Consider the following 114,409-nt stretch of genomic DNA (forward strand, 5'->3'; position numbering starts at 1 on the left):
GCCTGATGGGCCGCCGTCCGGGCTCGGATCGCGTCGCAGCGGCGCGGGAAGCGGCGAAGAAGTACGACGCGGTTGTGCTGCTGAAAGGCCACTGCACGGTCGTCGCCGCTCCAGACGGCCGCGTCGCGGTGAACACTCCGCGCGGGTCTTGGCTGGCCACCGCCGGCTCCGGCGACGTGCTGACCGGCCTGGTCGGGTCATTGCTGGCCGCCGGACTCGATCCGTGGCTGGCCGCCGCCGCTGCTGCGCAGGTCCATTCGCTGGCTGGCGCGCTCGCCGCTGAGGACGTGCCGACGTCGGCGTCCGGTCTGGTCGACGCCATCCCCGCCGCGCTCCGGTTGGTTCGCGCGACCGCATAGTTATCGAGTTACGTGTTAACTCGACTCGCGATATCTGGTAAGAACGAGATGTGAGTCGAGACACGCCAGGACGGCCGAAGACGCGCCCGTCCGACGCCGCGGTGGAGCAGCGGCGCCAGGAGATCCTCGACTACGTCATTGACCAGGGCGAAGTCCGCATCGACGACCTCACCGCCCGGTTCGGCGTGAGCCTCATGACGATGCACCGCGACCTCGACGAACTCGCTGACAAGCGGCTGTTGCGGAAGCTGCGCGGCAAGGTCGAGGCGTACCCGGCGCTCACCATGGAGACCGCCAGCAGGTTCACGCTGCACTCGGCCGAGAAGGAAGCCCTCGCTGACCTCGCGATTCAGCAGGTCGAACCCGGCCAGGCGGTGTTCGTGGACGACTCCACCACGCTGTTCCCGCTGGTCGAGCGGCTGGCCCGGATCGAGCGCCTCACCGTCATCACCAACTCGCTGCAGGCCGCACGGCTGCTGGGCACCGGTGTCGACGTCGTCCTCGCCGGCGGGCATTACGACCCCGAGTACGACTCCTGCTCCGGCCCCGACGTGCTCGCGCTGCTCGAGCGCATCCGCGTGGACATCGCGTTCGTCTCGGTGAGCGCGGTCGCGGTGGGCAGGCTGTTCCACCCGGTCCGCGACTACGCCGAGCTGAAGAAGGCCGTGCTGCGCGCCGCGAACCGCAACGTGCTGGTCCTCGACCACTCGAAGTTCGGCCGCACCGCGACGTACGCGCACGGCACCGTCGGCGATTACGACCTCCTGATCACCAGCGAAGCCACTCCCACCGAGGAGATCGAGGCCGCGCTGAACGAAGGAACGGCGGTCGAGGCCGCGGAGTACGTCGAGGAGGGGCAGCCCTATGACAGCTGAGCTGGTGGCCGGGGTCGATTCGTCGACCCAGTCGACCAAGGTCGTGGTCTGCGACGCGCGCACGGGCGAGATCGTGCGCACCGGCCGGGCGCCGCATCCGGACGGCACCGAGGTCGACCCCGCAGCGTGGGCGCAAGCGTTTGCGGACGCCACTCGCGACGTCCTTGACGGCGTCAAGGCGATCGGCGTCGGCGGTCAGCAGCACGGCATGGTCACGCTCGACGAGGCCGGTGAGGTGGTCCGCCCGGCGTTGCTGTGGAACGACACCCGCTCCGCGCAGGCAGCCAAGGACCTGACCGAGGAACTGGGCGGACCCGGCGTGTGGGCGAAGTCGGTCGGACTGGTCCCGGTCGCGAGCTTCACCGTCACCAAGCTCCGCTGGCTCGCCGAGCACGAACCGGAGAACGCCGACCGGGTCGCGCGCGTCCTGCTGCCGCACGACTGGCTCACCTGGCGGCTGCTCGGCTGTCCGGAAACCGCGGTGACCGACCGCGGCGACGCCTCCGGCACCGGCTACTTCTCGCCCACGGACAACACGTACCGCCCCGACGTTCTCGCGCACGCGTTCGGCGGCCGCACCCCGGATCTGCCGACGGTGCTCGGCCCGTCCGACGTCGCCGGGCACACCAGCGAGGGCATGCTCGTCTCCGCCGGCACCGGCGACAACATGGCCGCCGCCCTCGCGCTCGAACTGGCCCCTGGCGACGCGGTGATCTCGATCGGCACCAGCGGCACGGTTTTCGGCGTCACCGAGACCGGCGCGGCCGACGCGAGCGGCCTGGTCGCCGGATTCGCCGACGCCACCGGCCGGTTCCTCCCGCTGACCGCCGCCCTCAACGCCGCCCGCGTGCTCACCGCGGGCGCGGCGATGCTCGGGGTGGACCTGGCCGAATTCGACCGGCTCGCACTGGCCGCCGAACCGGGTGCGGGCGGCCTCACGCTGCTGCCCTACCTCGACGGCGAGCGCACCCCGAACCTGCCCGGCGCGACCGGTTCGCTGCACGGTCTGACCAGGGCGAACATGACGCCGGAGAACGTCGCGCGGGCGACCGTCGAGGGCATGGTCTGCGGCTTGGCCGCCGGGCTCGACGCGGTGCGCGCGCAGGGCATGGCCGTGAAGCGCGTGCTGCTTATCGGCGGTGGCGCGCAATCCGCCGCGGTCCGCGCGATCGCGCCGATCGTGCTTGGCCTGCCTGTCGTGATCCCCGAGGTCGGCGAGTACGTCGCGCTCGGGGCCGCTCGACAGGCCGCTTGGGCGCTTTCTGGCGCCGCCGAACCGCCCGCGTGGACCGGAACCAAGAACCAGCTCGGGTTGGACGAGCCGACCGGGGCGCTGCGCGCCGCGGGCATCGAGATCCAGCAACGCCACCTCGAGGCGCGCGAGGCCGCGCACGGGGTTTCCGCGAAATTGGGAGAGGACTGACCGATGGCCAGCATCACCTACGACAAGGCGACCCGGCGCTACTCCGGGACCGAGCGTCCCGCGGTCGACGCGCTGGACCTGGAGATCGCCGACGGCGAGTTCCTCGTGCTGGTGGGGCCGTCGGGCTCGGGCAAGTCCACCGCGCTGCGGATGCTCGCCGGACTGGAGGACATCGACGAGGGCGCGGTCTGGATCGGCGACCGCGACGTCACCCAGCTGCCGCCGCGTTCGCGCGACATCGCGATGGTGTTCCAGAACTACGCGCTCTACCCGCACATGACGGTCGCGCAGAACATGGGCTTCGCGCTGAAGATCGCCGGGCGGCCCGCGTCGGAGATCAAGCAGAAGGTGCTCGACGCGGCGAAGCTGCTGGACATCGAGCAGTACCTGGACCGCAAGCCGAAGGCGCTGTCGGGCGGTCAGCGTCAGCGCGTCGCGATGGGCCGTGCGATCGTGCGCGAGCCGCAGGTCTTCCTCATGGACGAGCCGCTGTCGAACCTCGACGCGAAGCTGCGTGTCTCGACCCGTACGCAGATCGCCGCACTGCAGCGCCGGCTCGGCGTCACCACCGTGTACGTGACCCACGACCAGGTCGAGGCCATGACGATGGGTGACCGCGTCGCGGTGCTGTCGGACGGTCTGCTGCAGCAGTGCGACACCCCGCGCGCGCTGTACGACCGGCCCGCAAACGTTTTCGTCGCGGGCTTCATCGGCTCTCCGGCGATGAACCTGGTCGCCGCGAAGCTCACCGCGGACGGCGCCGAGGTCGGCGGCGTGCAGGTGCCGCTCAAGCCCGAGGTCCGGTCCGCGGCCGACGGCGACACGGTCACCATCGGTTTCCGCCCGGAGTCGCTCGAGGTCACCACCGACACCGCCGGCGCGCTGCCGATCAAGGTGGAGCTGGTCGAGGAGCTGGGCTCGGACGCTTACGTCTACGGCAAGCTTGGGGCAGGCGTCGAGGAGAGTGCCGAGGGTTCGTCACGCAACGTGGTCGCGCGCGTCGACCCGCGTACGCCGCCCGGCATGGGCGACACCCTGCACCTGCGGATCCGACCGGACGAGCTGCACGTGTTCTCCGGCACGTCCGGCCAGCGTCTCTCCTGAGCCGATACTGCGCCGATTATTGCCAATTCGGCCACAGCCACGGCCGAATGACTTCGTAGCGACGGTTGCGTGCCGCGTGGGGGTCGGCCTACTTTTGGCCGAATTGGCAACGTGGGAAACTGGCAGTCGTTATGACTGCCAGTTCTCCGCACGCCGAGACCGTGATCGATCTCGGCGCACTGCGGCACAACGTTTCCTTGCTGGCCGCCCGGGCCCCCGGTGCGGCCGTGATGTGCGTGGTCAAGGCCGACGGGTACGGCCACGGCGCGATTCCCGTCGGCCGCGCCGCGGTCGAGGCCGGGGCGAGCTGGCTCGGCACCTGTTCGCTGCGGGAAGCTCTCGACCTGCGGGCCGCGGGCCTTTCCGTGCCGCTCTTCAGCTGGCTGGACGTTCCGGAGCTGGATTTCACGCCCGGCATCGAGGCGGACGTCGACCTCGGCGTCAGCTCCCTCGGCGAGCTGGCCAGGGTCGACGCCGCGGCGACGCGCGCCGGGAAGCGCGCCCGTGTGCACCTCAAGATCGACACCGGGCTGAGCCGCAACGGCTGCCCGCCCGCCGACTGGCCCGCGCTGGTCGAGGCGGCGGCCAAGGCGCGCGGCGTCGAGGTCGTGGCCGTCTGGTCGCACCTGGCCTGCGCCGACGAGCTGGGGCACGCGTCGATCGACGCGCAGGCGAAGCTGTTCGGCGAGGCCTGCGACGCGGCTCGCGCCGCCGGTCTCGACCCGATCCGGCACCTGGCGAACTCCGCGGCCACGCTCACCCGGCCCGACCTGCACTTCGAACTGGTTCGCCCGGGTATCGCGATGTACGGCCTCAACCCGGTGCCCACCGACGACGACCTGCGTCCGGTGATGACCTTCCGTTCCACCGTGGTGCTCACCAAGCCGCTCGCGGCAGGCGAATCCGTCTCCTACGGACACACCTGGACCGCGCACGAGGACACCACGCTCGCGCTCGTGCCCGCCGGGTACGCCGACGGGGTGCCGCGCACGCTGTCCGGCCGGATGGACGTCTGGCTCGGCGGGAAACGGCGGCCGGTCGTCGGGCGGGTCTGCATGGACCAGCTCGTGGTCAACGTCGGCAACGAGGACGTGCCCAAGGTGGGCGACGAGGTCGTGCTGTTCGGAGCGGGCCGCTCGGGCGAGCCGACCGCGCGCGAATGGGCGGACAAGATCGGCACCATCGACTACGAGATCGTCACCTCGATGTACCGGCCGCGGGTGCACCGCCGGTACGTGGGGGAGCGGGCGTGACTCCGTCGGCGCGGCTGTGGGCGATCGTCGGCGGAGTCGGAGCGGTAGTGACGGGCGCGGCAGCGGCAGTTGTCGCGTCGCAGCAACGCAAACCGACCGAGGATCCGTTCGCCGACGAACCGCTAGGCGAGCTGAAGCCGGACCGGACGTCCACTGTCGCGGCTGAAGACGGCACGCCGTTGTCGGTCGAGGAGATCGACCCTGAGGACGGTGAGAAGCCGGAGCTGACTCTCGTCGGAGTACACGGCTTCGCGCTTTCTCGGCGCTCGTGGCACTTCCAGCGCCGCGACGTCGCTTCGCTGCGGCTGCCGCGCGTACGGCAGGTCTACTTCGACCATCGCGGTCACGGTCTGTCCGGAGAAGCGTCCACTGAGACGTCGACGATCGAACAGCTCGCGCACGATCTCGACAGCGTGCTGCGCGCGTTAGTGCCCGAAGGACCGATCGTCCTCATGGGACATTCCATGGGCGGCATGGTGATCATGGAACTGGCTGCGCAACGGCCAGACCTCTTCGAAGACCGCGTATGCGGCGTCGCTTTCATCGCGACCGCGGCGGGCGAAGTCGGTGCACGCGGGTTGCCGAGGCCGTTGCTGTCCAAGCGCAACCCGCTCACGCGCGGCGTCGGCGAGCTGGCCGGATGGCAACCCGGGTTGGTGGAGTTCGTGCGCGCGGCAGGGGGTCAGCTGACCCGGCAGGCAGTGCGACGGCTCGCGTTCGGCAGCCGTGACGTCTCGCCGCGCCTGGTCGACTTCATGCTGGAAATGCTCGCGGTGACGCCGGTGCGCGGGCTGATCAACTTCGTGGACACACTCGGCAGTCACAATCGCTACGCTGTGCTGGCCGGGCTCAAACACGCGCAAGTGCTGGTCATCGGCGGCGACGCGGACCGCTTTACCCCGTTCGCGCACGCCGAGCGCATCGCCGCCGAGCTGCCGGACGCGGAGCTCGTGCGGGTGCGCGGAGCCGGGCACATGGTGCAGCTCGAACAGCCCGAGCTGGTGAACAGCCATCTCATCGACCTGCTGCAGCGCTGTGGTGGCAGCGCCGCGCCGAACCGGCGAAACTGGTGGTGGACAAGGTGATTCTGGAAACCCCCGAGGACACGATGGCCTTCGGGCGGACGCTGGGCGCGGCATTGCGCGCGGGCGACCTGGTGCTGTTGGACGGTCCGCTCGGGGCCGGCAAAACGACGCTGACCAGGGGGATCGCGGACGGCCTCGGCGTCGGCGGACGCGTCAGCTCGCCGACCTTCGTGCTGGCGCGGGTGCACGCCGCGGGTGCGGCCGGGGTGCCGCTGATCCACGTGGACGCATACCGGCTCGGCGGCGATCTGTCCCAGTTGGACGACCTCGATCTGGACACTGACCTGGAATCGTCCGCGGTGGTCGTGGAGTGGGGCGAGGGCAGCGCGGAACGGCTGTCGGAAGACCACCTCGTCGTTCGCCTGACCCGCCACGACGACGACACCCGGGCCGTCGTGCTGGAACCGCACGGCTCCTGGACTGCCCGGGTCGACGAGTTGCAAGCGGCCTAGCGCTTACCGTCCGGCAACCCTCTACGACCCGGTTTTCGACGGTTCCTTCGTCAGCGCGTGGTTGAGCGCGGTCAGGAAGGCCAGCAGCCGAGGGCCGAAGCGACGCAGGTCATTGTCCTGTTCGACGCCGCCGTACCAGGAGAGGCCGGCCTGGCCGTCGGCGTCCGGGTCCAAGCCGGCGAACGCGCCGAGCCAGCGTTCGGTGTCGCCGAGCACCACCGCGTACGGCAGAGAACGGGAGAACACCATCTCGCGGTCCGCCGGGCGTTCGATGTCTTCCGCGCGCAGACGGTGCAGGTAGTGCAACAGCCCGCGGATCTGGCCGGCGACCGCGCGGCCGCGGGCGGTGCGGGACGGCAGCAGCGCGCGAGCCGCGGCGAGACCCAGGCCGGCGAGCGCGACCGCGACGCCCAGCAGCGCGTGCCCGACGGTGAACGAAAGCACCGCCGTCGCGACCAAGCCGAGCACGAACAGCAGGATGCCGGGCAGCGCCAGCACCCCGCGCGAGGTGTCCGGACGACGCGAGAACCATTGGCTGGCAACGACGTCGCGGTACATGGAGTCCTGGATCGGTGCCGCGTCGAGATCGTGCAGCCGGGACAGCAGGACGGTGTCGGTACCTTCCGGCAGCAGCGTTTCGCAGACCACCCGCTCGAAATCGCGCAGGTGCTCGTCCGGCGGGTTCCGCCGGGAGATCTGCCAGTCCGGACCGGGAAGCTCGGCCAGCCACAGGTAATTCCGCACCGCCAGATCGACGACGGTGGCCGCGATGTCCACCGGGTCCACCGACTCGTCCATCACGGTGCCGATCTGCCCGGGAAGCACCCCGTCCGGAGAAGCGAACCAAGTTCGGCCGTTTTCCTGCAAAAGAACTTCGATTGTGGTATCGCCGACGCTGGTCGCGAGTTCGTCCTGCTTTCGGCGCCGCCATACGAATAGTGCGGTGGCAATCAGCAAAACGGCAACCACGGCGAAGCCGATGACGGACGGCAAGGTGAGCGAGAATGCCGCCGCCAATGCGCTGGCCGGCACGAAATCGGCATTCGCCGGCGCGGTGCCTGGCGGCAGCCCGACTGACAGTTCCATCCGCGCGCCCGGCGGCAAATCGTTCTGCTGCAGCCGCAGCACGCCGGTGTGGTCGACCTCGGACAGCGTGCACGGCTGGTTCGCGCCGATCGAACAGGTCACCGGCGCCATCTGCCGGGCCGGGGCGAGGAAGGACGCCTTGATTTCCTTCACCGGCTGGTCGAAGCCGCCCGCGACGAGCGCGCGCACCTGCTGGCCGCCGCCCTGGTCGGCGAGGGCGCCGGCGAGTGTGTAGACGACGGTGGATTCGCCCGCGCCGAAGGTGAGCGTCAACTGGTCGTCGGCCTGCGCGACGGCGCCGCCGCCGGTGGCCTTCGCGTCCCGCACCGTGTAGCGGAGGTCCTGCCCGTCGTCGGCGGGCAGTCGCAGCGGCAACGTGGACACCAGCCGTTGTCCACCTGGGACAGTCACCTTCTCGGTGACCTGGAAGCCGCCGTCGCGCAATAGTTTCAATGCGATTTCCGCAGTCGCTTCGGGGGACGCTTGCGCATTCTCGGAATGCCACCCGGTTCCGGAGAAGGCCGCCGCCGGACTCGGACCGGATAATACCGCCAATGCCGCGATCGCCGCCGCGGAAACCCATTTCCTCGCCACGGCAGCAGAGCCTAGAGCACACCGGCTAGGCTGGGTGCCCCGGCAGTGGAAAAAGCCGGATTACGCGAATCACGCAATCGCAGGGGGAACGATGACCTGGCCACCGCAAGGCGGTCCTTATCCGGTTCCGCCGGGAGCCGTCCCGCTCCCGCCGCCGCGGCCGCTGCCGCCCGGGATGCCGCCGGGCCCCGGGATGCCAGGCGGCGGAATGGCGGGGCCGGGGATGCCGCCGGGCCAGCAGTTTCCGGGCGGGCCGCCGACTCCGCTGGCACAGCAGTTCCCTCCCGGACCGCCGGTTCCCACTGCCGGACCGGCAGTTCCTTTGCCGCCGCCTGCCGCGCCGTTGCCGCCACCGCAGGTCGCTCCGGCGCCGGGACCATTCGCCGCGTCCCCTGGTGTGCCCCAGCCGGAATTCGGTCCGGTCGCCCGGTTCGACGGCTACCGCGCCGGGCGACCGCCGAAGAAATCGCACGCCGGGGTGATCGTGCTGGTGTCGGTGCTCGGCGCGATCGTGCTGGTCGTCGGGGGACTGGCAGCGATCGGTGCGGCCGTGCACAAAGACAAGCGCGTCGACGCGGCGAGCACCACGCCGCCGACGTATTCCTCGATCTCCAGGGAAACGCAGCCCACCCGGTACACCACCGAAAGCAGCACTTCGACCACTGCCACCTCGACAACCAGGGAAACCCGCGAAACCACCAGCGACTCGGAACCGGCGTCCGAGGCCCCGCCGGCGCCCCGCGGCCCGCGACCGGTGAAGGAGACCGCGCGGAACCCGCTGTTCGCCAGCGCCGACGCCGGATTGCAGAACGTGGCGTGCACGCTCAGCCGCTGGAGTTCGGACCGGGCCGGCGCGGAACGGTTCTTCCAGTCCGGCATCCGCTGCCTGGATTCGGTGTGGGCGCCGGTGCTCGGCGACGCCGGCCTTCCGTTCGAGAGCCCGAACCTGGTGGTCGCGCAGTCCGGCCAGATGCAAAGCCCGTGCAGTTCGTCCGGTGACAATTTCGCGGCCTACTACTGCCCGACGAACGAGACCATCTACATGCCGATGGACAAGCTCCAGATCGAGGAATACGGCGCGCATCCCGGCATCTACCTCGCGGTGCTGGCCCACGAATACGGTCACCACGTGCAGAACCTGTCCGGCGTCGAGGAGGCGATGAGCGAACAGCGGTACGACGCGGGTGCCGACTCCGACGCCGGGCTGGAACTGTCCCGCCGTCTGGAACTGCAGGCGCAGTGCTTCTCCGGCATGTTTCTCGGTGCGTCGTCGGCCGCGGGCGGCTCGATCGACCGCAACATCTACAACGAGGCCTGGAACTCCGAGGACCGCGGGGACCACGGCGGCGGTCCTCGGGACCACGGCACCGACGAGCACTCCGCCTCCTGGTGGCGCCAGGGCGCGACGAAGAACCGCGCCCAGCAGTGCAACACCTGGGCGGCGAACTCCTCCGACGTGGCCTGACCCGCGACGACGACACCCGGACCGTCGTGCTGGAACGCACGGCTCCTGGACCACCCGGGTCGAAGAGCTGCAAGCGGCCTGACGCCAAGAAGGGCCCCTCGAACGCGAGGGGCCCTTCGCAGCTCGTCAGGCGGTTACTTGCTGGCCTTGGCCGCCGCGTCCTCCGAAGCGGACAACGACGGAGCAGACCCCGGCAACGGCTTCTTCGCGGTTTCCTTCAGCTTCAGCAGCGTGAGCACGCCGACCACGCCGGCGATCATCAGGTAGTACCCGGGCCACTTGAGATCCCCGGTCGCCAGCACCAGCGCGCTCATCACCAGCGACACCGTCCCGGCGAACGCCGACACGAAGATGTTGAACGAGATCGACAGCCCGCCGTAGCGGACCTCGGTCGGGAACAACGCGGGCAGCGTCGACGGGCAGGTCGAGGAGAAACAGATCAGCAGCAGGCCCATCAGGACCAGGCCGAGCAGCACCGAGATCAGCGACCCGCTCTTGAGCAGCAGCACCATCGGGAGGCCGAGCACGATCAGCCCGCCGGCGCCGACCCACAGGATCGGCTTGCGGCCGATCTTGTCGCTGAGCCGCCCGAGAAGCGGGATGAGCAGCACACCCAGCCACAGCACGCCGATCTGCAGCCATTCCGCCGCGGTCGCCGAGATCGCCTGCCCGCCGTTCGCGGACATCGTGCGGTCGTCCTTCAGATAGGTCGGCATGTAGCTGGTGAGCATGTAGTTGGTGACGTTCCAGGTCACCACGAGCCCGCCGGCCAGCAGCATCGTCGGCCAGTACTTCGCGAAGATCGTGCGGACCACGTGCTTGGCCTCGGCGTCCTCGCGCTTGCCCGACTCGTCGAGCAGCTGCTGGAAGGCAGGCGTCTCCTCGAGCTTCGTCCGGAGGTAGACCCCGACGATGCCGAGCGGAAGCGCCACCATGAACGGGATCCGCCAGCCCCAGGTGTCCATGAAGGCCGGAGTGGAAACCAGCGGGAGCACGGACGAGACGGTCGCGCCGAGCGCGTACCCGATGAAGGTGCCGAACTCCAGGAAGCTGCCGAAGTAGCCGCGGCGGCGGTCCGGGCTGTACTCGGCGATGAACGTCATCGCGCCCGCGTACTCGCCGCCGGTGGAGAAGCCCTGGAGGACCCGCGCGCACACCAGCAGGATCGGCGCGGCCAGCCCGATCGAGGAGTACGACGGGATCAGTCCGATGAGGAACGTGCCGGTCGCCATCAGGATGACGGTCACCGCGAGCACCTTGGTCCGGCCGATCTTGTCGCCGAGCGGGCCGAAGAACAGGCCGCCGAGCGGGCGCACCAGGAACGCCACGGCGAAGGTCGCGAACGTCGCGAGCTGGGCCAGCGCGGGATTGCCGGGCGGGAAGAACTGTGCCTCGATGGTGGTGGAGAGGTAGCCGTAGACCCCGAAATCGAACCACTCGGTGATGTTGCCGACCGCGGCCGCGCCGACCGCCCGGCGCATTGTCGCGTCGTCCGTGACGGTGGCGCCGCCCGACGGCCCCCTCCCGTCTGCTGCCTCTGTCACATCGCTCCCTTCGCGTTTTCAGGACTCACTGCGCAGAGCCCCCGACATCACCTACCGCGAGCGGTCCAAAGCCTAACGTGACACGTCTCACTCCCGCTCGGGGGTAGCGGAGGTAACGCAGACCGGGGAGCATGCGTTGTAGCAGGTAGATACCTGTAAAACCCCATCAACTCGCTCGCGTCGGCCAGCGGATCATCCGGATTCGCCGACGGCACTTTGACGCGCGCAACCCGTGAGGAGGAGCCGCAATGACGGCAGTATTCGTGGCCATCGCAAGCTGTGCAACCGCGGGAGTCGCTGTAGCGGCCACCCTCGCGTCCTACGCGCAGCGCAAGTGGCGGGTCCGCGCCGTCGAGGCGTGACCCGTCAGGACTCGACGATCCCGGCTGCCAGGCCGAGGCCGACCAGATCCTGCGGGCGCAACCGCAGCTGGCCGGCCACGGCCGGCACGTCGGTCATCGGGCGTTTCAGGATCGCCGCCGCCGCTTCCGGGGAAGTGACCGAGAAGTAGGCGTCCGGGGCGATCCACATAGCACCCGAAGCGGCGAAAGCCAGCGCGCCACCGGAACCGCCTTCGCCGATCACCAGCGTCGTGACCGGGACAGCGGCGGTGGCGATCGCCTCGAACAGCTCCGCGATCGCTGGTCCGATCCCGCCTTCTTCCGCTTCCGCGTCGTTTGCCGCGCCGGGAGTGTCCACAAGAGTCAGCACCGGAATCCCTAGCCGGGACGCCAGCCGCACGAGCCGTGCTGCGGTGCGAAAGCCGGCCGGGCGCGTCGCGGTGCCGCACTGTGCTGCGTACGCGATCGTCCGGCCTTCTCGCCAGCCGAAGCCACATTGGACGCCTTCGTCCACGTGACCAGCACGGTCGCCTTGCACGTTCTCTCGCCAGTCGAAGTACGCGTCGAGGTACTCGGGTGCGCGCGCTCGCGAAGACGCGCGTGCGGCTCGTACAGCGTCCCAGCCGGTTTCGGGCAGCGCGGCGTCGCGAAGGGCCTTCGGCGGGGGAGCAGGCTCTGCCGACGGCGAAGCCAACAGCTGTAGCCATCGCGCGAGTACGTCACCTAGCTCGGCTGTTTCAACGAGACGGTCGACCTGACCCCACTCGAGCTTCGCTTCGACGGTGTACGCCTCTGCCGGAGACGTCGCAGGCCGTACGCGGGAGCCGGCGAAGCCCACTTGGGCGTCTGGCAGGCCCAACACGACGTCGGAACCGGCGCCGAGCGTCGCCCAGCCACCGCCGGTGGACGGATCGCGGAGAACGGAAATCTGCGGCACGCCCGCCGCGCGTGCTTCCGCGGCGGCGCGGGCGATTCGGTGGAGCTGGGAAAGCGCGCGCATGCCGTGCTGCATCCGGCTGCCACCCGTCGCGACCAGCGAAACCACTGGCAGTCCACGTTCTTTCGCGTGGGCGAAGGCGGCTTCGACGCGGTCGCCGGTCTGCTGTCCGATCGAACCGCCGAGGAAGCCGAACTCCCAGGCGATCAGCACCGTGGGCACGTCGCCGATCTTCGCCTCTCCGACGACGACCGATTCGGTCTCGCCGGTGCGCGCGGCGGCGGCCGCCCTGGCCTCCGGGTACCCCGGCCAGCCGAGCGGATCGTCCGCCGGAGTGTCCGCGACGGGCAGGTCGGTGAACCCGGCGGAGAGGCCGGACAGCAGTTCGCGCGCGGTGGTCCTCATCCCAGCGCTCGCTTCATGACTTTGCCCATGTCGTTGCGCGGCAAGGCATCCAGGTATCGCACGACGCGCGGGCGCTTGTGCGGGGCGAGCAGCTTCGACACGTGGCCGGCGAGTTCCTCGACCGTCGGGCGCGCGCCGTCCGGCACGACCCACGCGACGATCCGCTCGCCGAGGTCGTCGTCCGGTTCGCCGGTCACCGCCACCTCGGCGACGTTCGGGTGTTCCAGCAGCGCGTTCTCGATCTCGCCCGCGCCGATCTTGTAGCCGCCGCTCTTGATCAGGTCGGTGGCCTTGCGCCCGACGATCCGGACGTAGCCGTCGGGGTCGCGGGTGGCCATGTCGCCGGTGCGGAACCAGCCGCCGTCGAGCGCGGCGGCGGTCGCGTCCGGGCGGTTGAGGTATTCGGTGAACAGATTCGGCCCGCGGACCTGGATCTCGCCGACGGTGCCGGGTTCGCTGACCTCGGCTCCGGCCTCGTCGACCAGCCGCAGGCCGACCCCGGCGAGCGGGACGCCGACCGAACCCGGCTTGCGCTCGCCGTCGGCGCGGACGCTGGTGTTCATCAGGGTTTCGGTCATGCCGTAGCGCTCCACGACCTGCTGTCCGGTCGCGGCGGTGATCCGCTGGTGGTCGTGCACCGGCAACGCGGCCGAGCCGGAAACCAGCAGTCGCGCGGACTTGAGCGCGCCGGCGAGAGCTTCGTCGGTCGCGACCGCTTCGGCGATCCGGTGGTACATCGTCGGGACGCCGAACAGCATCGTCGCGCCGTTCGCGAGTTCCGCGGTGACGCCTTCGAGGGAGAACCGCCCCAGGTGGCGCACAGTTCCGCCGCGGCGCAGCGGTCCGAGAATGCCCAGGATCAAGCCGTGGACGTGGAACAACGGCAGGCCATGGACGAGTACGTCGTCGGCCGTCCACTGCCAGGCGTCCTCGAGCGCGTCGAGCGTGGTCGCGATCGCGCGGCGGGGGAGTACGACGCCCTTGGGCGGACCGGTCGTGCCCGAGGTGTAGACGATGAACGCGGGCGCTTCCGCGTCCGGCTCGCTGGCCGGCGGCTTGCCGTCGCCCGCCAGCGGAATGTCGTGGCGCGGCAGGTCAAGCGCGGCAGGCAGGTCGACGCCGGGCTCGGCGAGCACCAGCGCGGGCTCGCTGTCGGCGAGGATGTGGCCGAGTTCGCGTTCGCCGATCTTGGGGTTGAGCGGCACCACCGGAACCCCGGCGAGCAGCGCGGCGACCACCGCGACGCTGGTGTGCAGCGTCGGCGTCGCCCACACCGCGACCCGGCGGTCAGCGGGCAGTTCGGCGGCCAGCGCCCCGGCTACTGCGCCGAGTTCGGCGTAGGTGAGTTTTCGGTCGCCGAAGCGCAGCGCTTCCTTGCCGGATCCGGCGGCGACTGCGGGAAACAGCGGATCGGGCACTTTCGCGGACCTCCTGCGTCACCGGCACCTGGAACCGCACCGTACCGCCTTGTGGCGGCCGCCACCTGCGACGCGATTCACAGATCCTGATTGTCAGGGGTACCCAGGTTCAGGCGAGATTATCGAGCAGCGCGCGCACGCGTTCGACCATCGTTTCGTGCCGGGCCGGGGCGACGTTCACGTACCGTTCGCCGCCCTCGGTTTCGGAGAACGAGAACAGGTAGCGGCCGTGCTCGGTGTCGTAATACGTGCAGATGTCGCGCCCGCTGATCCGCCGCCCGCCGAGCCCGTCCCGGACGGCCGCGGTGATCTGCCCGCCGCCGATGCGGGGGAGTGCGGCGACGTCAAGCAAATGCCGGACGTCCTGCCGAGCCGGACCGCCGTCGATCGCCAGGTTCAACGCCGATTCCGGCACCGACACCGCCTGCCCCCGCGCAGGCTGGACGCGCGGCAACTCCCGGATCAGATCCTCAGCCAGCGCATCCGCCCGGGCCGGCCGCAGCACCACCGTGCTGGTGGACGGCATGTGGCAGGCGAGCACCGCGTCTTTGTTGAGCGCCGCGACGACCAGCTGATACCGCCGATCCCGCCCGCTCTCGACGGTCGCCGACAGTTCGCTGGCCCCGCGACACAACACGGTCATGGTCCGGACGAACGTCTCGTCCAGACCGCCGCGCCCCCACACGCCTTGGTCAGCCATGGCGCTTACCGCAGCTTCGCGATACGCGCGCGTCTCCTCCGGGTCGCGCCACAGCGGGTCGGGCGCGAGCGAGGCCGGGAGCGAAACCCCAGCCAGTTCCGCCGCGAGGGGCAAGCAGTCGGCAGGGAGCACCACCTCGCGGGCGAGCACGAGCATCGTCAGAGCCCGATCACCGGCGGAACCGCCTTCGGAAGCTCCCCGATGAGCGCGGCGTCGGGGTCCTGTTCGACCAGATAGTCGGCGGTCTCGTGGACGAGGTCTTCTTCCCCTTCGCCCTTCTGCCCGCGGCCCATCGCGCCCGCACCCATGCCCGGTGCTCCGGCACGCCCGTTGGCCCCCGCTGCCGCCCCGCCTCGCCCGGCGGCTTCGGCGCTGCCGAACGTCCCAGTGCCAGTTCCCGCTCCTCGGCCGACGTTGTTGCCCGCGTTGCCCGCGTTGCCGCCGCCGTTGCCGAGGCTGCCCGCGCTGCCTCCGCCGATCCCCGGAAGCCCCGGCGTGTACAACCCGCCGCCCCCGCCGGTGGTGTTGGGGTTGCTGCTGTTGAACGACCAGGAATGGGGATTGCTGGTGCTGTTGGGGTTGTTGACGCTCGTCAGATCCGGCGGGACGTAACTGGACGTCCGAGTCTCGTCCGGCAGGTTGCCCGGCGGCGGCACATGATGCCCCGACTCCGGCGGATTACCGGGCGGCGGGGTGTAGCGCTCCGGATCCCACCGGTGAGTCTCCGAGGGAGGCAGCGTTCCCGGCGGCCCAGTGCGATCGTTGGTGTGGTCGCCGTGGCTGGTGTTGCCGCCGGTACTGCCGGTGCTGTCGCCGACGTACCCGCCCTCGGAGTAGGTGCCAGCGGTGCCGCCCGGCCCGCCCGGGGTGTAGTGCGTGGGCAGATGCGCCGTGCCGGTGCCGCCGGGCTGCGTGATGGTGAAGTCACCGCCGGCGGAGGGAAGCGCGAGCTGCCCGTATTGCGACGGGTCCGCCCAGCGAGCGGAGTTTTCCGTCGATTCCCCGTGGTAAGACTCGTAACTGCTGACGACTTCTTGCGCTTTCTTGTTCCACGCGTCGATCTCGTTGGCACGGTTGGAGAGGAAGGACAACGGAGTGTCGCTGACCCAGTCGTCCGACGGTTTGTCCCCGAGATCGCCGACCGACACGATTTTGTCGCGCAGTCCGTCGAAGGAACCGCCCTGGCCGGAGTAGAGCGCCTGCGCTTGCGCGAGGTGCTGGCCGCTGGTCTGGGAAGCCTGGACCAGCGGCCCGGCCCCGGCGTAGGCCCGGCCGGCGGCGTCGCCCTTCCAGTACTCGTCCATCGAGCTCTGCAGTTGCCGCATCTCGTTGGCGATGTCCTCGTGCTGCGAGGAGAGGGCCGCCGACTGGTCGGAACCGTGGAACATGCCGCCGGACCCCTTGCCCGATTTGACCAGGCGAATGATTTCCTGCGGGGAGAGGTTAGCCATCAAGCACCTGCCTTGAGAGTGGTGACGGCAGCGGCCGCTGTTTTTGCTGCCAGTGCGCACGGGTCGTTGTATCCGGGGAACGATTTGTCGAGCAGCACGGAGGCGGTGAAGGTCTCGTCGTCTTTGCTTCCGACGGCGATTTGGCATCCGCCTCGTTTGCGGGCGTCGGTGGTGCCAGCGGAGACGGCGGGATAGCCGTTGACGTCGGGTACGGCTTCGAAGTAGCCGGATTCGCTGTCGGCGTTGGTGTAGGCACCGGCGAGGCCGCCCTGTCCGGGAAGCAGTCCGAGGCCGACGCTGTTGTCCCTGTCGTCGTACCAAGTGCACAGCGGCGCGACGAGGCCTTGGTCTTGCCGGTGGCGGACGGCCTTGATGACCTCAGTCGCCTGCGCGTCGCTGAGCAGGGCGTACGGGTTCTGCTCGTATTTGGCGGCGTCGAACGGGTTGCTCACCTTGGGCACGTTGTGCGCGGTGCTGGTCGGTGCCGAAGACGACTCGGGCGTCGCTGGAACCGGGGTCTCCGGGTTTGAGGAACGGGCAGCGACGGCGAGCAGAAGGAGACCCCCGGCTGCGGCGAAGGCGACCGGTTTGGCTGACTCTGGCCCAGCGACCCCGGAGCCGGCGGCGTCGCGAATGACATCCAGCACGATGCGTCTCGCCATCAAGCACCGGCTTTGATCGTCGTGATGGCGGCCGCGGCAGTTTTGACCGCCAGCGAGCACGGATCCTGATAGAGCGGCGATTGTGGCTGGAGCAGGATCGAACTGGTGAAGGTTTCGTCGTCGGTGATACCGACGATGGCCTGGCAACCACCACTTTTCCGGCTGTCGGTCGTTCCGGAAAGAACCGCCGGGTAGCCATCGATGTCGGGGATCGCTTCAAAGTAGCCAGACTGGCTGTCTTGGTGTTGATACGCGCTGGCCAAACCACCCTGGTGCGGGAGCAGCCCGAGGCCGACGCTGTTGCCGTCGGCGTCGTACCAGCTGCAGATGGGCGCGACGGCACCTGCGGCCTGGCGGTTGCGAACGGAGTTGATGAGCTGGGTCGCCTGGGCTTGGCTGAGCAGGGCGCAGGGATTCTGCTCGTATTTGGTGGCGTCGAGCGGGCTGGTCACCCGCGGTACGTTGCTCGCGGTGCTGGACGGAGCCGCGGACGACTCCGAGGTCGCCGGGGTTGGGGTGCCCGGGTTGGAAGAACAGGCGGTCGCAGTGAGCAGCAGGAGCGCGCCTGCCGCAGCGTAAACGGTCGTCTTCACCGGGTCATCCTTGCTTGCGCAGGCCGGCGGTGTTTGCGTGCTCCTGTTTTTCGTACTTGGCGATGGCATCCCTCAGCTGATTCGCGTAGCCCTGTGCGTAGGACTGCTGCTGCTTGAGGCTTGCCATATAGGCGTCGGCGTGACTGTCGGCCGCCTGCTTCTGCAGCGTGCTGGCCGGGTCGTCGGCGGGCTGCGGCAGCCCCTTGAACTGATCGCCTAGCCGCATCATGTCGCTGAGCTTGTCCGCGATCCCCTGCCACTTGGGTTGCAGCTTCCGCATCGCGTCGACGTCCATGTTGAACCCGCCGCCCGCCGCGGCCGCGTTGACCTTGGCGTCTTCGGCCGCGCGCTGCTGGTAGACCCGCGTGCCGGTGGAGTTCATCGCTTCGCCGTACTGCTTGTCCTGGCGGTCGCGTTTGGCCTGTTCCTCCGGGTCGACGTACCCAGCACGCCCGTCCGACGGCTCGCTGCTGCTGGACGACTGCCCATTGCCCACGATGACGCTCCCCCTCGGCTCCCGGCGGCACTGTCTGCGACTGCCGATGCTCTGACTGAGCTTAATCGGTCGAGGTTCCGCGTGTGGACAAAATCCCCCAAGCCGGGCAGGTCTCAGGAAGCTGACCTGAGGGTGGCGACGACCGCCGTGGCTGCTTTGAGGGCGACCGCGCAGGGGTCGTCGTAGGACGGGGACCGCGGGTGGAGGACGACTGAGCTGGTGAACGTCTCGTCGGAGCGGACACCGACCGCGACCTGGCAGCCGCCTTGCCCTCGGTTGTCGAGGACGTTGGTGTAAGCCGCCGGGTATCCGTCGATCGCGGGGGCTGGGTCGAAGTAGCCGGTGCTGCTCCGGTTTTGGCCGATGGCGGCGAGGCCGCCTACTGCTCCCGCAAAGCCGATGGTCAGGGTGCTGTTCTTGCTGTCGGTCCAGGTGCAGGACGGCATGACGGCACCGGTGGTCTCGCGATTGCGGACCGCGTTGAAGACCTCCGCGGCCTGCGGGAGCAGCGCGCACGGGTCCTGTTCGTATTTCCGCACGTTGAGCAGCGGGGGCGCCTCGGGCGGGGCGGAAGACTCCGCCGGAGGAGCCGGAGGGGCCGAACAACCAGCCAAAACCAGCGCCATGCCCACCAGGGCCGCGTAAGACAGCTTAGTCACGGAACGTATCTTTCCGGACCTCGGAAACCGACCCGCCCGCTCCCCGGTCCCCATCGGACCAGAGCTATCCTGGGAAATCGTGCTGGTATTGGCGATCGACACGGCTACTCCGGCGGTGACGGCGGGCATCGTCGCCGTCGACGAGGCTGAGCTTGTCACCCGGGCGGACCGCGTCACGGTGGATCCTCGGGCGCACGGCGAGCTGATCGCCCCGCATGCGCTGGCCGCTGCCGAGGAGGCTGGGGTCACGCTTCGCGAGCTCGACGCGATCGTGTGCGGCGTCGGGCCGGGCCCGTTTACCGGACTGCGCGCTGGCATGGCCACGGCGGCTGCGTACGCGCACGCGCTCGGCATCCCGGCGTACCCGGTGTGCAGTCTCGACGCGATCGCGGCGGACGTCGTACGCACGGAGAAGCCGTTTCTCGTCTTCACGGACGCGCGGCGCCGCGAGGTCTACTGGGCTGCGTACGACGCTTCGGGCGCGCGCACGGACGGTCCCCACGTACAGCGGCCCGCGGACATCGAGACTGACATTCGCGTCGCGGCGGGCGACGGTGCGTTGCAGTACGCGGCAGCGGTGGGCGTGGTGCCGATCGAGCCGCGGTTTCCGTCGCCGGCTGGGTTGGTGCGCGTGGCGCGTACGGCGCTTCTCAAACGCGCGGAGCCGGAGCCGTTGACGCCGCTGTACCTGCGTCGTCCGGACGCTGTCGAGCCCACGGCGCGCAAGAGGGTGACTGCGCTGTGAAGCTCGACCAACTGCGCCGCGCTGACGTCGCGAGGTGCGCGGAGATCGAGAAGATCCTCTTTCCCGGCGATGACCCGTGGAGTGCGCGCGCGTTTCATTCCGAGCTTGACCAGGGGCATTACTACCTGGCGGCGCGGTCGGACGACGGGGAGACGCTGCTTGGGTACGCGGGGCTCGCGGTGGTCGGGCGCCGCGGGGACTACGAAGCGAACGTTCACACGATTGGCGTCGTGCCGGAGGCGCAGGGGCAAGGCATCGGCAAGGCCCTTCTGCGTGCGTTGCTGACGCGCGCTGACGAGCTGCACGCGGCGGTCTTCCTCGAAGTGCGCACGGACAACGACCCCGCCGTGAACCTGTATGAGGCGCACGGTTTCCAGAAGCTCGGCATCCGGAAGCGCTACTACCAGCCCTCCGGCGCGGACGCGTTCACCATGGCCCGCCCCGCGCAGGCCCCGGCACGAGACGAGGTGGCCGGCTGATGGCGCGCGTCATCATGGGCATCGAAAGCTCCTGCGACGAGACCGGGGTCGGCCTCGTCCGGCTGCACGACGACGGCACGGTGGAGCTGCTCGCCGACGAGGTCGCGTCCAGTGTCGACCAGCACGCTCGCTTCGGCGGGGTCGTGCCGGAGGTCGCCAGCCGCGCGCATCTCGAAGCGATGGTGCCGACGGCGGAGCGCGCGTTCGCCACGGCCGGGCTGAAACTGTCCGATGTGGACGCGATCGCGGTGACGGCCGGGCCGGGTCTCGCTGGTGCGTTGCTGGTGGGCGTTTCGGCGGCGAAGGCGTATGCGACCGCGCTGGATGTGCCGCTGTACGGCGTGAATCACCTTGCCGGGCACATCGCGGTGGACACGTTGCAGCACGGTCCGTTGCCGACGCCGGTGCTGGCGTTGCTGGTTTCCGGCGGCCACACGCAACTGTTGCGAGTGGACGACATCGCGTCGAGCATCACCGAGCTCGGGTCCACTGTGGACGACGCGGCGGGCGAGGCGTACGACAAGGTCGCGCGCGTGCTGGATCTTCCGTACCCGGGCGGGCCGCCGATCGACAAGGCAGCCAAACAGGGCAACCCGAAGGCGATCGCGTTCCCGCGCGGGATGACCGGTCCGCGCGACGCGAAGTTCGACTTTTCCTTCTCTGGCTTGAAAACGGCAGTGGCTCGCTGGGTGGAGAACGCCGAGCGAGCTGGCGACCAGGTGCCGGTGAACGACGTCGCGGCGTCCTTTCAGGAAGCGGTCGCGGACGTGCTCACCGCGAAGGCGATCCGCGCCGCGCGTGAACACAACATCGGCACGTTGGTCATTTCCGGTGGCGTGGCAGCGAATTCACGGCTTTCCGAGCTGGCCGCGGAGCGCTGCGCGGAGGCAGGCATCGAGCTGCGTGTGCCGCGGCCGCGCCTGTGCACGGACAACGGCGCGATGATCGCGGCGTTGGGTGCGCACGTGGTAGCGGCCGGTCGATCCGTGGCACCGCTGGACTTCTCGGCGAACCCAGGCTTGCCGGTCAATGTTGTGTCCCTTTAGGACTCACCAGGGCAGCGGCATCAAGGGACACTCCTAGCAGCGCCTCGATCGCCGAAGCTGACCGTGCGGCCGCGGAACCGTTTCCGTACGGATTCGTTGACTCGGCAGCACTGATCTCGCCGCGGAGAATGCGCGCGGCGGTATCGGTGATCAGCTCGGTGTCAGTGCCGACCAGCCAAGCGCAGCCGGCTTCGACGGCCTCCGGGCGTTCCGTCGTGTCACGCAGCACCAGCACGGGGGTGCCGAAGGTCGGCGCTTCTTCTTGAATACCACCGGAATCCGTCAACACGAGCGACGCCAACCGCAGTGCGCGCACGAGGTCCGGGTACTCCAACGGCTCGGTGACGGTCACTCGCGCGACCCCGCCCAGCACTTCCTCGACCTGTTCCCGCACGGCCGGATTTGGATGCACCGGGAACAGCACTTGCACGCGTGGATGGGCGTCGACGATCTGGCGCACGGCGGTCAGCGTGCGTTTCAACGGTTCGCCCCACGACTCGCGGCGGTGCGATGTCACCAGCACCAACTGCTCGCCCGCTTCGGCGATTCCCATCTCCAGCAAGGCAAGCGCCGGATCGCGGGCGGGCAGGTCACGCGCCGCCACCGCGAGCACAGCGTCGACGACGGTGTTGCCAGTACGCGTGATCCGCTCCGAAGGCACGCCCTCGGCCGCCAATGCCGCGCCCGCGGCCGCTGTCGGGACAAGGTGCAATGCGGCGATCCGCGAGATCATCTGCCGCGTGCCCTCCTCGGGGAACGGCGACGCCAAGTCGTGCGTACGCAGTCCGGCTTCGAGGTGCACCACCGGAATGCCGAGCCAGAACGCGGCGAGCGCGCCGGCCAGTCCGGTGGTGGTGTCGCCTTGCACGACGACCGCCGACGGCTGGTAGCGGCGCAGCGCGGCATCGAGCGCGGGCAGCAGGCCGGACACCAGTTCCGCCTGCGTGCCGGACACCCGTGGCGGCACGTCGAGCCACGCGTCGATCCCAACCTCGAACGGGGCCAGCGCCTGTTCGACCATGCCCTGGTGCTGACCGCTGTGCACGACCAGCGGCCGCAGCCCGGGCCGGGCCTCCAGGGCCAGCGCGAGCGGCGCGAGCTTCACCGCCTCCGGGCGCGTCCCGGCCAGCAGCATCACGTCCAACGTTTTCACCCTTTCGAGTGTCCCGGAAATCCGGGCTGCCGGCGGGATCGGGCCGGCAGCCCGGATTCTTCAGCCGTCCAGGCGGGAGAACCGCCGATTCCGGCGGCGGACGGCGATCAGAGCGGCGATCCCGAGGATCACCAGCGCCACGCCGACCGCGAGCCACCAGCCGACGTCAGCGCCAGTGGCGGCGAGGGTACCCACCCCGCCACCGGCCACGCCGACCCCGGCGCCAGGCATCTTGTACATCGCTCCATCACCTCACCGGGGTCAGGCAGCCGAACGACGCCGGGAGAAGCGCAGGCCGACCGGCACCGCGATCGCGGCGACCACGCCGAACCCGATCCACATGCCCGCGCCCGAGGCGAGCGGCATCGGCGGGGCGGCCGGGCCGCAGGTCGCCGAGGACAGGATCACGTCGCCCGAGCCGAGCGCGCCCAGCGCGTCGCCGCCGAGCAGTTTCAGGTGCAGGGCGTTGACGGTGAGGCTGCCGTCCTTGTTCTTGATCTGCTCGTTCAGGATCAACGTCGCCACGTGCAGCGGGCCGACCTGGACCTTCAGTTCGGTGTTCGCCGCCGGGGTGGCGTCGACGTTGCCGAGGCTGCCGAGGTTCGCGCCGACCAGCGTCGTGCTGCCCTTGACGCCTTCCTGGGTCGCGGTGCAGACGGCTTCGACCGCCTTGGCACCCACATTGCCCACGGCGGCTTTGAGCAGCGGCAGTCCGACGTCGGCGACGGACGCCTTCGACGTGACCGCGCCGGAGTTGTCGTCGCGCACGGCGGACGTCTTGATCACGCCGGTGGTGAGCACGCCGGGAACGTTCGCGGAGACCGCGGTGCTTTCCGTCGGGCCGTTGGTGTTCGCGGCCGCGAGCGGGCCGAGGTGCACCGCGGGCTGGCCGAGCAGCGTCACGTCGACGTTGACGCCGTAGGCCGACCCGTCGCCGGGAGCGGCGCTGGCCGGAGCGGCTCCGGCCAAGGCGATGCTCGCCACGACAACGGCGAGCATTCCGCCTCGTCGCACGAGGTGTCTCTTCACTGGTCCTCCGATTTTTCTCAGGGCGAGCCGCTGCACGGACGAATCCCGGTGAGCAAGAGTCGGCACGCGGATCGGTTATCGCCGGAGGTTTCCGAAATAGCACAGTTTTTGCCCTCAATCACCACATCGGGTGATAAGAATTCGCTTTTCCCCAGGTTGCGTGAAGCATCACTCCAACGGAGTAGCAAGCTTGCGTAAGAATATGCCGAAAGCTGCTCGGGTGTCCCCGGAATGGGACTGCCCGGCGCAGGGCGGAAGCCGCCGCGGACACGACCGTGGCCGGGTCCGCCCCGGTTCCGCTGGGTTTCTTCTCGAGAGGGTCGTCGTGACAGCAGTCAACGCGCCGGTGTCAGGCGCATCCCGGTTTCCGCTGCGTATGGCGGTGTTCGGGGTGCTCGCCGCGGGGGTGGTGCTGGTGCTCGTGGAACGCGGGTACCGGGAACTGGAGGTGCAATTGGCCGGGGTCATCCTCCGGGTCATCACCTCATCGGGGGTCTATGTGGCCGGAAACCGGGAATCGGTCTACTTCGGGTTGTCCGGCGATACTCCATTCGGGTTGCGGATGACTCCGGAATGCTCGTCGGTATTCCTTCTGCTGCCGTTGCTTTTAGTAACCGCCGCACTTCTGTGGTTCCGGCCACAGAATGCCCGCAGGCTCTTTTTCTCGCTGGGAATTTCCGCGATCACGGTGATTCTGGTTAATCAGTTACGGATTCTCACCATCGTCGGGCTCGTCAACGGGCTCGGCACCGACGAGGGCTACTACTGGGGCCACACGCTGCTCGGTTCGCTGGTCAGCGTCATCGGCGGCGCGATCTCGCTGGTGCTGTTCGTGTGGCTGGCGACGCGGAAGACGAAGGCTGAGAAACGGGCCGCGGCGTGAGCAGCTCCGGCCTGAAGATCCTGCTGTCGGTCACGCAGGCGTTCGCGCTCACCATGAGCGTCGCGTTCCTCGTGTACGTCGTGGTGATCGTCGTGCCGTACCTGCGCCGCAAGCCCGCTCCGGTCGGCGATCCGGCCGACTTTTCCTGGCACTTCTTCGTCCCCTGCCGCGACGAGGAGGTGGTGATCCGCGAGACGGTGAAGTACCTGCGCAGCACCTTCCGCCGCGCGCACGTGTGGGTCGTGGACGACGACTCCGACGACCGCACCGCCCGCGTCGTGCGCTCGGTGTGGCGGCGCAACGGCGGCTACGACCCGAATCTGCACCTCGTCGCGCGCCAGCGCCCGGAAGCGCGTACGGGCAAGGGAGACGCGCTCAACGCCGCCTACCGCGAGCTGGACGACTGGCTCGGTCCCGACGCGGACCGGGACCGGGTAGTGGTCGTGGTGGTCGACGCGGACGGCCGTCCCGCGCCCAACTGCCTCGAAGTATGCGCGGCAGACCATCTGTTCGGCGACGAAACCGTTGGTGCCGTTCAACTCGACGTCCGGATGAGCAACTTCCGCAGCCGACCGCCCGGTCGCACGTGGTTCTCCCGCGCCTTCGGGCTCAAGCTCGCCCAGTTGCAGGACTTGGAGTTCCGCACCGCGATCGCGGCGATCCAGACGTCGCGCGGCTTCACCGGCACGATCTCCATGGGCGGCAACGGACAGTTCACCCGGCTGTCCGCATTGGACTCGATCGCGGGCGACGAACTCGCTCCGTGGCGCGGTTCGCTGCTGGAGGACTTCGAACTCGGCGTGCACCTGCTCACCGCCGGCTGGCGCACCGGGTTCACGCCGGATTCTCATGTGGCGCAAGAAGGCCTGTACAGTCTTCGCCGCTTCCTGGTGCAGCGCACGCGCTGGGGTCAGGGGACCATGCAGTGCATGCGGTACCTGCGCCGGATCTGGGACTCGCCGCACGTGTCCACTTTGGGCGCCGCCGAGATGATGTACTACCTGGCGCAGCCCTGGATGCAGCTGCTCGGCTCGCTGCTGTACCCGGTTCCGTTCGTCATGCTGCTCGTGAGCACCGCGGGCGATCCGGGTCAGGTGTGGACGTGGTTCACCGGCGGCGCTTGGATCCTGTTCGCGATCTACGGTTCGTTCGGGCTGCTGCCGTTCGTGGTGTGGGGCCCGATCTATCAGATGAAATGCTTGCGCAGCAAGAATATCTTCCGCGGGCTCGGCATGGGCCTGCTGTACGCGGCCTACATCTACACCTTCTACATCACGTCCTGGCGCGCGCTGTTCCGGCTGGTGCGCGGTCGCAACGGCTGGGCCAAGACCCGGCGCAACACCGAGGCCAGCGCGGGCGTGAAGGTGGCTCTGGACTCGTGAGTGGCTGTGCCGGTTCTAACCGGCACAGCCACTCACGAGTCCGCGGTCAGGACGCCGGTTCGAGGTCGACGTCGTCGCGGCTGACGTAAGCCACGCGGTGGCCGAGCTGGATTTCCACGTACTTCGCCTTGCCCTTCACGACCTTGTTGGTCGCGACGTCGAAGGACGCCGAGTAGTACTCCGAGCCGGTCAGCCCGCCGACCGAGTACTTCTGGCCCGCGCCGAGCTGGTACGGCAACGGCTTGAGCTCCTGCACCGGAACGTCCTTCGGATACGCACTGGCCTCCGGGTACGCGCTCCCGTAGACCGGCACGGTCGCCTTGCCCTGCTTGGGAGTCGCGACGAATCCGTCCGCCGGATACGCGGTGGGCGCGTCGCCCGGGTTGCGGAACCAGCCCTTCTGGCCGAGGTACCAGATCGCGGTCCAGCCGTCCTTGGTGTCCGCGACGGCGTACTTCTGGCCGGTGGCCGCGCGGCTGCCGATGTCCGCGACATCCATTGTGGACGGATCAGGCCCGTGCATGCCAACATCGGACAGCAGCGGCGCGGACGAGCTCGGCTCGGTGTGCAGCACGACCGCCCCCGAACTCCGCTCCGGGCAAGGGTTTCCGGATCCGATCTTGTCGCAGCCGGTGAACGCCGGACGGTTGGCGGAGAACTCCGGCGCGATCATGACCAGCCCGGAATCCGGGTCGCCGCTGTGCTCCAGCGGGGTGCCGAGCAGGTCGAAGTAGTGCGCCCAGTCCCAGTACGGGCCCGGGTCCCAGTGCATGCTCTTGATCTTGTCCGCGTTCGGGCCGGGCACGTTGTCGTGGCCGAGGATGTGCGCCCGGTCGAGCGGAACGCCGAAGCGGTGCGCGAGGTAGCGCACGAGCTTCGCGGACTGGCGGTACATCGCCTCGGTGAACCAGGTGCCCTGCGCGGCGAAGCCCTCGTGCTCGACGCCGAGTGATTTCTCGTTCACGTACCAGTTCCCGGCGTGCCAGCCGACGTCCTTGGTCGGCACGTGCTGGGCGACCTGCCCGTCCGAGGAGCGGACCGTGTAGTGCCACGCGGTCTGGCCAGGGGTCTGGGCTTGCTTCATCACCGAGTCCCAGGAGCCCTCGGTGTCGTGGATGACGATGTAGTCGATCTTCTGGTCGCGCGGCCGGTCGGCCTTGTCGTAGTTGCCGTAGCTGTCGCCGATCTTCTGGAACGGCGCGGGCACCGATTCGCAGGACAGCGACCTCGGGCACTCGGTGGCCGGCGGCTTTCCGGCACGCAGGCCGAGACGGTCCGCTTGCGCGCGGTCCGGGGTGAGGCCGGAGGTCGCGGCGAGCTTGACGGCCTGCCCGTCATCGGTCGTACGCGCGACGCCGCTGGCGATGGTGGCGAAGACCTCGTCGGCGAACGTACGCGCGCCGGTGACGTCCTCCGGGCCGCTGTAGCGCGCGACGGCCCCGTACCAGTCCTTCGCGTTGTCGCTCTTGACGCCCAACTCTCGCTGGTACTCAGCCAGCAGTGCCGCTCCGCCGCGGATGTTCGCTTCGGCGTCCGTACGGAGCTTCGCTGCGTCGGTGTGCAGCAGTTCGGCGGCCTTGTCGATGGTCTGGCTGCCGGGCGGGGGAGTCGGGGCTTCGAGCGGCCGCAGGCGCAAGGCCGGGCGAGAGTCGTCGCCGCGCGGGTCTTCGTCGGGGTTGTCGAATTCGCTGGTCCGCAGGCCGGTGGTGCGGACGTCGGTGAGGTGCATCGGTCCGTACCCGGCGGCGGTGCTGGGCGCACCGGAATGAGTATCCCAGCGGGATTCCAGGTACGAGACGGCCAGCAGGACGTCCTCCGGGACGCCGAATTCGGAGGCTGCGCCGGCGAACGCGCGCTGGCGGGCTTCGTTGGCGGGCTGAGCGGAGGCGGGCACGGCGGCGGCGACCAATGCCAGCAGCCCGGTGGTGGCAGCGGCCAGGCGCCACGGGAGTGAGCGGGGCATAGAGGGCTCCAGGGGTGAGATGCCTGTCTGTGCGGATCCAACCAGCTGCCGGGGGAGTTAGTGGGGTTTATCCGCCGGATGCGGCCGAACGGGCACACGGCGATGCCCCGGCCGCCTGCCGCCCCGTGCCGGACGCTCGCTCGCGCCCTGGAACAAAGTGGCCGGTCAGCGGCTTCCGCCTGGCATTTCGCCAGGTCCGGCGGACCCTCCTTGCGAAGCTGGCACTCACATGGCTAGAGTGCTAATCGAACGGCCCGGACACGCCCCGGCACCCGCGACGGCGGGGGTGGTATGAGCCGTAACCAGTCATCATGCCGACGCTTTCGACGACCGTGGAGGTCAACCCGGTGAGCGTGAACATCAAGCCGCTCGAGGACAAGATCGTTGTCCAGACGAGCGAGGCCGAGGAGACGACCGCTTCCGGCCTCGTCATCCCCGACACCGCCAAGGAGAAGCCCCAGGAGGGCAAGGTTCTGGCCGTGGGCCCGGGCCGCATCGACGACAAGGGCAACCGCGTTCCGCTGGACGTGGCTGTCGGCGACGTCGTCATCTACTCCAAGTACGGCGGCACCGAGGTCAAGTACAACGGCGAGGACTACCTGATCCTCTCCGCCCGCGACGTGCTGGCCGTCATCAACTGACGCGTCACTCGCAGCGCAAGGACGCCCCGGGCCCCGCTCATGCCGGGGTGCGGGGCGTTTTGCGTCGCACGACAACCGAAAGGTAAGCGGAAAGCGTTATGCCCAAGCAGATCAGTTTCGACGAGGACGCTCGTCGCGCGCTCGAGCGCGGGGTGAACAAGCTCGCCGACGCGGTCAAGGTCACCCTCGGCCCGCGCGGTCGCCACGTCGTCCTCGACAAGAAGTTCGGCGGCCCGACGATCACCCTCGACGGCGTCACCGTCGCTCGTGAGATCGAGCTCGACGACCCGTTCGAGAACCTCGGCGCGCAGCTCGCGAAGAGCGTCGCCACCAAGACCAACGACGTCGCGGGCGACGGAACCACCACCGCCACGGTGCTGGCCCAGTCGCTGGTGAAGCACGGCCTGCGCAACGTCGCCGCCGGCGCCAACCCGACTTCGGTTGGCAAGGGCATCGAGGCGGCCGCGGAGAAGGTCATCGAGGTCCTCAAGGCCAAGGCCACCCCGGTCAAGGGCCGCGACAACATCGCCCAGGTCGGCACCGTCACCTCGCGTGACGCGACGATCGGCGCGCTGCTCGGCGAGGCCGTCGAGCGCGTGGGCGAGGACGGCGTGATCACCATCGAGGAGTCGTCCACGCTGGCGACCGACCTCGTGATCACCGAGGGCGTCCAGTTCGACAAGGGCTTCCTGTCGGCGCACTTCGCGACCAACCCGGAGGACCAGAAGGCGATCCTCGAGGACGCCTACATCCTGCTGCACCGCGAGAAGATCTCGGCGCTGGCCGACCTGCTCCCGGTGCTGGAGAAGGTCGTCGAGGCGAAGAAGCCGCTGCTCATCATCGCCGAGGACGTCGACGGCGAGGCGCTGTCCACCCTCGTGGTGAACTCGCTGCGCAAGACGATCACCGCGGTCGCGGTCAAGGCCCCGTTCTTCGGCGACCGCCGCAAGGCGTTCCTGGACGACCTGGCCGTTGTGACCGGCGGCGAGGTGATCTCCGCGGAGATCGGCCGCAAGCTGTCCGAGGTCGACCTCAGCTCGCTGGGCAAGGCCCGCCGGGTCGTCGTCACCAAGGACGACACGACGATCGTCGACGGCGCGGGCACCAAGGACGCCATCGCCGCGCGGACCGCGCAGATCCGCAAGGAGATCGAGACCACCGACTCCGACTGGGACCGCGAAAAGCTGCAGGAGCGGCTCGCGAAGCTCGGCGGCGGCGTGGCCGTGATCAAGGTCGGCGCGGCCACCGAGACCGAGCTGAACGAGCGCAAGCACCGCATCGAGGACGCCGTGGCTTCGACCAAGGCGGCCGTCGAAGAGGGCATCCTGCCCGGCGGCGGTTCGGCGCTGGTGCACGCGGTCAAGGAGCTCGAGGGCAACCTCGGCCTGACCGGCGACGAGGCGACCGGTGTCGCCATCGTCCGCGACGCGCTCACCGCCCCGCTGCACTGGATCGCGACGAACGCGGGCCACGAGGGCGCGGTCATCGTGAACAAGGTCCAGGAGCAGGGCTGGGGCCAGGGCTTCAACGCCGCCACCGGCGAGCTCACCGACCTGATCGCGGGCGGCATCGTCGACCCGGTCAAGGTGACCCGCTCGGCCGTCGCGAACGCGGCGTCCATCGCCCGGCTCGTGCTCACCACGGAGAGCTCCGTGGTCGAGAAACCGGTCGAGGAAGAGCCGGAGGCCGCTGGCCACGGGCACTCGCACTGACGCAAGTTGTTTTTGGCGGGGCGGCACTCCCTTGGGGGGGTGCCGCCCCGCTTCGCATGGCCTCCACAACTCCGCGGTGCTGTGGGGGTGCCGCCCCGCTTCGCATGGCCTCCACAACTCCGCGGTGCTGTGGACAACTGCGGTCGAGGACCGGGTCCCGGGTCGAGGGGCCGATAGAATTGGGCTGGGGCGTCCCCCCGTGGAGGGTGGGGGCTGGGCCGGTCAGGCCGTGAAGCCGCCGTCCACCGTGATCGACGTTCCGGTCAGATACCGGCCGTCCGGGCCTGCCAGGTACGCCACCGCGGCCGCGATGTCCGACGGATTTCCGTAGTGCCCCAACGCGATATGCGCCAGCTGGTCCCCGGAGTGCGGGCCGTCCGCCGGATTCATCTCGGTGTCCGTCGAGCCCGGGTGGACCACCATCGCCGTGATCCCGCGCGGTCCCAGGTCGCGCGCCAGGCCCTTGGTCATCCCCACCAGCGCCGCCTTGCTCGCCGCGTACACGCTCAATCCGACGAACGGCATGCGCTCCGCCAGGTCACTGCCGATCGACACGATCCGGCCGCCCTGCTTCATGTGCCGTGCCGCCGCCCGGGCCGCCACCAGCGGTGCCTTCACATGGATCGCCAGCGTGCGGTCGATCGTCTCCGTGGTCAGTTCGTCGATCGGCGCCGCCAGGAAGACCCCGGCGTTGTTCACCAGCACGTCCAGTCCGCCCAGTTCGGCCGCGGTCTGGTCGACCGCGCTGGTCACCGCGTCCGCGTCCGCGGCGTCGGCCTGGAGAGCGAGACCTCGCCTGCCGAATTTTTCGATGGACGCGACCACGTCCGCCGCCCGGTCCGCGGCGCGTTCGTAGGTGATCGCGACGTCTGCGCCGTCCTCGGCCAGCCGGAGCGCGATCGCCGCGCCGATGCCGCGGCTTCCGCCGGTGACCAGTGCGACCTTGCCGTCCAGGGTGCCCATGCCCCACCTCTTTCTGTAGTGATAACTAAATAAATAGCCGCGTACGATGGGCCAGGTCAAGACTTCTGTATCGCTCACTAAAGAAGGTGGTCCATGTCACCCCGCGGCCGCCCGCGCGCGTTCGACCGCGAGCATGCGCTCAACCAGGCCATGCTGGTGTTCTGGGAGCGCGGCTACGACGGTGCGTCGCTGGCGGAGCTGACCGAGGCGATGGGCATCAAGCCGCCAAGTCTGTACGCGGCCTTCGGGGACAAGGAAGCACTGTTCCGCGAAGCGATCGAGCACTACCAATCCGCGTACGGGCGGCACACGATGCGCGCGCTGACCGAAGAGCCGACGGCGCGCGCGGCGGTAGAAGCGATGCTTCGCGACAACGCTTGCGCGTACGTGGAGCCGGGGCATCCGAAGGGTTGCATGGTCGTTCTGGCGGCTACCAACTGCACGCCAGCCAATGCGTCCGTGTGGAAGTTTCTCGCTGCTTCGCGCGACGAAGTGCGACGCCAGCTTCGAGAGCGCCTTCGCCGTGGAGTGGAAGAAGGCGACCTCGCGGCCACAGTGGACATTGACGCGCTCAGCGCCCTGTACGCGACTGTCTTTTATGGACTGACCATGCAAGCGCGCGACGGCGTCAGCCTCGACTCGCTGATGACCGTCATCGACCTAGCACTCTCGATGTGGCCCGGAAACGGCGGAGGGGCGGCGTCCACTGTGGACACCGCCCCTTCCGCGCCGTGATGAAAGTCAGATGTGCGCCATGGTCAACGCGCGTTTGTCCTGTTTGATGATGTGGTCCCGTTCCGATTCGGACAGCCCGCCCCAGATGCCGTAGGGCTCGTGCACGGCGAGCGCGTGCTTGCGGCACATCTCCAGCACTGGGCACGACAGGCAGATCGCCTTGGCCCTGGCCTCGCGCCGTGCCCTCGCCGGTCCCCGCTCTCCGTCCGGGTGGAAGAAGGATCCGCTGTCCATCCCCCGGCACGACCCCTCCAGCTGCCAGTCCCACATGTCTGCGTTGGGGCCGGGGAGCCTGCGCGTGTCTGCCATCCTGACCGCCTCCGTCATCCGGTCGATGCCATTAGCTGCTCTGCTGTGGTGCCGATACTCCATTCGGTGCAACGGCGGTAACGTTAGAAGCGCGCCAATAGTTGTTCAATAGATCGGCGGCGATTCAGCCGTTAGGCATCCCCCAGATGTGTGAGCAGGGCTTTTGGCTCGGGTTGCCGGGACCGCGGACGGGCTGGATATTGACCGGGTGGGATCCGGATCAGGCGATGGAGAACCCACCCTGCCGGTGGCCTCGGTCGCCCGCCGGCTCGGTGTCGCGCCGTCCACCCTGCGTACTTGGGACCGCCGCTACGGTCTCGGTCCCAGTCGCCACACCGACGGCAGACATCGCCGCTACGGCAGCTCGGACATCGGCCGTCTCGAACTTATGCAGCGCGCGCTCCTTCGCGGCGCTTCAACGGCGGAGGCCGCGCAGTACGCGTTAGAGCAGATGCCGCGTGCGGACTTCGTGCCAGCGCCCGCCGAGCCTGCGGAAGCGACGGAGACCAAGGCGGCGGCTGACGACGTCGAAGTCCCTTCGCGGCTCGCGCGTCGTCTGAGCACCGCTGCGTTGGCCATGGACGTCGGCGCGGTACAGCGGATGCTCGTCGACGCCATTCGCGAGCTAGGTGTGCTTCAGGCGTGGTCGGGCGTCATTGATCCGGTCCTCACTGCACTCGGCGCGCGGTGGCGAGGCGTGCACGCGGGCGCGGAAGTGGAGTACCTGCTTGCTGAGTGCGTGTACGCGGCATTAGTGCGCGCGACGCCGGTCCTCGACGAGCCTCGCAATCAACGGCCGGTCCTTCTCGCGTGCGTGCCCGATGAACGAGACAACATGCCGGTGTACGCGCTCGCGGCCGCTCTCGCGGGGCGAAGGATCGGCGCGCAGCTCTTCGGCATTGCGCTGCCGCAAGAGGTGCTGGCGGTCGCGGTGCGGCGAAGCGCGCCCGCTGCGGTAGTGCTGTGGGCGAATCGGGCTGACGCGGACCCTCGGCTCTTCGCGCGCGTGTCGCGCGGACGGCAGCGGACTCGGCTGTTCGCCTGCGGCCCCGGCTGGGATCCGGCGCTGTTGCCGCCGAAAGTCGAGCTGCTGGCGGATCTTTCCGCGGCGGCTGACCGCGTGGAGCACGTTCTTGTCGGTGCTCCACGCTAGAAAGGTCGGGTGGACGAAGAAGCGCTGACGGCCCTCGCGTTCGGCCCGGACGCCGGGTCGGCGGACCCGATACCTCGCGACGGCTCGCCAAGGCAACGCCTCCTGGCGGCCATCGTGCTGGGCGCCCGCGGTCGATACGCGGCGGCCGCGGATTTGCTCGACCCGCTCCGGCGCGGCCGGGACCCGCTGACGGCTTCGCTGGCGGCGAGCACGCTCGCGTCCCATCGGCGGCAGTTGGGCGCTCACGTGGTGGCGCGGAAGCTCGATGGGGAGGCGCTGCTGGCGGTCGGGCTGCGCGGAGAGGGGGACCGTCGGGCTGCGACAGCTGGCGGCTCGGGAACGGCGGGTGGCGGCTTGGCTGCGGCTCGTGCGGGCTCGCGCGGCGTTGGCTCTGGTTCGGCTGGCGACGGAGCAGCGGCGGCGGGTGCGGCCGTGGGCTCCCGTGGCGTTGGCTCGGGTCGAGCTGGTGCCGGAGCAGCGTCGACGCGCGCGGGCGTTGGCTCGCGTGGCGGCGGCTCGAGCCGAGCTGGCACGGGAACGGATTCGCCTGCTCCGAAATCAACCCCGGCCGCCGCCGATTCCCCGCCATCCCCGCCTGCCACCGCGAGCCTCAGCGCATCCGCCAGTCCGGGCAGCCTCGTCACACCAACCGGAGACCCCCACGGACTGGACCTCCAAGGCGCCCGAGCCGACGCCCTCCTGGGCCTGGCCGCCGACAACCTCGCCATCGGCCGCATCTCCGCCGCCCGGCGCCTGGCCATCCGAGCGGCTCAGGCCGACCGGCGCTGGCGGGCGACCGTTCGCGGCGGCTGGGTGGGCGCCGAGATCGAGCTCGCCGACGGGCAGCCCGAAGCGGCCGTCGCCCCGGCCCGTCTCGCCTATGAGACCGCCGTCGCTCGTCACGCTCGGCGACACATCGTGAAGTCCGGCATCGTCCTCGGCGTCGCCCTGCTCGCCGCCCGGGAAAGCGGTGCCAGGGAGCTCGTTCTCGCAGCCGCCGCGGACGCCGAGAAATATGAACTAGATTCACTTAATTGGGTGGCCGCCCGCGTCGCCGCTGACCTGGACCCCGACCGGGCCGAGGAGTATCGATTCAGGAGTCGCCAGGTGTTGCACGCAGTGTTACGGCACGCGGATCCTTGCATGATGCGTATCGCACTTGAATCGCCGTGGGTGCCCGTCGGACCCGGGTAGGCCTGCGGGAACGGGCGTTCCGGCATCCGGGCTAAGAAACTTCAAAAAAAGCCACCGGATCGTGTCAAGGTTCGGGCTAAAGCGTCCGATAGGGGAAGTGGAATGTCACCCGGCTGCAGGAAGGAAACCCCGTGACGACGGTCTTGATCTGCGACGACCGACGCAGTGTCCGCGAAGGGCTCACCCGTGTGATGTCCGCGGTGCCTGGGGTCAGTCGCATCGACTGCGTAGCGCACGGTGACGAGCTGCTGGCCCGGTACACCCGTCAGCCGGTCGACGTCGTGCTGGTCGGAACGCAACGCGCGGTCCCGACAGGCGTCGAGGCCACCCGCCGGCTCGTCTCCGCGAACCCCCAGGCGAACGTCATCGTCTTCGGAGCCCCGGACGACGCGGGCAGCATCGCGGCCGCCATCGCCGGCGGAGCGCGCGGCTACCTGCGCTGGGACGCTTCGCGGCCCGAACTGGTCGCCGCGCTGGCGCACACCCTGGCCAGCACCTCGGTGCCCGCGCCGCGGCAGCCGTCCGACCCGGGCGTGCAGCTCACCGAGCGCGAGCTGCAGGTGCTGCGCGGCATGAGCCAGGGCAAGAGCAACGGCCAGATCGGCCGTGAGCTGTACCTCTCCGAGGACACGGTCAAGACGCACGCGCGGCGGCTGTTCCGCAAGCTCGGCGTCCGCGACCGCGCGCAGGCCGTGGCACACGGCTTCCGCCGCGGTCTCGTGTCCTGACCGAGGCGGGCAAGCCAATAACGGGACTTCCGATCCGATTCCCGCGGTGACGAACGGGCCAGGGCGAGCAAGCCCTGGCCCGTACCTGTTGTCCGGCTCCCGCCCTCGTGCCTCGCCCGCGTCCCCACCGCGTGACGGCACTGCCCCACCCCGTCTGCCTGCGACAATCGCCGCCCGGCCGCGTCCGGCGCGCCGGTCACCACCTCTGGCGGTTGTCTGGTAGGACTCCGACGGTACGGTAGCTGTGACCGGCGCAGGACGGGGACGACCACGCGCCGGATTCTTTGCACGCCTACACGTAACGCTGGGACTGTTGTCTGCGATGGCCACTGTGGGGGATGGACTGGACGAGCCGGTCGCCGCCGCTGTCGAGGGAGACCCTCAGGCAGTCGAGCGGTTGCTGGCCGCCATTCGTCCCCTTGTGGTGCGGTATTGCCGCGCCAGGGTTGGCAGGCAGGAGCGTTCGTTCGCTTCGGCAGACGACGTTGCGCAGGAGGTGTGTCTCGCGGTGCTTACGGCCTTGCCTTCGTACCGTGACCAGGGCCGCCCCTTTCTGGCGTTCGTCTACGGCATCGCCCAGCACAAGGTCGCCGACGCGCACCGCGCCGCGGCGCGCAACCGGGCGGAGCCGGTCGCCGAGATCCCTGACGAGATCGAGGTCGGCGTCGGCCCGGAGCAACGTGCTCTCCAGGGTGAGCTGAACGAGCGGATGGCGCAGTTGCTGCAGGTGCTGCCGGACAAACAACGGGAAATCGTCGTTCTGCGGGTCGTGGTCGGGCTGTCGGCGGAGGAGACGGCGGACGCCGTCGGTTCCACGCCGGGCGCCGTCCGCGTCGCTCAGCACCGGGCGCTCGCCCGGCTGCGCAAGGTGCTTGCCGCCGAGGAGGTGATCTGAGTGACCGATCGCGAAGACCGGGACAGAGACCTGTCACCTTCCGCGCAGGCCAGCGGCCTGACCGGGTACGAAGCGGAAGCCGACGGCGACCTCACGGCCATCCAGGCCGACGACGCGCTCCTCGACGCGCTCGGCGGGACCGATCCGGCTGTCGCCGACGGGCTCGGAGACCAGGAACTGAACGCGCTGCTGCTCGCGTGGCGCCGCGACATCGACAGCGAGCCGCTCGCCGAGCTGGTCGACGTCGACACCGCGGTCACCACGGTGAAGACCGCCACGCTGGCGCGCAAATACCAAAGCCGCGGCCGTCGCCGCCGCTATCTCGTGCCGGTGGCCGCCGCGTGCGCCGCCGCCGCGATCGCCTTCACCGGCACCGGGCTCGCCGCCCGGGACGCCCAGCCCGGCGACACGCTCTGGGGCCTCACGAAGGTGCTCTACGCCGACCACGCCCGCTCCGTCGAGGCCGCCGCCGCGGCGAAGCTCGACCTGGAGAAGGCGAACCTGGCGCTGGCCGACAACCGGCTCGCGGACGCCCGGCGCGCGCTCGCCGACGCGCAGGCCGCGCTCACCCAGGTCACCGACGCGGACAACCGCAACCAGCTGATGCAGCAGCACCGCGAACTGGCCGCGCAGCTCGGTCAGCCGACGGCCCCGCCCGCGGACCAGAAGCCTTCGTCGCCGCCCGCTGTTCCGCCCGCGCACGACCCGGTCAGCAGCGCGGCGCAGCCGCCCGGCCAGTCGACGTCGCTGCCGGGCACCGGCCACACCAACAACCCGCCGCCGGTCACCTCGGTGACGCCGCTGCCGCCGGTCACGTCCACGCCGAGTTCGCCGCCGCCGTCGCCGAGCGCCACCCCGAACGATCCGGGCACGGGCAGCAGCCCGCGCAACGAGTCGTCGCAAGGGGTGCAGGCCCCGAACGGCACCAGCGGCTCTTAGCTTTCCGAAGGTCCCGGCACGAACAGTGCCGGGACCTTCTTCGTATCTACGGGGAGAACGGGATGCTGGTTTTCGGGGAGCCCTACGAGACCGCGAGCGGAACGGTGCTGGTCACCGTCACGCGACAAGGCCGTCGAGGCGGGCCAGGACGAGCGGTCGGGCTGTACACGATCAACGCGGACGGCGTGACGTGGACGCCCGCGGTCGATCAAGGGCGGATTTCGCTGGTCGCCGTGTGCACCGGGCTCGTGGCGGCGGCGTTTTCGACGCTGGCCATGGTGCGTCGGCCGCCGTGGCCGAACCTGACCGAACGGGCGATGATCGCCCAGGCCGAGAGCGCGAAACGCCGGCGCTGACCGAGGTTGTCCACAAGTCGACATGCCTGTGGACAACCGCTGTGGACAACTTGTCCGCACACACGAAGAAGGCCCTGGTGGCCGAACTCACCAGGACCTTCTTTTCGACGCTGTGCGTAAGGCTCAGTACGCGCTTTCGTTCGCGGTGACGCCGTCCGCGAAACCGCGGCAGTAGTCCCAGCTCACGTAATCGGTCGGATTCGGATCGAACGCCGGCTCGTGCGGGCGCATCCGGCCGTCGGACAGCAACTGCTCCAAGCTCGCGCGCAGCAACGTCCAGTCGTGATAGTGGGGTTCGTCGCACTCGCCGCAGTCGACCACGATGCCGCGAACCCCGCGAGGCTCCAGCAGAGCCTGGTACACGGCGAGATCGGACAGGTCGGCCAGCAGCTCGGTGCGCTCGTCCGCGCTGATCGGCTCTTCCAGGTGGTCGTCGGGGTCGGGGATGGCCCGGGCCGGATCGTCCGGGTCGTCCGCGAACGGATCGGGGGGCAACACATCGTGCGGCACGGCCTGCACGCTACCCGCCGGGCCACCCGACCGGGCCAGGGCCCCGGCCCGGATATCATGAGGGGAAGGCCCGAGGCCCCTCGGCCCACGCCAGGCACCGCTGCCCGCGACTCCAGCCCACTCCCGCCAGGAAGGCCCTTCGCCCCTCATGACCAGCGAAAGCATCACCCCCGCAGTGCCCAGCAAGTTCGCGATGCTCGGCTTGACCTTCGACGACGTGCTGCTGCTGCCCGCGGAATCGGACGTGGTGCCCAGCGCGGTGGACACGAGCACGCAGCTCACCCGCAACATCAAGCTCAACGTTCCGCTGGTCTCCGCCGCGATGGACACGGTCACCGAGGCGCGGATGGCGATCGCCATGGCCCGCCAGGGCGGCATCGGCGTGCTGCAGCGCAACCTGCCGATCGAGGAGCAGGCGGCGGCGGTCGAGGTCGTGAAGCGGTCCGAGGCGGGCATGGTCACCGACCCGGTCACCTGCTCCCCGGACGACACCCTCGCCGAGGTCGACGCGCTGTGCGCGCGGTTCCGCATCTCCGGCGTCCCGGTCACCGACGCCTCCGGCGCGCTCGTGGGCATCATCACCAACCGCGACATGCGGTTCGAGGTCGACCACACCCGCCTGGTGAGCGAGGTCATGACCCGGACGCCCCTGGTGACCGCGCAGGTCGGCGTCACCGCGGAGGCCGCGCTGGGGCTGCTGCGCAGGCACAAGATCGAAAAGCTGCCGATCGTCGACGGCGCGGGCAAGCTGCGCGGCCTGATCACGGTCAAGGACTTCGTGAAGACCGACCAGTACCCGAAGGCCTCGAAGGACCCGGACGGCCGCCTCATCGTCGGCGCCGCGGTCGGCGTCGGCCCGGACGGGCACAAGCGCGCGATGGCGCTGGCCGAGGCCGGGGTGGACGTGCTGATGGTCGACACCGCGCACGGCCACTCGCGGGCGGTCATCGACGCGGTGCGGCTGCTGAAGAAGGAACTGGGTGAGACCGTCGACGTCGTTGGCGGCAACGTCGCGACGCGGGCCGGGGCCCAGGCGCTGGTCGATGCTGGCGCTGACGGGGTGAAGGTTGGCGTCGGACCGGGTTCGATCTGCACCACGCGTGTCGTCGCGGGGGTCGGTGTGCCGCAGATCTCCGCGATCTACGAAGCCGACCTGGCCTGCCGTCCGGCGGGCGTCCCGGTGATCGGAGACGGCGGCATCCAGTACTCGGGCGACATCGCGAAGGCCATCGCGGCCGGTGCGTCCACCGTGATGCTGGGCAGCTTGCTCGCGGGCACCGCGGAATCGCCGGGCGATCTGATCCTGGTGAACGGCAAGCAGTTCAAGGTCTACCGCGGCATGGGCTCGCTGGGTGCCATGCAGTCGCGCGGCGAGGCGAAGTCGTACTCCAAGGACCGCTACGCCCAGGACGACGTGCTGTCCGACGACAAGCTGGTGCCGGAGGGCATCGAAGGCCGGATCCCGTTCCGCGGGCCGCTGTCGAACGTGGTCCACCAGCTGACTGGCGGACTGCGTTCGGGGATGGGCTTCACTGGGGCGCGCACGATCGCGGAACTGCAGGAGCGGCAGCTTGTCCGGATCACCGCGGCCGGGCTGAAGGAAAGCCACCCGCACGACATCACGATGACGGTCGAGGCCCCGAACTACACGACCCGCTGATCGACCCTGTTCGCCCGCTCCGCCTTCCCGCCACACTGGATCTCCAGGTGACGGCGAGGGGAGCGGGCGAATGCGGTTTTCCCGGAGGTTCGTGCTGACGGCGGCAGCGGCGATGGTGCTCGGGGGAGGGGTCACGGCTGCTTCCGCGGCGACGACGGCTTCGCCGGACAGCTCACTGTGGAAACGCACCGAGCTGTACTTCGGGACCTCGAAGCCCGGCGGCGGCGAGGTCAGCGAGAAGGAGTTCGCGGACTTCTCGGCGAAGGACATCACGCCGCGTTTTCCGGACGGTTTCACCCAGCTCGAGGGCACCGGTCAGTGGCGGTCCGGCGGCGGCGAGGTCGTCCGGGAACATTCGATCGTGCTCGTCGTGCTGTACCCGCCGACGAACCAGCACGCGAACGAAGACCTCGAACAGATCCGCACCGACTACAAGCACCTGTTCGATCAGGAATCCGTGCTGCGGACCGATTCCACCGCGCGTGTCTCGTTCTGAACGCGGTTCCATCCAAGCAGCAGCAACGGCGTCGCCAGCATCAACGCGCCTGCCAGCCCGAGTGCGCCGCGCGTGCCCAGCCACGTCGCCACCAAGCCCCACAGCAGCGTCAGCCCGGCAGTGCTGGCGCTGCTGCTGATCCGCCACGCGGACAGCATCCGGCTCACGTACCCGTCTTCGGTTTCCTCGAGCCGGTACGTCGCGAGGACCGTGTTGTACGCCGCCGCGCAGACGATCAGGCCGAACTCCACCGCCATCACCCAGAACAGCCCGCCGATCCCGGGCGGCACGAATGCCAGCAGCACGACCCAGCATGTCCGGATCGTGCCGATGATCGGCAGCAGCCGCACCCGGCCGTAGCGCGGCACCAGCCTGCGGGCGAGCCGAGAGCCGACGAGACCGCCGAGGCACGGGACGCCGAACGCGAGCCCGTACTGCCACGTCGGCAGGCCGAGTTCGCCGAGCAGCAGCACCGCCAGCACTGGTGAGGTGGCCATGATCAGGCCGTTGACCAGGCAGGAGTTGAGGAACAGCTTCCGCAGCCGGGCGTGCCGGAACACGTAGCGCCAGCCTTCGACGAGGTCTGCGGCGCGGAAGGCGGCGGGGCGGGCCGGTTGGGGCTCGCGGGTGCGGATCGTCGAGAGCGAGAACGCGGACAACAGGTAGCTGAGCGCGTCGAGAAGAACAGTGGCCAGCGGGCCGAAGAACCCGATCGCCACGCCGCCAGTCGGCGGGCCGAGCGCGGTCGCGGTCCACAGTGTCGTCTCGAACCGGCCGTTCGCGGTGAGCAGGTCTGGACCAGCCGCCAGTGATTTCAGATACGCGCCGCTCGCCGAGGTGAACGCGATGTTCGCCGCCGCCACGAGCACCGAGACCGCCACGAGCTGGGCGAATGTCAGCAGGTCCAGCAGATACGCGGGCAGCAGCGTGAGCAGGGCGGCGAACCGGACGAGGTCCATCGCGATCAGCACCGGTCGTTTCCGCCGGAATTCGACCCACGGACCGAGCGGGAGCGCGGCCAGCGAGCCCGCCGCCAGACCGGCTCCGGCCAGCAGCGACACCTGCGCGGCACTGCTGTGCAGCACCCGCACCGCGATGATCGAGAAGGCGTCGAGGGCGAAGTAGGTGCCCGCGACACTGACCGCGTACGCCAGCCACAGCCGGTGAAAGTCCTTGCCCAGCGCCAAATTCGTCCCCCTCGCTCAGCCGGGCAGCCAACCACCCGCCCACGCCGGTGGCAAACAACCGCGCGCACAACCGGTGGTTGTCGCCACCGCAACGGTCCCCCGCGCGCAGGTCACCCGCGCCGACTCGCGACAATGGATCGCGAAGGCGGTAGGCGCGAGAAGGGACATCACGTGCGGGATCTGGTCGAGATCGGCATGGGCCGCACGGCGCGGCGGGCGTATGACCTCGATGACGTGGAGATCGTGCCGTCGCGGCGGACGCGGTCCTCGTCGGTGGTGTCCACTGCTTGGCAGATCGACGCGTACCGGTTCGACCTGCCGCTGGTCACCCACCCGACGGACGCGATCGTGTCGCCGGGGACCGCGGTGGCGATCGGCGAACTGGGCGGCCTCGGCGTGCTCAACGCCGAAGGGCTGTGGGCCCGGCACGCGAACGTCGAGGAGGCGATCTTCCGCCTCGTGCGCGCGGCCGAGGACAGCGACGACCCGGCGGCGGTCGTGCGCGAGCTGCAGGAGCTGCACTCCGCGCCGATCCGCCTCGACCTGCTGACCGAGGCGATCAAGACCGTCCGCGAATCCGGAGTGACGGTCGCCGCGCGGGTCAGCCCGCAGCACGCCGCCGAGCTGACGCCGGACCTGATCGCCGCGGGCGTCGAGATCCTGGTCGTGCAGGGCACGATCATCTCCGCCGAGCACGTGCAGCGCGACGCGGAACCGCTCAACCTCAAGGAGTTCATCGGCCGCCTCGACGTGCCGGTGATCGCGGGCGGCGTGAGCGACTACCGCACGGCCATGCACCTGATGCGCACCGGCGCGGCGGGCGTCATCGTCGGCCACGGCTACACCGAGGGCGTCACCAGCACCGACCGCGTGCTCGGCATCGGCACCCCGATGGCGACGGCGATCGTGGACGCGGCCGCCGCGCGCCGCGACTACCTCGACGAGACCGGCGGCCGCTACGTGCACGTCCTCGCCGACGGCGGCATCACGACGTCCGGCGACATCGCGAAGGCGATCGCCTGCGGCGCGGATGCGGTCATGCTCGGAGCCCCGCTGGCGACCGCGTCGGACGCTCCGGGCCAGGGCCTCTACTGGACCGCTGCGGCGGCTCACCCGTCGCTGCCGCGCTCGCGCGTGGTGGCCGGCCCGGACTCGGACTACGCGGTGGACCTGAAGACGCTGCTGTTCGGTCCGTCCTCGGACGCGGAGGGCGTGGTGAACCTGTTCGGCGCGCTGCGCCGCGCGATGGCCAAGACGGGGTACTCGGACCTGAAGGAGTTCCAGCGCGTCGGGCTGACCGTGCGCGGCTGAGGTACTCGCGAAGAAGGCCCCCTTCATGGGGGCCTTTTTTGTGCCCGCAGGTACCCGATGCGTCATTCTCCGTTATACTTTCGTTATCTTTGGAGTTCCGGTGTCGCACCTGAAGGGTGAGCGGATGGCACTGCTGGGGGAGTCCGCGTCGACCTGGTGGCTCGGCGGCATTCGTGGTGGGCAGCCTGCTGATCCGGCTGCTCGCGCTGGTCGTGGCGTTGCGCGGGACGGTGCCGGCGGAGCGGCCCGCCATCATCCGGGCGCTCGGCGAGCTGTTCCGGTTCGCGCCGCGGCGCAAGACGCGTTGAGGTAACTCGTCAGTAACTTAACTCTGGCCTGGCGGCTCCCCGAGGGTTACCCTCTTTCCTGTGACTGCCAGTAACACCACCACCGCGCGGCAAGAACCCGACTACGACGTCCTCGTGGTCGGTTCCGGGTTCGGCGGCAGCGTCGCGGCGTTGCGGCTGACCGAGAAGGGCTACCGCGTCGCGGTGGTCGAGGCGGGCAGGCGCTTCGCCGACGACGAGTTCGCCAAGACGTCCTGGGATCTCAAGCGCTACCTCTGGGCCCCGCAGCTCGGCTGTTACGGCATCCAGCGCATCCACATGCTCAACGACGTGATGGTGCTGGCGGGCGCCGGCGTCGGCGGCGGTTCGCTGGTCTACGCGAACACGCTGTACCGCCCGCTCAAGCCGTTCTACCAAGACCGGCAGTGGGCGCACATCACCGACTGGGAAAGCGAACTCGCGCCGCACTACGACCAGGCCAGCCGCATGCTCGGCGTCGTCACGAACCCGACGATCACGCCGTCCGACGTGGTGATGCGGGACGTCGCGAAGAAGATGGGCGTCGAGGATTCGTTCCACGCCACGCCAGTCGGGGTGTACTTCGGCAAACCGGGCGAGACGGTGAAAGATCCGTTCTTCGGCGGAGCCGGGCCGGACCGGGTCGGGTGCACCGAATGCGGTTCGTGCATGACCGGCTGTCGCGTCGGCGCGAAGAACACGCTGGTGAAGAACTACCTGTACCTCGCGGAAAAAGACGGCGCACAGGTGATTCCGCTGACCACGGTGACGTCGGTGAACCCGCTCGGCGACGGTTACGAGATCACGCTGCAGAAGACCGGCACGCGTTCGCGGCGGTTCCGGACCACGGTCACGGCAGCTCAGGTGGTGTTCGCCGCGGGCACCTGGGGAACGCAGAACCTGTTGCACCGCATGAAGGACACCGCCGCGCTGCCGAAGCTGTCCGGCAAGCTCGGCGAGCTGACCCGGACGAACTCCGAGGCGATCATCGGCGCGGCGCGGACCGCGGTGGACCCCGAACAGGACTTCAGCCGCGGGGTCGCGATCACCTCGTCGATCCATCCGGACGAGAACACGCACATCGAACCGGTGCGGTACGGCAAGGGCAGCAACGCGATGAGCCTGCTGCAAACCGTGGCCACCGACGGGTCTTCGAGCGTTCCGCGCTGGCGGCAGGCGCTCACGTTCCTGGTCAAACACCCGGTGCAGTCGGCGAAACTGCTGAACGCGTACCGGTGGAGCGAGCGCACGGTGATTCTGCTGGTGATGCAGAGCCTCGACAATTCCATCACCACCTACACCCGGCGCGGCCTGTTCGGGCGGCGGAAGTACACGTCGAAACAGGGCCACGGCGAGCCGAACCCGAGCTTCATCCCGGCCGGGCACGAGGCGAACGTCCTTACCGCGGAACGGATCGGCGGCATGCCGGGCGGCACCTGGGGCGAGGTCTTCGACATCCCGCTCACCGCGCACTTCATCGGCGGCGTGCCGATCGGCGACAGCGCCGACACCGGCGTCATCGACCCCTACCACCGGGTTTACGGCTATCCCGGACTGTCCGTTGTGGACGGTTCGGCGATCACCGCGAACCTCGGCGTGAACCCGTCGCTCACCATCGCCGCGCAGGCCGAGCGGGCGTTCTCGTTCTGGCCCAACAAGGGCGAGGCCGACGAGCGCCCGGAGCAGAGCAGCGGATATGCCCGGATGGAGCCGGTCGCACCGAAGAACCCGGCGGTTCCGGCGAACGCGCCCGCGGCACTGCGCCGCTGACCTAAGCTCGTGCGGTGACGACTGCGGCGCTGGACCGGATCCGGGAACTGCACGACGAATGGGCTCGAGTCGCCGAGGCCATGCCGGCTTCGGCGTTCGGCGAGCCGAGCGCGCTGCCCGGCTGGACGCGCGCGCATCTGCTCACCCATCTCGCGCGTAACGCCGACGCCCTCGGCAACCTGCTGACCTGGGCGGAAACCGGGGTCGAGCGGTCGATGTACGGCCCGGGCAACGCGCGGGACGACGACATCGAGGCTGGCGCTGGCCGTGCTCCGGCGGAAATCGTGGCCGATCTGGTGGCGTCCGGGAAGCGGCTGACCGACCACGCCGCACGGCTGTCGGACGACGCTTGGTCCGCGCCCGTCCGGCACCGGCACGGCGGCCAGTTGACCGGCGCGGACGTGCTCACCCTGCGGCTGTCCGAGACCACGATCCACCTCGCCGACCTCGACGCCGGCCACGATCTCGACAGCGCCACCGCATTGCTCGGGGGCCATCTCGAAGCGGTGGTAGGAACGCTGATCCGGATGTGCCCGCGTCCGTTGCCTTCGTTCCGCATCAGCGACGGCGTCCGCACTTGGCCCCTCGGCGAAGGCGGCGATCTCGTCACCGGCACGCCGGGCACGGTCCTGGCTTGGCTGACCGGTCGCGGCGGCAGTTCCGCGCTTTCCGGGCCGGTGCCGGAGATGGCACCGCTGATCTGATTCAGCTGGGCTGCCGGTCGGGTGTCCAGTGCCCTGGGGCCGGTCACGGATCCTCGATCCTTGCACCGTAAGTGGCGATAACAGTGGTACCTTACGGTGTAAGAAACGTCAAGGGGGGCCAGTGTCCGATCGGAGAGCCCGGCCGCGTGCCGGGCTGACCAGGGAGCGGGTCGTGGACGCCGCGCTCGCGTTCGTGGACGAGCACGGCATCGCCGCGCTGTCGATGCGCAAGCTCGGTGCGGAACTTGGCGTCGAGGCGATGACGCTCTACCACTACGTGCCGAACAAAGAAGCGCTGCTTGACGCCCTGATCGACCGGCTCGTCTCGGCGCTGGCCGGAATCGAGCCGGAGCCGGGAGAGTCCGGGCAGCGGTGGCTGGGCCGGGTCGCCAGGGCGTACCGGGAGCAGTTGCTCGCGCATCCGGGCGTGCTGCCGCTCGCCGCGACCCGCCCGGCGGTCAGTCCGGAGTCGTTGCAGGTGGTCGAAACCGCGTTGCGGCTGCTGGAGTCGCCGCCGGCGCGCGGACTCGACATGGTGAACGCCGTGCTGACCTTCGTCCTCGGCCACACGCTCGCCGAGGCGGGCCGCGCGCCTGGCTCGCAGTCCGATGTGGACAGTCTGGCGCACCTTGACGAGGAGCGGTTTCCGCTGCTCGCGCAAGCCCTGCGAGACGGGGCCCGGCACGGCGAGCGGTTCGAATTCGCCCTGCGGGCATTACTGGCCGGACTTTTCGCAACCCATGCACGGTCTGAGGCGTCTGAATGAACATGACACTGGGGAGAAGGACGTTCCTGCGCGCCGCCGGGTTGACGGCGGTCGGCGCGGTGGCAGCGGCCTGCACGGCGAAACCGGGCCCTTCGGTGCCGCAGACCAGCCCGACGACGAGAGCGTCCGTACCGCCTAGCACCAGCTCTAAGCCGTCCGGGCCGCCGGACTGGAACGCGTTGCGCGGCAAACTCTCCGGCGACCTCGTGCTTCCCTCCGACGGCGGATTCGCTACCGCGAAGCGTGCGTTCAATCCGCTATTCGACGGACACAATCCCGCTGCGGTAGCGAAATGTGCGAAACCGGAGGATGTGCAGGCCTGTGTCGAAGCGGCCGGCGGACGGGTTCCGCTGGCCGCGCGCAGCGGCGGGCACAGTTATGCCGGGTATTCCGCGCCGGACGGCGGGCTGGTGATCGACGTCGGCGGGATGGCGGGCGTGGACGTCCAGGGCGATCAGGTGGTCATCGGCGCGGGCGCGAAACTCGGCGACGTCTATTCGGAGCTGGCGAAGGCAGGGCGTTGTCTGCCTGCGGGTTCGTGCCCGACTGTCGGCATTGCCGGGCTCGCGCTCGGCGGCGGAATCGGCGTGCTGACCCGTAAGTACGGCCTGACCTGCGATCGGTTGCAGTCCGCGCAGATCGTGACGCCGGACGGCAAACTGCGCACGGTGAGCGCGCAGGCGGACGACGACCTGTTCTGGGCGTTGCGCGGCGGCGGGGGTGGAAACTTCGGCGTGGTCACGTCGTTCACCTTCACCACTGTGGAAGCGCCGACTATCACGGTGTTTTCGCTGAAGTTCCCGTCCGGTTCGGCGAGCGACGTGGTCGACGCGTGGCAGCGCTGGCTGCCGAGCGCTCCGCCCGAACTGTGGTCGAACTGCGTGGTTTCCGGCGGTCCGAGCGGGGCTTGCCGGGTCGGCGGCGCGTTCGTGGGCAGTTCGGCGGGCCTGACGTCGGCACTCAACGGCTTTTCGGTGACGCCGTCCAGCCGCACGATGAAAACCCTCGGCTACGGCGCGGCGATGAACTACTTCTCCGGCAGCTCCGAACGGCAGACCTTCGTGGCGTCGTCGCGCATCATCACCGATCCGGTCGACGGCGGGAAGATCGCCGATCTCGCTTCCGGGCACAAGGGAATGGACCTGCTCATCGACGGCCTCGGCGGCACGGTGAGCGAAATCGCGCCGACGGCCACGGCGTTCCCGCATCGGAAAGCGCTGGCCAGCATTCAGGTTTACGCCCCAGCCACGGCGAGCAGCCAGGACACCGCGCGCAAGTCTGTGTCCACTGTGGTCGCTGGACTGGCGGACGCCGGCGCGCGCGGCGGCTACGTGAACTACATCGACCCGGACCTGCCGGACTGGAAGTCGGCCTACTACGGCGACAACGCGGCCCGGCTGGGCCAGGTGGCGAAGAAGTACGACCCCAACGGGGTTTTCAAGTTCGCTCAGTCGGCGTGAGAGGCTTGAGGCGGGGGCCAGACGTAACGCACGTCTGGCTCACCCTCTTCATTTCGCTGTCCGTCGGTGTATTCGACCGCGACGAAACCGTGGCGGCGGTAAAAACGTTGGGCTGGCTCGTTGATCTGAAACGTCCACAGGGTCAGCCCGCCGGGGCGCAGTTGTTTGGCCAAGTCCACCAACTGGTCGCCGATTCCGCGCCCGCGCCACGGAAGGTCGAGATAAAGCTGTGCCAGCTCCGCGCCGTCGAGCACGAGCAGTCCGGCCACAGTGGACTCGACGACCGCGACCCAGGTTTCCTGTTGTGGCACCACGATATTCGCGAACCACCAGCGCACCGCGTCGTCATCGTGGGCACGGCGGACTGCCGGCAGCGCGGCGGAGAACGACCGCAGCCACACGTCGGCGATATCGCGTGCGTCAGCGGCCGTTGCCCGCCGCAATTCCACTGTGGTCAGAGGTCGACTCCGGTGAAGACCGTGACGCGTTCCTCGGTCAGGTCGTTCATCGCAGACAGCACGCCTTCCCTGCCGACGCCTGAACCCTTCACACCGCCGTACGGCATCTGGTCCGCGCGATACGACGGCACGTCACCGATGATCACGCCGCCGACCTCCAGTTCCGCCGACGCGTGGAAGGCCAACTGCACGTCACTGGTGAACACCCCAGCCTGCAGTCCGTACGCGGATGCGTTCACCGAAGCGAAAGCCTCGTCCACGCCATCCACAATGGATACTGCGAGCACCGGTCCGAAGATTTCTTCCGACCAAGCCTTGGCATCCGCGGGTACGTCGGTCAGCAGCGTCGGCGCAACCGTTGCGCCCGAACGGGTTCCGCCGGTCAGCACCCGTGCACCGCCGGCCACCGCTTCATCGACCCATTCGATGATCCGTTCCGCGGCCGCCTCGTCGACGACCGGGCCGACGTCGGTGTTGCGGTCGTATGGATCGCCGGTGTGCTGCGCCTCGACGGCCTCGGTCAACGCGGGCACGAACTCCTCCGCGATCGCCGCGTCCACGATCACCCGCTGCACCGCGATGCACGACTGACCCGCTTGGTAGTTCCCGAACGTCGCGATCCGCTGTGCGGCGCCCTCGACGTCCGGCCAGTCGCGCAGCACGACCGCCGCGGCATTGCCGCCAAGTTCGAGGACCACGTGCTTGCGCGCCGCCGCGTCCGCGATCGACCAGCCGACCGGGCCCGAACCGGTGAACGACACCACCGGCAGCCGCGGGTCGGCGACGAGTGCCTGGGTCTCCTCGTTTCCCAGCGGCAGCACGGAAAACGCGCCTTCCGGCAGGTCGGTCTCGGCGAGCAGCTCGCCAAGCACCAGCGAAGACAACGGCGTGCGCGGCGCGGGCTTGATGATGATCGGCGCGCCGACCGCGAGTGCGGGCGCGACCTTGTGCGCCACCAGGTTCAGCGGGAAGTTGAACGGCGCGATCCCGAGCACCGGCCCGCGCGGCACCCGGCGGGTCAGCGCGAGCCGGGCGTCGCCGGACGGGTCGGCATCGAGCCGCTGCACGTCGCCGGTGAACCGGCGGGCCTCCTCGGCCGCGATCCGGAACACCGACACCGCGCGCTTCACCTCGGCCTCGGCCCACTTGAGCGGCTTGCCGTTCTCGGCCGTGATCACCTCGGCGAGTTCCTCGGCCCGCATCGCGATCCCGCGCGAAACGTGCTCCAGCGCGGCCGCGCGCTGATGCGCGGGAGTGCGCCGGAACTCCTTCGCGACCGCAGCCGCCGCGGCCACCGCCCGTTCGACCTGGTCAGCGCCGGGCACCGCAACCGTCGCCACTTCGCTGCCGTCGAACGGGTGGTGCACCACGAGGGTGCTCGCGCCCTGCTCAGCCTGACCGGCGATCCACGCGGCCCGCGGCTGTGGGGTGATCGTGTCCATGGGCTCAAGGTATTAGGGAGCACCAGGCCCGGCACGCCGGACTCGGTCCTTCTTTTGTGGCACCTGTCCTGGTGCCGGGATGACATTTGTCGGGGGTTCCCGGCGCGCGTCCGGCATATCGTCAGCCCATGACCAACTCGGTGGCCTCCCGCTGGTCCGAAAGCCCGGCTCGGGCCTTCTTCGCTCGCGTCGGAACACCGCGCCGTCCGGTGCTGACCGGCGCGGTGTTCCTCGTGACCGCAGTCGTGCTCGTTGCCCAGTTGGCGGATCCGTCGCTCTTCGACCGCTTCAAGCGCGACGCCGCCGCGATCGACGCCGGAGAGTGGTGGCGGCTGCTGACCGGCATGTTCTTCCAAGACGGCAAGGTTTTCGGCGGGATTTTCAACCTGGTCGCCCTCGCCGTAGCGGGCACCTTCGCGGAGTGGTGCCTCGGCCGGATGTCCTGGTTCGTCCTGTACTTCGGCTGCGGACTGTTCGGCCAGTTCCTCAGCTACGTCTGGCTGAACCCGGTGGGAGCGGGCAACTCGATGTGCGTCGCCGGGCTGCTCGGCGCGCTCGCGGTCGTGGTGTGGCGGGCGCGCGGCGCCGAGCCGCCGCAAGCGCTCTACCGCGCCGCGCTGCTGATCGCGCCGCTGGCCGTACTCGACACGGTGCTGCACGACAACCACGGCATGCCCGCGCTGCTCGGCATCGTGCTGGGGCTGCTGCTCACTGGTTTCGGTAAAGGTCGCGCAGCAGCAGGATCTCCGCGCAGTGATGGATCATCTCTCGGTTGATGTGCAGGACGAGCGCGGCCATCGACAGCTCCGCGTACGGACCTTCAGCCGGACCGCACGGACGCGCCAACGCTTCGGCGTCGAGGCTGCGTACGCCGGCGATCCAGGTCGCGTACGCGTCGTCGAGCTGCTTCAGCGCTTCGTCGGCAGTGCCCGCATACGGGAAGTCCTGATAGGACACCGGCGGCCCGCCGAAGTGCGACGCGGAGCGCATGCCCAGCACACCGGGGATGATGTGGCCCAGTCGCCACGCGATGGTGGTCACCGGCGGGGGAGTCGGCTCCGGGAACGAGAAGTCGATGGTGAAGTCGCCGGTGCCCGGGTCGTTCTCGCTCGTGCGGGGACGCACCGTCCAGCAGTCCGCGACCGGCTGCCAGAAGTACTCGTCGTCGGTCAGCCCCTCCAGCTTCGGGCGCACGTGGTGCTGCCAGTGCCAGTCGAGCTGCTCGGTCAGTTCGTTGGTCCAGTCGTTGGTCATGCGGGCACGGTAAGCCGGTTCGCGGACAGCGGCTGTCCTCATTCCGGGGGCATTGCCGACGTGACGGGGCCCACCTGGGACGATGGTGGCAAAAGCGCTGATACCTGGAGGTCTTGGGTGGCCACTCCCACCGGTCCGGTACTCGTCATGGACTTCGGGGCGCAGTACGCGCAGCTGATCGCCCGTCGCGTGCGCGAGGCGCAGATCTTCTCCGAGGTCGTGCCGTCGAGCGCGACCGTCGAGGAGCTGCTCGCCAAGAACCCGTCCGCGATCATCCTGTCCGGCGGCCCGTCGAGCGTGTACGCCGAGGGCGCTCCCGCGATGGACCCGAAGCTGGTCGAGGCCGGCGTGCCGATCCTCGGCATCTGCTACGGCCACCAGTTGCTCGCCCGCGCGCTCGGCGGCGTCGTCGAACCGACCGGCGTGCGCGAGTTCGGCCGCACCGACGTGCGGATCGTCGGCGAGGGCGGTGTCCTGCACACCGGGCTGCCCGGCCACCAGACCGCTTGGATGAGCCACAACGACAGCGTCACCAAGGCCCCCGAGGGCTCGGTCGTCACGGCCAGCTCCGACGGAGCCGAGGTCGCCGGTTTCGAGGACGTCGAGCGGCGCTTCGCGGGCGTGCAGTACCACCCGGAGGTGGCGCACTCGCCGCACGGGCAGGAGGTGCTGCGGCGGTTCCTGTACGAGATCGCGGGCGTCAAGCCCAGCTGGACCACGTCGTCCATTGTGGACGATCAGGTGGCTGCGGTCGCCGCGCAGATCGGCGACGGACGGGCGATCTGCGGCCTGTCCGGCGGCGTTGACTCCGCGGTCGCGGCCGCGCTCGTGCAGCGCGCCATCGGCGACCGGCTGACCTGCGTGTTCGTCGACCACGGCCTGCTGCGGGCGGGGGAGCGCACCCAGGTCGAGCGCGATTTCGTGGCCGCGACCGGGGTCAACCTGGTCACCGTCGACGCGCGCGAGCGGTTCCTGAACGCGCTGGCCGGCGTCACCGACCCGGAGCAGAAGCGCAAGATCATCGGCCGCGAGTTCATCCGCGTGTTCGAGCAGGCCGAGCGCGACCTCAAGGCGCAGGGCGACTACCGGTTCCTCGTGCAGGGCACGCTGTACCCGGACGTCGTCGAGTCCGGCGGCGGCGAGGGCACCGCGAACATCAAGAGCCACCACAACGTCGGCGGACTGCCCGACGACCTGCAGTTCGAGCTGGTCGAACCGCTGCGGCTGCTGTTCAAGGACGAGGTCCGCCGGGTCGGGCTCGAACTGGGGCTGCCGGAGACGATCGTGCAGCGGCAGCCGTTCCCCGGGCCGGGCCTGGGCATCCGGATCATCGGCGAGGTGACCGCGGACCGGCTGGAGACCCTGCGCGAGGCGGACGCGATCGCCCGCGAGGAACTCACCGCGGCCGGGCTGGACCAGGAGATCTGGCAGTGCCCGGTGGTGCTGCTCGCGGACGTCCGCAGTGTCGGCGTCCAGGGCGACGGCCGGACCTACGGCCACCCGATCGTGCTGCGCCCCGTGTCGTCGGAGGACGCGATGACCGCTGACTGGACGCGGCTGCCGTACGAGGTGCTGGAGCGGATCTCGACCCGGATCACGAACGAGGTGTCCGAGGTCAACCGCGTGGTGCTGGACGTGACGAGCAAGCCGCCGGGCACCATCGAGTGGGAATGACGTGAAAAAGCGGGGCCCGGGAATGTCCGGGCCCCGCTTTTTTCGCGCTGTTAAGGCCGCCGCTTGCGGAACGACGCGCCGAGCATCAGGATCCCGCAGAACACCGCACCGCCCGCGATGATCCAGCGGAAGTCGAAGGTCGGCAGCCAGCTCGAGCCGTCGGTGAGGACGTATCCGGACACGAGCAGTGTCGCGACCCCGACGATCAGCGTGATCCAGTCGATCCCGCGGCGGCGGGCCGGGGCTTCGGGCTCGTCGTAGGAGTAAGGGTTCTCAGCCACGGCGCACCTCCACCTGGCCCACGCCGTTGGTGACGTGGAGCGTGATCTTCTGTCCGCCGACGTTGTCGTCGCCGTTGTCCGTCCCGGTGATGGCGGGCTGGCCGACGCCGTTGGACGTGCGGTTCAGGCAGTCGACCTCACCGGCGCTGTTCTCGCAGGTGAACGTCACGTCCGCGGTGCGCGGCACGATGACCTCGGTGTTCCCGGCGCCGTTGGAGACCGTCGTGGTGATCGGCTCGCTCGCGGCCAGCTGAGTCAGGTCGATCTTCATGTTGCCCGCGGTGTGCCGGTACACCGGCTGCAGCTCGGCCACCGTACGCGGGGTGGCGGTCAGGTCGCCGACGCCGCCGCGCACGTCGAGGTTGTCGAACGTGCTGGTCGTGAGCACCATCCCGGCGACCGACAGCGGAATCGCGAGCCCGATCAGCCCACGCGCTCCGCGAGCGAACGCTCCCGCCACGAGCCCGACCCCCAGCACAGCGAGCGTCATGCCGATGATGTGCCGCAGCGAGAACCAGTCGAACCCGTTCAGCGAGAGCGCGACCCCGATGCCGGCCACGATCACCGCGACCCCGAACGTGGCGGCCCCGATCTTGGACCGTCGACGGCAGGGCTTAGGAGAGTCGTTGTAGTCACCGCTCGGAGGCGGCGGGGTCACCGGTGCCGCCGGGTCAGGCAGATCCCAGCCCGCCGGGTCGGCGGCCAGCGGATCCCAGCCCGGAGCCGCCGCCGCGGGAGTCGGGGTGTCGCTGTTCATCGTGAAAGCTCCGGTTCCGGAAGCGGTTCCGTCCGCCGCGAACGCGACGACCGGCACCGGTCGGTTGTCCTGCCCGCGAGTGCGATGCAGGAGATAAAGGCACGTGGCGAGCAACGCGAACCCGATGAGGCCGCCGCCGTCGAACCAGCCGCCGCCGAAAGTCCACCCGACAACCGGAATCACCGCGACAGTCAAGACGGCCGCGAAGGCCTTCGTCATGCTCGACTGCCCGCGCCCGATCAACGCCTCGAAGCCGGAAACCTCGTCGCCCTCGGAGGGGAAGAACAACCATCCGAGCAGGTAAAGCACCAGCCCGAACCCCCCGAAAACGGTCGCTGCCGCCAACGCGACCCGAATCACCACCGGATCGATCCCGTAGCGATCCCCCAGCCCAGCCGCGACCCCCGCGACCTTCCGCCCCGAGTGCGGCCGCCGAGGCCGGCTGGCCCAGAAGTCCTTGACGGTCTCCTCGAACCCGTTCAGGGGGTTCGTACGGGGAGGCCGCACGTCGTTCGCACCACTCATGCCTTACAGCATGGTCGACAGGGCGGGGCGGCACATCGGGGAAGGTCCCTGAGGTTATCCCCGAGATCGGTCCCTTGCCTGGGGCAGGGGCGGTCGCGACGGTTCTCAGGCAGAGACCTCATGGGGCCGGTGCCCGGGTCGTGGCGAGCGGAGTGCCTTCACCCCTTGGGGAGAAGGGGGTCCAGTTTCTTGGCCAGGTCTTCTGTCGTGCCGCAGGACGCGGCGGTGTCGACACCGCCGGACACGATGATGATTGCACGCGAACTGGACTCAACTGACATGGAAATCGAACATGCGCCGCTCGACCCCAGCGGTTCGGGTTCTTCGATGAACGGCCGACCGTTAATTTTTCCGCTGCGAGCCTTGTCGGGACTGCTGATGTTGTCCGTGTAACGTTGTCCTTCTTGCAGGAGAAGCGCGACATCGGTGGCATTTATTCCGCCGCTGGTTTTTTGGGTAGTGCAGGCTTTTCGGCCTTGTGCTATCGACGGGGCTGCTTTAGGGAATCCGGCACCGCTGAGGATCTGGTCCAGGAGTGCGCACTGATTTCTGTCGGAAAAGGGATTTCCGGACGAGGTGGAGGGAGGAGATGCGACCGAGGGGGTCCCGCTGGACTGGGCAGCACCGTCGACGGTGCTGCTGCATGCGGTCAGTGCCAACGCTGCTGAGCCGAGCAGAAGGGTGACTTTCGGGGTCCGAAATTTCACTGGTTGTCAATTTTCTTGTTGAGTTCAGCAAAAGACGTCGAATGCGCGCTTTCGGTTTCGCGATAGTTTTTTCGCGCGATGGAGAGAGCTTCTTGGGCGGCGTAAACGGCATCCCTCATGAGGATGAGATTGGGGACCATCGCCTCGTGGCCGTCGTTTGCTACTTGGACATTAAATTTCGCGACGGATCTCCCGTAGTCGAAATTTCCCATTTGTGCGGCTTTGGTGAGCAGGCTCACCTGATCGATCATCTGGTTGTATCCGCTGAGGAAGAAGTCACACGCCTCCATGTAGGCATGGAACCCCTCTTCGTTCACCGCGAAGGACCCGTTCTGCGCCAAGGTCTTCAGCGTGTTGCCGGCCGTCTTCATCTTCTGCGCGGCCTCATGACTTCCGGGGCCCTCGGCCAGCCCGGCCAGGAAGTCGTTGCCCGCCGTGCCCGCGGCGGGAGAGCTTCCGGCCACCGGCTTCTGGTCCCAAACGATGTCTGCCATCGGTTGCTCCTAGGTCTGTTCGAAAGAAGGGGTCAGCCGCCGAGAACCGGAGGCGTGATCTTCTCCCCGTCCGGTCCCCGCTCCGGCTTGACCTCGAAGACCTCGTCCGGATCGATCTGCGTCGGGATCTTGTTCTTGTGTTCCTTGTCCTCTTCCTTCTTCTTCCCAGTACCCGCCGCACCAGCGCCGGCACCCGCGGCCCCGGCCTTTCCGCCCTTCCCGGCGTTCGCGGCAGCGGTAGCGCCGCGCTCAAGCCGTTCAGCGGCACCCTTGCTACCGGATTCACCGGGCTTCCCGGAGCCACCAGACCCAGCCCCGCCAGTCACTCGGCCACCGGCACCGCCCCGGCCAGCACCGCCACCCGATCGGCTGCGCGGCGTGTCCTCGCCGGAGTTCCCGACACCGCCTCCTCCTCCGCCCAAAGCGAGCCCTTCCGGAGAAAGCCGCCCGCCGATGCCCGGAGTGGTCCGGAGGTTGTTCCCGCCCCCTGGCACCGCAGGGTTGCCGAGCGGCCCAGTGCCGGTGTTGATCCCCGGCCCAGGGCTGTAAGGAACGCCCGGAGGATTGCCGCCTCCCCCAGGCGGGAAGGAGTTCATAGCAGGACCGCCAAGCGGCGGATTCGTTCCCGTGAACCCATTCGCCGGACCACCAGTCACCGGACCGGGCCCGCCATGACCGACATAAGGCCCGCTCGAAGACCCGCCAGGCACAGTCACCGGCGCGGCACTGCTCGCGTGCGTGCTGTCGTTGTTCATCTGCGGCGGCGGCGAATAAACCGGCTGCGTAGTCGACGTCTCGTGATACGTCGAGTCCAACCCGTGCATCACCTGGACTGCCTGCTGATGCGCCGCGTCGGCCTGCTGTTGCTTGGCCGCCACGTCGCCCATCGCGATCACGCCCTGCAGCGGGTTGCCGTTCTGGAACTGCTCGGTCGCCTTGGCCATTTCGGCCTTCTGGTCGAACCCGGTCGGCTCCGGCATGTTCTTGTGCGCGTAATCGGCCGCCGCGGACTGCTGGGAGTAGCGGTTCGACACCAACTGCATCGCGCTGCCGGTTTTTTCCGTGTGGTCCGCCGTGCTCTGGAAGAACGAATGCGCCTGCGCAGCGGCGGTTCCTTGCCACTCCGCACCCGCGGTGTTGGCCGCGTCGCGGAACCGATTGGACGCGTCCGCGAGCCAGTTGCCGTAGATGTTCGTCACGCGGCTGCGTTCGTTGATGTCTTCGAAGTTCAAGCCCTCGTTGACCATTTTGTGCAGGTCTTCGTGGCTGTACGACGCGTAGTTCGCGTCCGGCGCCGGAGCGTCGCCCCGCGTCTGCTGCCCCTGGAGCAACTGCTGGCCTTGCTGGACCGAGTACTGCGAGGCGTCCCGCTCAGTCGCGCTGCGCGTCTCCGGCGAGTCCTCGCCGGCCGCGAAGATCTGGTGCACGTTCTGCGTCCGGGCGTAGTAATCGCCTGCGGACTCGACGTGCTCCGCGCGATGCTGCTCGGTCATCCGGCCTCCCCGCCCCGTGTACGCACTGTGATCGCTCGCCCCCTGCATCGTACCGAGTCCTCGCGGGCGGCAGGGAGGTTCGCGGAATTTCCCGTCGGCGGCCGTCTGGGGGAATGGATCAGGGCCTTCCCCGATGTCCGGGCCGCTTCCGCGTGTGACGATGGGACTCGTGCAGGACTTTCTCGACATCCGTGCCCCAGGGCGGGTTTCCTCGACCGATGAGGAGCCCTCGGCACTCATGTCCGCCCAGGCGATGGAGGTCGCCGAACCTGAGGCGCGGCCCAAGATGTACCGGCGGCGCTCCGGGCGGGCCGTCGCGGGCGTCGCGAGCGGGCTCGCCGATCACCTCGGTGTTCCGGTCGTCTGGGTCCGTGTCGTGTTCGCGTTGCTGGCCGCGCTCAACGGCGCGGGCCTGCTCGCCTACGGCCTGCTCTGGGTGTTCGTTCCGCAGAGTTCCGAGGAAAGCGAGACCGCGCCGAAGGCCCGCGACCGGCAGCAGGCGTATGGGCTGATCGCGCTCGGCATCGGGCTCGCGATCGCCAGCAGCACGCTCACCGGCGCCATCCGCGGCTGGGTGGCGGTGCCGCTCGCGCTCGCCGCGCTCGGTGCGGCGGTCGTCTGGCGGGAGGCGGACGAATCGCAGCGGCGGCGCTGGCGCGTCGGGGCCCGCGACGGACTGGTCGGCGAGGGCGGCAGGCTCGCCGCGTTCGTCCGGATCCTCGCCGGGGTCGCGCTGGTGGCCACCGGCATCGGCTTCGTCGTGTTCGCCAGCGGCGACTTCGACCAGGTCAAATTCGCTCTGATCGCGGTGATCGCGACGCTGATCGGCGTCGCCGTGCTCACCGTCCCGTTCTGGCTGCGGCTGGTCCGCGACCTCGGCGAGGAACGCCAGGCCCGCATCCGCACCGACGAACGCGCCGAAATCGCCGCGCACCTGCACGACTCCGTCCTGCAGACCCTCGCGCTGATCCAGCGCCAAGCCGACCAGCCCGCCGAGGTCGCGCGCCTCGCCCGCGGCCAGGAACGCGAGCTGCGCGGCTGGCTGTACGGCCCCGGCGGCTACGGCAAACCCAGCGACAAGCGGACCAAGGAAGAGGAAGAGGGCACCCGTCAGCAGTTGTCCGAGGCGCTCGCCGCGGCGTGCGGCGAGGTCGAGGACCAGTTCGCGATCTCGGTCGGCCAGGTCGTGGTCGGCGACGCCGAGCTGAACCCGCCGCTCACCGCCTTGGTACAGGCGGCCCGGGAGGCGATCGTGAACGCGGCGAAGCACGCTGGCGTCGACGAGGTCAGCGTGTTCGCCGAGGTCGAACCCACCGAGGTCACCGTGTTCGTGCGCGACCGGGGCAAGGGCTTCGACCCGGACGTCGTACCCGCCGACCGGCACGGCCTCGCCGACTCGATCCGCGGCCGGATGGAGCGCCACGGCGGCACCTGCAAGCTGCGCACCGCGCCCGGCGAAGGCACCGAAGTCCAGCTCGCCATGCCGGTGAAGGCGGGCAAAGGGGTGGCGTGACCTCGCTATGCTCGGGGGCAGGCGAAGCGAGGGAGTGGGCAGTCGTGACGGAAAGCCAGCGGGAACCGGTCAAGGTCTTCCTCGTGGACGACCACGCGTTGTTCCGCGCGGGAGTGCGCACGGAGCTCGATTCGATCACCGACGAGGTGCAGGTGGTCGGCGAGGCCGGGTCGGTCGCGGAAGCGGTCGCCGGCATCGCGCGCACGCGTCCGCAGGTCGTGCTGCTCGACGTCCACATGCCCGACGGCGGCGGCGCCGAGGTGCTCCGCCGCGTGCGCCCGGAGCTGCCGGACGTCGTGTTCCTCGCGCTGTCGGTTTCCGACGCCGCCGAAGATGTCATCGCGGTGATCCGCGCCGGCGCGCGCGGGTACGTCACCAAGACGATCTCGTCGAAGGAACTCGTCCGCGCGGTGGTCCGGGTGGCCGACGGCGACGCGGTGTTTTCCCCGCGCCTTGCCGGTTTCGTCCTCGACGCCTTCGCCGACCGTCCCGGCTCCGCCCCGATCAACGACCCCGAGCTGGACTTGCTCACCCCGCGCGAGCGCGACGTCCTGCGCCTGCTCGCCCGCGGCTACGCGTACAAGGAAATCGCGTCCGAGCTGTTCATCTCGGTGAAGACGGTCGAGACGCACGTGTCGAGCGTCCTGCGCAAGACCCAGCTGTCGAACCGCTACGAGCTCTCCCGCTGGGCCTCGGACCGCCGTCTCGTCTAGGCCGGAGTCAGTTCTTCTTCCGGGGCCACCGCCGGTTTGCGCTGCAACCGCGTCAGCGCGACGCCGAGCAGCACCACGACCATGCCCGCGATCACGCGCAGGTTCAGCTGCTCGTGCAAGAAAACCGCGCCCAGCAACACCGACACCACCGGCAGCAGATAGCCGACCACCGACGCGGCCACCGCGCCCTCGCTCGCCAGCAACTGGTAGTTGAGCGCGAACGCGATCCCGGTCGAACCGAGGCCGAGGACCACCACCGCGATCACCGCGACCGGGCTCAGATGCACCGGGGTCAGCCCGCCGAACGGCATGGCCAGCACCAGAAAACCCGTGGCCAGCAGCATTTGCCCGGCTGCGATCGCGTACGGCGAGGAGCCGGTGTTCGACAGGTACCGTCCTTCGTAGACGAACGCGAACCCGTAGCTCGCCGCCGCGGCGAGGCAGGCCAGCGCACCCCAGCTGAGCAATCCGGACGCCTGCCACGGCGCGAAGATCAGCAGGATCCCGCCGAGCCCGATCACCAGGCCGGCGATCCGCGTCGCGTTCATCCGGTTCGACACCCCGAGGAACGGGGCCGCCACGAGCACCCAGAGCGGGGTGGTCGAGTTCAGCACCCCGGTGATGCCGGAGTCCACAGTGGTCTCGCCGACCGCGAAAAGCAGGAATGGCAACGCATTGTGGAAGAACGCCGCGACGAGCAGGTGGCCCCAGGTACTCCGTTGCGACGGCAGGCTTCGCCGCCCGATCAGGCACAGCGCCAGCAGCACCACGGCGCCCAGCACGAGCCGCGCCAGCACCAGTTGCACGGGAGAAAGTGCTTCGAGCCCGAGTTTGATCCAGAAAAAACTCGATCCCCACATCAACGCGAGCGCCGCGATCCTCAGCAGCGTCTTCGTCTCGCCCACCCCAGGTTCCTCCTTCGCCTCGCTAGCCAGCTTCGCCGCGGCAAGGTGTAAGGACAAGCGAAAATAACTGCAGGGACAATTAAGCAAAGCTGTAGGATTGAAACCATGCTCGATGTACGGCGCATGCAGGTGCTGCGCGCGGTGATCACGAGCGGTTCGATCACTGCCGCGGCGAGGAATCTCGGCTACACGCCGTCGGCGATCAGCCAGCAGCTGGCGGTGCTCGAACGCGAAGCGGGCACGCCGTTGCTGGAACGTGTCGGCCGTGGCGTCCAGCCGACCCCGGCCGGGACGTTGTTGTCCGAACACGCCGAGACGCTCAGCGCGGAGCTGGCCCGAGCCGAAGCCGCGCTCACCGAGCTGAAAGAAGGCCGCACCGGCAAGCTCGCCATTCGTTACTTCGCCACGGCAGGCGCGACGATGGTGCCGTACGCGGTGGCCGCGCTGCGTCGCGAACACCCTGGCGTGTGGCTCGATCTCAAGCTCATCGACCCGGGCGACCCGCTCACCGAGGTCGAGGAAGGCCGCGCTGACCTGGCGATCATCGTGTACCCGCGGCCGTCGGAGCCGGGCCGGGGCATCGAGCTGGTGCCGTTGCTCGACGACCCGTATCGCGCGGTGCTGCCGCGGGCGCACCGGCTGGCCCGCAAACGCGTCCTCGACCTGGCCGACCTCGCCGAGGAGCCGTGGGTCGGCGTCGACCCGATCCCGGGGGCCTGCCGCGCGATCCTGGAAGGCGCGTGCGCGTCGGCCGGGTTCCATCCGAACGTCGTGGTCGAGTCCGAGGACTATCCGTCGGCGCAAGGATTCATCGCCGCCGGGCTCGGCGTCGGGCTGGTGCCGGAGCTGGGGCTGGGCACTCCGCATCCGGGCGTGGTGGTGCGCCGGGTCCGCAATCCGCAGCCGAGCAGGCACATTCACGCCGCGGTGGCCGCACGAGTCGCGGGCAGTCCGGCTGTGCAGACATTCCTCGAAGCCATGCAAGAGGCGACCGAAAACGTCGCCTGACGCTGGCTCAGACGAACAGCAGCTGCGAAACGCCGATCCCGATGAGGATCGCGCACAGGATCGCCGCGACGGTGAGGATGATCCGCCGTCGCGCCGCCGCCTTCTCCCGAACGGCCTGCGCGGACGCGGCCTGCTGCGCCGGAGTGGGCGTGTACCGGGCAGTCGGCTGCTGCATTACTTGCTGCTGCATCGGCTGCGCCGGAGCGGGAGCTTGTGGCACCTGCTGGACCGGAAGCTGCATCAGCGGAGCAGGCTGCTGCGGCTGTTGCTGCGGCAGAATTTGCTGCGTGGCATCCGGCTGGATCTGCTGCGTGGGTTCCGGGACGTTGGGCTGCTGCGCGGGCAGCGGCCGTGACGCCGGAAGGGTCGGCAACGCGGGCGCGGTCGGCGGGATGAACGCGGTCTGCTCGCGTCCGACGGTGATCGCCTTCAACGCGTGCACAGTGTCGTCCATGGTGGGCCGAGCCGCGGGGTCGGCGCGCAGCATCTTCTGCAGCGCCCCGGCGAGCGGGCCAGCGTTCTCCGGCGGCCGTTCCGGGGACTGGCCGTCGTCGCCGAACGGCGGCACACCCTCGACCGCCGTGTACAGCGTCGCGCCCAGCGAGAACACGTCTGCAGCTGCAGACGGAGGCGCGCCACGGGTGACCTCAGGCGCCCGGTAAGCGGCGTGCGGGCCGCCGCCGGTGATGCCGATGTCGGTCAGCTTGACGCTGCCGTCGTCCGCGAGCAGCACAGTGTTCGGTTCGAGCGTGCGGTGGACGATGCCCGCGGAGTGAATCGACGCCATCGCATCGCCGAGCTGGATGCCGAGGAACGCGGCCTGCTCCGGAGTGAGCCGGCCGTGCTCGGCGAGGAACACCGACATCCCGCGCGACGGGATGTACTCCATCACCAGCCACACGTCCTGGCCGTCGGGCAGCACGTCGTACACCGTGATCGCGCACGGATGATCGATCCGGGCCGCGGCCTTGCCCTCTTCCATCGCCATCGCGCGCGCCTGTTCGGCACGGTCCGGCGGCAGGCCGACGGGCAGGTACATGCGTTTGACGGCGACGGTCCGGAACAGCCGCGTGTCGAACGCGAGCCACACGATGCCCGCGCGCCCGCGGCCGATCGGCTGGTCGAGCCGGTACCGCTCGCCGACGATGCTGCCTTCTGAACTCAATGCTGTCCCTGGATCGCTAGCTGGTCGCAGTCGGCGGCGCTGTCGCCGAGGTTTCCGACTGCGGCGGCTTGGTCGGCGACTGCTTAGTCTGAGACACCCGCGTTTGCGACGGCTGATCCTGCGTCGGAGTGTCCTCCGCCGTAGTGGTCCGCCGCGAGTGCCGCGTCGACTGGGTCTCGCGGGTCGCGCTTTCCCGGGAAGACGTAGGCGGGGACGTAGTGGTTGCTTCCGAAGGCGGCTGTGTGACGGACGTCGGCGCGACCGCGGACGACGAAACAGGCGGCGCCGGCTGCGAAGCGTCCGGCGGATTGCCCGGAGTCAGCAGCCACACGCCGAGCGCGACCAGGCCGACGACCACGACGCCGCCGATGATCGCGGGCTTCTTCCACGCGCCGGGCTTCTCGTCCTCGTCGTCCTCGGGCGCGGTCTGCACCACGCGGGTCCGCGGCGCGGGGTCCTCGTCGTACGGATCGTCCTCGTAGTGGTCCGGCACCGGGACCGCGCGCGTGGCGGCGAGGCCGTTGCGGCTCGGGTCGCCGTACAGCGGCGGCTCCTGGTGGTAGCCGTCCTGCTGGTAACCGTGGTCGTCGTAGTCGTCTTCCGGATAGCCGGAGCCGGGCGGGTACGGGTCCTCGTCGTAGTACTGCTGCGCGCTCGGGTCGTACTGCTGGGTCACGCCCGGGTCGTCGAGCAGCGTGCCGGAGTGGCTGGCCTGTTCGTCGTCGGGATGCAGCAGACCAGCGGCAGCCGCGCCGCCCGCAGCACCGAGCGCGGCCGCGCCGAGGGTGCCCGAGGACGAGGCCATCATCGTGTCGCCGTCCGGACCGCCGAGCGGGGTCTCGCCGCGCGCGACCGCGGCCAGCAGTTCCTCGCATTCGTCGGCGGTGGGACGGTGCTGGGTCTCCGGGTGCAGCAGCACCGCGAGGACGCTCGCCAGCGGCCCGGACTGCCGCGGCGGGTTGATCTGCCCCGCGGCGACCGCGTGCAGCAGGCTCAGCGTGTTCTCGGACAAGCCGAACGGCGGCTGTCCCTCGCAGGCGGCGTACAGCGTGGAGCCGAGGGAGAAGACGTCCGACTCGGGGCCGGGGTCGCCGCCGATCGCGACCTCGGGGGCCAGGTAGGCGGGGGTGCCCGCGATCATCCCGGTCTTGGTGACCGTGACGTCGTCCTTGGCCCGCGAGATGCCGAAGTCGGTGATCTTCACCGTGCCGTTGCCCGCGAGCAGGATGTTGCCCGGCTTGATGTCGCGGTGCACGATGCCGACCGCGTGCGCCTCGCGCAGGGCGGCGGCGATCTGCGCGCCGATCCGGGCGACCTCCAGCGGCGGCAGGGTGCCTTTCTCCTGCAGCACCTGCGCCAGGCTGGTGGAATCCAGGTATTCCATGATCAGGCAGGGCTGGCCGTTGTCGTCGGTGACGACGTCGAACACGGTGATCGCGTTCGGGTGGTGCAACCGGGCGGCGATCCGGCCCTCGCGCATGGTGCGCTGCCGGGCGTCCTCCGCCTCGTGGTTCTCCAGCCCGGGCTGGAGAAGCAGTTGCTTGATGGCGACCGTACGGCCCAGCACCTCGTCGTGGGCGCGCCAGACGGCCCCCATCGCGCCGGAACCGATCTTCCCGACGATCCGGTACCGGCCGGCGACCAGACGACCCTCGTCGCTCACGCGACCTCCCTTTGGGGCTCCGACTTCCCGGGGCGGGACTGTTCTACCCCAAAGGGGTGAGTTCGAACCCGCCGCAGCACCGGAGCGTAGGCACCTGCTGTGGACCGTGTGCCGGTTTTGCCGAGACCGACCCGTGACAAGGCTAGGCGCTCACTCTGCGCACATGCACGCGGCACACTTGCCCCGACCCGGCATAACCACGTTCGCGCAGGTCAGGAGTAGACCGCGGACAGGACGCGGGCCTGGGAGATCACATCCTGCTCGACGACGTCGAACAATTGGGTCACGCGCAAGAGGGTTCCGTCCGCCTGGTGGACCAGCGCGACGGCGAAGACCGAACCGTCGTCCTGGACGTGCAATTCCTGGACGTCGATCGAGTCGGCCCCGCTCCACGCGCGGACCAGATCGCCCGTTTCGCCGCGCGCGACGTTCGGCGTGAGCAGCGAAAGCGCGTTCTCCGGCTGGTGGTCGATCGAGGCGTAGAACTTGCGCACCGCTTCGAGCTTCACCGGAATCGGCGTGGCCGCCGACGAGGTGGCGGACTTCTTGTGCGATTCCGCCGAGGCCGCGGTGCTCGAGGAGGCGGACGACGAGGTGCCGGAAGTGGTTTCCGGCGTCGTGGTTCCCGAGTTCGACGGCGTCGTGGCGGCGGAGTCGGTGTGCTTGGACTGCGGCGTGCTTTCGCTCTGCCCCGACGTCGTGCCGCCGGACGAGTGGACCTTGCGCTGCTGCGGCACGGCCTGGCCGCCGAGCGCGGCCGCGCCGCTGAACCCGGCGGGCACCGCGGCTCCGCCCGCGACCGGCACGGTGGGCCGCGGGCCGCCGCTGAGCAGCGAGGCGGTCACGACGGCGCCTGCGACGAGCGCGCCCGCTCCGACGAGCCCGGCCAGCTTCGCGCGGCGGGCGAGCTTGCTTTCGGGCTCTTCGACGGGCTCCTCGGCCCGGACGACCGGGCGGCGGGTGCGCGGCGGCAGGTACTTCTGCGGTTCGCGGAACACCTGCTCGAGATATTCGCGGTCGGCCTCGGCCACGTCCTCGAGCAGTTCCGGCGGGATCACGTCCTCGACGCGCACGGCGTCGGGCTCTCGCCGGGTTCGCTGCCGTTCAAGCACGAAAGTCCTCGCTCTGGGGGTTCGGGGCGGGACACGACACGGTGGCGGTGTCCCCGGGGCGGTCGGGCGCGATTCGTGGTCGGCCCGGACCTCGTAGTCGCCAGGTAACCCTGTGCCGACAGGCGGCCGCCAGACTCCGTCGCCGGAATGCCGCCGTCGTACGACGAACGGCAGCTTATGTCACCCAACCGGACGAGGGAACAACCGCTCACCGCACCGCACGTGCATCGGCATTTGCAGACGGTGTGCTGGTCAGCGCCCGTCGTCGGTGATCTTGCCGTTGTCGTCGAACGTGAGCGTCTGCTGTTCGGTGCTCTTGCTGCCGTCCTGGTGCGTGACCTCGACCGTGTTCACCGTGGTGCCGTGCTGCGGGTCGATGGTGACCTTCTTGACCTCGAAATACGCGACGTCGGCGTAGCGCTTGCGCAGCCCCTGCGGACCCTGCTGCTTGAGGTCGCCGGACGTGACCGACGAGGCCTCGGACGGGTCGGTGGTGACGTTGTTGAAGAACTTCTCCGAGTTGTTCCCCATCGTGTTCGGGTCGTTGGCGGTGAAGTACGGAGGCTCTTTCGTTTCCCGTTGAGCGGGAGTGACCGGCGGCTTCTCCGGCGGTTCGCTCGACGAGGGCGAGTCCGTCGTCGTCGGCGCGGACGTCCTGCTGCCGGTGCCGGGGCCCGCGGACGTGGTCACGCCGGCCGAACTGCTGCTCGCGGAACTGCTCGGACCGGAGCCCTGCTGCGGATGCGTGCCGTTGTCCGAGGTGACGCCGTCGGGACTGGTGCTGGAGCCGCTGCGCGGGACGTTGCCGCCGATCCCGCCGTGCTGCCCGTTCGGGATGAGCGCGCTGAGGTTCGGGTTGCCGCCGTTCTGCCTGCCGGGCCAGCCGCCGCCACCGACCGCGTCGGTCGTCGTGGTGGCGGGCCCGCCGACCAGGAACGTCCCGGCGAACAGCAGCCCGACGACCACCGCACCGGACGCGCCGGTGGCGAACCACGCGGCCTTGCGCCAGGTCTTCGGCGGGGTGACCGACGCGGGCACCGAACCGAGGTCGAACGTGCCGAGGCCGTCCAGCAGCGGTGCGGAATACACGCGCACCTCGTCGTCCTGCTGTTCTTGTTTCTCCAGCGGCGAGACGGCCGGTTCGCCGAGCGTGACGCGCTGGCGCCGGGGCGGTTCCTCCGCGACCGAGTTCAGCTCGACGCGTTCGCGGGGGCTTTCCGGCCGGTTGGCCAGCGCGGCGGAAGTAGTGGCGACGCGTTCCTGCCGGGTGCGCCGGGTCGGCTGGGGGAGTGCGCTTTCCGGCGGGGCGAAGGCGCGGTGCTCCTCAGGGATCCGGTTCTGCGGAGGAGCGAAGGCGGCGCGGGATTCGGTCCGCCGGGCGGTGTGGCGGCTCTCGGCTTCCTGCCGAGGGGAAACGACGTTCTGCCGGGGTTCGGCCAGCCGGTCCGGTGCGGAGGCTTGGCGGCGCGGGGGTTCGACGGGGGCTCGGCCGCCGCGCGGATCGCTCGTCGCCCGGCGGCGCTGCGGCTGCGGCAACGGCGGTTCGCCGATCGGCAACGTGCCGCTGGCGGTGGGGAAAACCGGCTGGTTAGGGGCCGGGCGGTTGCCGTCGTCGGGCACGCGGTTCGCGCGCGGAGCCGGTGCGCCGCGCAGTTGCGGGTTCTCGCTGCCCCGCTGCACCGGAGCGCCGTCGACGGCGGGCGCGGAGCCGGTGCGGTGCCGGTGATGTCCGGCGGTGCGCGGCGGCACCATCGGGGTCCAGGTGCCGTCAGCGCGGACGCGGTGCCGTCCGGGAACGGTGACCTCGGCGTCCGACACCGCGCCGGGGCGATCCGCGTGCCGCCGACCGCCCATCGTGTTTCCCGTCATGCCGGTCCGACCCCTCCGCGCGAGGGGCGTGACGGCGCCGGGGCGGTCGTCAACCCGAACGGAGCAGGCGAGCGGAGAACGACGCTTGCGTCCACACTTGCGAACTCCCGCGCAAATGCACGCGCACGCGGAGAACGGCGCGCGGAGCCGCAGCTCCCGCGCGTCCTCCGGGCATAGCCCGGCGCAGACGCCAGGGTCCTCACGGACTTCACAGTAGGAAACCGGAAGGCGAATGTCTTCACCCATCCTGCAACTTGCACCGGTTTCACTCGACCGGGCGCGCCCGAACGGGCGGCACGTCACGCAGCGCAGCGTGCTGCCCGGTGTTTGCCCAGTTCGGGGGCTCCTCAGCCGCCGCTGCGGTACTTCGCCTGCGTCGACTGGAGGGCCTTCATCGACGTCGCACCGCTACCGACCGCGATGACGATGGAGATGACGTCCAGCACGACGTTGCCGGAAGTGAGCAGCCACGCGAACAGCGAGGCCGCCGTGGCGCCGCCGGCAAGTGCCCAGCGGCTGCGCACGTACTGCGCCACCGGGGCCCCGCCCGCCCGCTTGCCCGCCGCGTTGTTCAGCAGCGCCAGGTAGCCGACGTGGCCGAGGGCAGCCAGCACGCTCGCGATCGCGATGATGACGGCGATGAGGTTAATCATGTGTCCAGTCTGCCCGGTTTCCGCGCGGCGCGAATCGGGGATGCCCCGGATGCCGGGTCAGCGGCCCAGCCTGCCGCGGCCGAGGTTCAGCAGCAGCATCGCCAGCTGCCTGCCCTCCGGGCCCAGTTCGCGGTAGCGCGCCAGCACGTCCATCTCGCGGTTGTAGACGATTTTCGTGCCGCCCGCGGCCATCCGGGCCGCGCCGATGGTCTTCGACACCTCGACCCGGCGCTTCACGAGCCGGAGGATTTCGGAGTCGAGCCAGTCGATCTCCTCGCGAAGCGACGAGATGTCCTCGCCCGCCGGGGTGTGCTCGGCGGGCTGTCCGTCGGCGTTCTGCGTCTGCGCGTTCATCGGGACCTCTCTGAAGTCCGGACTCCCCGTGGCCCAGGGACGGCGAAAGCCCCGGGTCCAGTGGACTCCGGGGCTGCGGGTGATGGCGGGTGGGGCACTACGCGATCACGGGAGCCGGAGTCCGGGTCCCGTAAAAAAATCGCTCGCTGCTGTGCCGCACGGATTCAGTATGGCACAGGCGCGCCCGGCCGCTGCCGGAACGCCCGCACCCGCGCGTGCAGCACCAAGCTGATGAACAGCCAGAACAACGGCATCGCCGGCCAGAAGAAGAACGCCCCGCCGATCGCCCAGCGCACGATCAGCAAGGTCGCGAGCACGGCGACGATGCCGAGGTGCACGCGCAGCGCCGGATGTTCGCGCAGCGCGGCCCGGGTCAGCGGCCAGCCGCCGCCGCGCGGCCGGGCAGGCGCCGGGCGGGGGAGATCGGCGGTGAGTTCGCCGAGTTCGTCGGTGTAGCGGGCGGCGTAGACCGTGCGCAGCCGCTCTTCCACCTCTTCGAGAGTGAGCCGTCCGTCGGAACCGGCGGACTGGATGGTCTCGGCGACGCGCTCGCGGTCGCCGTCGGAAGCCCTCAGCCGGGCGGGAATCTTGTCGTCCATGCCCACCGATGCTCCGCGCCGCGGCGGCGTCGCGCGTCGGACGCGAGGCGACACTGCGGCGTACGTCGGCAAGCGCAGGCCGACCCCGTGGCTGTTCCGGGACTGTCGTACCCCCGGGGTAGCGTTGACAGACGATGGACACCCTCTTCGATCTCCCCGCAGACCCGCCCGCCCGCGCTGCCCGGCCGGGAACCGCAGACCTGCTCGAGGACCTCAACCCCGCCCAGCGCGAGGCGGTGACGCACGCCGGAGGTCCGCTGCTGGTCGTCGCGGGAGCCGGATCGGGCAAGACGCGCGTGCTCACGCGCCGGATCGCCTACCTGCTCGGCCAGCGCGGCGTGCATCCGGGCGAGATCATGGCGATCACGTTCACCAACAAGGCCGCCGCCGAGATGCGCGAACGCGTCGCGGCGCTCGTCGGCAAGCGCGCGAACGCGATGTGGGTGTCCACGTTCCACTCGATGTGCGTGCGAATCCTCCGCCGCGAGGCGAAAACGCTCGGCATGTCGTCGAGTTTCTCCATCTACGACTCGGACGACTCGAAGCGCCTCATCACGCTCGTGGCGCGCGATCTCGACATCGACCCGAAGAAGTACGCCGCGCGCACGCTCGCGGTGCACATCTCGAACCTGAAGAACGAGCTGGTCGATCCGGAAGAGGCGGCCTCGAAGGCGGCGAACGACCTGGAGCGGCGGGTCGCCGAGGTCTACGCCGAGTACCAGCGCAGGCTGTCGAGCGCGAACGCGTTCGACTTCGACGACCTGATCATGCAGACAGTGTCGTTGCTGCAAGCGTTCCCGGACGTCGCGGAGTACTACCGGCGGCGCTTCCGGCACGTCCTGGTCGACGAGTACCAGGACACCAACCACGCGCAGTACACCCTGGTGCGCGCGCTCGCCGGCACCGAAGCCACGGACACCGGGATCGAGCCTGCCGAGTTGTGCGTGGTCGGCGACGCGGACCAGTCCATCTACGCCTTCCGCGGCGCGACCATCCGCAACATCGAGGAATTCGAACGCGACTTCCCGAACGCGCACACGATTCTGCTGGAGCAGAACTACCGCTCCACGCAAACGATCCTGTCCGCGGCCAACGCGGTCATCGCACGCAACCCCAACCGGCGCGCCAAGCGGCTGTGGACCGATTCGGGCGACGGCGAGAAGATCGTCGGCTACGTGTCGGACAACGACCACGACGAGGCCGCGTTCGTCGCGGGGGAGATCGACTCGCTGGCGGAAAAGGGCGAGGCGGACTACTCGGACGTCGCGGTGTTCTACCGCACCAACAACCAGTCGCGAGTGTTCGAGGAAATCTTCATCCGGCTCGGCCTGCCGTACAAGGTCGTCGGCGGCGTGCGATTCTACGAACGGCGCGAAGTGCGGGACATGATCGCGTACCTGCGCGTCCTCGCGAACCCGGACGACACGGTCAGCCTGCGGCGGATTCTCAACGTCCCCAAGCGCGGCATCGGCGACCGGGCCGAGGCCGTCGTGGCGACGCACGCGGAACGGGAGCGGATCTCTTTCTGGGCCGCACTGCGTGACGCGGTCGAAGACAAGGTGGCGCTGCTGAACCCACGCTCGGCCAAGGCGATCACCGGCTTCGTGACGCTGCTGGACGAACTGCAGGAGATGGCGTCGTCCGGCACCGAGGTCCACGACCTGCTCGAAGCGGTCCTGGAGCGCACCGGCTACCGCGCGGAGCTTGAGGAATCGGACGACCCGCAGGACGCTTCGCGCGTCGAAAACCTCACCGAATTGGTGACGGTCGCGCGCGAATTCGCCGAGTTCACCGCCGAGGTCACCAACGACGAAAACGCGGAACTGGTCCTCGACGACGGCGTTCCCGCCCCCGGCTCCCTGCCCGCTTTCCTGGAACGGGTTTCCCTGGTCGCGGACGCCGACTCGATCCCCGCTTCAGACGGCGGCGAAGAAGGCGACGGCGGTGCGGGCGTGGTCACCCTGATGACCGTGCACACCGCCAAGGGCTTGGAGTACCCGGTCGTCTTCTGCACCGGCTGGGAAGACGGCGTCTTCCCGCATATGCGCGCCCTGGGCGATCCCGCTGAATTGGCCGAAGAACGCCGTTTGGCCTACGTGGCGATTACCCGTGCGCGGCAACGGCTTTACGTGTCGCGCGCCCTCACCCGGTCGGCGTGGGGACAGCCGCAGATGAACCCCGCTTCCCGCTTCCTGGACGAACTGCCGCCGGACCTCGTCGACTGGCGTCGCCTGGAACCGTCCTCCCCAGGCTTCGGCAACTTCGGCTCCTCCTCCGGTTCCTCGTCCGGCCCGCGAGCCGCGACCACGTGGGGCCGCCGGTCTTCCTCGTCGTCGACGTCTTCGAGTTCGCCGTTCGGCAAGGCGTGGAAGGACACGGTGGCTCTGAAGCTGGACGTCGGAGACCGCGTGAGCCACGACAAGTACGGCCTGGGCACCGTCATCTCCTGCGACGGCATCGGCCCACGCGCGACCGCGACGATCGACTTCGGAGCTTCGGGCAAGGTGCGGCTGATGTTGATCGGCAGTGTGCCGATGGTGAAGCTCTGACTTCTGCTGCGGTTTCGGCTGTGGTTGCTGCAATTCGCCGTGTCTATGACTGCGGCTGCTGCTGCGGCTCGGCTGTAGCTACGGCTGCTGTGGTTGTTGCGGCTGGCGCGGCTTTTGTGGTGTGTTCCTCCGTGCCGTGCCGTGCCGTGCCGTGCCGTGCCGTGCCGTGCCGTGCCGTGCCGTGCCGTGCCGTGCCGTGCCGTGCCGTGCCGTGCCGACGAGAGCCGTGCCCAGAGCCCAATTCTCCTCCATCCCGCCTGCCAAATCGGGATTGCCCGAGCCTGTTTGCCCAGGCGAGCACTAGCCGCGCCGATGCCGCATTACCGCTCCGAGCTCCACACCGCCTTCCGCACGACGCTGCCGTTGCGTCTCCAGGCACCAGCCCCGAACCTCCGGTGTTGCTTTCCGGCCCGTAGCAAGTCGCCCCTGTCAGTGTCGTGAAGCCTTCCCAGCCGTTCTCCAGCGCAGGTCGCCTCGAAACTGATCTGCCCCAGCGCGCAGCGGCCGTGGCTTCCCAGCCCCACACCTGTGCGGCGCGCGACACCCAGCCCGTCCAGCCGTCGCGGACATCTTTCGCCGGACCGAGTGAACTCACCGCCAACCCGCCGATCTTGTCGGTCCCCTCCGGCATACTGAACTTCATCGAACACAAGTTCGATGAAATGCGGTAGGTTGTGGAGGGGTGCAGGGGATGGACGCGGTGCTGTTTGGGGTATTCGCCGCTGGGGTACAGGAGTACTTGAGGAGAGTCGCGGGGACGGTTGCTGTGGGGACGGCAGCCCGGCCAGTTCGGGACGTGCCAGGGGATGTGGCGCGGCTGGCCGCAGCATGGCGAGCGCTGCTGAGGCAGCACGCATTAGGTCCGGACGGCAGATGCGTCGTCTGCGGAGGGACATCGCGCGCTGACGAGGGAATCGCGCGATGGATGCCATGGCGAAGACGCGCTGACCTGTGCACGGTGTGGCAGGTGGCAGTCGCCTATTTCGTCCGTCGCCTACCTGGCAGCGATCCGTGACGTTGTCGCCTGACAGCCGAAGCCTCGCTCGGGCAGGGATTGCCGGGATTCGTCGCCGAAGCGACGTCCACACGGCGCGACTGACCGGCGGTTTCGTTCGGCCAGCTCTGCATCACGGGTGACGAGGCAGCCTTGAACATCCCACTCGTCGACGAGCAGCGATGCATTTCACCGGCAAGCTTGTCGATCCATCGCGATGCGACGTGCCGCCAGGATTCCTCGCGCCCGAAGGCGTTTCAGCCGCTAGCAGCCTGGAGCGGATCCGTGCGGATCAAGCTCAGTCAACGACGCCGATGCGGCGGCAGACGTTACCGCGCCAGCCGCCCGGCAGACAGGAAATGAGGTGTGGATCAGACGTTCACGCCGCGGGCCGCAAGCCACGGACGCGGGTCGATCTTCTTGGTGCCGTCCTGCCACACCTCGAAGTGCAGGTGCGGGCCGGTGCTCTCGCCGCGGTTGCCGATCTCGGCGATCTGCTGGCCGCACTTGACCTTCTGGCCCTCGCGGACGGAGAAGCTGTTCATGTGGCCGTAGACCTGGATGGTGCCGTCGTCGAGCTGGACGCGTACCCAGAGGCCGAAACCGCTGGCGGGGCCTGCCTGGATGACGGTGCCGTCGGAGGCGGCGTAGATCGGGGTGCCGATGGAGTTGGCGATGTCGATGCCGAGGTGGCTCGTGCCCCAGCGGGCGCCGAAGCCGGAGGTGAACGTGCCATGAGCGGGCATGCAGGTCTTCGGGCGGGCGGCCTCTTCGGCCGCCTGGCGCGCGGCTTCGGTCTCCGCCTGCACGCGGGCCTTGGTGACCTTGGCGCTGTCGGCCATCTTCGCGGCTTCGGCGGAGGCGTCGACGGCGTGGCCGGTCGGCAGCAGTTCGGGAGCTCCCCCGGAGCCCGCGCTGCCGAGGGTGAACGAGGCGCTCGCGTTCTGTGCGTTGGCGAGCGGGGTGACCGCGGCGTCGGAATCGCCGCCGGTGGTCGACTTGAGGGTCTGGCCCGCGGCGGCTGCGGCGAACGCGCCGGCCGCGACGGCGGCGACCACGACCCGCCCGCGAAGGGCGGAGGAGGGCGGGGAGATGCGGTGCTGTCCCCGGACGCGGATGACTGCACCGTCCAGTGCGTCTTTCAGCGCCGGGGAAGGGGCTTGGCCGCCGGGGGAGCGGTGTGAAGCCAAGACAGGGCCTTCCATCGTCGGGGAGTCGGGCGGAAGCGAACTCGGGCGGGGGATCCCGTGAACGAACCTCGGGGGTGATTCGCTCAGCGTCCTGCTTCGTGACCTGACTGTAATGGGGACCGGAGGACAGTAACGAAGCGGCGCCTCAATGAGCAAGACGCGACCGGGCTTTCGGCCGAACGAGTGGCGCGCATCGTGCGTCTAGCTGTGGAAACTACCCAAAGTTAATCGGGGACTACTTCACTGGTTGTGGCTTGAGTCACATACCTTCGGATGGCCCAGTGCTCTCGAGGGCTTCTCAGCGGCCTCGCGGACGAAATAACCGGCCGCCCCCGCGCGTTGAAGCAGTTTCACGCCGAGTCTTGTGATTTCGCTCACTGGCGGCAGCGCTAGTGGGCCCTCGCGGAGCCTCCACTCTCCGGCGACAAATCCCGTCTGGACCTGCCTGGACTGCAAGCGTGAGACCCGACTTGTTTGCTGCCCGGTCACGTCAGGTGGCTTCGCCTGGTCAGCCTCTGGTGCCCCTCATTGCCCGGCATCTCCGGCTCGGTCCGCACGCCCTGCCAGCACCGCGGCACCCGTGACGATGCGGTTCACCTGCGCTGACCCGGCCCCGCGACCCGCTTGTCCAGTCCGTCCGGCATCCGTCGTGGAGGACCTCGGTGACGCAGTTGGCTACCTTGCCCTGGGCAAGCCCAGCGTCCGTCGCCGCTGTTCACGGCGGTGCGGCCGGTTGCCTGCCCTCCCCGGCAGGCGCCGGCCGTCCCTGTCCCCGGTCCCAGGCGGACCGTCCCCACGATCTGCCCGAGCCTGTCGTGGCTCCCCGCGACCCGGCCGGATCGCCTGTCCCGGCAGGCGCTGGCCGCCTCCGTTCCTGGCAGGTCCTCCCCGGCCTGCCAGGAACGGAGATCGCGGCTCCCCTCCGCGATGCGGCCGTTCACCTGCCCTCCCCGGCAGGTCTCGGCCCTCTCCACGTCGGTCCCGGCAAGTCGTCCCCACGACCTTCCGGCACCCGCCGCGCCTCCCCGCCGCGACCGGGTCGGGCACCTGCCACGAACAGGCATCCGACCTCGTCCATCGCCCCCGCGATGTGTCCCCGTGCTTTGTCCCGCGCCGGAGTGACGCCCCGAACGGCACTCCCTTACGCGACTTCCCCGAAGTTTTTTCCCGACGCTCCCTCCGGCACTCCCGTCCTTCTGCCGTCGAGACCTCCGGCCCGCGCCCCTCTTACGCGGATCGGCGGAATTTTTCTTCGCACCCGTCAGACGCGCGGGAACGGCCAAAGGTTCATCCGGCGGGGAATTCACCTGGAAGTGCGTTCCGGCCTGGTCGAGGCGGCCCTGCTGTCCCCGGGCCGGGGCCGGTCCTTGCTAGCGTCGCGAGCGATGACTCCGCCGACCCCAGAGCCTTCCGACGGCGATTCCGCCCCGGACACCCCGGGCCGTCCCGCCGGACCCCGGCGTCCCAGCCTCGCCGAACGCAAGGCCGCCGCCCGAGCCCGAGCCCGCCGCGACGCCGATCGCGCGAAATCGGATCCAGCCGATTCATCCCGTCGCCGAGGGAAAGATCCTGCTGGACGTTCGGCTGACTCGTCCGGTGCTGAGCCGAGGTCGGCAAGCCCCGCCGGCTCGTCTCGCCGCGGCGGAGAGACATCCGCGGGAAGCTCGCCCGGCCGTGCCGAGCCGCAGTCGGTGGAAGGCTCTGCCGGAGAGGCTTCTGCGGAAAGCTCAGCCGACCCGGTTGCCCGCGACCGGTCCGCAGCGGAAAGCCCGGCCAACGGGGAACCCGCCAGGCGACAGCGTGACGAGGCAGGCCTGACCAGCCGGAAGTCCGCCGCCATCCCGGCCGAGCCGAAACCCGCGCCGCGGAGCATCCCCAGCCGCCAGGACGCAAACCGTCAGGACGCAGATCGCCGGGACGCAGACCGCCGGGGCGCGAGCCGTCAGGACGCAGGCCGCCGGGACGCAGACCGCCGGGACGCAAGCCGTCAGGACCCAGGTCACCGAGGCGCAAACCGTCAGGACGCGAGCCGCCAAGGCGAGGCCCTCCTGGATCTCACCGACCAAACCCCCTCCCCAAGGCTCCGAGCCGCCACCGCTCTCCTCGCCATCGGCGCCCTGGCCTTGGCCGCCGGCGCCATCGCCCCGGTCTCGCCCGACGCTGGGCCGGGCTACCTCTCCTGGCCGCTTCTCGTCATCCTCGCCGTCGTCCCGGCCGGGATCGCCGTCGCGGCGGCTCGCAGCGGGCGGTACGGGCTGGCCGCCGGTCTCGTCACCGGACTCGCCGCCCTCGCGCCGGGGCGGCTGGTCCTCGATCTCCAGTTCCTCGTCAACGGCTCCAAAACCATCCGCCCCGAGCTGTATCTCCCCGACCGGCTGCTCGACCGCAGCGGCGTGGGCATCGGGTTCTGGCTGCTGATAGCCGGGCATCTGCTGACGCTCGCCGCCGGAATAGTGGCCGCGCGCGTCGTGCGGGAGCGCAATGAGATCGCTGGCGGCGATGACAAACGCCGCTGGCGGCTGATCATTCCGCTGCTCGCCGTCGTCGCCGCGGTCGGACTGTTGATGACTCCCGTCCTCTCGGACGACCCGTTTCTCCTTGCCCGGTCGGCATTTGAAGGTCCCGGGCTAGCGCTCGCCGGTTACCTTCTCCTCGCCGGTGCGCTGCCGGTCGCCGCGGTGCTCGGGGTTTTCGCCGGATCCGACGGCGTCGCTCGCGGGACGCTCGGCGGAATCGTCGCGGCGGTGCTGGCCGTCGCGGTGCCGACGTTCGTCGCGGGCCTCGCCGTGTCGGGGCTGGAAGTTTCCACCGGCGCGTATCTCGCTGTCGTGCCGATGGTGCTGGTTCTCGTCCTCACTCCACTTGCGACACCGCAGCAGTCGCAAACCGAGCGCACCGACCTGGCCGGCGAGGCCCGCGTGCCGGGGCTCACCATCTGGCGCGCGCTCACCGGGCTGCTCGCGGTGCTGACCGGAATCGCGGCGGCGATCGGCGCGTACGCTCCTCAACTCGGCAACAGCACGGACAGTCCGGCTCGTCTGCAACTGCTGATCGCGGCCATTCTTGTCGTGCTGCCAACGCCTTTCCTTCTCGCCCGACGCACCGCGCCGGGCGCGCGCGGAATTCTCGCGGTGTTGTGGGCTGGCGTCGTGCTCGCGGGAACTGCGGTCCTCAGCACGGCCATCACCGCTTCCGAAGCGACTGGGCTCGGCGGGCTGGGCGGCGCGATCAGTTACCACCTCGGCGCGGGAGCCGTTTTCACCGCGATCGCGCTCGGTCTCGCCGGGCTTACCGGATTGGCCGCGGTGCTCACCGGTGTCGTGGAACGCGACGACACCGGTACCGAAGGGCCGCGATCCGCCTCGGCGATTCCGGCCGTAATCACCGCGGTGCTGGCGATCGCGACGTTCGGCACACCCGTGTTCACCGCGCAGGATTACGCGCCGCCCGGTCTCTGGTCCGATTTCGACACTCCGTCGTGGGGATTGCTCGCCGCGCTGCTCGTCGTTCTCGGGACGCTCGGGTTGAGCGTTCGTTCGCGGCCCGGCGCCGCGGCGGCTGGACTGGCCGGAGCGGCGGTGCTCCTTGCCTTGCACGTCGCCGAGATTCCGCTGGTCAGTTGGCTGTTCTATGCCGCGAAGCCAGGTGCGGGATTCTGGCTCGGACTGGCTGCGGTCGTGGCGGCAGTCATCACCGCGGTCATCGCGGCTGCGGGTGCGAAGAAGTGAGTCCGCGCCGCGTCGTCCTCGTGGAGCTCGCCGAAGAAACCGCGGCGATTCCGTTGGCGCGAATGCTGCGCGACGCCGGTCTCGAAGTCGTCCACGTAGGACACCTCGACACGGCGGAAAAGATCGCGCGCACCGCCGAACAGGAGGATCCAGACATTCTGGGCCTCCTCGGCGGTCCTGTCCCCGAAGGTCTCGCGGAAGCGCTCTCCGGCACCACGGTGATCGAATTAGGCGGGGAAAGCCCCGAAAAGGCCGCCGAAATGCTTGTCGGTGGGCGGTCTCACACCCTCGGCACACCCTCTGACCGCGTACGGTGACCGACTTCACCAGGTGCGGCGTCCCCTGCGTCTGCGCTGGTCGCTAACCTCGACTGGTCCGACAGCGCGGTCCGGAAAACGGACCACCACAGTGGCGTGTCGTCAGGAGACTGGAGTAGTGGACCTCTACGAGTACCAGGCGAGGGATCTCTTCGCCGCCCACGGAGTACCGGTTCTGCCGGGCGCCGTGGCAAGCACCCCGGAAGAAGCCAAGGCCGCCGCGGAGCAGATCGGCACCCAGGTCGTCGTCAAGGCGCAGGTGAAGGTCGGCGGCCGGGGCAAGGCGGGCGGCGTCAAGCTGGCCCAGACGCCCGACGAGGCGAAGGAGAAGGCGGAAGCCATCCTCGGCCTCGACATCAAGGGCCACATCACGCACCGCGTGCTGGTGGCGGAAGCCTCGGACATCGCGTCCGAGTACTACTTCTCCTTCCTGCTCGACCGCGCCAACCGCACCTTCCTCGCGATGGCGTCGTCCGAGGGCGGCATGGAGATCGAGCAGCTCGCGGTCGAGCGCCCGGACGCGCTCGCCAAGATCCCGGTCGACGCGATCAAGGGCGTCGACAAGGCCACCGCGCTCGAGATCCTCAAGGCGGGCAACTTCCCGGCCGAGATCATCGACGAGGCCGCCGACGTCGTGGTGAAGCTGTGGGAGACCTTCGTCTCCGAGGACGCCACCCTGGTCGAGGTCAACCCGCTGGTCCGCGACCCGCAGGACAAGATCATCGCCCTCGACGGCAAGGTCACCCTCGACGAGAACGCCTCCTTCCGCCACCCGGCGCACGAGGAGCTCGTCGACAAGCAGGCCGAGAACCCGCTCGAGGCGAAGGCCAAGGCCAAGAACCTCAACTACGTCAAGCTCGAGGGCGAAGTCGGGATCATCGGCAACGGCGCGGGCCTCGTGATGTCCACTTTGGACGTCGTGGCGTACGCGGGCGAGAAGCACGGCGGCGTCAAGCCCGCCAACTTCCTCGACATCGGCGGCGGCGCGTCGGCCGAGGTCATGGCGGCCGGTCTGGACGTCATCCTCAACGACACCGACGTGAAGAGCGTGTTCGTGAACGTCTTCGGCGGCATCACCGCGTGCGACGCGGTCGCGAACGGCATCGTCGAGGCGCTGAAGATCCTGGGCGACGAGGCCACCAAGCCGCTGGTCGTCCGCCTGGACGGCAACAACGTCGTCGAGGGTCGCCAGATCCTGGCCGACGCGAACCACCCGCTGGTCACCGTGGTGGACACAATGGACAACGCGGCCGACAAGGCTGCCGAGCTCGCCGCGGCAGGTGCGTGAGATGTCGATCTTCCTCAACGAGAACAGCAAGGTCATCGTCCAGGGGCTCACCGGCTCCGAGGGCATGAAGCACGCGACCAAGATGCTGAAGTCCGGCACCAACATCGTGGGCGGCGTCAACGCCCGCAAGGCCGGCCAGACGGTCACCATCGAGGGCAAGGACCTCACCGTGTTCGGCACGGTCGAGGAGGCCATCAAGGAGACCGGCGCCGACGTGTCGGTCATCTTCGTGCCGCCGAAGTTCGCCAAGGACGCGGTCATCGAGGCCATTGACGCCGAGATCCCGCTGGCCGTCGTCATCACCGAGGGCATCCCGGTGCACGACTCGGCCTACTTCTGGGCGCACGCGGTCGCGACCGGCAACAAGACCCGGATCATCGGGCCGAACTGCCCCGGCGTGATCAGCCCCGGCAAGTCGAACGCGGGCATCATCCCGGCCGACATCACCGGCGCGGGCCCGATCGGCCTCGTGTCGAAGTCGGGCACGCTGACCTACCAGATGATGTACGAGCTGCGCGACATCGGTTTCTCGACCGCGGTCGGCATCGGCGGCGACCCGGTCATCGGCACCACCCACATCGACGCCCTCGAGGCGTTCGAGAAGGACGCCGACACCAAGGTCATCGTGATGATCGGCGAGATCGGCGGCGACGCCGAGGAGCGCGCCGCGGCCTACATCAAGGAGAACGTGACCAAGCCGGTCGTCGGCTACGTCGCGGGCTTCACCGCCCCCGAGGGCAAGACGATGGGCCACGCGGGCGCGATCGTCTCCGGTTCGTCGGGCACCGCCGCGGCGAAGAAGGAGGCCCTCGAGGCCGCCGGCGTCAAGGTCGGCAAGACCCCGAGCGAGACCGCTGTTCTCGCCCGTGAGCTGTACAACAGCCTCGGCTGACCAGCGACGACTCCACTGGCGGAGGCCGGGCACCGACACGGTGCCCGGCCTTCGTCGTTTCCGCCCGCAACCGATCCGGCGTTCAGTGCGTCCAACGTCGCGGACGCCCACGGCGGATGCGCTAGCGTGCAGTCACTCGTGAGCGGGGGACGCCGCCGGCGCACCCCGGGCGCCACAGGATCCCGAACCGCCGGTCGATGAGACAGGAGAGCTTCCGATGACCTTCCCCAGTGGCGGGCCCGGCTACCCTCAGCAGGGCCAGCCGTCCCAGGGACCGCCCCCGTCGGGCGGGTTCCCGCAGCAGCCCCAGCCGCAGCAGGGCCCGCCTGCCGCGGGCTCCGGAGCGCCGCCGAACCTTCCGCTGCTGCTGTCCCTCGGCGTGGCCGGGCTTGGACTGGTGCAGTACTTCCTCGGCTTCGCCGCCGAGGCGGGCACGGCCGGGCAGCCCATTCTGTTCCTGCTTGTCGGCGGTTTGCTGTCGGCGCTGAACCTGTTGCCCAAGGGACCGAAGACGCTGCCGTTCGCCGCGCTGTTCAGCGTGCTCGGCGGGCTGGGCGCGCTCGACTCCGTCATCTCCGGGCGCACGTCCGCCATCGTGATCGTGGTGCTGATCCTCGGTCTCCTGCAGATGGCCGCGTCGGTCGCCCTGCTGCTGTTCGAGTACGGCGTGCTCAAGCCGCCGACGGCGCAGCCGTCCGCTCCGGCGTATCAGCAGCCCTACGGTCAGCAGGGCCAGTACCAGCCGACGCAGTACCAGCCGGCTCCCGGCCAGCAGTCCCCGCAGCCGCCTGCTCCGGGGCAGCAGCCGCCCGCCACTCCGCCGCCCGGCGGGCAGGCGACGACGTACGCGCCGCAGCAGGGCCAGTTCTTCCAGCCGCCCGCTGAGCAGAACAAACCGGGCACCCCGCCCGGCGGTTTCGGACAGCAAGGCTGAAACCCCTTCGCATCACCCACCCGCTGTGACTCTCCGTGTCACAGCGGGTGTTTTTCTTGGCCCGGTGCCACGACCGGGTGGGCGTTGGATTCGCCACGTCCGCCGGGCGGCGTGCCTCACCCGGACGGCCGAGCGCGGATGTCATGGTCGAGGACATGCAGGTGCTCACCAGTCCCGGACGCCCCGCGGGCGACGAGCCGGTGGGCGACTCCCTTGACCAGGATGTTCCCCGGTTCCGGGTGTTGCTCGCCGCGGCGCTCGGCCCGCTCGTCACCGGCTACGCGGTGGTCGCCACGCTGCTCGCGCTCGTCGCCCTGACCGCCCAGCACGCGATCTTTTCCGCGGGCGGCGTGCTGCTGTCGGCGGGGCCTGGCTGGCTGGCCGCCTACCAGGTCGAACTCGGGATCGGCGGGCATCCGCTCGGGATGCTGCCGCTGCTGCCGACGATCGGCGTGGTGCTGCTGGTCGCGCGGGCCGCGGCCAAGGCCGTGCGACGGCTTCGCTGCGCCAGGCTGCGGCACGCGGTCCCGTTGATCGCCACGATTTCCGGCGCACATCTGCTGTTCGGCGTGCTGATCTCGCTGTTTTCGATCGGCGAACCGGTGCGGGCGAACTTCTGGCTCGCCGCGGTCGTGCCTGCCGCGATCTCCGGGCTCGCGGCCACCGGCGGGGTGCTTCGCCGGTTCGGGACGCCGCAGGTGCTCGTCGACCGGCTTGACCCGCTGGCTTTTCGCGGTCTGCGCGCGGGCCTGCTCGGACTGTTCGCGCTGCTGGCCGCTGGCGCGCTGACGCTCACCGCAGCCACGGCGCTGTCCGCGCGCACGGTGTCCAGTCTGTTCGAGCCGTCGTTCGGGAGCAGCTTCGGCCTGTTCCTGCTTTCCGTGCTGTACCTGCCGAACGCTGTGGTGGCCGCGATGTCGTTCGTGAGCGGACCCGGATTCAGCATCGGCAGTCTGGACGTGCACCTCATCGGCTACCGCGGCGGTTCCGTCCCCGGGGTGCCGCTGCTGGGCGGCATCCCCGAGCACGCCGCGTCGTGGTGGCCGGTGCTGCTGGTGCTGCCGCTGGCGGTCGGCGTGCTGGTCGGCTGGTCGGTCCGCGCGGTGGACGAGGACCCGGCGGCGCGGTTGCGGGTCGTGGTCGTCGCGGGCGCGGTCGTCGGGTTCGGCTGCGTGCTGCTGGGCACGCTCGCGGGCGGGCGGCTCGGCGACGGTCCGTTCGACCCGGTCAGCGTGCCGGTCGGGGTGGCGTCGATCGTCGCGTTCTGCTGGATCGTCATTCCGGCCGGGTTCGTGGCCTTCTTCGCGGGGGCGCACGCTCCGATGCGGCCGGTCGGGTCGCTTGAGGTGGAGGACGAGCCCGAAGCCGAGGCCGAGGCCGAGTCGGCTGAGTCCGGGGATGCCGAGCCGGAGGAGCCCGAGCCCGATGAGGACGTCGCGGACCCGGCCGAGGCCGAGGAAACCGAAGACGCTGAGGACGCTGAAGATTCCGGAGACTCTGAGGACGACGAGGACTTCGACGCCGAGGCCGACGCGGAACTGGGCCTCGACCAGCCGGAGGACGAGCCGGAAACCGAAGCAGCCGAGACCGAGGACAAGTCCGAGGACAAGCCGGAAACCCCCGCCGAAGAGCCGGACGCTGTGACCGAGTCCACCGAGGACTCCGGCGACGCGAAGCCCGCCGAGGACGACCGTTAGGGTTGGGGCGACCTGGTGAAGCGCCGTGCGCCCGAGGCGTACCGCCGTGCAAGGAGCCCGTTCTGGCCAGCCGCTTGGAACTGCCCACTCCGGTGAAGATCGTCGTGCTCGCGTCCGGTTCCGGCACGCTGCTGCAGGCTGTGCTCGACGCGGTCGGGCAGCCCGGGTTCCCGGCCTCCGTCGTCGCGGTCGGCGCCGATCGGAAGGGAATCGAGGCGCTCGCGCGGGCGGAACGGGCTGATGTGCCGTCGTTCACCGTGCGCGTCGCCGACCATCCGGACCGGGCCGCGTGGGACCGCGCGCTCGCCGAGGCGGTCGCGGCCTATCAGCCCGACCTCGTGGTGTCCGCGGGCTTCATGAAGATCCTCGGGCCGGAGTTCCTGTCGCGGTTCGCTGGCCGCGTGATCAACACCCACCCCGCGCTGCTGCCGTCGTTCCCCGGGATGCACGCGGTCGCCGACGCGCTGGCCGCGGGCGTGCGCGTCACCGGATCGACGGTGCATTTCGTCGACGCCGGGGTGGACACTGGCCCGGTCATCGCCCAGGAGGCGGTGCCGGTGGAGACCGACGACACCGAAGACGTCCTGCACGAGCGGATCAAAGCCGTGGAACGCAGGCTGCTGGTTGAAACGATCGAGCGACTCGGCCGTGGTGGGTGCACCGTGGACGGACGAAAGGTGAGGTTTTCGTGAGCACAGCACAGGGACGGCGCCCGGTCCGGCGCGCGCTGATCGGCGTCTCGGACAAGGCCGGCCTGCTCGAGCTCGCGACCGGCCTGCACGCGGCCGGCGTGGAGATCGTGTCGACCGGCGGCACGGCGAAGGTCATCGCGAACGCCGGGGTTCCGGTCACGCCGGTCGAGCAGGTCACCGGGTTCCCCGAGTCGTTCGACGGCCGGGTCAAGACGCTGCACCCGCGCGTGCACGCCGGGCTGCTCGCCGACCAGGGCAACGACGACCACGTCGCCCAGCTCAAGCAACTCGACATCGCGGCTTTCGACCTGCTCGTGGTGAACCTGTACCCGTTCCAGGCGACCGTCGCGTCCGGAGCGAGCTTCGAGGACTGCGTCGAGAACATCGACATCGGCGGTCCTGCGATGGTGCGCGCAGCAGCGAAGAACCACGGCAGCGTCGCTGTCGTCGTGGACCCGGCGCGGTACGCGTGGGTGCTTGAGCAGGTCTCCGCGGGTGGCTTCGAACTCTCGGACCGCAAGCGGCTCGCTGCGCAGGCGTACGCGCACACGGCTGCGTACGACACCGCTGTCGCTTCGTGGTTCGCCAACGCGTACGCGCCTTCGGACGACAGTGGCTTCCCAGACTTCCTCGGCGCGACGTGGGACCGTGCGGACGTACTGCGCTACGGCGAGAACCCGCACCAGAAGGCGGCGCTGTACCGCGGCGCGCAGCCAGGCCTCGCGCACGCGGAGCAGCTTCACGGCAAGGCGATGTCGTACAACAACTACGTCGACACTGACGCCGCGCGTCGGGCCGCCTTCGACTTCTCCGAGCCGGCTGTCGCGATCATCAAGCACGCCAACCCGTGCGGGATCGCTGTCGGCGCGGACGTCGCCGAAGCGCACCGCAAGGCGCACGCCTGCGACCCGGTGTCCGCGTACGGCGGCGTGATCGCCACGAACCGGCCGGTGAGCGTCGCGGCGGCGGAGCAGATCGCCGAGGTGTTCACCGAGGTCGTGCTCGCCCCCGACTTCGAGCCGGAAGCGCTGGAGATCTTGCAGCGCAAGAAGAACGTGCGGCTGCTGAAGCTGCCCGCGATCGAGAACGCGGCCCCGGTCGAGTTCCGGCCGATCTCCGGCGGTGTGCTCGTGCAGACCGCCGACGCGATCGACGCCCCCGGCGACGACCCGGCGAACTGGGAGCTGGCCACCGGCTCGCCCGCCGACGAGCAGACCCTGGCGGACCTGGAGTTCGCGTGGCGGGCGCTGCGCGCGGTGAAGTCCAACGCGATCCTGCTGGCGCACGAGCAGGCGACCGTCGGGGTCGGCATGGGCCAGGTCAACCGCGTCGACTCGTCGCGGCTGGCGGTCGCGCGGGCGGGCGACCGGGCGAAGGGCTCGGTCGGCGCGTCGGACGCGTTCTTCCCGTTCCCGGACGGGCTCGAGGTGCTGATCGAGGCGGGCGTGCGAGCCGTCGTCCAGCCCGGCGGGTCCATCCGCGACGCCGAGGTGATCGCCGCCGCCGAGGCCGCCGGGATCACGCTGTACCTCACCGGAACGCGCCACTTCGCGCACTGATTTTCTGCTGGCCGGCCGGGACTTTCGGGTCCCGGCCGGTTTTTCATCCCTCGCGCAGGATCGCGTAGACGACCTCGTCGCGGTAGCCGCCGTCGCGCCAGGTGACCTGGCAGAGCAGACCTTCGCGATGGAAGCCGGTCTTCTCCAGCGTGTGCTGCCCGGCGACGTCCTCGCTGTCGACGAAGGCTTCGAGCCGGTGCGCGCGGGTGTGCCGGAAGAGCTGGTCGACGAGCAGTTGGTACGCCTTCGCGTCGGTGCCGTGCCCGCGATAGTCGGGCAGCAACGCGACGCCGACCCGGAAGCATCCGCCGGCGGGCCCGCCCCGGTCGGCCGCCTCCCAGGTAGCCATCCCGGCGACCACCGAGTCGACCGTCACCGCGACCGCGCTTGACGCCGGGCTGAGGAACCCGTCCTCGGCGAACCGGCGCCGTGCCTGCGGCCCGGTGAACCTCGTCCACTGAAAGGTGCCGGTGCCGTCCGGGTCCGTGGAGAACCGGTCGAGCACCGGAAGGTCGGCTTCGGCGAAACCCCGCAGGGCGATGTGTCCTGTCTTCATCAGGGTTCCCAGTGTAAAGAGCCGTTTTCCTGGTGTCCGGTGATCTTCCGGGTTGTTTCTCCGTGCGCGCTTGACAGCCGGGGCGGGGTGGAGCGAGACTGAGTGGTGTCGAACGGGTGTTCGATCCTGTTCGGCGCAGTGGTGTGTTTTTGGGTGCGATTGTTGGGTGACCGTGCGGTTTCCGCACGGATGAGGATGCGGAACCGCCTTCCCCGCGGTGTGTCGACGTCCGTCCCGGGCCAGGTGTGCCGACCTGTCCCGGGACGGACTCGTCGGCCGATCCCGGCGGAAGGAGAAACCGGTGACGACCGGAGCGGCTTCGGGGGCTGCTTCTTCGGGGTTTGCTTCGGAGATCGCGGAAGGATCAAGGGTTTCTTCGGCCGCGGGGGCGGCTGGAGAGGCTGGGGGGACTTCCGCGGACGGTGCGGTCACGGCTGGTTTTTGGGGAGCGGGTGAGGCTTCGGCTTTGGCCGGGGTGGTTTCGGGGGCCTCGGCGGCGAACGCTTCTTCGGTCGTGGCCGGGATGGCTTTGGGTGCTTCCGGGGCCAGGGGAGTTCCGGAAGCGGCTGGGGCGGCGTCGGGATCGGGAGGCGCTGCGGCCCTGGCTGAGATGGCCGTGGGAACTTCGGCGACGGGTGGTTCCTCGCCCGCAGCCGGGAAGGCGTTGAGGGCGAGCGACACTCGGTCTCTGGTGGGGGCGGCGTCGGGATCGGGCGGCGCGGTGGCTCTGGCCGAGGCCGATGCCGCGCCGAGCGACTCTTCGGTGGCGGCCGGGAAACTGCGCCCTCCGGTTCTTCCCGCTGACTCCGCCACGACCGATCTCCTTGGCACTGCGGGGATTTCCGCCCTGCTGAAGCGGTCGTCTCAGGAGATCTTCCCCGCCGCGGAAACCCAGGCTTCCGCGCCCACGAGCGTGCCGGAGGCGCGGCCGGCACGCTCGTGGGAAGTACTGGTGCCGTGGTCGGCGCTCGAAGCATTGGCGAAGGAACGGACGCCAGTCGCCGCGATGTCCGCGGGTTCCCCGAGGTCGATGTTCTCGTTGGGGGAGAACGAATCCCGTACCCGCCCGAACTCCCTGGACGCAGCGTTCGAGCCATGGACACCGGCCAGCTCCGGCGGGGCAGCAGAAGCCCGTTCGCCTGCTGCGCTTCGTTCGCAGGCCCGGCCGGCCGAATCCGGCCGTGAGCTTCGCCCCGCGGGTACTGCGTCGTCTGCTGACTCGCGCGTGTCCAGCGGACCTGATTCACCGACTCCGCTCACCCCGGCGAGCCGGCCTGGTTCACCTGCCCCGCGGCATTCGGGTCAGGTTCGCTCGTCTGCTGAGCGCGATTCGCCTCCTCAGCCTGAATCGGAGCCATCGACTCATCTTCGCTCGCTTGCTCCAGCCGACTCGCGTCCGGAACCTTCGCCCGGGCCACCGACTCGTCTCCGCCCAGAAACTCCTCCGGCCCCTAGTCCGGAGTCTCCGCTCACGCCGCCGTCTCAGCTGCGCCCGGAAACTCCTCCAGCCTCCCTGACCGAGCCCGACCAGGAAACTCAACCCGGGTCTCCATCCGCTCCTCCAGCACAACTGCACTCAGCAAACCCCTCGAAACTCCGGCCCCCGACCAGGATCCACCCCGACCCATCCGCACCAGCGGACCCGGCGCACCCGCTGGCCAAACTGACCGCCCTCCCCGGCGTCAGCACGGCCAGCACCGTCGCCGCCGAGCGGGCTTCCCGGACCGACTGGGATCAGGCTGCCGGGCGGATGCTTCCGGTGGCCCCCGCCCTGGCCGACCTTCTCCCCGGGGCCGGGTTGCGCCGCGGAAGCGTCGTCGCGGTTCACCACTCCACCTCGCTGCTGTTCGCGTTGCTCGCGGAGGCGACCGTCGCCGGGGCGTGGGCTGCGGTCGTCGGGGCCCCGTCGCTCGGGATTGTCGCGGCGGCCGAGCACGGCGTCGCCGTTTCGCGGCTCGCGTTGGTTCCGCAGCCGGGGGCCGAATACCAGGCGGTGATGGCCGCTTTGCTCGACGGCGTCGACCTCGTCGTCACCGAACCCAGGTCAGTCCGGCCGGACGTCGCGCGACGGCTCGCGGCGCGGGCCCGGCATCGCGGAGCAGTGCTGCTTTCGCTGGGGCACTGGCCTTCCGCCGACGTCGAGTTGCACTGCACCCCAGGCGCCTGGACCGGGGTGCTCGAACACGGTGCCGGGCACCTCCGTTCCCGTCCGGTCGAGGTGCACGCCCGCGGACGCGGTGCAGCAGCCCGGCCTCGGTCGGCATCAATGCTTCTGCCTGGCCAGGACGGCCGGGTTTCCCGGGGCGAGAAGCGCGTCGCGGCGCGGGAAGAGGCGGTCGGGTGAACCAAAGCAAAGACCCGCGTCGCCATCCCGTGCGAATGCTGGTCCTGTGGTGCCCAGACTGGCCCGCGGTCGCTGCCGTCGCCGCGGCGGGGAGCGTGCTTACCCAGCCGGCGGCGGTGTTCCATGCCAACCGGGTCGTGGCGTGCACCGCGGTCGCGCGGGCGCGGAACATCCGGCGCGGCATGCGGCGGCGCGAAGCGGAATCCCAGTGCCCCGACCTGTCGGTGTTCGGCGTAGACGAGGCGCGGGACGCACGGTTTTTCGAGGCCGTCGCTTCGGCGGTGGAGGAACTGGTCGTCGGGCTGGAAGTGGTGCGGCCCGGGCTGCTCGCGGTTCCCGTCGCGGGTGCGGCCGGGTATTTCGGCGGCGAACCGCGGCTTGCCGAAAAACTGGTGGACCAGGTGGCCGCGGCGGCGGGAGTCGAATGCCAGGTCGGGGTGGCGGAAGGACTGTTCGCGGCGACCCTCGCCGCGCGGCAGGGAGCGCTGGTCGAACCTGGGCGGAGCGCCGAATTTCTCGCCCCGTTGCCGGTGACTGAGCTGGACCAGCCGGATGCCGAGCGAGCGGATCTGGTCGGTCTGCTCGTCCGGCTCGGGTTGCGCACGCTCGGCGCCTTCGCCGAACTCGGCGAGCGGGACGTGGCCGCTCGGTTCGGACGCGCCGGCGTGCTCGCGCATAGGCTGGCCCGGGGATTGTCCGACCGGCCGCCGTTGCGTCGCAGTCCGCCGCCGGAACTGTCGCTTGCCGAATCGTTCGATCCGGTGCTCGCCCGAGTGGACGTCGCCGCGTTCATGGCCAAAAAACTCGGCGCGCGGTTCCACGCCGCGCTCGCCGATCGCGGGCTCGCATGCACTCGATTGGGTATATACGCGACAACTGAGAACGGTGAGCAGCTCGGTCGCGTCTGGCGTTGTGCGGAACCACTTACGCCGCAAGGGGTTGCGGACCGGGTCCGGTGGCAGTTCGAGGGCTGGCTCAAGGCCGCGCCCGGCGAACGGCCCACGGCCGGGGTCGCGCGGTTGCGGCTCGAACCGGAAGAGACTGTCGAAGGGAGGTCATTGCAGCTGGGGCTGTGGCGGGGGAGCGATCCCGGCGCCGGTCCGGGCGAGGACGAGGAATTGGCTGCCGAACGGGCCGGCCGTGCGTTCGTGCGGGTGCAAGGTTTACTCGGCCCGGAGGGCGTGGTCACGCCGCTGCTCGACGGCGGACGTGATCCGGCCAGCCGGGTCCGGCTCATCCCGTGGGGCGATCCGCGGGAACCGACCGGACCGCCGGACGCCACGTGGCCTGCCCGGTTGCCGTCCCCGTCTCCGGCGACGGTGCTGGAACAACCGTTGCCAGTCCAGGTTATCGACGAGCAGGGACGACCAGTCGGTCTCACCGCGCGCAAACGGCTGACCGCGCCGCCGAGCGGACTGTGCGTCGCGGGCGGGCCGCCGCGGCCGATCACCGGATGGGCCGGTCCGTGGCCGGTCACGTCGGGCCGTCGTTCGACCGGACCGCAGCAAGCCCGGCTGCAACTGCTGCTCGCGGCAGGGGAAAACGAAGCACCGGAGGCGGTGCTCGTCCTCTGCTCCGGAACTGAAAATCCAGTGTGGACAGTGGAGGGAAGCTACGACTGAACCGGCCGGGAAAACCGAAAACCGGTGGAGAAAACGAAAGGAATGCGCACATGATGGACCACGACCTGCCGGTGCCCCGTGTCCCGGTCGAACCGCCGTGCCCGTTCGACCCGGTGCCGGTCGCGCTGCTGATCCCGGAACCCCGTCGATCGCCTGAGACCCGGATGGACTGACGATGGGCTGGAACAACCCGCCGGTCCCGTGGAAGGACCTCGCGCGGGCGCTGTCGGGCGGGATGCCGCCCGGCGACCACGGCGACAGTCCCGCGTGGGGACGCAAACGCGAGGCGTACCGCCGCCCCGCCGACATCCCGCCGCCGCGCAGCGACCTGGAAGCCGGGCCGCGAGTGGCGTACGCCGAACTGCACTGCCACTCCAACTTCAGTTTCCTCGACGGCGCCAGCCACCCCGAGGAACTGGTGGAGGAAGCCGCGCGCTTGCGGCTCGACGCGATCGCGCTCACCGATCACGACGGCATGTACGGGGTGGTCCGATTCGCCGAAGCGGCCAAAGAGCTAGGCGTCGCAACGGTATTCGGCACCGAGCTGAGCTTCGGGCTGTCCGCGCCGCAAAACGGCGTCGCCGACCCCGAAGGCGAACATCTCCTGCTGCTGGCCCGAGGCAGCGACGGCTACCGCAGCTTGTGCCGCGCGATCACCGCCGGACAGTTGCGCGGCCACGAAGACGAAGACGCGGAGCGAGCCGAAAAAGGCCGCCCGATCTACGACTTGTCCGCGGTGGCGGAGGAAGTCGCGGGAAAATGCGCGGTGCTTACCGGCTGCCGCAAGGGATCCGTGCGTTCGGCGTTGGTGCGCGAAGGCCCGGACGCCGCGTTCGCCGAACTGCGCCGGCTCGTCGACCTCTTCGGCCAAACCCAGGTCTACGTCGAATTGATCGACCACGGCCAGCCGCTCGACAGCACGCACAACGACCTGCTGACCGAGATGGCCGGCGAACTCAAGCTGCCCACCGTCGCGACCACCGCCGCGCATTACGCTCGCCCGGAACGAGGCCGGCTCGCGGACGCCGTCGCCGCCATCCGCGCCCGGCGCAGCATCGACGACCTGGAAGGCTGGCTGCCCGGCGACGCCGCCGCGTTCTTGCGCTCTGGCAATGAAATGGCGGAGATTTTCCAGCGGTACCCAGGCGCGGTGCAGCGATCGGCCTTGCTGGGCATGGAATGCGCTTTCCCGCTGAAGCTGCTCGCGCCGGAGCTGCCGCCGTTCGACGTGCCGGACGGCGAGACCGAGACCACGCACCTGCGAAACCTCGTCAAGAAGGGCTTCGAGAAGCGCTACTCGGGCAAGGACCACGCGGACAAGGCCTGGCAGCAGATCAAGCACGAGATGGAGGTGATCGAGAAACTCGAGTTCCCCGGGTACTTCCTGATCGTCTGGGACATCGCGCGATTCTGCCGGGAGAACGACATTCTGTGCCAGGGAAGGGGTTCCGCGGCCAACTCGGCGGTCTGCTACGCGCTTGAGATCACCAAGGTCGATCCCATCGAGTACCACCTGCTCTTCGAACGGTTCCTCGCGCCTGACCGAGACGGCTATCCGGACATCGACATCGACATCGAGTCCGACCGGCGCGAGGAGGCGATCCAGTACGTCTACGGCAAACACGGCAGGCTCAACGCCGCACAAGTGGCGAACGTGATCACCTACCGCGCCCGCTCGGCGATCCGCGACGCCGCCAGGGCGCTCGGCTACTCGCCGGGACAGCAAGACGCGTGGAGCAAGCAAATCGACCGCTGGGGTGCTTTGCGCAGCACGGAAAAGGACCACGACCACGACATCCCGAACGACGTCGTGCAGCTCGCCTTCGCCCTCGAAGACTTCCCGCGGCACCTCGGCATCCACTCCGGCGGCATGGTGATGTGCCGGGAACCGGTGAGCCAGGTGTGCCCGGTCGAATGGGCGCGGATGGAAAACCGCAGCGTTCTGCAGTGGGAGAAGGAGGATTGCGCCGCGGTCGGGCTGGTGAAGTTCGATCTGCTCGGGCTCGGCATGCTTTCCGCGTTGCACTACATGCTCGACCTGGTCAAGGAATACAAGGGCGAGGAGATCGATCTCGCCGAGCTGGACCTCACCGACGAGAACATCTACGAGATGCTCTGCCGCGCCGACGCGATCGGCGTGTTCCAGGTGGAAAGCCGGGCCCAGCTGGCGACGTTGCCGCGGTTGCGGCCGACGAAATTCTACGATCTGGCCGTGGAAGTCGCGTTGATCCGCCCCGGTCCGATCCAAGGCGGTTCGGTGCACCCGTACATCCGCCGCAAGCAAGGGCGCGAGAAGTGGGATTACGACCACCCGCTGCTGGAGAAAGCGCTGGAGAAAACGCTGGGAGTGCCGCTGTTTCAGGAGCAGATGATGCAGATCGCCCTGGACGTCGCGAACTTCACCCCGGCCGAGGCCGACCAGCTTCGGCACGCGATGGGGTCGAAACGGTCGCAGCGGAAGATGGAACGGCTGCACAAGCGGTTCCTCGACGGAGCCATCGCCAACAAGGTGGACGCGGAGCTGGCGGAGAAAATCTTCCAGAAGCTCAAGGCCTTCGCCAACTTCGGCTTCCCGGAAAGCCATGCGCTGAGCTTCGCGCATCTGGTGTTCGCGAGCGCGTACTTCAAGCACTACCACCCCGACGCGTTCTGCGCTGGCCTGTTGCGAGCGCAGCCGATGGGGTTCTACTCGCCGCAGTCGCTGGTGGCGGACGCGCGCCGGCACGGCGTCCCCACGCTCGGCCCGGACATCAACCTGAGTCTCCCGCACGCGACCTTGGAAGCGTTGCCGGACAACGGAAAACTCCACGCGGTACGCGGCGGGCTCAGCACCGTCCGGATGATCGGCGAAACGCTGGCCAAGGAGATCGTGGCGGAGCGGCAGGCGAACGGCCGGTACGAGAGCATGTCCGACCTCGGCAGGCGCGTCCGGCTCACCACACCGCAGCTGGAAGCACTGGCCACCGCGGGCGCGTTCAGCGCGTTCGGTCCGGATCGGCGGCAGGCGTTGTGGTCCGCGGGCGCGGTCGCGCAGGACCGGCCGGAGAAACTGCCCGGCACCGGAGTCGGCGTGGACGCGCCGATGCTGCCCGGAATGGACGGGCTCGACGTCGCCGCCGCGGATGTCTGGGCCACCGGGATCTCGCCGGACAGCTACCCGACGGAGTTCATCCGCGACCGCCTCGACGCGCTCGGGGTCATCACCGCCGACCAGCTGCTGGACCGGTCCGACGGGGAGCGAGTGCTGGTCGGGGGAGCGGTCACGCACCGCCAGCGGCCGGCGACTGCCGGTGGAGTCACGTTCCTGAACATCGAGGACGAAACCGGCATGGTGAACGTGATCTGCACACTCGGGCTGTGGCAACGGTTCCACCGGATCGCGCGGGGCAGCGCGGCGCTGCTGGTGCACGGAGTGCTCGAAAAAGCGGACGGCGTCGCGAGCGTGCGCGCGCAGAAACTGGAGCAGCTGAGGCTGCGGATCCCCACGAAATCGCGGGACTTCCGATGACCGGCGGACAGTTCGTGGACACACGCCTTTCATCGGCTCGCAGCCACCCCGTCGAAAAGCCGGCGCCGGGGCTGATGTCATCCTGTCCGGGTGACGGAGACCGGCGAGGACTACACCGAAGCACGACTTTCCGGCCAGTGGTGGGAAAAACGCCAGTTCGTGGGTTGCGACTTCACCGAAGCGGACCTGCGCGATCTGCGCACCCGCGGCTGCACCTTCGACAACTGCGACTTCACCAAGGTCGATCTCGCCGGTTCGCGGCACGACGCGTCGGCGTTCCGCTCCTGCACGTTCGACCGTTCGGTGCTCGCCGACAGCCGATGGTCGTCGTGCTCGTTGCTTGGTTCGTCCTTTGTGGACTGCCGGTACGCCGGGATCGCGCTGACCGAATGCGATCTGTCGCTGGCGTCGTTCGCACGCGGCCGGCTGCGGAAACTGGACCTGTCCGGTCTGCGGATGCGGGAAGTGAACCTCAACGAGGCGGATCTGACGGATTCCGATCTGCGGGGCACGGATCTGTCCGGGTCCCGGATGATCGGCACGAAGTTTCCCGGAGCCGACCTGCGCGGCGCGGCGGTCGATGCGAACGGGCTGGTGCAGGCGGACTTGCGCGGCGCGTACGTGGACGTCGAACTGGCGGTGGCGTTCGCCGCGGCCAATGGCCTGGTCGTCAAGTAACGCGCTTCCGGGCACGAAAAAGGGGCGAAGCTCGCTGGCCCCGCCCCTTTTCCGCGTCGTCAGTCGATCGGCGGTTCGCCCGGGTCGAGTTCGATCAGGTCGCCCTCGGCGAGCAGTTCTTCGATACTCGCCGGAAGCAGGTACGCCGACCCGCCGCCCGGCTGGTTGAACCACGGGATCGCGACCCCGGCCAGCGTTTCGAGCGGCCGCTGCACGCGGTACACGTGGTAGGGCCGGTTCACCCACTCCGGGACCAGCGAACGCTCCTCGAACGGGGTGCCCGCCGCGTAGGTCAGGTTGCCGTTCGGACCGCCGAAGCGGTCCAGTTCGCTGCCCGCGGGCAGTTCGCGCAGTTCCTTGCCGCGGAACAGGGTCAGCGGCGGTTCCCCGGACAGCGGCGCGATCGGCCACTGCCCGCTGCCGCCGGTTCCGTTGGCGCGCACCGGTTCCTCGCGCCGCACCGGCGGTTCCCGCCGAGGCGGCGGGCTGACCGGCGGCGCGACCTGGGTGGGCGGTGCGCTGACCGGCGAGGCGATCTGCGTCGGCGGGGCACTGACCGGGGGAGCCACCTGGGTCGGCGGGCTCACCGGTGCCGCGACCTGCGTCGGCGGGGCTGGCGGCGGGGTCTGCCGGGCAGGCGGTTCGTCGTCGGCCAGCAGCTGATCGGCAGGCGTGAACGCGGTCTGCTCCTGCGGCGGCACGTTCTCGCGCGGCCGGACCGGGAACGAACCCGTCGCGACCTCCGGCGACAACGTCGCCACCACCGGCGGCTTCGGCGCGTCCGCGACTGGCTGCTCAGCCGGTGCGGGGGCTGCCGCCGCGACGTACCCGTCGGGGTACAGCAGCACCTTGCCGAGCATGAACGCCGCGGCGTCCTCCGCGTCGCCGAATACCGCCGGGTTGATCAGCTCGCCGTCGTACCAGCCGACGCGCCAGCCTTCGCCCACCTGCTCGACGCTCCACCCGCGTTCGGTGGGGCCGCCGAGCCGGTACGCGGCCTCGGGCACGTTCAGCTCGTCGAGCTTCGCCTGCAGTTCGGCCAGTTCCGGCTGAGCGGGCTGTTCCCGCCGCGCGACCGGAGCCGGTTCGGCCTGCTCCCGAGCCGCGCGCCGCCCGCCGGACGGCGGAGGCACCGGCATCTCCGGCACCGGGAGCCCGCCGGGGATCTCGGATCCCGGCATGATCATCGCGGTCGGCGGGCCCGCGTCGTACTCGGCCTCGCGGCGGTTGTCGTCCTCGTAACCACTGGAGTGCGTGAACAGTTCGGCACGCTGCTCGTCGTCGTCGCGGGACGGTTCGTTGCCGTGGGTGAAGAGCACCGGCTCGTCGTGCCCGGCGTCGACCGGCGGGTGAACGTCCGTGTCGTCCTCGTCGTCGGCCGGGTGGCCCGGACCGGCGCCGTTGCGGCTGGGGACGAGGTCGTGGTGGACGTCGGTGTGGTCTTCGTCGTCGTAGTGGCCGTCGTCGTAGCGGTCGTACTGCGCGCCGTCGAAGTCCTGCTCGAACGGCGGCTCCGCAGGACGCTCCGGCGCGGTGCCGTGGCGACCCTCGGCCTCCTTCTCGCGACTCCGGCCGTGCGCGGCGGCGGCGAGCCCGGCCGCGGCCAGCCCACCGGCCGCGGCGACTCCGGCCGCGGCTGCGCCGACATGACTGCCGTGCTCGTCCGCGGGCTCGGCCTGGCTGCCGGGTTCGGCACCGCGCCGTCCGCTGTCCTCGGCGTTCAGCCGCGCGTCTTCCCGGCGGCTGTCGTCCGCTTCGGCGTCCGACTGCGCTCGCCGACGGCCACCCTCCTGGTCACCAGGACGGCTGTCGTCCGGTGCCGCACCGCGCCGACCTGTGTCCGGCTCGGCGTTGTGCCGGTTCGGGGCGGGTTCTTCGGCGGAGTTGTCCGCGCCGATGAGCCCGTCGGCACCGATGAGGCCATCCGCGCCGACCAGCCCGCCCTCCGTGTTCGGAGCAGCGGGCTGCTCGAACGCGCCGACGCCGGGGACCTTGCTCCCGTGCGCGTCGGCGTGGTCGTCGTACCCGTGGGCTTCGTAGTCCGCCGCGTCGCGGTTGCGGTCGTCGACGTGGTGCGCGGGTTCGTCGTAGCCCGCTTCGTCGTGGCCGTGCTGACCGGCAGCTTCGTCGTACCCGTGCGGCTCGGCGTAAGCACCGGCCTCGTGGGATGCGGCGTCCTCGTACCCGTGCTGGTCGTCGTACGACTCGGCTTCGTATCCGCCGTGCGGTGCGTCGTCGTAGTCGCCGTGCGGTGCGGGGTTGCGGTAGCCGTCGTGGGCGGACTCGTCGTAACCCTCGTCGTGCTGGTCGTAACCATCCGCGTGGCCGCGCTGGCCTTCGCCGTGGTCTTGCCGGTCGTAGTCCTCCGGGTAACCGGCTGCCTGGCCGTGCTGGTCGTAGGCAGCGTCGGAGTGGCCTTGCTGGTCGTAGCCGTGCTCGGCATAACCGGCAGCGTCGTGGGCCTGGTCGTCGTAGCCGGACGCGTCGGGGTGCTCGTCGTAACCAGCCTCGTGCGCGTGGCCGGATTCGGAGTGAGCGCCGCTCGCTGCGGCTCCCGCGACTCCCGCTGCTCCTGCCGCCGCAGCTGTTGCGCCCAGTCCGTGCGACCCGCCAGGGCTGTCCGGTCCGGAGCCTCGCGTGCCCTGGGGACCGCCCGCGGCACCCTGCTGACCAGGCCTGTCGCGCCGGTCCGAGCCACCGCGGTCGGGCTCGAAGTGGTCTTCTGAGCCGCCGCGGTCGGCGAAGCCGGGGCCGTCCGTTGCGTCGGGACCGCCGAATTCGTCGGCCGGGCGGAAGCTGTCCGGCCGGCCGCTCGTGCCGGAGTCGCGGTTGTCGAATTCTTCGGCTGGGCCGCGCCGGTCGGCGCTGGGGGCACCTGGTCCGCCGGGCCTGCGGGGACCGGGGCCGCCGAACTCGTCCGCCGAGTCGAACTCGTTGGATCCGGGAGCGTCCGGTCCGCCGGGCCTGCTGAATTCCTCGGCCGGGTGGAAGGCACTCTCCGGCCGATCGGCTGGGCCAGGCCTGCCGTACTCGGCAGCGGGGTGGGAGGCGCCTTCTGCGCCGGGCCTGCCGTACTCGTCAGCCTGGTGGAAGGTGTCCTCTGGCCGGTCTGAACCGGGCCTGCTGAAGTCGTCTGCCGGGTGGAAGGTGCCTTCTGGGCCAGCGGCTGAACCGGGCCTGTCGTACTCGTCGGCGGGGTGGAAGCTGTCGGGGCTGTCCGGCCGGCCGGGAGTACTGGGGTTGCGGTTGTCGAATTCTTCGGCTGGGCCGCGTCGGTCCGGGCCGGGGGCACTGGGGCCGCCGGGCCTGCCGGAGTCGGGGCCGGCGAAGTCGTCGGCAGGGCGGAAGTTGTCGTGGCTGCCGGAGCCGCTTGCCGCGCCGAGTGCGGCCGCTCCGAGACCGGCTGCGCCGAGTCCCGCGGCGGCTGCGCCGACTCCGGCCGCGCTGGGGCCGCCAGAGCCGGAACCGGGGGCGTCTGCGTTGGGGACTCCGGATCCCGTTCCGTTGGCATCGAATCCGCCAGCGCCACCGGAGCCAGGTCCGCCGACGCCGTTCGGGCCGCCCGTGCCAGGGCCGCCGGCACTGCCTGCGCCGCCGGGACCATTAGGTCCGCCAGGGCTGCCCGGAACTCCAGTACCGCCTGGCCCACCAGCCGCGCCCGGGCCGCCGGGGCCACCAGAACCGGGACCGCCAGGACCGCCGGAGCCGGGACCACCCGCGCCAGGGCCACCGGCGCCAGGACCGCCAGAGCCGAGACCGCCAGCGCCAGGACCACCGGCACCGGGGCTGCCAGCGCCGGCGCCGGACGGGCCACCAAGACCGCCGGAACCGGGCCCGCCAGCGCCTGGACCGCCGGAACCGGGCCCGGCGGAACCGGGCCCGCCAGCGCCAGGACCACCGGCCCCAGGCCCGCCCGTCCCAGGCCCACCAGGACCGCCGCCAGGAGCGGGGCGTTGCTGCGGAGTCTGGCTCCCGCGAGTGAGGTACGCGGCCGCACCCTGCAGGGTCAGCTCGTCCACCTGCGGAAGCTGGAACGCGTTCGCCCGGATGTGCTCGATCAGATCCGCTTCCGGCGAGACGCCGTACGTGCGGAGGTAGAAGTTCACCGCGGCTGGCCAAATCCAGTGGCCGTCGCTGTGGAAGGCGACCGGGACCGTCGCTTCGGGAGTCTGGGCGAGACGGTCGATGTCGTAGCCGCGGTCCTGGACCACGACGGGGGCGTGGTCCAGATAGTCCAGCAGCCGGTCTTGCTCGTCGACGTCCAGATCAGGACGGTTGATGACCGGGCGGCCAGCCGGGCCGATGGTGTCGAAGATCCGGGCGATGCGGAAGTGCGGTCCGGGCTGTTCGGGACCGAGGCCGGACATGCGGCGGATCAGCCACTCGGGCACGTTCTCCTCGGTGCGCGGGAACATGCGCAGCTCGTCGGAGTACGCCTGGGGCGGCGGCGCGAGGTGCCATTGCGGCTCGTCGCGGTTGTATTCGAGGTTGTAGCTCGAAGGGTGGTCCAGCTGGTAGCGCGCGTTGAACCAGGTGCCGCGGCCGTCGCGGTACATGCCTGCGCGGAGTCTCCCGAACAGGGTCGCGATGTCGTGCGTCGCGATCCATTCCTGTGCGGAGCCGTCCTCGAGCACGATCTCGCCGGTCAGCTCGTGGTACCTGCCGACGGCTCGGTACTCCGCGGAGACTTTGCGCCAGTCGCGCGGGGCGGCGCGCAGCAGGGCCAGTCCGATCTGCTTGACCAGAGTGTCCTGCTCCGTCGCGTTCAGCTGCGTCGTCGGTTGTGCCACAGAGAACATTTTGACTGTTCGCGCGCGCGAACGCACCCCGCATAGGGCTTTTGCCACCCTCGGGCCGGTGGACGTGCCCGCTGACCTCGGCGGACGCGATATGGCACGGGTCACACGCCAGGGTGGGTGATGCGGTGGAGCCTCTCCAGCTTAAGACCCGGGACGGCTGATTCGACGGAAGACGCGCGGGCCGATCGGGTGGTGTCGTGGACACACAGAGTGCAGCACCCACTCCTGACCGGCAGTCTCCGGCGGCTCTGCGACAATGGCCGCCGTGACGGCGAAGATTCTCGACGGCAAGGCCACGAAGAACGCCATTTTCGCAGAGCTGCGCCCGCGCGTGGCCGCGCTCGCGGAGCAGGGGATCACCCCTGGGCTGGGCACGGTGCTGGTCGGCGACGACCCCGGTTCCCACTCCTACGTGAAGATGAAGCACGCGGACAGCGCGAAGATCGGCGTCAACTCGATCCGCCGCGACCTGCCCGCGGACATCTCGCAGGAGAAGCTCGAGGCCGTCATCGACGAGCTGAACGCGGACCCGGCCTGCCACGGCTACCTCGTCCAGCTGCCGCTGCCGAAGCACCTCGACGCGAACCGCGTCCTGGAGCGCATCGATCCGGAGAAGGACGCCGACGGCCTCGCGCCGATCAGTCTCGGCCGGCTCGTGCTCGGCGAAGCGGGCGCGCTGCCGTGCACCCCGTACGGCATCATCGAGCTGCTCAAGCGGCACGGCGTCGAGCTGAACGGCGCGCAGGTCACCGTGGTCGGCCGCGGCATCACTGTCGGCCGCACGCTCGGTCTGCTGCTTACTCGGCGCAGCGAAAACTCCACCGTCACGCTGTGCCACACCGGTACTCGTGACCTCGCCGCCGAGGTGCGCCGCGCGGACATCGTGATCGCCGCGGCGGGCGTGCCCGGGATCATCAAGCCGGACATGGTCAAGCCCGGCGCGGCGGTGCTGGACGTCGGCGTTTCGCACGTCGAGGGCAAGCTCACCGGCGACGTCGACCCGGCGGTCGCCGAGGTGGCCGGCTGGCTGTCGCCGAACCCCGGCGGCGTGGGCCCGATGACGCGGGCGATGCTGGTCACCAACGTGGTCGAGGCTGCGGAACGCGCGGCCGCCCGCTGATGGCGATGACCGGGCAACGGCACCGCGGCGATCGTCCCTGGCTCGTCCACGTGCCGTTCGCGGTGATCATGCTGCTGCTGGCGGCGGCCGTGGTGCGGGCGCTGCAGTACCACTGGCGCGAGGGTGCGGTGCTGGTCGGCGTAGCCCTGTTCGTGGCCGGGGCGCTGCGTGCGGTGCTGCCGGAGGAGCGCGCCGGGCTGCTCGCGATTCGCGGCAAGGTCGTCGACATCCTCACCTACAGCGCGTTGTGCGCCGCGGTGCTCTACATCGCGCTGTCGATCGTCGGCGGCCCGTTCGACGCCTCGTCCTAACCGGTCAGGACGCGAGCGCGAGTTCCTTTTCGACTCGCGCCTCGCGCCGGTCCAGCAGCCCGGACACCGCGGCGATCGACACGCCGAGCACGGCCAGCAGCGCGCCGACCCAGTTCGGGGCCAGCAGGCCGAGTCCGCCCGCGATGACCAGGCCGCCGAGGTACGCGCCGATCGAGTTGGCGATGTTGAACGCCGACTGCACCGCGGCCGAGACCAGCGACGGCGTGCCGCCCGCCTTCTCCATGATCCGCGCCTGCATCATCGGGCCGATCATGAAGCCCGCGACACCCACGAAGAAGATCGTGACCGCCGCGCCGACCTTGCCCTGCGCGGTCACGGTGAAGATCGAAAGCACGGTCGCGAGCGCGAGCAGCGCGACGTACAGGCTCGGCATCAGCGCCTTGTCCGCGAGCCGTCCGCCGAGGTAGTTGCCGATCGTCATGCCGACCCCGGCCAGCGAAAGCAGCACCGTGACATTGGCCGGCGAGTATCCGGCGACGTCGGTCAGCATCGGCGCGATGTAGGACATGCAGGCGAAGACGCCGCCGAGGCCGAACATCACGATCGCCAGCGCCAGCCACACCTGCGGGCGGCGGAACGCGCCGAGTTCGCCGCGGATCGACGGGTCGGCCGGGCGGCCCTGGTGCGGCACCAGTTTCGCGATGGCGGCGATGGCGAGCAGGCCGATCACCGCGACGACGCCGAACGTCGCGCGCCAGCCGACCTGCTGGCCGAGCAGCGTGCCGAGCGGGACGCCGATGACGTTCGCCAGCGTCAGGCCCATGAACATCATCGACACGGCCTTCGCGCGCTGGCCCGGCTGCGCGAGGCTGGACGCGACGACCGCGCCCGCGCCGAAGAACGCGCCGTGCGGCAGGCCGGCGAGGAACCGGAACGCGATCCCGAAGTCCTGGTTCGGGGAGAGCGCGAACAGCGCGTTGCCGACCGTGAACAGGCCCATCATCGCCAGCAGCATCGTTTTGCGCGGCAGCCGGACGGCCAGCGCGGTGAGCAGCGGCGCGCCGATCACCACGCCGAGCGCGTAGGCGGAGATGAAGTAGCCCGCGGACGGGATGTCGATGTGGAAGTCCGCGGCGGTCAGGGGCAGCACACCCATCATCACGAACTCGGTGGTACCGATGCCGAAGGCACCGACGGCGAGCGCGAGCAACGCGACGGGCACGGCTCTCCCTTCCTGGAGAAAACGATTGCTCAGCGCCTGGGGCACAGGCTTCTGAAGCGCTTTAGAACGTGGGCAAAAAACTAGACAGCCCCGACGTCGTCGTGCTGTCTCGCTCTAGTTGAACCGATGGAGGGCGGCCTTGTCATCCCGGTATTCGGGTGAGGCCCGCCACGTAGCGCGACCGCTCAGCGGGGCGCGGCCAGCACGCCGTCGAGCAGGCCGGGGAACAGTGCGTCGAGATCGTTGCGGCGCAACGAGTTGTACCGGGTCGTGCCTTCCTGGCGGCCGGCGATCACCCCGGCCTGGCGCAGTGTCGCGAGGTGATGGGTGAGTGTGGACTTGGTCACCGGCACCTCGAAAGCGCTGCACGAGATCTCCGTTTCGGAGTTCGCCAGCTGCCGGACCATCGCCAGCCTGACCGGGTCGGCGAGTGCGCGCAGCACCGCTTCGACCGTGATCTCCTCGCGGTCCGGATAGGCGAGCGGCGGCAGGGGCGCAGAGGCGGGCATGAGTCCATAGTACGACGCCTGTCGAAATTGTCGGCGGGTCCGTGTACGGTCGTCATCGAACTACGACGTTCGTCGAACTATCCGTTCAGGTTTCCTTGGGGGAACATTCATGTCCAGCGTCTCGTCCTCGGCGGCGGCCCGGAACTCGGTGCTCGCGTTCGGGGCCTTCGGCGTCGGCACCAGCGGCTACATCGTGGCCGGGCTGTTGCCGGCGTTGACCTCCGAGCTGCACATCTCCGCGACGGCCGCGGCGCAGCTCGTCACTTCGTTCGCCATCGCGTACGCGGTGGGCTCGCCGTTGTTCGCTGCCGCCACTGGGCGGTGGGAACGGCGCACGCTGCTGGTCGCCGCGCTCGCGGTGGCCGCGGTCGGGAACGTCTTCGCGGCCGTCGCGCCGGGGTACACCACGCTGCTGATCGCGCGGGTCGTCACGGCGATCGGGGCTGCCGTCTACACCCCGGCCGCCACTGCCGTCGCGGCTGAGCTGACCACGCCGGAACGTCGTGGGCGGGCCGTTTCGCTGGTGTTCGGGGGACTCACCATCGCGTTGATCTTCGGCGTTCCGCTGGGCAGCGTGATCTCCCAGCAGTTCGGCTACGAGGGCGCGTTCCTGTTCGTCGGCATCCTTTCGCTGCTCGGTGCGATCGGGGTGCGGGTCGCGCTGCCGACGGTCGCGCCGCCGCCGGTGGTCGGGCTCGCCGAGCGGTTCGCGGTCGCCCGGGACAAGCGGGTCGTCGCGCTGCTGGTCACCACCACGCTCGCCTGCCTCGCCGCGTTCATGGTCTACACGCTGGTGTCGCCGGTCTTGACGGCCACCGCCGGCGTTTCCGGCGGGACGATCACGGTGCTGCTGTTCTGCTACGGCATCGGCGGCGCGATCGGCAACTTCGCCGGCGGCCGCGCGGCCGACAAGTGGGGCCCGCGCAGGCCGCTGCTGGTCATCCTCGTCGGGTTCACCGCCGTGATGGTGCTGTTGCCGTTCACCGCGACGACCGTCGTCGGGGCCGGGATCACGTTGTTCGTGTGGGGCGTGGCGAACTGGTCGTTCAGCCCGCCGGTGCAGCATCGGCTCATCGAGCTGTCGCCGGGGCACGCCGGTCTCGCGCTGTCGCTCAACGCCTCGGCGATCTATCTCGGCGTCGGGTTGTCCGGCATCGTCGGGGGTGCGGTGCTGACCTCGGCCGGGCCGACCGTGCTGCCGGAGATCGCCGCGATCCTCGCCGCCGCGGCGATGCTGGTGGTCGTGTTCTTCTGGGGCGCGCGGAAGCGGGCTGAGGTCCGCGAAGAGGTCGCGGTCTGAGAAGCTGCCGGGCATGGCAGAGGTACTGGAAACCGTGCCAGGGCACGGCGGCGAACTGGTGCTGCGGCGGGACGGCGCCGAGTTCGAGGTGATCGAAAACGGGATGTTCCTGATGGACACCCGCAACGGCGAGTCGGAGCGGCTGCTCGTGACCGGAGCGGCCGACCGGCTCGCTTCTGGCGCGCGAGTGCTGATCGGCGGCCTCGGCGTCGGATTCTCGCTGCGCGCCGCGCTGGATCACGCCGCGGTCGGCTCCGTGGTCGTGGTGGAACGCGAACCTGCCGTGATCGCCTGGAACCGCACCGGTCCGCTGCGCGAAGTCCACGGTGCGGCATTGGACGATCCGCGGGTGACGATCGTCGAGGCGGACCTGCTGGAGTGGCTGCGGACGACGAGCGAGACTTTCGACGCGCTGTGCCTGGACATCGACAACGGTCCAGAGTGGACGGTCACCGAGGGGAATGCCTCGCTGTACGCCGATTCCGGCCTGGAACGGCTGTCTCAGCTGCTGAGTCCGGACGGGGTGCTGGCGGTGTGGAGCGCGGGCGCGGCACCGGGGTTCACGGCTCGGCTGCGGGAGCGGTTCGCCGAGGTGGACGTAGTGGAGATTCCGGTGCCGCGCGGGGAACCGGACGTGGTCTGGTTCGCGCGGAGCTGAGTCAGTTCGCCTTGGCGGCGGCCTTCGCGGCCTTCTTGAACGCGCGCACCTCGCCGAGCGTCTTCGCGTCCGTCACGTCCGCAATGGACCGACGAGAGCCGCGATCTCCGTAGGCACCGGCAGCCTCGCGCCAGCCCTTCGGAGCGACGCCGCGCTGTTTGCCCAGCAGTGCCAGGAAGATCTTCGCCTTCTGCTCGCCGAACCCGGGCAGTGCCTTGAGTCGCTTGAGCACCTCTTCGCCGTCCGGCTTGGGGCGGCCGTCCAGCCAGATGCCCTCGGTGCGGCCGTCGTAGTTCTCGATGATGTGCAACGCGAGCGCGTGCACCCGGCGTGCCATCGAGCCGCCGTAGCGGTGGATCGCGGGCGGCACGACGCACATCTCGACGAACTTGTCGACGTCCGTCGCGGCGATCTTGCGCAGATCGAAGCCGTCCATCCGGTCGGCGATCTTCCGCGGGCCCGCGAAGGCGTGCTCCATCGGGTACTGCTGGTCCAAGAGCATCCCGGTGAGCAGGGCGAACGGGTCGTCGTTGAGCAGCTTGTCGGCCGCCGGGTCGCCGGTCAGGTGCAGTTCGCGCAGCATGGCGCCATCTTCGCACAAACCGCCCGGTCAGCCGCGTGCGAAGCGGGCCGGGGTGGTGCCGAGGTAGCGGCGGAAGTGGCGGGTCAGGTGGGCCTGGTCGGTGAACCCGGCGGTCGTGGCGACGGCGGCGGGCGGGGTTCCGTCGAGCAGGAGGCGGCGGGCGTGGTCGACGCGGCGGCCGGTGACGTACCGGTGCGGCGGCAGCCCGAAACGGCGGCCGAACGCGCGGACCAGGTGGACCGGGTGCGCGCCTAGTACCTCGGAGGCGTCGGCCAGGGTCAGGGAATCGGGCAGGCGTTCGTCCAGGAGGTCGCGAAGGTCGTCGGCCAGGCTGCGGTCGGGCGGCGTGATCGCCGGGCGGCCGAGGTGGGTGCGCAGCCGCTGGGCGACCAGGGCTAGGCGGCTTTCGGCTTCCAGCGGTTCGGCGAGCGACTGGTGCAGCTGGTGGATTCTGGTGCGCAGCAACGGATCCGGCAGGCTCGGCTGGTCGACGGCGGCCCCGATCAGGTCGTCGCCGAGGACGTCGGCGTCGAGGTAGAGCACGCGTTTGCGGAAGCCCTGGCTGGTCGCGGCGCGCCCGTCGTGCGCGACGTTCGGCGGCAGCAGCGTGACGGCCGTGCCGAGCGCGCCGTGGTGGTGCCGGTCGAGGTCGTAGCTGATCGCGCCGTCGTCGACGATCAGCAGCGTCCACGTGTCGTGCGTGTGCGCGGGGTAGGCGTGGTCGGTGAACCGGGCGTGGAACGCCTCGGCGATTCCGGGCACCGAAGGACGCCAGGCCGACACCGTCATGTTCAAAACGTACAAGACCCGCACGCGGCGCCGAGCCGATGCTGTCCCGCATGAACCGATTCGACACGAAGATCGCCGTGCTGCTGCGGGACGACCTGGCCTCGTGGCAACGGCTGAACGTCACGGCGTTCCTGGTGAGCGGCGTGGCCCACACGACGCCGGAACTGATCGGCGAGCCCTACCTCGACGCCGACGACACCGAGTACCTGCCGATGTTCCGCCAGCCGGTACTCGTGTTCGCCGGCACCGCCGAGACGCTCGCACTGGCGCACAGCCGCGCGCTCTCGCGGGGTCTGCGGTTCTCGATCTTCACCGACGAGCTGTTCCAGACCGGCAATGACGTCGACAATCGCGCCGCGGTGCGTGCGGTGCCGGCGGAGAAACTGGCGTTGGCGGGGATGGCCGTGCACGGGCCGAAGAACGCGGTGGACAAGATCCTCAAGGGTGCTCAGCTGCACGGCTGAATGGGGGATTTTCCGCCGCGGCGCAGGGAATCCGGCTACACCTCGGACGAAGGCGCTTACGCGGTCGAAGTGGGCCCGGCTGGAACTCAGCGCGCCTGCCGGACAGCAGCTGCACGAGGGGGCTTACTCGAACACCGCTGTCCGGCCGCAGGATTCGCCGCAGCTCGCGACGCCGGGCTTCGTCGCATTTCGCGGGGCCCGGGCGGGCGGCGGAGGTGCAGTTCGACCGTTAGGCCTCCGCGAAAACCGCGAAGACCTGCCGTACCCGGTCGCCCTGATCGAGCGTCACGTGCTGTGCCGTCGCCGAGCTGAATCCGGCGTCGGTGGCCAGCGCGGCGGCTTCCTCGAGGGTGCCCGGGACGCGCAGGTCTCGCGGGAACACGTCAGCGAACTTGCCAGTCGGCTTGAACCGCTCCGACGACACCACGCTGAACGCCAGCTTCCCGCCCGGGCGCAGCACTCGCCGCCAGTCGGTCAAGGCGCGCGCGCCCAGGAAGTGCAGTGCGGACGCGCAGACGACCGCGTCGGCCTCGCCGTCGCCGATCGGCAGCGGGACCGCGGAGCCGACCTGCCAGGTGATCCGGCCGTCCGGGTCGCGGTCGGCGGCCTTGGCGCGGGCGATCTCGATCATCGCGGGGGAGAGGTCGATCGCGAAGACCTCGGCCGGTTCCAGCCGCAGTGCCGCGAAGGCCGCCGCGCCGGTTCCCGCGGCGACGTCGACCAGCAGGCCGGGCTTCGGGGCAAGACCGCCGATCAGCTGCTCTGCCACATACGGGTGGAAGGTGTCCTCGTCGTATCCCGCCGCGTCGGCGTCGAAAAGTGTGCTCACCTAGCCACCGTAGTGCGGTTGACCAGTGATTATCCGGGCAAGCGGCGGCGGCCGGCGAAACCGAGGTCGGCCCGGTGGTACCAGGACAGTTCGCGGTCGCCTTCGAGCCAGCACAACAGAACGTCGTCGCCGTCGAGCGAGGCCGGGAAGTCCACCAGCAGCGGGGCGAACCCCTTCAGTTCGGCCCCGGTCGCCTGGATCGCGGTCATCAGGTCGTCCAGCCTCGCCTGCGCGGCCTTCCACTCCGGCAGGCCGCCGAGGCTGGTGTCCCGTCCGCCCGGCCGCAGGGAAGCGGCGAGCTCGGCGGCGTCGGCGCGGACCCGGATCAGCTCGGCGAGCACGGGAAGCAACCGGGCGAGTTCGGTGCGGGCCTCGGCTACGGTGAACAATCCCATCTGCAAATAGTCTCACCGGGCCCGCGCCGTCCCGCCGCTACCTGCGCCGTCGCGCCAGCCGTGCCGCCAGACCCGTGCCGAGCAGCAGGAACCCGGTGCCGAGCAGCGCGCCGGAGGACATCCACCCGACCACGGCCACGGTCATCTCGCCGCGCGGCAGCAGGTCGAGCAGATCGAACGCCGAGCGCGGCGACACCAGCGTGAGCACGCCCGGAACCAGGCCCCACACCAGTCCGCCCGCGACCGGTCCGGTTCCCGACCACGCGCCGAGCACGGCGATCCCGAACAGCAGGACCGCGCCCGTCGCCATCAACGTGATGCCGAGGGCGTCCCCGTGTTCGGCGAACGAAGCCGCGATCTGCCGCTGGTGCCGGTAGCTGCCGTAGGCCAGCAGCCCGAGCGCGACCGGGGTGAGGACGAGCCCGCACAGCCCGCTGAGCACCCGTGCCACGGCCCGGCTTTCCGCCGGGGCCGCGACCGGTCCGCCCGCGGGGGGATAAACGGCGTAGGGCTCGGGGTATGACATGGCGGGACCTCCCAGTGCGGTGCTTGCCGCGATGGGACGGCCGCCCGGTCCGGCCGGTTCCGCAATCGTGCCCGGTCGGCAGGGCCGGTCAAGGGTGGTAGAGACTTGATTCCGACCACTTCTGGAACCATCCAGCTCTGTTAAGCAGTACGCTTGTACCGCTATCGGAGAGCGAAGAAGCGAACGCGAAGATCCGCGGAAGGAGCACCGCTGCTCATGGCCAAGATCAAGGTCCAGGGCACCGTTGTCGAACTCGACGGCGACGAGATGACCCGCATCATTTGGCAGTTCATCAAGGACAAGCTGATCCACCCGTACCTGGACGTCAACCTGGACTACTACGACCTGGGCATCGAGGAGCGGGACCGCACCGACGACCAGATCACGGTCGACGCCGCCAACGCCATCAAGCAGCACGGCGTCGGCGTCAAGTGCGCCACGATCACGCCCGACGAGGCGCGCGTGGAGGAGTTCGGCCTCAAGAAGATGTGGGTGTCCCCGAACGGGACCATCCGCAACATCCTCGGCGGCGTGATCTTCCGCGAGCCGATCGTCATGCGCAACGTGCCCCGGCTGGTACCCGGCTGGACCAAGCCGATCATCATCGGCCGCCACGCGCACGGCGACCAGTACAAGGCCACCAACTTCAAGGTCCCCGGCCCGGGCACCCTGACGATGACCTACACCCCCGAAGACGGCTCCGAGCCGATGGAGTTCCAGGTCGCGAACTTCCCCGAGGGCGGCGGCGTCGCGATGGGGATGTACAACTACCGCAAGTCGATCGAGGACTTCGCGCGCGCGTCGCTGCAGTACGGCCTCGACCGCGAGTACCCGGTCTACCTCTCCACCAAGAACACGATCCTCAAGGCCTACGACGGCATGTTCAAGGACGTGTTCCAGGAGATCTTCGAGACCGAGTTCAAGTCGGACTTCGACGCCAAGGGCATCACCTACGAGCACCGGCTGATCGACGACATGGTCGCCGCGTCGCTCAAGTGGGAGGGCGGCTACGTCTGGGCGTGCAAGAACTACGACGGCGACGTCCAGTCCGACACCGTCGCGCAGGGCTTCGGTTCGCTCGGCCTGATGACCTCGGTGCTGCGCACGCCGGACGGCAAGACCGTCGAGGCCGAGGCCGCGCACGGCACGGTCACCCGGCACTACCGCCAGCACCAGCAGGGCAAGCCGACCTCCACGAACCCGATCGCCTCGATCTACGCGTGGACCCGCGGCCTCGAGCACCGCGGCAAGCTGGACGGCAACTCGGAGCTCATCGGCTTCGCGAACAAGCTGGAGCAGGTCGTCGTCGACACCGTCGAGGGCGGCAAGATGACCAAGGACCTCGCGCTGCTGGTCGGCAAGGACCAGGAATGGCAGACGACCGAGGACTTCCTCGCGACGCTGGACGAGAACCTGGCCAAGAAGATCGCGCAGGGCTGATCTTTCTTTAGCCGGTTGAGAGAAGGGCACCTCGGAGGAGTCTTCCGAGGTGCCCTTCTCTTTTTGTCACTCTTCGTGTTGTGTCGGTGACAGGATTGGCACCTACGGGTGGAATGGGGTCGGGAACCTGTCCGGGCACGGTCGGACTGCCTACTCTGGACGAGGGGTTTTTCGCGACTGAGGAGCGGCCGTGATTCTGGGTTTGCCCAAGAAGACACTGATTATTATCGGAGTCATCGCTGCGGTCGTGGTCATCTACGCGTTCGGCCAGAAAGGCCAGGCCGACGCGCAGGGATCCCCGACCGGCTGCAAGGTCTCGGTGACCGCCGACGTGCTCAACGCGCGGGAAACCGCCGCGGGCAACGGGAAGGTCGTCGGGAAGTACTTGCGCGGCGCGGAATTCGACGCGCAACCCGTGGTGCAGAACGGGTTCCGGAAGATCGCCGACGGCAAGTGGGTCGCGGACAGCTTCGTGAAGCCGGTTCCCGGGGCCAAGTGCTGAGTCTGTTTCGTATTGGTGCTCGGCATGGGTGTTGAGCAGTTGGTGTGCTGACGTTGGTGCGCGCGGAGTCCGTTGCGGCGCTTAGGTTCGCGTGGTTGCCGGGTTTGCTGCGGCGCGTGGTTCCCCTGGGACCGAGCGGATGCTGAGCTGGGTTCGGGGCAGGCCATCGGCTCCGGTGATTGTTCGCTGGTTCGTCCCATGCGGTGGGACGACTGCGGTGGTCCAAGCGGGAATGCCGCTGGTCGGTTGAACCGATGCGTCCGTCCGGCTCGGTGCGTTCGCGATTGCCGGATGCCTTTGCGGCGACTGCTCCGGTTCGGTTTGCTCTTTTGCGCCGGGCGGCCACCGAGGCGAAAGCGTTCAGCGTGAACGGTGATCGCGTTTGTTTCGCGGAACTCGCGATTATGCGTGATTCAGCATGAGTCCTTCTTCCGCCGCGAGTACTTCCCCGGAGAACTCGGCGCGGGCTTCGGCTACCGAAACCGCGCGGTCGGAACCGGGCCAGAAATGTGTGAGCAACAGCGTCCGGACATTCGCCGCGGAGGCGAGTCGGCCTGCTTCCGCGGCGGTCATCAGGAGGCGGGGACCGTCCGGGGGTGTGCCTTGCCGGGTCGCTTCGCAGACGAGGACGTCGGCGTCGCGGGCCAGGTCGGTCAGTTGCGGAGCGGGACCGGTGTCGCCCGTGTAGGCGAGGGTGTAGCCGGGTGTGGTGAGCCGGACTCCGTAATTCGGCACGTGGTGCGGCAGCAGTGCGGTGGTGAGGCGGAACGGGCCGAGATCGGTCTCGGGGCCAAGGTCGTGCAGGTCGAAGTTCTCGGCGGGGGCCGGACTGGGCTCCATCGCGGCTAGCCGGCGCACGGCGCCGGGCGTGCAGTGCAGCGGGAGCTTGCGGTCGGTCGTGTTGTAGCGGGCCCGGCCGAGCGCGCTGACGTCCGCGAGGTGGTCCGGGTGCTCGTGCGTGACGACGACCGCGTCGAGCCGGTCGGCGGGGACGTGCTGGAAGAGCCGCGAGGCGGCTCCGTAGCCGAGGTCGAGTGCGACGTGGAAATCCTCGTGGGACAGCAGGAATCCGGCGCACGCGCGGCCGGGTTCCGGCCAGGCGCCGCAGCTGCCGAGGACGGTCAAGCGAGGCATGGCGGTCATTCTGGACCTCGCCGGACCTGCCGTGCGCGGAAAATTGTCGGACCCGGCGGGTAGCGTGCGCGGGGTGCTGATCGTCTCCACTGTCAACGTCAATGGCCTCCGGGCCGCCGTCAAGAAGGGCTTCGTCGAGTGGCTGGCCGCCACCGAGGCGGATGTCGTCGCGTGTCAGGAAGTGCGGGCTGAGGCCGCGCAACTGCCCGCGTCCGTCGTCGCGCCGGAGGGGTGGTTCGCCGCGCACGCGCCTTCGGTCGCGAAGGGGCGCAACGGGGTCTCGCTGTACAGCCGCGTCGAGCCGGACGAGGTGCGCACCGGATTCGGCGAGCCCGAGTTCGAGGACAGCGGGCGGTACCTGGAAATGCACCTGCCCGGCGTGGTGGTGGCGAGCCTGTACCTGCCGAGCGGCGACGTCGGCACCGAGCGGCAAGACGAGAAGGAACGCTTCATGGCCGCGTTCCTGCCGTACCTGGTCGAGCTGCGCGCGAAGGCGGCCGCGGAGGGCCGCGAGGTCGTCGTGGTGGGCGACTGGAACATCGCCTACGACACCGTCGACCTCAAGAACTGGCGCGGCAACCAGAAGAACTCCGGCTTCCTTCCCGAGGAACGCGAGTGGATGGGCCGCGTCTACGAGGCGGGCTACGCCGACGTCCAGCGTCGTCTCGACCCCGAGGGCCCCGGGCCGTACACGTGGTGGTCCTACCGGGGCAAGGCGTTCGACAACGACTCGGGCTGGCGCATCGACTGCCAGCTGGCGACGCCCGGTCTGGCCGAGAAGGTGACGTCGGTAATGGTCGAACGGGCAGAGTCCTACGACCAGCGCTGGTCGGACCACGCGCCGGTCACCGCGACGTACGACGTGCCGTTCCCGGACTGAGCCTGGTTGTCCTGCTGGTGACTAGTGGGTGAATAGCCTGCTGAGGGTAGTTCGGGTTTGTTCTGCAGGGTGATTCTGCCCGGTTTGCCGGGGTCCGAGGACACTGTGCGTGGTTCCGCGCCTGGCGCACGGCGCTGACCACCGACGACACCGAGACGGCAGGGGTGGCCTCGGTTACTCCCCGAGTGGGCGCTAGCCTCGGCACCCGAGTTGATCAGATCCGACAGGTCTTGACACGCTCGGTAGTTTTCTGACCAGTAGCACGTCGAGAACTCATCCTTACGGGTGAGACGCTCGCTCAGAACAGTCACCTCGCGGGAGGCACTCCGGTGCGCAACCCAGGCCGGTTCGTGACACGGTCCACGCTGGCTCTTGGCCGTCCAGCGCTTCGCTCGTCCGTCACCCCATCGGGGGCGGCCGAGCTGGCTCCGGTTCGCGGCGCGACGCGGGACGGTCGTGGTGTTGTCCGCGGCAGCCGTGCCCTGGCCGTTGCGGGCGGACGAGTCCTGGCGGTGCTGGCGACGATCCTGGTCACGGCCGTCGGGACGGGTGCCGCGGCGTTCGCCGACGACAACGTCGTCCGGGCGGAAACGACGTCGACTGGATTCGGGATGCTCGGACCGGTCGGCCTGGTCGCGGTGGGTTTCGGCGTCATCGGAATGGCGCTGGGCGTCGTCCGGCAGCGGCGCAAGGCACGCGCGAAGGCGATTGAGGCGGTCGCTGCCGCCGGGGCCCTCGAAGAGGAGCCGACCCGGCCGCTGGAGCCGGCTCCGGCCGCGCTCAACCTGCGGCAGTCCTAGTCAGCTGGCCGGCTGTCCGGCCGCAGATCTTCCTGGCTCCAGGCTGACCACGCGGCGGGTTCCGCTGTTTTTCGCACCCCGGGTTCGGCGGCTGAAGAGCCAGCGCGCCACCCTGGCGGTCTCCACAGCCATCCGCGCTGATGGATCGGCGGTTATATCGCCAATGAGCCACCCCCGTTCCTCCGCACCGCGAGTTCGGCGCTGAACCACTTCCAGACCGCAGCGGCATCGGCCAGCTGAGCTGCACTCGCACCCCTGAATCTCTCCGGCGCCAGCTCCTCCCGAAAGCCGATACCCGGACCGACGCTGTCAAAACGTCCGGTCTGCCCGTCCGTCCCGCGAACCGCCGGGCCCGCGGCAGGGGCTCCTCCGCAGCCTGAAAGAATCTCGGCGTGTCCGACGAACAGAACGGGCGCCTGCGGGTGCTTTCCGGGATCCAGCCGACAGCCGACTCCTTCCACCTCGGCAACTACCTGGGCGCCCTGCGCCAGTGGGTGCGGCTGCAGGACACCCACGAGACCTTCTACTGCGTCGTCGACCTGCACGCGATCACCGTCGAGCAGGACCCCAAGGTGCTGCTCGAGCGGACGCGGCGGTCGGCCGCGCAACTGCTCGCCATCGGGGTCGACCCGGCGCGCAGCGCGCTGTTCGTGCAGAGCCACGTGCCCGAGCACGCTCAGCTGAGCTGGGTGCTCGAATGCCAGACCGGCTTCGGCGAGGCCGGGCGGATGACCCAGTTCAAGGACAAGGCCGCCAAGCAGGGCAGCGACCACGCGAGCGTCGGCCTGTTCACCTACCCGGTCCTGATGGCCGCGGACATCCTGCTGTACCAGACGAACGCGGTGCCGGTCGGCGAGGACCAGCGGCAGCATCTCGAGCTCACCCGCAACCTCGCGCAGCGGTTCAACAGCCGGTTCGGCAAGACGTTCGTCATGCCGGAGCCGTTCATCGTCAAGGACACCGCGAAGATCTACGACCTGCAAGAACCGACGGCGAAGATGAGCAAGTCGGCGGCGACCGGCAACGGGCTCATCGAATTGCTCGAGGACCCGAAGCGCTCGGCGAAGAAGATCCGTTCCGCGGTCACCGACACCGGCCGTGAGGTGCGCTTCGACCGTGAGGAGAAGGCAGGCGTCTCCAACCTGCTCACGATTTACTCCGCGCTGACCGAACGCACCGTCGCCGAGCTCGAAACCGCCTACGAGGGCAAGGGTTACGGCGATCTCAAGAAGGACCTCGCCGAGGTGCTCGTCGACTGGGTCACGCCGCTGCAGGAGAGCGTCCAGTCCTATTTGGACGATGTCGCCGAGCTGGACCGGATCCTCGCCGCGGGTGCGCACCGGGCGCGCGAGGTCGCGTCGGCCACGCTCGCGTCGGTCTACGAGCGGATCGGGTTCCTGCCTGCCGGCTGAACGAGGCATATACAACAAAGTCCGGGGGGGGGGACGAAATAGCGTGAAATTCACAACTGGGTTGTGGCCGATCAGTGTCGCGACGCTGCTGCTGGTCACGTCGTGCAGCGGAATGTCCGGATCGGACAGCGAGAACGCGAAGGACCCGAACGGCGACGGCCAGACCGTGCAGCGGCCGGGTTATGCGAACTCGCAGTATCCGGACCCCGCTCCGATCAAGGAAAAGCCGAACCCGCAAGCGGTGCAGATCGGCGGCAAGCCGGTGATCCAGGCGTGCAACCTGCTGACCATCGGGGACCTTGTCGCGTTGGGGATCCGAGCCGAATCGCGGCCGGACCCGAACGGGGCCACCTTCGAGCGCCGCTACCTGGTCGGCGACGGTTCGGGACCGCTGCGGTCGTCCGAAAACACCTACGCCAAGGCACTGACCTCGGGCGTGAATCACTGTGTGTACAGCCTGGAAGACAACCAGGGCAATCAAACACAGGAGCGGTTGGCGGTCGCGGTGTCCCAGCCGGCCTACGTGCCGACCGTGAACACCAAGCCCTACCTCGACGACGCGGACCCCAGCCTGACCGTCGGTCCGGTGAAGATCTTCTCCAAGCGCCGCAAGACGGACAGCCCGTCGGACGCTTCCGGGGACGCCGTGCTGGTCCTGGGAGACACGCTGGTCGACTTGGACTTCGAGCTGAAGGCCGGCAAGAGCGCGGGCAAGCTGCAGGAACTCGGCAAGAAGGTCGCCGAGAACTTCGCGAAGCAGGTGAGCGCGCCGGCCGGGGCGAACGTCATCGATTACGACAGCGCGGCATTCCCGAAATCGGTCGCGCAGCCTTGTCCGATGCTCACGCCCGACGCGGTGACCCCGGCGATCGGCACCGAGGCTTCGCCGATGGTCGCCGAAACCCCCGGCACCGCCGTCGGCGACATGATCATGACCAACAGCACCCAGCACAACTACGTGCAGATCGACTGCGAGCGAGGCACCGGTCACGACAACGGCATCGATCGGCGCGCTCTGCACCTGACCGCGATCAGCTTCCTCAGCGAAGAAGCGGCGAAGAGTTATCTCGGCTCCGCGCCGAACGACGGCCAGTCCGCGCCCGCCCAGGTCGGGGACGAGGGGCAGGTGCACAGCAAGGGCCAGGCCCACGGCGAGGTGCTGTTCCGCAAGGGCCGCTTCGTGTTCAAGCTCTACCTCGCCGACCACAACGCCGCACCGGACGGCATCAGCGGTGCGGACGCGACCCGGCTGCTGGTGCCCGCCGCCCAGAAGATGATCTCCGCCTTCCACAAGCAGTAACCGCGCGGGCACGCTCGCGTTGCGGGGCCTGGTTGCCGTGGTTAGCGTTTTCCGGTGGCGAAAGAGACCGGTGACAAGGAAAAGCTGCTGCCCCGGCTGCGGCGGAAGTACCCGTGGCTGGATCACCTGATCCGCGCCAACGACTCCTTCAACGAAAACTACGGCAACCATTACGCGGCGGCGATCACGTACTTCAGCGTGCTGTCGGTGATCCCGATCTTCATGGTGGCGTTCGCGATCGTCGGCATGGTGCTCGGGCACAACGAAGCGGTGATCGCCCAGATCACGCACGGGATCGATACTTCGGTCCCAGAGGGCCTGCGCGACCTGGTCAAGAGCATCACCGACACCGCGCTGAAGTCCGGCAGCGGCATCGGGGTCTTCGGGCTGCTGCTGGCGCTCTACTCCGGCGTGGGCTGGATGGGCAACCTCCGCGACGCGCTCACCGCGCAGTGGGGCCAGGAGAAGAAAACGGAACCGTTCGTCGGCCGGACGATCAAGGACCTGCTGTCGCTGCTCGGGCTCGGGCTGGCGCTGATCGTGTCGTTCGCGCTCACCGCGGCGGGCAGCGGCGTCGGCGAACTGCTGCTGAAGCTGGTCGGGCTGGAAGGCCAGGGGTGGGCGAAGTTCCTGCTGCACGTCGCGACGATCGTGCTCAGCCTGATCGCCAACGCGCTGGTTTTCCTGTGGGTGATCGCCCGGCTGCCGCGGGAGCACGTCGCGCTGCGGAGCGCGGTCAAGGGCGCGATTATCGCGTCTGTCGGGTTCGTGATCCTGCAGCAGGTCGCGACGGTTTATCTGGCGAGCGTCACGAAATCGCCGTCGTTCGCGCTGTTCGGGCCGGTGATCGGGTTGCTGGTGTTCGCGAACCTGGTGTCGCGCTTCCTGCTGCTGGTGACAGCCTGGACGGCG

Annotated in this window: 106 protein-coding genes and 1 pseudogene (2 of these 107 only partly in view); 61 read left to right on the forward strand and 46 right to left on the reverse strand. The window is 69.5% G+C overall.

Going from position 1 to position 114,409, the window contains the following annotated elements; all coding sequences use genetic code 11:
* From L3Q65_RS39895 to tsaE, 7 genes are all read left to right on the forward strand, one after another.
* Positions 1–359: the 3' portion of an NAD(P)H-hydrate dehydratase gene (locus tag L3Q65_RS39895; RefSeq protein WP_237597966.1), read on the forward strand. It extends 1,084 nt beyond the left edge of the window; 359 of the gene's 1,443 nt are visible here — the last part of the coding sequence; its start codon lies beyond the left edge, outside the window; the stop codon is at positions 357–359.
* Between the two features lie 50 nt (positions 360–409).
* On the forward strand, positions 410–1,234 hold the full coding sequence (locus tag L3Q65_RS39900; RefSeq protein ID WP_182894630.1) for a DeoR/GlpR family DNA-binding transcription regulator: 825 nt from the start codon (positions 410–412) through the stop codon (positions 1,232–1,234).
* Entirely contained in the window at positions 1,224–2,657 is a 1,434-nt protein-coding gene (xylB, locus tag L3Q65_RS39905; RefSeq protein WP_182894629.1) for a xylulokinase, read from the forward strand. The genes L3Q65_RS39900 and xylB overlap by 11 nt, the downstream gene beginning before the upstream one ends.
* Positions 2,658–2,660: 3 nt before the next feature.
* Positions 2,661–3,761: an ABC transporter ATP-binding protein gene (locus tag L3Q65_RS39910; RefSeq protein ID WP_182894628.1), complete on the forward strand. Its 1,101-nt coding sequence runs from the start codon at positions 2,661–2,663 to the stop codon at positions 3,759–3,761.
* A gap of 131 nt (positions 3,762–3,892) precedes the next feature.
* Positions 3,893–5,014 (forward strand): alanine racemase, encoded by a 1,122-nt coding sequence (alr, locus tag L3Q65_RS39915; RefSeq protein ID WP_237597967.1) that lies wholly within the window; start codon positions 3,893–3,895, stop codon positions 5,012–5,014.
* A complete protein-coding gene (locus L3Q65_RS39920; RefSeq protein WP_237597968.1) occupies positions 5,011–6,099 on the forward strand; it encodes an alpha/beta fold hydrolase in 1,089 nt (362 codons plus the stop codon). Before alr ends, L3Q65_RS39920 begins: the two co-directional genes overlap by 4 nt.
* Positions 6,100–6,122: 23 nt before the next feature.
* Positions 6,123–6,551: a tRNA (adenosine(37)-N6)-threonylcarbamoyltransferase complex ATPase subunit type 1 TsaE gene (tsaE, locus tag L3Q65_RS39925; protein ID WP_237600996.1), complete on the forward strand. Its 429-nt coding sequence runs from the start codon at positions 6,123–6,125 to the stop codon at positions 6,549–6,551.
* 21 nt (positions 6,552–6,572) lie between these two features.
* Here tsaE and L3Q65_RS39930 read toward each other — a convergent pair whose 3' ends face one another.
* Positions 6,573–8,231, reverse strand: coding sequence for a DUF2207 domain-containing protein (locus tag L3Q65_RS39930; RefSeq protein ID WP_237597969.1), 1,659 nt, complete (start codon positions 8,229–8,231; stop codon positions 6,573–6,575).
* A 397-nt stretch (positions 8,232–8,628) separates the two neighbouring features.
* Here L3Q65_RS39930 and L3Q65_RS39935 point away from each other — a divergent pair, with 397 nt between their 5' ends.
* A complete protein-coding gene (locus L3Q65_RS39935; protein WP_237597970.1) occupies positions 8,629–9,696 on the forward strand; it encodes a neutral zinc metallopeptidase in 1,068 nt (355 codons plus the stop codon).
* Between the two features lie 134 nt (positions 9,697–9,830).
* Here L3Q65_RS39935 and L3Q65_RS39940 read toward each other — a convergent pair whose 3' ends face one another.
* From L3Q65_RS39940 to L3Q65_RS39980, 9 genes are all read right to left on the reverse strand, one after another.
* Positions 9,831–11,240, reverse strand: coding sequence for an MFS transporter (locus L3Q65_RS39940; protein ID WP_182894623.1), 1,410 nt, complete (start codon positions 11,238–11,240; stop codon positions 9,831–9,833).
* A gap of 366 nt (positions 11,241–11,606) precedes the next feature.
* A complete protein-coding gene (locus tag L3Q65_RS39945; RefSeq protein WP_182894622.1) occupies positions 11,607–12,923 on the reverse strand; it encodes a carboxyl transferase domain-containing protein in 1,317 nt (438 codons plus the stop codon).
* The gene (locus L3Q65_RS39950) at positions 12,920–14,341 is read right to left on the reverse strand and encodes an acyl-CoA synthetase (RefSeq protein ID WP_182894621.1); all 1,422 of its coding nucleotides are present in this window, start codon (positions 14,339–14,341) and stop codon (positions 12,920–12,922) included. Before L3Q65_RS39950 ends, L3Q65_RS39945 begins: the two co-directional genes overlap by 4 nt.
* A gap of 109 nt (positions 14,342–14,450) precedes the next feature.
* Positions 14,451–15,197 (reverse strand): ESX secretion-associated protein EspG, encoded by a 747-nt coding sequence (locus tag L3Q65_RS39955; protein WP_182894620.1) that lies wholly within the window; start codon positions 15,195–15,197, stop codon positions 14,451–14,453.
* A 2-nt stretch (positions 15,198–15,199) separates the two neighbouring features.
* On the reverse strand, positions 15,200–16,492 hold the full coding sequence (locus L3Q65_RS47520) for a hypothetical protein (RefSeq protein WP_304504536.1): 1,293 nt from the start codon (positions 16,490–16,492) through the stop codon (positions 15,200–15,202).
* Positions 16,492–17,154 (reverse strand): DUF3558 family protein, encoded by a 663-nt coding sequence (locus L3Q65_RS39965; RefSeq protein WP_237597971.1) that lies wholly within the window; start codon positions 17,152–17,154, stop codon positions 16,492–16,494. The genes L3Q65_RS47520 and L3Q65_RS39965 overlap by 1 nt, the downstream gene beginning before the upstream one ends.
* The gene (locus L3Q65_RS39970; protein ID WP_237597972.1) at positions 17,154–17,747 is read right to left on the reverse strand and encodes a DUF3558 domain-containing protein; all 594 of its coding nucleotides are present in this window, start codon (positions 17,745–17,747) and stop codon (positions 17,154–17,156) included. The genes L3Q65_RS39965 and L3Q65_RS39970 overlap by 1 nt, the downstream gene beginning before the upstream one ends.
* Before the next feature lie 4 nt (positions 17,748–17,751).
* Positions 17,752–18,243, reverse strand: a complete 492-nt coding sequence (locus tag L3Q65_RS39975; protein WP_237597973.1) for a hypothetical protein — start codon at positions 18,241–18,243, stop codon at positions 17,752–17,754.
* Between the two features lie 113 nt (positions 18,244–18,356).
* The gene (locus L3Q65_RS39980; RefSeq protein WP_182894617.1) at positions 18,357–18,902 is read right to left on the reverse strand and encodes a DUF3558 domain-containing protein; all 546 of its coding nucleotides are present in this window, start codon (positions 18,900–18,902) and stop codon (positions 18,357–18,359) included.
* 79 nt (positions 18,903–18,981) lie between these two features.
* Here L3Q65_RS39980 and tsaB point away from each other — a divergent pair, with 79 nt between their 5' ends.
* Genes tsaB through tsaD form a run of 3 tightly spaced genes read left to right on the forward strand, consistent with a single transcriptional unit; the run spans position 18,982 to position 21,172 of the window.
* Positions 18,982–19,647, forward strand: coding sequence for a tRNA (adenosine(37)-N6)-threonylcarbamoyltransferase complex dimerization subunit type 1 TsaB (gene tsaB, locus L3Q65_RS39985; protein WP_182894616.1), 666 nt, complete (start codon positions 18,982–18,984; stop codon positions 19,645–19,647).
* Positions 19,644–20,126 (forward strand): ribosomal protein S18-alanine N-acetyltransferase, encoded by a 483-nt coding sequence (rimI, locus tag L3Q65_RS39990; RefSeq protein WP_182894615.1) that lies wholly within the window; start codon positions 19,644–19,646, stop codon positions 20,124–20,126. Before tsaB ends, rimI begins: the two co-directional genes overlap by 4 nt.
* A complete protein-coding gene (gene tsaD / locus L3Q65_RS39995; RefSeq protein WP_182894614.1) occupies positions 20,126–21,172 on the forward strand; it encodes a tRNA (adenosine(37)-N6)-threonylcarbamoyltransferase complex transferase subunit TsaD in 1,047 nt (348 codons plus the stop codon). Before rimI ends, tsaD begins: the two co-directional genes overlap by 1 nt.
* Here tsaD and wecB read toward each other — a convergent pair.
* The 3 genes from wecB to L3Q65_RS40010 all read right to left on the reverse strand — a co-directional run bounded on the left by wecB (position 21,153) and on the right by L3Q65_RS40010 (position 23,339).
* Positions 21,153–22,316 carry a non-hydrolyzing UDP-N-acetylglucosamine 2-epimerase gene (gene wecB, locus L3Q65_RS40000; protein ID WP_182894688.1) on the reverse strand — a complete coding sequence of 388 codons (1,164 nt, stop codon included), beginning with the start codon at positions 22,314–22,316 and terminating at the stop codon, positions 21,153–21,155. The genes tsaD and wecB overlap by 20 nt on opposite strands.
* A 69-nt stretch (positions 22,317–22,385) precedes the next feature.
* Complete coding sequence (locus tag L3Q65_RS40005) at positions 22,386–22,565, reverse strand: LPXTG cell wall anchor domain-containing protein (RefSeq protein ID WP_067588006.1); 180 nt, start codon at positions 22,563–22,565, stop codon at positions 22,386–22,388.
* A 21-nt stretch (positions 22,566–22,586) separates the two neighbouring features.
* Positions 22,587–23,339: a choice-of-anchor P family protein gene (locus L3Q65_RS40010; RefSeq protein ID WP_304504537.1), complete on the reverse strand. Its 753-nt coding sequence runs from the start codon at positions 23,337–23,339 to the stop codon at positions 22,587–22,589.
* Between the two features lie 391 nt (positions 23,340–23,730).
* Here L3Q65_RS40010 and xrtP point away from each other — a divergent pair, with 391 nt between their 5' ends.
* Complete coding sequence (gene xrtP, locus L3Q65_RS40015; RefSeq protein WP_182894613.1) at positions 23,731–24,237, forward strand: exosortase P; 507 nt, start codon at positions 23,731–23,733, stop codon at positions 24,235–24,237.
* Between the two features lie 53 nt (positions 24,238–24,290).
* Positions 24,291–25,619: a glycosyltransferase gene (locus L3Q65_RS40020; RefSeq protein ID WP_182894686.1), complete on the forward strand. Its 1,329-nt coding sequence runs from the start codon at positions 24,291–24,293 to the stop codon at positions 25,617–25,619.
* A gap of 46 nt (positions 25,620–25,665) precedes the next feature.
* Here L3Q65_RS40020 and L3Q65_RS40025 read toward each other — a convergent pair whose 3' ends face one another.
* Positions 25,666–27,582 (reverse strand): peptidoglycan recognition family protein, encoded by a 1,917-nt coding sequence (locus L3Q65_RS40025; RefSeq protein ID WP_237597974.1) that lies wholly within the window; start codon positions 27,580–27,582, stop codon positions 25,666–25,668.
* A gap of 311 nt (positions 27,583–27,893) precedes the next feature.
* Between L3Q65_RS40025 and groES the strand changes: the two genes are divergently transcribed.
* Together groES and groL are read left to right on the forward strand one after the other, a co-directional pair.
* Positions 27,894–28,223, forward strand: coding sequence for a co-chaperone GroES (gene groES / locus L3Q65_RS40030; RefSeq protein ID WP_020662728.1), 330 nt, complete (start codon positions 27,894–27,896; stop codon positions 28,221–28,223).
* Positions 28,224–28,321: 98 nt separating this feature from the next.
* Positions 28,322–29,935: a chaperonin GroEL gene (gene groL / locus L3Q65_RS40035; protein ID WP_237597975.1), complete on the forward strand. Its 1,614-nt coding sequence runs from the start codon at positions 28,322–28,324 to the stop codon at positions 29,933–29,935.
* 222 nt (positions 29,936–30,157) lie between these two features.
* Here groL and L3Q65_RS40040 read toward each other — a convergent pair whose 3' ends face one another.
* Entirely contained in the window at positions 30,158–30,898 is a 741-nt protein-coding gene (locus L3Q65_RS40040; RefSeq protein ID WP_182894610.1) for an SDR family NAD(P)-dependent oxidoreductase, read from the reverse strand.
* A 93-nt stretch (positions 30,899–30,991) separates the two neighbouring features.
* Between L3Q65_RS40040 and L3Q65_RS40045 the strand changes: the two genes are divergently transcribed.
* Positions 30,992–31,633, forward strand: coding sequence for a TetR/AcrR family transcriptional regulator (locus tag L3Q65_RS40045; protein ID WP_182894609.1), 642 nt, complete (start codon positions 30,992–30,994; stop codon positions 31,631–31,633).
* Positions 31,634–31,639: 6 nt separating this feature from the next.
* Here L3Q65_RS40045 and L3Q65_RS40050 read toward each other — a convergent pair whose 3' ends face one another.
* A complete protein-coding gene (locus tag L3Q65_RS40050; protein WP_037816439.1) occupies positions 31,640–31,942 on the reverse strand; it encodes a WhiB family transcriptional regulator in 303 nt (100 codons plus the stop codon).
* Positions 31,943–32,189: 247 nt separating this feature from the next.
* Between L3Q65_RS40050 and L3Q65_RS40055 the strand changes: the two genes are divergently transcribed.
* From L3Q65_RS40055 to L3Q65_RS40080, 6 genes and pseudogenes are all read left to right on the forward strand, one after another.
* Positions 32,190–33,095, forward strand: a complete 906-nt coding sequence (locus tag L3Q65_RS40055) for a MerR family transcriptional regulator (RefSeq protein WP_182894608.1) — start codon at positions 32,190–32,192, stop codon at positions 33,093–33,095.
* Positions 33,096–33,164: 69 nt separating this feature from the next.
* A pseudogene (locus L3Q65_RS47725) lies at positions 33,165–33,392 on the forward strand (hypothetical protein); the annotation flags it as partial.
* 1,028 nt (positions 33,393–34,420) lie between these two features.
* Positions 34,421–35,017 carry a response regulator transcription factor gene (locus tag L3Q65_RS40065; RefSeq protein ID WP_020662719.1) on the forward strand — a complete coding sequence of 199 codons (597 nt, stop codon included), beginning with the start codon at positions 34,421–34,423 and terminating at the stop codon, positions 35,015–35,017.
* Between the two features lie 322 nt (positions 35,018–35,339).
* Positions 35,340–35,912: a sigma-70 family RNA polymerase sigma factor gene (locus L3Q65_RS40070; RefSeq protein ID WP_037816212.1), complete on the forward strand. Its 573-nt coding sequence runs from the start codon at positions 35,340–35,342 to the stop codon at positions 35,910–35,912.
* Positions 35,913–36,851, forward strand: a complete 939-nt coding sequence (locus L3Q65_RS40075; RefSeq protein WP_182894607.1) for an anti-sigma-D factor RsdA — start codon at positions 35,913–35,915, stop codon at positions 36,849–36,851.
* 62 nt (positions 36,852–36,913) lie between these two features.
* Positions 36,914–37,207 carry a hypothetical protein gene (locus tag L3Q65_RS40080; protein WP_182894606.1) on the forward strand — a complete coding sequence of 98 codons (294 nt, stop codon included), beginning with the start codon at positions 36,914–36,916 and terminating at the stop codon, positions 37,205–37,207.
* Between the two features lie 123 nt (positions 37,208–37,330).
* On the opposite strand, the gene L3Q65_RS40085 is transcribed toward L3Q65_RS40080, so the two are convergent.
* Positions 37,331–37,726, reverse strand: a complete 396-nt coding sequence (locus tag L3Q65_RS40085) for a DUF5319 domain-containing protein (RefSeq protein ID WP_009072430.1) — start codon at positions 37,724–37,726, stop codon at positions 37,331–37,333.
* A 139-nt stretch (positions 37,727–37,865) separates the two neighbouring features.
* Between L3Q65_RS40085 and guaB the strand changes: the two genes are divergently transcribed.
* On the forward strand, positions 37,866–39,377 hold the full coding sequence (guaB, locus tag L3Q65_RS40090; RefSeq protein WP_237597977.1) for an IMP dehydrogenase: 1,512 nt from the start codon (positions 37,866–37,868) through the stop codon (positions 39,375–39,377).
* Positions 39,378–39,447: 70 nt separating this feature from the next.
* Positions 39,448–39,873, forward strand: coding sequence for a DUF3574 domain-containing protein (locus L3Q65_RS40095; RefSeq protein WP_237597978.1), 426 nt, complete (start codon positions 39,448–39,450; stop codon positions 39,871–39,873).
* Here the strand turns inward: L3Q65_RS40095 and L3Q65_RS40100 are convergent.
* Positions 39,825–41,060 (reverse strand): MFS transporter, encoded by a 1,236-nt coding sequence (locus L3Q65_RS40100; RefSeq protein ID WP_182894603.1) that lies wholly within the window; start codon positions 41,058–41,060, stop codon positions 39,825–39,827. The two genes, L3Q65_RS40095 and L3Q65_RS40100, sit on opposite strands and share 49 nt — an antisense overlap.
* A 171-nt stretch (positions 41,061–41,231) precedes the next feature.
* Between L3Q65_RS40100 and L3Q65_RS40105 the strand changes: the two genes are divergently transcribed.
* From L3Q65_RS40105 to L3Q65_RS40125, 6 genes are all read left to right on the forward strand, one after another.
* The gene (locus L3Q65_RS40105; RefSeq protein WP_037368701.1) at positions 41,232–42,371 is read left to right on the forward strand and encodes a GuaB3 family IMP dehydrogenase-related protein; all 1,140 of its coding nucleotides are present in this window, start codon (positions 41,232–41,234) and stop codon (positions 42,369–42,371) included.
* A 176-nt stretch (positions 42,372–42,547) separates the two neighbouring features.
* Complete coding sequence (locus tag L3Q65_RS47445; protein ID WP_255751231.1) at positions 42,548–42,679, forward strand: hypothetical protein; 132 nt, start codon at positions 42,548–42,550, stop codon at positions 42,677–42,679.
* A gap of 60 nt (positions 42,680–42,739) precedes the next feature.
* On the forward strand, positions 42,740–44,446 hold the full coding sequence (locus tag L3Q65_RS40110; RefSeq protein WP_182894601.1) for a GMC family oxidoreductase: 1,707 nt from the start codon (positions 42,740–42,742) through the stop codon (positions 44,444–44,446).
* 14 nt (positions 44,447–44,460) lie between these two features.
* A complete protein-coding gene (locus L3Q65_RS40115; RefSeq protein ID WP_182894600.1) occupies positions 44,461–45,150 on the forward strand; it encodes a maleylpyruvate isomerase family mycothiol-dependent enzyme in 690 nt (229 codons plus the stop codon).
* Positions 45,151–45,271: 121 nt separating this feature from the next.
* A complete protein-coding gene (locus tag L3Q65_RS40120; RefSeq protein ID WP_182894598.1) occupies positions 45,272–45,916 on the forward strand; it encodes a TetR/AcrR family transcriptional regulator C-terminal domain-containing protein in 645 nt (214 codons plus the stop codon).
* A complete protein-coding gene (locus L3Q65_RS40125; protein ID WP_182894597.1) occupies positions 45,913–47,376 on the forward strand; it encodes an FAD-binding oxidoreductase in 1,464 nt (487 codons plus the stop codon). Before L3Q65_RS40120 ends, L3Q65_RS40125 begins: the two co-directional genes overlap by 4 nt.
* On the opposite strand, the gene L3Q65_RS40130 is transcribed toward L3Q65_RS40125, so the two are convergent.
* Both L3Q65_RS40130 and L3Q65_RS40135 read right to left on the reverse strand, forming a co-directional pair.
* Positions 47,364–47,825, reverse strand: coding sequence for a GNAT family N-acetyltransferase (locus L3Q65_RS40130; protein WP_237597979.1), 462 nt, complete (start codon positions 47,823–47,825; stop codon positions 47,364–47,366). The genes L3Q65_RS40125 and L3Q65_RS40130 overlap by 13 nt on opposite strands.
* Before the next feature lie 5 nt (positions 47,826–47,830).
* Entirely contained in the window at positions 47,831–49,276 is a 1,446-nt protein-coding gene (locus tag L3Q65_RS40135) for an aldehyde dehydrogenase family protein (protein WP_182894596.1), read from the reverse strand.
* A 128-nt stretch (positions 49,277–49,404) separates the two neighbouring features.
* Between L3Q65_RS40135 and L3Q65_RS40140 the strand changes: the two genes are divergently transcribed.
* On the forward strand, positions 49,405–50,052 hold the full coding sequence (locus L3Q65_RS40140) for a rhomboid family intramembrane serine protease (RefSeq protein WP_182894595.1): 648 nt from the start codon (positions 49,405–49,407) through the stop codon (positions 50,050–50,052).
* On the opposite strand, the gene L3Q65_RS40145 is transcribed toward L3Q65_RS40140, so the two are convergent.
* Entirely contained in the window at positions 49,985–50,530 is a 546-nt protein-coding gene (locus L3Q65_RS40145; RefSeq protein ID WP_182894594.1) for a DinB family protein, read from the reverse strand. The genes L3Q65_RS40140 and L3Q65_RS40145 overlap by 68 nt on opposite strands.
* Before the next feature lie 117 nt (positions 50,531–50,647).
* On the opposite strand from L3Q65_RS40145, the gene guaA reads away from it, so the two are divergent.
* Entirely contained in the window at positions 50,648–52,204 is a 1,557-nt protein-coding gene (gene guaA, locus L3Q65_RS40150; RefSeq protein WP_182894593.1) for a glutamine-hydrolyzing GMP synthase, read from the forward strand.
* A gap of 50 nt (positions 52,205–52,254) precedes the next feature.
* Here the strand turns inward: guaA and L3Q65_RS40155 are convergent, their stop codons facing one another.
* The 5 genes from L3Q65_RS40155 to L3Q65_RS40175 form a co-directional block, all read right to left on the reverse strand.
* Positions 52,255–52,485 (reverse strand): hypothetical protein, encoded by a 231-nt coding sequence (locus L3Q65_RS40155; RefSeq protein ID WP_237597980.1) that lies wholly within the window; start codon positions 52,483–52,485, stop codon positions 52,255–52,257.
* Positions 52,478–53,767: a PspC domain-containing protein gene (locus tag L3Q65_RS40160; protein ID WP_237597981.1), complete on the reverse strand. Its 1,290-nt coding sequence runs from the start codon at positions 53,765–53,767 to the stop codon at positions 52,478–52,480. Before L3Q65_RS40160 ends, L3Q65_RS40155 begins: the two co-directional genes overlap by 8 nt.
* A gap of 158 nt (positions 53,768–53,925) precedes the next feature.
* Positions 53,926–54,474, reverse strand: coding sequence for a DUF3558 family protein (locus L3Q65_RS40165; RefSeq protein ID WP_237597982.1), 549 nt, complete (start codon positions 54,472–54,474; stop codon positions 53,926–53,928).
* Positions 54,471–54,968: a hypothetical protein gene (locus tag L3Q65_RS40170; RefSeq protein WP_237597983.1), complete on the reverse strand. Its 498-nt coding sequence runs from the start codon at positions 54,966–54,968 to the stop codon at positions 54,471–54,473. Before L3Q65_RS40170 ends, L3Q65_RS40165 begins: the two co-directional genes overlap by 4 nt.
* A 32-nt stretch (positions 54,969–55,000) precedes the next feature.
* A complete protein-coding gene (locus L3Q65_RS40175) occupies positions 55,001–56,461 on the reverse strand; it encodes a hypothetical protein (RefSeq protein ID WP_237597984.1) in 1,461 nt (486 codons plus the stop codon).
* Positions 56,462–56,699: 238 nt separating this feature from the next.
* On the opposite strand from L3Q65_RS40175, the gene L3Q65_RS40180 reads away from it, so the two are divergent.
* Positions 56,700–57,974: an ATP-binding protein gene (locus tag L3Q65_RS40180; protein WP_237597985.1), complete on the forward strand. Its 1,275-nt coding sequence runs from the start codon at positions 56,700–56,702 to the stop codon at positions 57,972–57,974.
* A 44-nt stretch (positions 57,975–58,018) separates the two neighbouring features.
* Positions 58,019–58,687: a response regulator transcription factor gene (locus L3Q65_RS40185; RefSeq protein WP_009072456.1), complete on the forward strand. Its 669-nt coding sequence runs from the start codon at positions 58,019–58,021 to the stop codon at positions 58,685–58,687.
* Here the strand turns inward: L3Q65_RS40185 and L3Q65_RS40190 are convergent.
* Positions 58,684–59,592, reverse strand: a complete 909-nt coding sequence (locus L3Q65_RS40190; RefSeq protein WP_182894586.1) for a DMT family transporter — start codon at positions 59,590–59,592, stop codon at positions 58,684–58,686. The two genes, L3Q65_RS40185 and L3Q65_RS40190, sit on opposite strands and share 4 nt — an antisense overlap.
* A 105-nt stretch (positions 59,593–59,697) precedes the next feature.
* Between L3Q65_RS40190 and L3Q65_RS40195 the strand changes: the two genes are divergently transcribed.
* Positions 59,698–60,600: a LysR family transcriptional regulator gene (locus L3Q65_RS40195; RefSeq protein WP_182894585.1), complete on the forward strand. Its 903-nt coding sequence runs from the start codon at positions 59,698–59,700 to the stop codon at positions 60,598–60,600.
* A 7-nt stretch (positions 60,601–60,607) separates the two neighbouring features.
* Here the strand turns inward: L3Q65_RS40195 and L3Q65_RS40200 are convergent, their stop codons facing one another.
* The 7 genes from L3Q65_RS40200 to L3Q65_RS40230 form a co-directional block, all read right to left on the reverse strand.
* A complete protein-coding gene (locus tag L3Q65_RS40200; protein WP_182894584.1) occupies positions 60,608–61,765 on the reverse strand; it encodes a serine/threonine-protein kinase in 1,158 nt (385 codons plus the stop codon).
* A 16-nt stretch (positions 61,766–61,781) separates the two neighbouring features.
* Positions 61,782–63,428, reverse strand: coding sequence for a serine/threonine-protein kinase (locus L3Q65_RS40205; protein WP_182894583.1), 1,647 nt, complete (start codon positions 63,426–63,428; stop codon positions 61,782–61,784).
* Between the two features lie 212 nt (positions 63,429–63,640).
* Complete coding sequence (locus L3Q65_RS40210; RefSeq protein WP_237597986.1) at positions 63,641–64,540, reverse strand: hypothetical protein; 900 nt, start codon at positions 64,538–64,540, stop codon at positions 63,641–63,643.
* A 252-nt stretch (positions 64,541–64,792) separates the two neighbouring features.
* Positions 64,793–66,409, reverse strand: coding sequence for a hypothetical protein (locus L3Q65_RS40215; protein WP_237597987.1), 1,617 nt, complete (start codon positions 66,407–66,409; stop codon positions 64,793–64,795).
* A 347-nt stretch (positions 66,410–66,756) separates the two neighbouring features.
* On the reverse strand, positions 66,757–67,062 hold the full coding sequence (locus L3Q65_RS40220; protein WP_182894580.1) for a hypothetical protein: 306 nt from the start codon (positions 67,060–67,062) through the stop codon (positions 66,757–66,759).
* A gap of 57 nt (positions 67,063–67,119) precedes the next feature.
* A complete protein-coding gene (locus L3Q65_RS40225; RefSeq protein WP_009072470.1) occupies positions 67,120–67,416 on the reverse strand; it encodes a chorismate mutase in 297 nt (98 codons plus the stop codon).
* Between the two features lie 164 nt (positions 67,417–67,580).
* Complete coding sequence (locus L3Q65_RS40230) at positions 67,581–68,015, reverse strand: DUF1707 domain-containing protein (RefSeq protein WP_182894579.1); 435 nt, start codon at positions 68,013–68,015, stop codon at positions 67,581–67,583.
* Positions 68,016–68,149: 134 nt separating this feature from the next.
* On the opposite strand from L3Q65_RS40230, the gene pcrA reads away from it, so the two are divergent.
* A complete protein-coding gene (gene pcrA, locus L3Q65_RS40235; RefSeq protein WP_182894578.1) occupies positions 68,150–70,564 on the forward strand; it encodes a DNA helicase PcrA in 2,415 nt (804 codons plus the stop codon).
* Positions 70,565–71,929: 1,365 nt separating this feature from the next.
* On the opposite strand, the gene L3Q65_RS40240 is transcribed toward pcrA, so the two are convergent.
* On the reverse strand, positions 71,930–72,616 hold the full coding sequence (locus L3Q65_RS40240; RefSeq protein ID WP_237600997.1) for a M23 family metallopeptidase: 687 nt from the start codon (positions 72,614–72,616) through the stop codon (positions 71,930–71,932).
* Between the two features lie 1,859 nt (positions 72,617–74,475).
* Positions 74,476–74,814, reverse strand: coding sequence for a hypothetical protein (locus L3Q65_RS40245; RefSeq protein WP_237597988.1), 339 nt, complete (start codon positions 74,812–74,814; stop codon positions 74,476–74,478).
* Between the two features lie 57 nt (positions 74,815–74,871).
* On the opposite strand from L3Q65_RS40245, the gene L3Q65_RS40250 reads away from it, so the two are divergent.
* The 8 genes from L3Q65_RS40250 to purH all read left to right on the forward strand — a co-directional run bounded on the left by L3Q65_RS40250 (position 74,872) and on the right by purH (position 83,855).
* Positions 74,872–76,476, forward strand: a complete 1,605-nt coding sequence (locus L3Q65_RS40250) for a hypothetical protein (protein ID WP_237597989.1) — start codon at positions 74,872–74,874, stop codon at positions 76,474–76,476.
* Complete coding sequence (locus tag L3Q65_RS40255) at positions 76,473–76,793, forward strand: hypothetical protein (RefSeq protein ID WP_237597990.1); 321 nt, start codon at positions 76,473–76,475, stop codon at positions 76,791–76,793. The genes L3Q65_RS40250 and L3Q65_RS40255 overlap by 4 nt, the downstream gene beginning before the upstream one ends.
* Positions 76,794–76,911: 118 nt before the next feature.
* Positions 76,912–78,081, forward strand: a complete 1,170-nt coding sequence (gene sucC, locus L3Q65_RS40260; protein ID WP_182894576.1) for an ADP-forming succinate--CoA ligase subunit beta — start codon at positions 76,912–76,914, stop codon at positions 78,079–78,081.
* A 1-nt stretch (position 78,082) separates the two neighbouring features.
* Positions 78,083–78,973, forward strand: coding sequence for a succinate--CoA ligase subunit alpha (gene sucD, locus L3Q65_RS40265; protein ID WP_009072477.1), 891 nt, complete (start codon positions 78,083–78,085; stop codon positions 78,971–78,973).
* Positions 78,974–79,190: 217 nt separating this feature from the next.
* A complete protein-coding gene (locus L3Q65_RS40270; protein ID WP_182894575.1) occupies positions 79,191–79,907 on the forward strand; it encodes a DUF5336 domain-containing protein in 717 nt (238 codons plus the stop codon).
* Positions 79,908–80,050: 143 nt separating this feature from the next.
* Positions 80,051–81,604 (forward strand): DUF6350 family protein, encoded by a 1,554-nt coding sequence (locus L3Q65_RS40275; RefSeq protein WP_182894574.1) that lies wholly within the window; start codon positions 80,051–80,053, stop codon positions 81,602–81,604.
* A gap of 74 nt (positions 81,605–81,678) precedes the next feature.
* Entirely contained in the window at positions 81,679–82,296 is a 618-nt protein-coding gene (purN, locus tag L3Q65_RS40280; protein WP_182894573.1) for a phosphoribosylglycinamide formyltransferase, read from the forward strand.
* Positions 82,293–83,855, forward strand: a complete 1,563-nt coding sequence (gene purH / locus L3Q65_RS40285) for a bifunctional phosphoribosylaminoimidazolecarboxamide formyltransferase/IMP cyclohydrolase (RefSeq protein ID WP_182894572.1) — start codon at positions 82,293–82,295, stop codon at positions 83,853–83,855. The genes purN and purH overlap by 4 nt, the downstream gene beginning before the upstream one ends.
* Positions 83,856–83,898: 43 nt before the next feature.
* On the opposite strand, the gene L3Q65_RS40290 is transcribed toward purH, so the two are convergent.
* On the reverse strand, positions 83,899–84,411 hold the full coding sequence (locus tag L3Q65_RS40290; protein ID WP_182894571.1) for a GNAT family N-acetyltransferase: 513 nt from the start codon (positions 84,409–84,411) through the stop codon (positions 83,899–83,901).
* Positions 84,412–86,161: 1,750 nt separating this feature from the next.
* Between L3Q65_RS40290 and L3Q65_RS40295 the strand changes: the two genes are divergently transcribed.
* From L3Q65_RS40295 to L3Q65_RS40310, 5 genes are all read left to right on the forward strand, one after another.
* Positions 86,162–86,755, forward strand: coding sequence for a hypothetical protein (locus L3Q65_RS40295; protein WP_237597991.1), 594 nt, complete (start codon positions 86,162–86,164; stop codon positions 86,753–86,755).
* A 35-nt stretch (positions 86,756–86,790) separates the two neighbouring features.
* On the forward strand, positions 86,791–88,377 hold the full coding sequence (locus tag L3Q65_RS40300; RefSeq protein ID WP_182894682.1) for a DNA polymerase Y family protein: 1,587 nt from the start codon (positions 86,791–86,793) through the stop codon (positions 88,375–88,377).
* A gap of 50 nt (positions 88,378–88,427) precedes the next feature.
* Positions 88,428–88,550, forward strand: coding sequence for a hypothetical protein (locus tag L3Q65_RS47450; protein WP_255751235.1), 123 nt, complete (start codon positions 88,428–88,430; stop codon positions 88,548–88,550).
* A gap of 2 nt (positions 88,551–88,552) precedes the next feature.
* Complete coding sequence (locus tag L3Q65_RS40305; RefSeq protein ID WP_182894569.1) at positions 88,553–91,885, forward strand: error-prone DNA polymerase; 3,333 nt, start codon at positions 88,553–88,555, stop codon at positions 91,883–91,885.
* 90 nt (positions 91,886–91,975) lie between these two features.
* Positions 91,976–92,563: a pentapeptide repeat-containing protein gene (locus L3Q65_RS40310; protein ID WP_182894568.1), complete on the forward strand. Its 588-nt coding sequence runs from the start codon at positions 91,976–91,978 to the stop codon at positions 92,561–92,563.
* Between the two features lie 59 nt (positions 92,564–92,622).
* On the opposite strand, the gene L3Q65_RS40315 is transcribed toward L3Q65_RS40310, so the two are convergent.
* The gene (locus L3Q65_RS40315) at positions 92,623–97,353 is read right to left on the reverse strand and encodes a glycohydrolase toxin TNT-related protein (RefSeq protein WP_370648147.1); all 4,731 of its coding nucleotides are present in this window, start codon (positions 97,351–97,353) and stop codon (positions 92,623–92,625) included.
* Between the two features lie 274 nt (positions 97,354–97,627).
* On the opposite strand from L3Q65_RS40315, the gene L3Q65_RS40320 reads away from it, so the two are divergent.
* Both L3Q65_RS40320 and L3Q65_RS40325 read left to right on the forward strand, forming a co-directional pair.
* Positions 97,628–98,482, forward strand: coding sequence for a bifunctional methylenetetrahydrofolate dehydrogenase/methenyltetrahydrofolate cyclohydrolase (locus L3Q65_RS40320; RefSeq protein ID WP_237597993.1), 855 nt, complete (start codon positions 97,628–97,630; stop codon positions 98,480–98,482).
* Positions 98,482–98,793: a DUF3017 domain-containing protein gene (locus L3Q65_RS40325; protein ID WP_182894566.1), complete on the forward strand. Its 312-nt coding sequence runs from the start codon at positions 98,482–98,484 to the stop codon at positions 98,791–98,793. Before L3Q65_RS40320 ends, L3Q65_RS40325 begins: the two co-directional genes overlap by 1 nt.
* A gap of 4 nt (positions 98,794–98,797) precedes the next feature.
* On the opposite strand, the gene L3Q65_RS40330 is transcribed toward L3Q65_RS40325, so the two are convergent.
* Together L3Q65_RS40330 and L3Q65_RS40335 are read right to left on the reverse strand one after the other, a co-directional pair.
* Positions 98,798–99,976, reverse strand: a complete 1,179-nt coding sequence (locus tag L3Q65_RS40330) for an MFS transporter (RefSeq protein WP_237597994.1) — start codon at positions 99,974–99,976, stop codon at positions 98,798–98,800.
* 185 nt (positions 99,977–100,161) lie between these two features.
* Positions 100,162–100,485 (reverse strand): helix-turn-helix transcriptional regulator, encoded by a 324-nt coding sequence (locus tag L3Q65_RS40335; protein ID WP_237597995.1) that lies wholly within the window; start codon positions 100,483–100,485, stop codon positions 100,162–100,164.
* A gap of 109 nt (positions 100,486–100,594) precedes the next feature.
* On the opposite strand from L3Q65_RS40335, the gene L3Q65_RS40340 reads away from it, so the two are divergent.
* Together L3Q65_RS40340 and L3Q65_RS40345 are read left to right on the forward strand one after the other, a co-directional pair.
* Positions 100,595–101,785: an MFS transporter gene (locus tag L3Q65_RS40340; RefSeq protein ID WP_182894563.1), complete on the forward strand. Its 1,191-nt coding sequence runs from the start codon at positions 100,595–100,597 to the stop codon at positions 101,783–101,785.
* Between the two features lie 13 nt (positions 101,786–101,798).
* A complete protein-coding gene (locus L3Q65_RS40345; protein WP_237597996.1) occupies positions 101,799–102,443 on the forward strand; it encodes a spermidine synthase in 645 nt (214 codons plus the stop codon).
* A 1-nt stretch (position 102,444) separates the two neighbouring features.
* Here L3Q65_RS40345 and L3Q65_RS40350 read toward each other — a convergent pair whose 3' ends face one another.
* Both L3Q65_RS40350 and L3Q65_RS40355 read right to left on the reverse strand, forming a co-directional pair.
* A complete protein-coding gene (locus tag L3Q65_RS40350; protein ID WP_009072508.1) occupies positions 102,445–103,026 on the reverse strand; it encodes an HhH-GPD-type base excision DNA repair protein in 582 nt (193 codons plus the stop codon).
* A gap of 27 nt (positions 103,027–103,053) precedes the next feature.
* Positions 103,054–103,815 carry an AraC family transcriptional regulator gene (locus tag L3Q65_RS40355; RefSeq protein WP_237597997.1) on the reverse strand — a complete coding sequence of 254 codons (762 nt, stop codon included), beginning with the start codon at positions 103,813–103,815 and terminating at the stop codon, positions 103,054–103,056.
* Positions 103,816–103,865: 50 nt separating this feature from the next.
* Between L3Q65_RS40355 and L3Q65_RS40360 the strand changes: the two genes are divergently transcribed.
* On the forward strand, positions 103,866–104,279 hold the full coding sequence (locus L3Q65_RS40360) for a DUF2000 domain-containing protein (RefSeq protein ID WP_182894560.1): 414 nt from the start codon (positions 103,866–103,868) through the stop codon (positions 104,277–104,279).
* A 229-nt stretch (positions 104,280–104,508) separates the two neighbouring features.
* On the opposite strand, the gene L3Q65_RS40365 is transcribed toward L3Q65_RS40360, so the two are convergent.
* Genes L3Q65_RS40365 through L3Q65_RS40375 form a run of 3 tightly spaced genes read right to left on the reverse strand, consistent with a single transcriptional unit; the run spans position 104,509 to position 106,029 of the window.
* Positions 104,509–105,108 (reverse strand): class I SAM-dependent methyltransferase, encoded by a 600-nt coding sequence (locus tag L3Q65_RS40365; protein ID WP_182894559.1) that lies wholly within the window; start codon positions 105,106–105,108, stop codon positions 104,509–104,511.
* Between the two features lie 29 nt (positions 105,109–105,137).
* Entirely contained in the window at positions 105,138–105,503 is a 366-nt protein-coding gene (locus L3Q65_RS40370; RefSeq protein ID WP_037816161.1) for a DUF2203 domain-containing protein, read from the reverse strand.
* Positions 105,504–105,540: 37 nt separating this feature from the next.
* Positions 105,541–106,029: a hypothetical protein gene (locus L3Q65_RS40375; RefSeq protein ID WP_237597998.1), complete on the reverse strand. Its 489-nt coding sequence runs from the start codon at positions 106,027–106,029 to the stop codon at positions 105,541–105,543.
* A 216-nt stretch (positions 106,030–106,245) separates the two neighbouring features.
* Here L3Q65_RS40375 and L3Q65_RS40380 point away from each other — a divergent pair, with 216 nt between their 5' ends.
* Together L3Q65_RS40380 and L3Q65_RS40385 are read left to right on the forward strand one after the other, a co-directional pair.
* Positions 106,246–107,469 carry an NADP-dependent isocitrate dehydrogenase gene (locus L3Q65_RS40380; RefSeq protein WP_037816160.1) on the forward strand — a complete coding sequence of 408 codons (1,224 nt, stop codon included), beginning with the start codon at positions 106,246–106,248 and terminating at the stop codon, positions 107,467–107,469.
* A 190-nt stretch (positions 107,470–107,659) separates the two neighbouring features.
* Positions 107,660–107,971, forward strand: a complete 312-nt coding sequence (locus L3Q65_RS40385) for an SH3 domain-containing protein (RefSeq protein WP_182894558.1) — start codon at positions 107,660–107,662, stop codon at positions 107,969–107,971.
* Positions 107,972–108,373: 402 nt separating this feature from the next.
* Here the strand turns inward: L3Q65_RS40385 and L3Q65_RS40390 are convergent, their stop codons facing one another.
* On the reverse strand, positions 108,374–109,105 hold the full coding sequence (locus tag L3Q65_RS40390) for an MBL fold metallo-hydrolase (RefSeq protein WP_237597999.1): 732 nt from the start codon (positions 109,103–109,105) through the stop codon (positions 108,374–108,376).
* 64 nt (positions 109,106–109,169) lie between these two features.
* Between L3Q65_RS40390 and L3Q65_RS40395 the strand changes: the two genes are divergently transcribed.
* The 5 genes from L3Q65_RS40395 to yhjD form a co-directional block, all read left to right on the forward strand.
* Positions 109,170–109,985: an exodeoxyribonuclease III gene (locus tag L3Q65_RS40395; RefSeq protein ID WP_182894679.1), complete on the forward strand. Its 816-nt coding sequence runs from the start codon at positions 109,170–109,172 to the stop codon at positions 109,983–109,985.
* A gap of 512 nt (positions 109,986–110,497) precedes the next feature.
* A complete protein-coding gene (locus tag L3Q65_RS40400; protein WP_237598000.1) occupies positions 110,498–110,785 on the forward strand; it encodes a hypothetical protein in 288 nt (95 codons plus the stop codon).
* Positions 110,786–111,177: 392 nt separating this feature from the next.
* Positions 111,178–112,197, forward strand: coding sequence for a tryptophan--tRNA ligase (gene trpS, locus L3Q65_RS40405; protein WP_182894555.1), 1,020 nt, complete (start codon positions 111,178–111,180; stop codon positions 112,195–112,197).
* Between the two features lie 43 nt (positions 112,198–112,240).
* Positions 112,241–113,497 (forward strand): hypothetical protein, encoded by a 1,257-nt coding sequence (locus L3Q65_RS40410; RefSeq protein ID WP_237598001.1) that lies wholly within the window; start codon positions 112,241–112,243, stop codon positions 113,495–113,497.
* A 54-nt stretch (positions 113,498–113,551) separates the two neighbouring features.
* Positions 113,552–114,409: the 5' portion of an inner membrane protein YhjD gene (yhjD, locus tag L3Q65_RS40415; RefSeq protein ID WP_182894553.1), read on the forward strand. Its footprint extends 156 nt past the window's final position; 858 of the gene's 1,014 nt are visible here — the first part of the coding sequence; its start codon is at positions 113,552–113,554; its stop codon lies beyond the right edge, outside the window.

It is taken from the genome of Amycolatopsis sp. FU40 (assembly GCF_021903635.1).
GTDB classification, from domain to species: domain Bacteria; phylum Actinomycetota; class Actinomycetes; order Mycobacteriales; family Pseudonocardiaceae; genus Amycolatopsis; species Amycolatopsis dendrobii.

Bases quoted from the DNA above. Each gene is read 5' to 3' on its own strand.
- L3Q65_RS40225 (WP_009072470.1), bottom strand. From the start codon at position 67,416: ATGAACGCGCAGACGCAGAACGCCGACGGACAGCCCGCCGAGCACACC.
- L3Q65_RS40305 (WP_182894569.1), top strand. From the start codon at position 88,553: ATGGGCTGGAACAACCCGCCGGTCCCGTGGAAGGACCTCGCGCGGGCG.
- L3Q65_RS40180 (WP_237597985.1), top strand. From the start codon at position 56,700: ATGTCCGCCCAGGCGATGGAGGTCGCCGAACCTGAGGCGCGGCCCAAG.
- groL (WP_237597975.1), top strand. From the start codon at position 28,322: ATGCCCAAGCAGATCAGTTTCGACGAGGACGCTCGTCGCGCGCTCGAG.
- L3Q65_RS40170 (WP_237597983.1), bottom strand. From the start codon at position 54,968: ATGGCAGACATCGTTTGGGACCAGAAGCCGGTGGCCGGAAGCTCTCCC.
- tsaD (WP_182894614.1), top strand. From the start codon at position 20,126: ATGGCGCGCGTCATCATGGGCATCGAAAGCTCCTGCGACGAGACCGGG.
- L3Q65_RS47450 (WP_255751235.1), top strand. From the start codon at position 88,428: ATGATGGACCACGACCTGCCGGTGCCCCGTGTCCCGGTCGAACCGCCG.
- L3Q65_RS40295 (WP_237597991.1), top strand. From the start codon at position 86,162: ATGCTTCCGGTGGCCCCCGCCCTGGCCGACCTTCTCCCCGGGGCCGGG.
- L3Q65_RS40070 (WP_037816212.1), top strand. From the start codon at position 35,340: ATGGCCACTGTGGGGGATGGACTGGACGAGCCGGTCGCCGCCGCTGTC.
- L3Q65_RS47520 (WP_304504536.1), bottom strand. From the start codon at position 16,492: ATGGCTAACCTCTCCCCGCAGGAAATCATTCGCCTGGTCAAATCGGGC.
- L3Q65_RS40020 (WP_182894686.1), top strand. From the start codon at position 24,291: ATGAGCGTCGCGTTCCTCGTGTACGTCGTGGTGATCGTCGTGCCGTAC.
- L3Q65_RS40220 (WP_182894580.1), bottom strand. From the start codon at position 67,062: ATGATTAACCTCATCGCCGTCATCATCGCGATCGCGAGCGTGCTGGCT.
- L3Q65_RS40335 (WP_237597995.1), bottom strand. From the start codon at position 100,485: ATGCCCGCCTCTGCGCCCCTGCCGCCGCTCGCCTATCCGGACCGCGAG.
- xrtP (WP_182894613.1), top strand. From the start codon at position 23,731: ATGGCGGTGTTCGGGGTGCTCGCCGCGGGGGTGGTGCTGGTGCTCGTG.
- L3Q65_RS40125 (WP_182894597.1), top strand. From the start codon at position 45,913: ATGAACATGACACTGGGGAGAAGGACGTTCCTGCGCGCCGCCGGGTTG.
- L3Q65_RS40040 (WP_182894610.1), bottom strand. From the start codon at position 30,898: ATGGGCACCCTGGACGGCAAGGTCGCACTGGTCACCGGCGGAAGCCGC.
- L3Q65_RS40025 (WP_237597974.1), bottom strand. From the start codon at position 27,582: ATGCCCCGCTCACTCCCGTGGCGCCTGGCCGCTGCCACCACCGGGCTG.
- L3Q65_RS40050 (WP_037816439.1), bottom strand. From the start codon at position 31,942: ATGGCAGACACGCGCAGGCTCCCCGGCCCCAACGCAGACATGTGGGAC.
- L3Q65_RS40345 (WP_237597996.1), top strand. From the start codon at position 101,799: ATGGCAGAGGTACTGGAAACCGTGCCAGGGCACGGCGGCGAACTGGTG.
- L3Q65_RS40375 (WP_237597998.1), bottom strand. From the start codon at position 106,029: ATGTCATACCCCGAGCCCTACGCCGTTTATCCCCCCGCGGGCGGACCG.
- L3Q65_RS40175 (WP_237597984.1), bottom strand. From the start codon at position 56,461: ATGACCGAGCAGCATCGCGCGGAGCACGTCGAGTCCGCAGGCGATTAC.
- L3Q65_RS40045 (WP_182894609.1), top strand. From the start codon at position 30,992: ATGTCACCCCGCGGCCGCCCGCGCGCGTTCGACCGCGAGCATGCGCTC.
- L3Q65_RS40270 (WP_182894575.1), top strand. From the start codon at position 79,191: ATGACCTTCCCCAGTGGCGGGCCCGGCTACCCTCAGCAGGGCCAGCCG.
- L3Q65_RS40080 (WP_182894606.1), top strand. From the start codon at position 36,914: ATGCTGGTTTTCGGGGAGCCCTACGAGACCGCGAGCGGAACGGTGCTG.
- L3Q65_RS40360 (WP_182894560.1), top strand. From the start codon at position 103,866: ATGAACCGATTCGACACGAAGATCGCCGTGCTGCTGCGGGACGACCTG.
- L3Q65_RS40380 (WP_037816160.1), top strand. From the start codon at position 106,246: ATGGCCAAGATCAAGGTCCAGGGCACCGTTGTCGAACTCGACGGCGAC.
- L3Q65_RS40140 (WP_182894595.1), top strand. From the start codon at position 49,405: ATGACCAACTCGGTGGCCTCCCGCTGGTCCGAAAGCCCGGCTCGGGCC.
- L3Q65_RS40275 (WP_182894574.1), top strand. From the start codon at position 80,051: ATGGTCGAGGACATGCAGGTGCTCACCAGTCCCGGACGCCCCGCGGGC.
- L3Q65_RS40230 (WP_182894579.1), bottom strand. From the start codon at position 68,015: ATGGACGACAAGATTCCCGCCCGGCTGAGGGCTTCCGACGGCGACCGC.
- L3Q65_RS40095 (WP_237597978.1), top strand. From the start codon at position 39,448: ATGCGGTTTTCCCGGAGGTTCGTGCTGACGGCGGCAGCGGCGATGGTG.
- L3Q65_RS40300 (WP_182894682.1), top strand. From the start codon at position 86,791: ATGCTGGTCCTGTGGTGCCCAGACTGGCCCGCGGTCGCTGCCGTCGCC.
- L3Q65_RS40340 (WP_182894563.1), top strand. From the start codon at position 100,595: ATGTCCAGCGTCTCGTCCTCGGCGGCGGCCCGGAACTCGGTGCTCGCG.
- L3Q65_RS40005 (WP_067588006.1), bottom strand. From the start codon at position 22,565: ATGTACAAGATGCCTGGCGCCGGGGTCGGCGTGGCCGGTGGCGGGGTG.
- L3Q65_RS39910 (WP_182894628.1), top strand. From the start codon at position 2,661: ATGGCCAGCATCACCTACGACAAGGCGACCCGGCGCTACTCCGGGACC.
- alr (WP_237597967.1), top strand. From the start codon at position 3,893: ATGACTGCCAGTTCTCCGCACGCCGAGACCGTGATCGATCTCGGCGCA.
- L3Q65_RS40145 (WP_182894594.1), bottom strand. From the start codon at position 50,530: ATGACCAACGACTGGACCAACGAACTGACCGAGCAGCTCGACTGGCAC.
- L3Q65_RS39965 (WP_237597971.1), bottom strand. From the start codon at position 17,154: ATGGCGAGACGCATCGTGCTGGATGTCATTCGCGACGCCGCCGGCTCC.
- L3Q65_RS40355 (WP_237597997.1), bottom strand. From the start codon at position 103,815: ATGACGGTGTCGGCCTGGCGTCCTTCGGTGCCCGGAATCGCCGAGGCG.
- L3Q65_RS40370 (WP_037816161.1), bottom strand. From the start codon at position 105,503: ATGGGATTGTTCACCGTAGCCGAGGCCCGCACCGAACTCGCCCGGTTG.
- L3Q65_RS40160 (WP_237597981.1), bottom strand. From the start codon at position 53,767: ATGAGTGGTGCGAACGACGTGCGGCCTCCCCGTACGAACCCCCTGAAC.
- L3Q65_RS40390 (WP_237597999.1), bottom strand. From the start codon at position 109,105: ATGCCTCGCTTGACCGTCCTCGGCAGCTGCGGCGCCTGGCCGGAACCC.
- sucD (WP_009072477.1), top strand. From the start codon at position 78,083: ATGTCGATCTTCCTCAACGAGAACAGCAAGGTCATCGTCCAGGGGCTC.
- L3Q65_RS40215 (WP_237597987.1), bottom strand. From the start codon at position 66,409: ATGACGGGAAACACGATGGGCGGTCGGCGGCACGCGGATCGCCCCGGC.
- guaB (WP_237597977.1), top strand. From the start codon at position 37,866: ATGACCAGCGAAAGCATCACCCCCGCAGTGCCCAGCAAGTTCGCGATG.
- L3Q65_RS40135 (WP_182894596.1), bottom strand. From the start codon at position 49,276: ATGGACACGATCACCCCACAGCCGCGGGCCGCGTGGATCGCCGGTCAG.
- tsaE (WP_237600996.1), top strand. From the start codon at position 6,123: ATGGCCTTCGGGCGGACGCTGGGCGCGGCATTGCGCGCGGGCGACCTG.
- pcrA (WP_182894578.1), top strand. From the start codon at position 68,150: ATGGACACCCTCTTCGATCTCCCCGCAGACCCGCCCGCCCGCGCTGCC.
- L3Q65_RS39955 (WP_182894620.1), bottom strand. From the start codon at position 15,197: ATGCTCGTGCTCGCCCGCGAGGTGGTGCTCCCTGCCGACTGCTTGCCC.
- L3Q65_RS40290 (WP_182894571.1), bottom strand. From the start codon at position 84,411: ATGAAGACAGGACACATCGCCCTGCGGGGTTTCGCCGAAGCCGACCTT.
- L3Q65_RS40195 (WP_182894585.1), top strand. From the start codon at position 59,698: ATGCTCGATGTACGGCGCATGCAGGTGCTGCGCGCGGTGATCACGAGC.
- L3Q65_RS40325 (WP_182894566.1), top strand. From the start codon at position 98,482: ATGGCGATGACCGGGCAACGGCACCGCGGCGATCGTCCCTGGCTCGTC.
- xylB (WP_182894629.1), top strand. From the start codon at position 1,224: ATGACAGCTGAGCTGGTGGCCGGGGTCGATTCGTCGACCCAGTCGACC.
- L3Q65_RS40350 (WP_009072508.1), bottom strand. From the start codon at position 103,026: ATGCTGCGCGAACTGCACCTGACCGGCGACCCGGCGGCCGACAAGCTG.
- groES (WP_020662728.1), top strand. From the start codon at position 27,894: ATGCCGACGCTTTCGACGACCGTGGAGGTCAACCCGGTGAGCGTGAAC.
- L3Q65_RS39945 (WP_182894622.1), bottom strand. From the start codon at position 12,923: ATGAGGACCACCGCGCGCGAACTGCTGTCCGGCCTCTCCGCCGGGTTC.